The organism is Spirosoma utsteinense, from assembly GCF_014282275.1.
GTDB classification, from domain to species: domain Bacteria; phylum Bacteroidota; class Bacteroidia; order Cytophagales; family Spirosomataceae; genus Spirosoma; species Spirosoma utsteinense.
This window is the reverse complement of the sequence record NZ_VFIA01000011.1, coordinates 1-115,343: the sequence shown is the minus strand read 5'-3', so window position 1 is coordinate 115,343 and position 115,343 is coordinate 1. Positions and strand designations below refer to the sequence as shown.

The 115,343-nt window shown below is 52.0% G+C and carries 85 protein-coding genes, 2 tRNA genes and 2 pseudogenes; 44 read left to right on the top strand and 45 right to left on the bottom strand.

Annotated features, from left to right (window positions below; all coding sequences use genetic code 11):
• Positions 1 to 64 precede the first annotated feature (64 nt).
• Entirely contained in the window at positions 65 to 433 is a 369-nt protein-coding gene (locus tag FH603_RS10925; protein WP_317171226.1) for an endonuclease domain-containing protein, read from the top strand.
• Positions 434 to 522: 89 nt separating this feature from the next.
• Here FH603_RS10925 and FH603_RS10920 read toward each other — a convergent pair whose 3' ends face one another.
• Entirely contained in the window at positions 523 to 1,611 is a 1,089-nt protein-coding gene (locus FH603_RS10920; RefSeq protein ID WP_186737596.1) for a spore photoproduct lyase family protein, read from the bottom strand.
• Positions 1,612 to 2,303: 692 nt separating this feature from the next.
• Between FH603_RS10920 and FH603_RS10915 the strand changes: the two genes are divergently transcribed.
• Positions 2,304 to 2,543, top strand: a complete 240-nt coding sequence (locus FH603_RS10915) for a hypothetical protein (protein WP_186737526.1) — start codon at positions 2,304 to 2,306, stop codon at positions 2,541 to 2,543.
• Complete coding sequence (locus FH603_RS10910; protein ID WP_186737525.1) at positions 2,522 to 2,911, top strand: type II toxin-antitoxin system VapC family toxin; 390 nt, start codon at positions 2,522 to 2,524, stop codon at positions 2,909 to 2,911. The genes FH603_RS10915 and FH603_RS10910 overlap by 22 nt, the downstream gene beginning before the upstream one ends.
• 253 nt (positions 2,912 to 3,164) lie before the next feature.
• Here the strand turns inward: FH603_RS10910 and FH603_RS10905 are convergent, their stop codons facing one another.
• The 4 genes from FH603_RS10905 to FH603_RS10890 all read right to left on the bottom strand — a co-directional run bounded on the left by FH603_RS10905 (position 3,165) and on the right by FH603_RS10890 (position 8,330).
• The gene (locus FH603_RS10905; protein ID WP_186737524.1) at positions 3,165 to 3,959 is read right to left on the bottom strand and encodes a hypothetical protein; all 795 of its coding nucleotides are present in this window, start codon (positions 3,957 to 3,959) and stop codon (positions 3,165 to 3,167) included.
• Between the two features lie 164 nt (positions 3,960 to 4,123).
• Positions 4,124 to 5,197, bottom strand: coding sequence for an aminotransferase class V-fold PLP-dependent enzyme (locus tag FH603_RS10900; RefSeq protein ID WP_186737523.1), 1,074 nt, complete (start codon positions 5,195 to 5,197; stop codon positions 4,124 to 4,126).
• Positions 5,198 to 5,274: 77 nt separating this feature from the next.
• Positions 5,275 to 7,194, bottom strand: a complete 1,920-nt coding sequence (gene serA, locus FH603_RS10895; protein WP_186737522.1) for a phosphoglycerate dehydrogenase — start codon at positions 7,192 to 7,194, stop codon at positions 5,275 to 5,277.
• A 107-nt stretch (positions 7,195 to 7,301) separates the two neighbouring features.
• Positions 7,302 to 8,330 carry a YheT family hydrolase gene (locus FH603_RS10890; RefSeq protein ID WP_186737521.1) on the bottom strand — a complete coding sequence of 343 codons (1,029 nt, stop codon included), beginning with the start codon at positions 8,328 to 8,330 and terminating at the stop codon, positions 7,302 to 7,304.
• A gap of 225 nt (positions 8,331 to 8,555) precedes the next feature.
• Here FH603_RS10890 and FH603_RS10885 point away from each other — a divergent pair, with 225 nt between their 5' ends.
• Complete coding sequence (locus tag FH603_RS10885) at positions 8,556 to 9,446, top strand: sugar phosphate isomerase/epimerase family protein (RefSeq protein WP_186737520.1); 891 nt, start codon at positions 8,556 to 8,558, stop codon at positions 9,444 to 9,446.
• Between the two features lie 521 nt (positions 9,447 to 9,967).
• Here the strand turns inward: FH603_RS10885 and FH603_RS10880 are convergent.
• The 4 genes from FH603_RS10880 to FH603_RS10865 all read right to left on the bottom strand — a co-directional run bounded on the left by FH603_RS10880 (position 9,968) and on the right by FH603_RS10865 (position 14,428).
• On the bottom strand, positions 9,968 to 10,249 hold the full coding sequence (locus FH603_RS10880) for a hypothetical protein (RefSeq protein ID WP_186737519.1): 282 nt from the start codon (positions 10,247 to 10,249) through the stop codon (positions 9,968 to 9,970).
• Positions 10,250 to 10,577: 328 nt separating this feature from the next.
• The gene (locus FH603_RS10875; protein ID WP_186737518.1) at positions 10,578 to 11,510 is read right to left on the bottom strand and encodes a DUF6607 family protein; all 933 of its coding nucleotides are present in this window, start codon (positions 11,508 to 11,510) and stop codon (positions 10,578 to 10,580) included.
• A 92-nt stretch (positions 11,511 to 11,602) separates the two neighbouring features.
• Positions 11,603 to 12,886, bottom strand: a complete 1,284-nt coding sequence (locus FH603_RS10870; RefSeq protein ID WP_186737517.1) for an acetyl-CoA hydrolase/transferase family protein — start codon at positions 12,884 to 12,886, stop codon at positions 11,603 to 11,605.
• A 141-nt stretch (positions 12,887 to 13,027) separates the two neighbouring features.
• Entirely contained in the window at positions 13,028 to 14,428 is a 1,401-nt protein-coding gene (locus FH603_RS10865) for a GH1 family beta-glucosidase (protein WP_208493047.1), read from the bottom strand.
• A gap of 147 nt (positions 14,429 to 14,575) precedes the next feature.
• Between FH603_RS10865 and FH603_RS10860 the strand changes: the two genes are divergently transcribed.
• Positions 14,576 to 15,598: a hypothetical protein gene (locus tag FH603_RS10860; protein ID WP_186737516.1), complete on the top strand. Its 1,023-nt coding sequence runs from the start codon at positions 14,576 to 14,578 to the stop codon at positions 15,596 to 15,598.
• A 73-nt stretch (positions 15,599 to 15,671) separates the two neighbouring features.
• Here the strand turns inward: FH603_RS10860 and FH603_RS10855 are convergent, their stop codons facing one another.
• Positions 15,672 to 16,076, bottom strand: coding sequence for a hypothetical protein (locus tag FH603_RS10855; protein ID WP_186737515.1), 405 nt, complete (start codon positions 16,074 to 16,076; stop codon positions 15,672 to 15,674).
• Positions 16,077 to 16,195: 119 nt separating this feature from the next.
• Positions 16,196 to 17,212, bottom strand: a complete 1,017-nt coding sequence (locus tag FH603_RS10850) for a bile acid:sodium symporter family protein (protein WP_186737514.1) — start codon at positions 17,210 to 17,212, stop codon at positions 16,196 to 16,198.
• A gap of 330 nt (positions 17,213 to 17,542) precedes the next feature.
• On the opposite strand from FH603_RS10850, the gene FH603_RS10845 reads away from it, so the two are divergent.
• Positions 17,543 to 18,064, top strand: coding sequence for a hypothetical protein (locus tag FH603_RS10845; RefSeq protein ID WP_186737513.1), 522 nt, complete (start codon positions 17,543 to 17,545; stop codon positions 18,062 to 18,064).
• Between the two features lie 62 nt (positions 18,065 to 18,126).
• Here the strand turns inward: FH603_RS10845 and FH603_RS10840 are convergent, their stop codons facing one another.
• On the bottom strand, positions 18,127 to 21,504 hold the full coding sequence (locus tag FH603_RS10840; protein WP_186737512.1) for a methylmalonyl-CoA mutase family protein: 3,378 nt from the start codon (positions 21,502 to 21,504) through the stop codon (positions 18,127 to 18,129).
• 195 nt (positions 21,505 to 21,699) lie between these two features.
• On the opposite strand from FH603_RS10840, the gene FH603_RS10835 reads away from it, so the two are divergent.
• Entirely contained in the window at positions 21,700 to 22,572 is an 873-nt protein-coding gene (locus FH603_RS10835) for a TraB/GumN family protein (RefSeq protein ID WP_186737511.1), read from the top strand.
• Between the two features lie 86 nt (positions 22,573 to 22,658).
• Here FH603_RS10835 and FH603_RS10830 read toward each other — a convergent pair whose 3' ends face one another.
• Positions 22,659 to 23,915 (bottom strand): ABC transporter permease, encoded by a 1,257-nt coding sequence (locus FH603_RS10830; RefSeq protein ID WP_186737510.1) that lies wholly within the window; start codon positions 23,913 to 23,915, stop codon positions 22,659 to 22,661.
• A gap of 732 nt (positions 23,916 to 24,647) precedes the next feature.
• Here FH603_RS10830 and FH603_RS10825 point away from each other — a divergent pair.
• The 5 genes from FH603_RS10825 (at position 24,648) to guaA (ending at position 33,565) form a co-directional block, all read left to right on the top strand.
• Entirely contained in the window at positions 24,648 to 27,857 is a 3,210-nt protein-coding gene (locus FH603_RS10825) for a SusC/RagA family TonB-linked outer membrane protein (protein ID WP_186737509.1), read from the top strand.
• Positions 27,858 to 27,875: 18 nt separating this feature from the next.
• Positions 27,876 to 29,759, top strand: a complete 1,884-nt coding sequence (locus tag FH603_RS10820; protein WP_186737508.1) for a RagB/SusD family nutrient uptake outer membrane protein — start codon at positions 27,876 to 27,878, stop codon at positions 29,757 to 29,759.
• A 9-nt stretch (positions 29,760 to 29,768) separates the two neighbouring features.
• The gene (locus FH603_RS10815; RefSeq protein WP_186737507.1) at positions 29,769 to 30,452 is read left to right on the top strand and encodes a DUF3823 domain-containing protein; all 684 of its coding nucleotides are present in this window, start codon (positions 29,769 to 29,771) and stop codon (positions 30,450 to 30,452) included.
• A gap of 142 nt (positions 30,453 to 30,594) precedes the next feature.
• Complete coding sequence (locus FH603_RS10810; protein WP_186737506.1) at positions 30,595 to 31,776, top strand: exo-beta-N-acetylmuramidase NamZ family protein; 1,182 nt, start codon at positions 30,595 to 30,597, stop codon at positions 31,774 to 31,776.
• A gap of 256 nt (positions 31,777 to 32,032) precedes the next feature.
• A complete protein-coding gene (guaA, locus tag FH603_RS10805) occupies positions 32,033 to 33,565 on the top strand; it encodes a glutamine-hydrolyzing GMP synthase (RefSeq protein WP_186737505.1) in 1,533 nt (510 codons plus the stop codon).
• Positions 33,566 to 33,650: 85 nt separating this feature from the next.
• On the opposite strand, the gene FH603_RS10800 is transcribed toward guaA, so the two are convergent.
• The 10 genes from FH603_RS10800 to FH603_RS10755 all read right to left on the bottom strand — a co-directional run bounded on the left by FH603_RS10800 (position 33,651) and on the right by FH603_RS10755 (position 48,334).
• Positions 33,651 to 34,205, bottom strand: coding sequence for a DinB family protein (locus tag FH603_RS10800; protein ID WP_186737504.1), 555 nt, complete (start codon positions 34,203 to 34,205; stop codon positions 33,651 to 33,653).
• Between the two features lie 152 nt (positions 34,206 to 34,357).
• The gene (locus FH603_RS10795; RefSeq protein WP_186737503.1) at positions 34,358 to 35,359 is read right to left on the bottom strand and encodes an alginate O-acetyltransferase AlgX-related protein; all 1,002 of its coding nucleotides are present in this window, start codon (positions 35,357 to 35,359) and stop codon (positions 34,358 to 34,360) included.
• Between the two features lie 74 nt (positions 35,360 to 35,433).
• Positions 35,434 to 38,205 (bottom strand): hypothetical protein, encoded by a 2,772-nt coding sequence (locus FH603_RS10790; RefSeq protein WP_186737502.1) that lies wholly within the window; start codon positions 38,203 to 38,205, stop codon positions 35,434 to 35,436.
• Between the two features lie 232 nt (positions 38,206 to 38,437).
• Positions 38,438 to 39,199 (bottom strand): glycosyltransferase family 2 protein, encoded by a 762-nt coding sequence (locus FH603_RS10785; RefSeq protein ID WP_186737501.1) that lies wholly within the window; start codon positions 39,197 to 39,199, stop codon positions 38,438 to 38,440.
• A 355-nt stretch (positions 39,200 to 39,554) separates the two neighbouring features.
• The gene (locus tag FH603_RS10780; protein WP_186737500.1) at positions 39,555 to 40,718 is read right to left on the bottom strand and encodes an acyltransferase family protein; all 1,164 of its coding nucleotides are present in this window, start codon (positions 40,716 to 40,718) and stop codon (positions 39,555 to 39,557) included.
• 57 nt (positions 40,719 to 40,775) lie between these two features.
• Positions 40,776 to 42,578 (bottom strand): hypothetical protein, encoded by a 1,803-nt coding sequence (locus FH603_RS10775; protein ID WP_186737499.1) that lies wholly within the window; start codon positions 42,576 to 42,578, stop codon positions 40,776 to 40,778.
• A complete protein-coding gene (locus FH603_RS10770; protein WP_186737498.1) occupies positions 42,575 to 43,489 on the bottom strand; it encodes a transketolase family protein in 915 nt (304 codons plus the stop codon). The genes FH603_RS10775 and FH603_RS10770 overlap by 4 nt, the downstream gene beginning before the upstream one ends.
• A 40-nt stretch (positions 43,490 to 43,529) precedes the next feature.
• Positions 43,530 to 45,548, bottom strand: a complete 2,019-nt coding sequence (locus FH603_RS10765; RefSeq protein WP_186737497.1) for an NAD-dependent epimerase/dehydratase family protein — start codon at positions 45,546 to 45,548, stop codon at positions 43,530 to 43,532.
• Between the two features lie 145 nt (positions 45,549 to 45,693).
• The gene (locus FH603_RS10760) at positions 45,694 to 46,512 is read right to left on the bottom strand and encodes a transketolase (RefSeq protein WP_186737496.1); all 819 of its coding nucleotides are present in this window, start codon (positions 46,510 to 46,512) and stop codon (positions 45,694 to 45,696) included.
• 55 nt (positions 46,513 to 46,567) lie between these two features.
• Positions 46,568 to 48,334: a glycosyltransferase family 39 protein gene (locus FH603_RS10755; protein ID WP_186737495.1), complete on the bottom strand. Its 1,767-nt coding sequence runs from the start codon at positions 48,332 to 48,334 to the stop codon at positions 46,568 to 46,570.
• A 768-nt stretch (positions 48,335 to 49,102) separates the two neighbouring features.
• On the opposite strand from FH603_RS10755, the gene FH603_RS10750 reads away from it, so the two are divergent.
• From FH603_RS10750 to FH603_RS10740, 3 genes are all read left to right on the top strand, one after another.
• Complete coding sequence (locus FH603_RS10750; RefSeq protein WP_186737494.1) at positions 49,103 to 51,997, top strand: SGNH/GDSL hydrolase family protein; 2,895 nt, start codon at positions 49,103 to 49,105, stop codon at positions 51,995 to 51,997.
• Between the two features lie 264 nt (positions 51,998 to 52,261).
• Complete coding sequence (locus tag FH603_RS10745) at positions 52,262 to 53,884, top strand: hypothetical protein (protein WP_186737493.1); 1,623 nt, start codon at positions 52,262 to 52,264, stop codon at positions 53,882 to 53,884.
• Positions 53,885 to 54,225: 341 nt separating this feature from the next.
• Positions 54,226 to 55,911 carry a glycosyltransferase family protein gene (locus FH603_RS10740; RefSeq protein WP_186737492.1) on the top strand — a complete coding sequence of 562 codons (1,686 nt, stop codon included), beginning with the start codon at positions 54,226 to 54,228 and terminating at the stop codon, positions 55,909 to 55,911.
• Between the two features lie 81 nt (positions 55,912 to 55,992).
• Here the strand turns inward: FH603_RS10740 and FH603_RS10735 are convergent, their stop codons facing one another.
• The 3 genes from FH603_RS10735 to rpe all read right to left on the bottom strand — a co-directional run bounded on the left by FH603_RS10735 (position 55,993) and on the right by rpe (position 60,296).
• Entirely contained in the window at positions 55,993 to 58,062 is a 2,070-nt protein-coding gene (locus FH603_RS10735; RefSeq protein ID WP_186737491.1) for an OmpA family protein, read from the bottom strand.
• A 98-nt stretch (positions 58,063 to 58,160) separates the two neighbouring features.
• On the bottom strand, positions 58,161 to 59,570 hold the full coding sequence (locus tag FH603_RS10730; protein ID WP_186737490.1) for an alpha-amylase family glycosyl hydrolase: 1,410 nt from the start codon (positions 59,568 to 59,570) through the stop codon (positions 58,161 to 58,163).
• A gap of 57 nt (positions 59,571 to 59,627) precedes the next feature.
• The gene (rpe, locus tag FH603_RS10725) at positions 59,628 to 60,296 is read right to left on the bottom strand and encodes a ribulose-phosphate 3-epimerase (protein ID WP_186737489.1); all 669 of its coding nucleotides are present in this window, start codon (positions 60,294 to 60,296) and stop codon (positions 59,628 to 59,630) included.
• A 315-nt stretch (positions 60,297 to 60,611) separates the two neighbouring features.
• Here rpe and ligA point away from each other — a divergent pair, with 315 nt between their 5' ends.
• From ligA to dapA, 3 genes are read left to right on the top strand one after another with little or no spacing between them, the layout of a single operon-like run.
• Positions 60,612 to 62,654, top strand: coding sequence for an NAD-dependent DNA ligase LigA (ligA, locus tag FH603_RS10720; RefSeq protein ID WP_186737488.1), 2,043 nt, complete (start codon positions 60,612 to 60,614; stop codon positions 62,652 to 62,654).
• 53 nt (positions 62,655 to 62,707) lie between these two features.
• On the top strand, positions 62,708 to 63,256 hold the full coding sequence (locus FH603_RS10715) for a DUF8196 domain-containing protein (protein ID WP_186737487.1): 549 nt from the start codon (positions 62,708 to 62,710) through the stop codon (positions 63,254 to 63,256).
• Positions 63,257 to 63,314: 58 nt separating this feature from the next.
• On the top strand, positions 63,315 to 64,211 hold the full coding sequence (dapA, locus tag FH603_RS10710; protein ID WP_186737486.1) for a 4-hydroxy-tetrahydrodipicolinate synthase: 897 nt from the start codon (positions 63,315 to 63,317) through the stop codon (positions 64,209 to 64,211).
• 73 nt (positions 64,212 to 64,284) lie between these two features.
• Here dapA and FH603_RS10705 read toward each other — a convergent pair whose 3' ends face one another.
• The 3 genes from FH603_RS10705 to FH603_RS10695 all read right to left on the bottom strand — a co-directional run bounded on the left by FH603_RS10705 (position 64,285) and on the right by FH603_RS10695 (position 69,540).
• Complete coding sequence (locus FH603_RS10705) at positions 64,285 to 64,482, bottom strand: hypothetical protein (RefSeq protein ID WP_186737485.1); 198 nt, start codon at positions 64,480 to 64,482, stop codon at positions 64,285 to 64,287.
• Between the two features lie 95 nt (positions 64,483 to 64,577).
• Positions 64,578 to 66,824 carry a carbohydrate binding family 9 domain-containing protein gene (locus tag FH603_RS10700; RefSeq protein ID WP_394366372.1) on the bottom strand — a complete coding sequence of 749 codons (2,247 nt, stop codon included), beginning with the start codon at positions 66,822 to 66,824 and terminating at the stop codon, positions 64,578 to 64,580.
• A 142-nt stretch (positions 66,825 to 66,966) separates the two neighbouring features.
• Complete coding sequence (locus FH603_RS10695; protein ID WP_186737484.1) at positions 66,967 to 69,540, bottom strand: M14 family metallopeptidase; 2,574 nt, start codon at positions 69,538 to 69,540, stop codon at positions 66,967 to 66,969.
• Positions 69,541 to 69,725: 185 nt separating this feature from the next.
• Between FH603_RS10695 and FH603_RS10690 the strand changes: the two genes are divergently transcribed.
• Positions 69,726 to 69,797 (top strand) — tRNA-Glu (locus tag FH603_RS10690).
• A gap of 593 nt (positions 69,798 to 70,390) precedes the next feature.
• Here the strand turns inward: FH603_RS10690 and FH603_RS10685 are convergent.
• Positions 70,391 to 71,998 carry a phosphoenolpyruvate carboxykinase (ATP) gene (locus FH603_RS10685; protein ID WP_186737483.1) on the bottom strand — a complete coding sequence of 536 codons (1,608 nt, stop codon included), beginning with the start codon at positions 71,996 to 71,998 and terminating at the stop codon, positions 70,391 to 70,393.
• A gap of 201 nt (positions 71,999 to 72,199) precedes the next feature.
• Here FH603_RS10685 and FH603_RS10680 point away from each other — a divergent pair, with 201 nt between their 5' ends.
• Positions 72,200 to 73,657, top strand: coding sequence for a helix-turn-helix domain-containing protein (locus FH603_RS10680; protein ID WP_235985372.1), 1,458 nt, complete (start codon positions 72,200 to 72,202; stop codon positions 73,655 to 73,657).
• 94 nt (positions 73,658 to 73,751) lie between these two features.
• Here FH603_RS10680 and FH603_RS10675 read toward each other — a convergent pair whose 3' ends face one another.
• Positions 73,752 to 74,318 carry a 50S ribosomal protein L25/general stress protein Ctc gene (locus FH603_RS10675; RefSeq protein WP_186737481.1) on the bottom strand — a complete coding sequence of 189 codons (567 nt, stop codon included), beginning with the start codon at positions 74,316 to 74,318 and terminating at the stop codon, positions 73,752 to 73,754.
• Positions 74,319 to 74,392: 74 nt separating this feature from the next.
• The gene (locus FH603_RS10670; RefSeq protein WP_186737480.1) at positions 74,393 to 75,334 is read right to left on the bottom strand and encodes a ribose-phosphate pyrophosphokinase; all 942 of its coding nucleotides are present in this window, start codon (positions 75,332 to 75,334) and stop codon (positions 74,393 to 74,395) included.
• Positions 75,335 to 75,669: 335 nt separating this feature from the next.
• Here FH603_RS10670 and ypfJ point away from each other — a divergent pair, with 335 nt between their 5' ends.
• From ypfJ to FH603_RS10650, 4 genes are all read left to right on the top strand, one after another.
• On the top strand, positions 75,670 to 76,521 hold the full coding sequence (ypfJ, locus tag FH603_RS10665) for a KPN_02809 family neutral zinc metallopeptidase (protein WP_186737479.1): 852 nt from the start codon (positions 75,670 to 75,672) through the stop codon (positions 76,519 to 76,521).
• Positions 76,522 to 76,758: 237 nt separating this feature from the next.
• A complete protein-coding gene (locus FH603_RS10660) occupies positions 76,759 to 76,950 on the top strand; it encodes a cold-shock protein (RefSeq protein ID WP_012925283.1) in 192 nt (63 codons plus the stop codon).
• A 112-nt stretch (positions 76,951 to 77,062) separates the two neighbouring features.
• Positions 77,063 to 79,219: a Tex family protein gene (locus FH603_RS10655; RefSeq protein ID WP_186737478.1), complete on the top strand. Its 2,157-nt coding sequence runs from the start codon at positions 77,063 to 77,065 to the stop codon at positions 79,217 to 79,219.
• Positions 79,220 to 79,250: 31 nt separating this feature from the next.
• Positions 79,251 to 79,880 (top strand): C40 family peptidase, encoded by a 630-nt coding sequence (locus tag FH603_RS10650; RefSeq protein WP_235985371.1) that lies wholly within the window; start codon positions 79,251 to 79,253, stop codon positions 79,878 to 79,880.
• A 73-nt stretch (positions 79,881 to 79,953) separates the two neighbouring features.
• Here the strand turns inward: FH603_RS10650 and FH603_RS10645 are convergent, their stop codons facing one another.
• Positions 79,954 to 80,208 (bottom strand): GIY-YIG nuclease family protein, encoded by a 255-nt coding sequence (locus FH603_RS10645; protein ID WP_186737477.1) that lies wholly within the window; start codon positions 80,206 to 80,208, stop codon positions 79,954 to 79,956.
• A gap of 169 nt (positions 80,209 to 80,377) precedes the next feature.
• On the opposite strand from FH603_RS10645, the gene FH603_RS10640 reads away from it, so the two are divergent.
• Positions 80,378 to 80,451 (top strand) — tRNA-Ala (locus tag FH603_RS10640).
• Positions 80,452 to 80,507: 56 nt separating this feature from the next.
• On the opposite strand, the gene FH603_RS10635 is transcribed toward FH603_RS10640, so the two are convergent.
• Complete coding sequence (locus FH603_RS10635) at positions 80,508 to 80,993, bottom strand: DUF3299 domain-containing protein (protein WP_186737476.1); 486 nt, start codon at positions 80,991 to 80,993, stop codon at positions 80,508 to 80,510.
• Between the two features lie 104 nt (positions 80,994 to 81,097).
• On the opposite strand from FH603_RS10635, the gene FH603_RS29085 reads away from it, so the two are divergent.
• From FH603_RS29085 to FH603_RS10610, 5 genes are all read left to right on the top strand, one after another.
• Positions 81,098 to 82,669 (top strand): sensor histidine kinase, encoded by a 1,572-nt coding sequence (locus FH603_RS29085; RefSeq protein ID WP_186737475.1) that lies wholly within the window; start codon positions 81,098 to 81,100, stop codon positions 82,667 to 82,669.
• The gene (locus tag FH603_RS10625; protein ID WP_483409548.1) at positions 82,656 to 83,357 is read left to right on the top strand and encodes a response regulator transcription factor; all 702 of its coding nucleotides are present in this window, start codon (positions 82,656 to 82,658) and stop codon (positions 83,355 to 83,357) included. The genes FH603_RS29085 and FH603_RS10625 overlap by 14 nt, the downstream gene beginning before the upstream one ends.
• A gap of 114 nt (positions 83,358 to 83,471) precedes the next feature.
• Entirely contained in the window at positions 83,472 to 84,107 is a 636-nt protein-coding gene (locus FH603_RS10620; protein ID WP_186737474.1) for a peroxiredoxin, read from the top strand.
• Between the two features lie 101 nt (positions 84,108 to 84,208).
• On the top strand, positions 84,209 to 84,451 hold the full coding sequence (locus FH603_RS10615) for a hypothetical protein (RefSeq protein ID WP_080239678.1): 243 nt from the start codon (positions 84,209 to 84,211) through the stop codon (positions 84,449 to 84,451).
• Between the two features lie 122 nt (positions 84,452 to 84,573).
• A complete protein-coding gene (locus FH603_RS10610) occupies positions 84,574 to 85,347 on the top strand; it encodes a glycoside hydrolase family 25 protein (RefSeq protein WP_186737473.1) in 774 nt (257 codons plus the stop codon).
• A gap of 33 nt (positions 85,348 to 85,380) precedes the next feature.
• Here FH603_RS10610 and FH603_RS10605 read toward each other — a convergent pair whose 3' ends face one another.
• The 4 genes from FH603_RS10605 to FH603_RS10590 form a co-directional block, all read right to left on the bottom strand.
• The gene (locus tag FH603_RS10605; protein WP_186737472.1) at positions 85,381 to 85,665 is read right to left on the bottom strand and encodes a putative quinol monooxygenase; all 285 of its coding nucleotides are present in this window, start codon (positions 85,663 to 85,665) and stop codon (positions 85,381 to 85,383) included.
• Positions 85,666 to 85,699: 34 nt separating this feature from the next.
• Positions 85,700 to 86,446 (bottom strand): shikimate dehydrogenase family protein, encoded by a 747-nt coding sequence (locus FH603_RS10600; RefSeq protein ID WP_186737471.1) that lies wholly within the window; start codon positions 86,444 to 86,446, stop codon positions 85,700 to 85,702.
• Positions 86,447 to 86,485: 39 nt separating this feature from the next.
• Positions 86,486 to 87,133: a DedA family protein gene (locus tag FH603_RS10595; RefSeq protein WP_186737470.1), complete on the bottom strand. Its 648-nt coding sequence runs from the start codon at positions 87,131 to 87,133 to the stop codon at positions 86,486 to 86,488.
• An 83-nt stretch (positions 87,134 to 87,216) separates the two neighbouring features.
• Entirely contained in the window at positions 87,217 to 87,978 is a 762-nt protein-coding gene (locus FH603_RS10590; RefSeq protein WP_186737469.1) for a phosphosulfolactate synthase, read from the bottom strand.
• Positions 87,979 to 88,108: 130 nt separating this feature from the next.
• Here FH603_RS10590 and FH603_RS10585 point away from each other — a divergent pair, with 130 nt between their 5' ends.
• From FH603_RS10585 to FH603_RS10540, 10 genes are all read left to right on the top strand, one after another.
• On the top strand, positions 88,109 to 88,558 hold the full coding sequence (locus tag FH603_RS10585) for a PaaI family thioesterase (RefSeq protein WP_186737468.1): 450 nt from the start codon (positions 88,109 to 88,111) through the stop codon (positions 88,556 to 88,558).
• Positions 88,559 to 88,727: 169 nt separating this feature from the next.
• Positions 88,728 to 89,045 carry a 50S ribosomal protein L21 gene (gene rplU, locus FH603_RS10580; RefSeq protein ID WP_186737467.1) on the top strand — a complete coding sequence of 106 codons (318 nt, stop codon included), beginning with the start codon at positions 88,728 to 88,730 and terminating at the stop codon, positions 89,043 to 89,045.
• An 87-nt stretch (positions 89,046 to 89,132) separates the two neighbouring features.
• Positions 89,133 to 89,447 (top strand): 50S ribosomal protein L27, encoded by a 315-nt coding sequence (rpmA, locus tag FH603_RS10575; RefSeq protein WP_186737466.1) that lies wholly within the window; start codon positions 89,133 to 89,135, stop codon positions 89,445 to 89,447.
• A gap of 207 nt (positions 89,448 to 89,654) precedes the next feature.
• Positions 89,655 to 90,257, top strand: a complete 603-nt coding sequence (locus FH603_RS10570) for a NifU family protein (RefSeq protein WP_186737465.1) — start codon at positions 89,655 to 89,657, stop codon at positions 90,255 to 90,257.
• Positions 90,258 to 90,450: 193 nt separating this feature from the next.
• Positions 90,451 to 91,881: a DUF5723 family protein gene (locus tag FH603_RS10565; RefSeq protein ID WP_186737464.1), complete on the top strand. Its 1,431-nt coding sequence runs from the start codon at positions 90,451 to 90,453 to the stop codon at positions 91,879 to 91,881.
• 85 nt (positions 91,882 to 91,966) lie between these two features.
• Positions 91,967 to 94,075, top strand: a complete 2,109-nt coding sequence (recG, locus tag FH603_RS10560; protein ID WP_186737463.1) for an ATP-dependent DNA helicase RecG — start codon at positions 91,967 to 91,969, stop codon at positions 94,073 to 94,075.
• Between the two features lie 564 nt (positions 94,076 to 94,639).
• Positions 94,640 to 97,858: a SusC/RagA family TonB-linked outer membrane protein gene (locus FH603_RS10555; RefSeq protein ID WP_186737462.1), complete on the top strand. Its 3,219-nt coding sequence runs from the start codon at positions 94,640 to 94,642 to the stop codon at positions 97,856 to 97,858.
• Between the two features lie 13 nt (positions 97,859 to 97,871).
• Positions 97,872 to 99,734, top strand: a complete 1,863-nt coding sequence (locus FH603_RS10550) for a RagB/SusD family nutrient uptake outer membrane protein (RefSeq protein ID WP_186737461.1) — start codon at positions 97,872 to 97,874, stop codon at positions 99,732 to 99,734.
• 566 nt (positions 99,735 to 100,300) lie between these two features.
• Positions 100,301 to 103,480 (top strand): SusC/RagA family TonB-linked outer membrane protein, encoded by a 3,180-nt coding sequence (locus FH603_RS10545; protein WP_235985375.1) that lies wholly within the window; start codon positions 100,301 to 100,303, stop codon positions 103,478 to 103,480.
• 18 nt (positions 103,481 to 103,498) lie between these two features.
• Positions 103,499 to 105,352, top strand: a complete 1,854-nt coding sequence (locus FH603_RS10540; protein ID WP_186737459.1) for a RagB/SusD family nutrient uptake outer membrane protein — start codon at positions 103,499 to 103,501, stop codon at positions 105,350 to 105,352.
• 110 nt (positions 105,353 to 105,462) lie between these two features.
• On the opposite strand, the gene FH603_RS10535 is transcribed toward FH603_RS10540, so the two are convergent.
• Entirely contained in the window at positions 105,463 to 105,669 is a 207-nt protein-coding gene (locus tag FH603_RS10535; RefSeq protein ID WP_186737458.1) for a hypothetical protein, read from the bottom strand.
• Between the two features lie 317 nt (positions 105,670 to 105,986).
• On the opposite strand from FH603_RS10535, the gene FH603_RS10530 reads away from it, so the two are divergent.
• From FH603_RS10530 to FH603_RS10520, 3 genes are all read left to right on the top strand, one after another.
• A complete protein-coding gene (locus tag FH603_RS10530) occupies positions 105,987 to 106,466 on the top strand; it encodes a hypothetical protein (RefSeq protein ID WP_186737457.1) in 480 nt (159 codons plus the stop codon).
• A 541-nt stretch (positions 106,467 to 107,007) separates the two neighbouring features.
• Positions 107,008 to 107,487: a ferritin-like domain-containing protein gene (locus FH603_RS10525; protein ID WP_186737591.1), complete on the top strand. Its 480-nt coding sequence runs from the start codon at positions 107,008 to 107,010 to the stop codon at positions 107,485 to 107,487.
• A 133-nt stretch (positions 107,488 to 107,620) separates the two neighbouring features.
• Positions 107,621 to 107,923: a hypothetical protein gene (locus tag FH603_RS10520; protein WP_208493046.1), complete on the top strand. Its 303-nt coding sequence runs from the start codon at positions 107,621 to 107,623 to the stop codon at positions 107,921 to 107,923.
• A 377-nt stretch (positions 107,924 to 108,300) separates the two neighbouring features.
• Here the strand turns inward: FH603_RS10520 and FH603_RS29230 are convergent.
• The 5 genes and pseudogenes from FH603_RS29230 to FH603_RS10500 form a co-directional block, all read right to left on the bottom strand.
• Positions 108,301 to 108,503: pseudogene (locus FH603_RS29230) on the bottom strand (hypothetical protein); the annotation flags it as partial.
• A gap of 101 nt (positions 108,504 to 108,604) precedes the next feature.
• Positions 108,605 to 109,762: an esterase gene (locus FH603_RS10515; RefSeq protein WP_235985370.1), complete on the bottom strand. Its 1,158-nt coding sequence runs from the start codon at positions 109,760 to 109,762 to the stop codon at positions 108,605 to 108,607.
• A gap of 27 nt (positions 109,763 to 109,789) precedes the next feature.
• A complete protein-coding gene (locus FH603_RS10510) occupies positions 109,790 to 110,779 on the bottom strand; it encodes an amidohydrolase family protein (protein ID WP_186737456.1) in 990 nt (329 codons plus the stop codon).
• A gap of 565 nt (positions 110,780 to 111,344) precedes the next feature.
• Positions 111,345 to 112,286 carry an NAD(P)-dependent alcohol dehydrogenase gene (locus FH603_RS10505; RefSeq protein WP_186737455.1) on the bottom strand — a complete coding sequence of 314 codons (942 nt, stop codon included), beginning with the start codon at positions 112,284 to 112,286 and terminating at the stop codon, positions 111,345 to 111,347.
• A gap of 66 nt (positions 112,287 to 112,352) precedes the next feature.
• Positions 112,353 to 113,377 (bottom strand): annotated as a pseudogene (locus FH603_RS10500) (alkene reductase).
• 319 nt (positions 113,378 to 113,696) lie between these two features.
• Here FH603_RS10500 and FH603_RS10495 point away from each other — a divergent pair.
• Positions 113,697 to 114,194 carry a cupin domain-containing protein gene (locus FH603_RS10495; RefSeq protein WP_186737454.1) on the top strand — a complete coding sequence of 166 codons (498 nt, stop codon included), beginning with the start codon at positions 113,697 to 113,699 and terminating at the stop codon, positions 114,192 to 114,194.
• Between the two features lie 8 nt (positions 114,195 to 114,202).
• Here FH603_RS10495 and FH603_RS10490 read toward each other — a convergent pair whose 3' ends face one another.
• Positions 114,203 to 115,144, bottom strand: coding sequence for a helix-turn-helix transcriptional regulator (locus tag FH603_RS10490; protein WP_235985369.1), 942 nt, complete (start codon positions 115,142 to 115,144; stop codon positions 114,203 to 114,205).
• Between the last annotated feature and the right edge of the window lie 199 nt (positions 115,145 to 115,343).

The following is a 115,343-nucleotide window of genomic DNA, read 5'->3' as shown; positions in this document are numbered from 1 at the left end:
CACCATACTGGGTGGTGAGGGAGGTTAGTGACAAACCCCGCACTACACCGTCTATCAGCGCAAAATGCTGAGCATGAGAGGTAGTTCGGGTAAACAGTCAATCAAAGAACTTAGGCGGGAGCTACGCCAGCGTCAGACTGAAGCGGAAGAAATGCTTTGGTCTACCCTGCGTAATCGACAACTGGCGGGTAAGAAGTTTAGACGGCAGCACAGCTTTGGCAATAAATTTATCGTTGATTTTTACTGTCATGAACACCTGCTTGTCGTTGAACTGGACGGCAGTGTACATGATTTGGTTGAAACCCGCTTAAATGACGCTGAGCGTGAAGCTATCCTTTGCGATTTGGGACTAACCGTAATACGGTTTTCAAACCATTGTGTTTTTAATTCGCTGGAAGAGGTATTGAGCAAAATTAAAGGACACCTGTTGTAAGCATCCCCTCACCGCAAGGCCTGACCGCCCCGGCTCCTCACCCCCGGCCCCTCTCCCATGGGGAGAGGGGCCGGGGGTGAGGAGCCTTTCTACGTCCAGTACAGTACCGGCGCGTTTGGGAATCGCTTCTGCCATTCCTCATAAAAGAATGCTTTCATCTCCTTCATGACAGCAGGCAGATAAACGTACTTTGTGCCACCAAACTTGTTTCGCTTCTCGGCGCGGGTCGTCTCATCCATCTCCAGAGACGTGTTTGGATACCACTGCATCAATACATCTTTAGAACCTGGGGTAAAGCGATGGCTGATGAACTCGACGTTCAGCCAGTCTGGTGTATCGCTGCCGGGAAAATCGAGCGCGGCTGCTATACGATCCAGCAAGTCGCTGTACTGGTCGCGCCAGTCGGGAATGGGCATGAGGGGGGCCAGAACAATACCGACCGGGTAACCGCCCCCGCCAAGTTCGCGCGGCATAGCCAGTTTACGTAGCGCCTGCAACCGGGCTTCGACCGAGGCCGTCCCACCTTCCAGCCGCCGGGCTACCGACTCGGCGTTCAGGCTAAAACGGGCGCGGGTCTGCCCGTTATGAGGAAGATCAAGCAGACTATCGACCTGGCCGTATTTGCTGACAAACCGTAACTGTGCGTTCTCCCGGGTGCCGAAATAGCGGATACACTCAGCCAGGCTGCCCGTCAGGTGCTCAATGCCCAGCACGTCGGTATAACAACTCACCTCGAAGGTGGTTGGACGGGCTACACCGTTCAGACCGGCAGGCTGTCCCTGCCAGGTTTTGTTGGGTGGGTAGGTCCCTTCATAGGTAGCCGTATGTTCGAGCATTTTAGGCAGATTTGCATAGGCGCGCACGACGGGTGGCCCCGACAGGCTACCGGCTAGGTAACAGTAGTGACAGTGGGCGGGGCAACCTTCGGCGAGGTTCATCTGCCAGTCGGCCGATGGGGGAATGGGTTGCAATCGAAACGCGCCCGGAGGAGCGTTCACAACGGCCAGGGTGTTCTTGGCAATGCGGTAGGTCTCGCGCTCATCGGCTCCGCGCAAACCGGTGATGCGGTTATTCTTAGCTACGTCAATGGGCAAGTGCAGCGCCGAAAGGCGCTCGTACATTGCCTGACCAAAAGGCTCTTTCAGGGCGTCGGCCGTGAAGACAACCCGCTTGGGCATCCACAGTTTCGGCGACCGAAGGAGGGGCTCTGTAGTTGTTACGGGCGTAGGTATTGATTGGGTCAGCAGGTTGGATTCAGCGGTCATAACGAGAGTAGAAGGATAAATCAGGGCGCAGCCTAACCAGTTGGATGGCGTCTCCTAAAGAACATAGATTGAGTAAATAAAAATCCATTCATGTAGTTTTGATGTTAAGTTATATAGTTGATAATCAAGAAGTTATTCTGTGTTTTTAAATTAATTTTTTGTTGGAATCGAAGGGCAATCGCAACACCAGACATGAGATTATTAGTCTCATGAAAAAACTGGTTTTCCTGGTTTTCAAAATTTCTGGTGACTTATAGGTTAAAGCACGCGTTCTCGTATTGAGCTGCTCAGAACAATGGCTATTCGGCATTTTCAACGGATCAACTACTAGACAACCGAATTCGGATTGGTGGCAGGAAACTTTCCTGCCATGACAAGGACAAATAGACGCTGTTTGTGATGAAGTAACAATCAGGGATGTACCCTATTTTGTGTAGTGGTTAGCCACTATTTTGCGGAGAAAAGGTGTTCTACCAAAACTCTCGTATACGGTATGCGCTCGGCTTCCCTGGCGGTATGGCCGGATTGGTTTTACCGAGGTGGATTGTTTATTTTTACAAGTAGGTTACCAGGCAGGGGCAAAAACAAGCAAAACAGCTTCAATCATGAACGTACAGTATCTCTCCGATGCCCAGGGCCGGCATACGGCCATCGTCATACCCATTGAGGAGTGGAACAGCATAACGGCAAAGCATGAGGATTTAAAAACGCTGGAAAAACCAATGCAGCCTACTATCCAGCCAAAGCCTTCGGATTTTAGGGGGTCTATTTCTAAAAAAACAGCCGATGAACTCCTCAGATACACTGAACAAGCAAGAACCGAATGGGGAAACACTATATCCTAGATGCAAATGTTGTTATTGACTACGTAGGGGATAAACTTCCGCAGTCAGCAGCTCTAGCTATGGACAACCTCCTCAACGATGAACTCACGACCTCTATCGTTGTTAAGATTGAAGTTTTGGGCTTCGACGGTGATCCTGAAGAGATGCAAAAGCTGAACGATTTTTTGGGGTTGGCAACAACTTTTTATGTAGATGATGCCATTGCCGATAAAACGATCGCTCTACGAAAGACGTACAAAAAGCTAAAACTTGGTGATGCCCTGATTGCAGCAACAGCGCTTGTTCATGGGTTTACCGTCTTAACCCGCAACACTAAAGATTTTCGCTCTATCACTGGCCTGGTTTGCGTAAACCCGCATGAGTTGTAGCTATCCTCTTTAGTTAATGAAGGCTAAAGTTATTGCCAAGGTAATTTCCAGGGCGGGCCGTAGTTGATCTGGGCTTTACGATACGTCCACTGGCTAATATTGACCACGGTTAGGGTCGCATTCGACTCTTACCCGGTTTTTGGCCATAAAAAAACCTTCCGCTTAGTGGTTGACCCCACTACATTGGAAGGTTTTTTCTTTCTAGCCATCCTATCACGCGCTGGAATGACTCATGGTACCTCTTTGGTAGTGCTTACTGGTTACGCCGACTGAAATAATAGTTGACGCCAACGCGGGCGCGGCCGCCCCGGTTGCGACCCGCCAGCGGGTTACTGCGGTCGTAATAGTTCGTTTCCAGACTGCCTTCCAGCCCCAGGTTTTTCAGCAGGTAGAACTGAACGCCAATTTCGAGGTTGATGCTGTTGTAACGCGCTTTCTCGTCGTCGGCAACATTGCTGGCACGCTCCCGACCAAAGTTATAGCCAGCCCCAACGAAGCTGCTGATCCGGGTGCGGAAAGGGTAGTAACGGGCAAATAAGCCGACCTGATTGGAGCGGAAACTGGTACTCAACCGTCGGTCGTAACCCAGTCGCACACCACCCATGAAGCCCGGCTGAAAGAAGTACCCTATGCGTGGGTCGAGGGCCAGATACAGGCCATTGTTGCCGCCTAGTCCAAAGCCGATTGAGCTGCCGACAAAAATACTTCCCTTATCGTACCAGGGTAAGCCATAGCGTTCGTTCCGCGCACGGGTCGGTTCAACGATACTGGTCCGAACTTCTTCTTTAACCTCCTGGGAAGCCTCTTTTACCTGCTGTCCCGTTTCCCGTAGCTCTTCCTTAACTTCAGGTGCGCGTTCTTCGGCCCGGTTCTTTAACTTTTCGGCTCCTTCCTGAACATCTTCCTTAACATCCTGTGCTTTCTCCCGTACTTTTTCTTTCGTTTCTTCCTTGATGAGCGGCCGGTTCTCCCGTGACCGGTCGTTCTGTCCTAATGCCGCCACCGACAGCATGGTCAGTAACGTAGTCGCTGTAAGTAAATTTTTCATAATCGTCGATTTGATAACGTTGTCGAGTATCTATTGCCCTATTAACTACAAACCCAAAATAAGGTTTGTCGCTGGGATCGTCATTTCCAGAGATAGTACAAAAAATAAAGCACTCCCTTAATAAATAAGGGAGTGCAGACCCGGAAAAAGACTAGAAAAGAATACTATTTTTTCAATTGGTTAATTAGGTTCTGGACCTGTTCTATTGAGACGGCGGGGAAATTGGCGATCCGCATTTGAGTGTCTTTGAACGAACCATACCCACTGCCGAGAATGAGACCAGCCTGCTTTGTGGCTGCTAACACTTCGGCCGGGTTTTTAGTCGTTGCCACGATAACGGTCTGTGAACGGTGGCGCTCTTCCGTTACAAACGGCTGAAACTCCTTTGAGTCGTCCAGGAATTTATACAGCATCTTCGCCTTCTCCTCGGTCTGTTTCCGAATGGTGTCGATGCCAATCCGGTTGAAATCTTCCGCGATCTTACCCAGCAGATAAATAAACAGTACGTTGGGGGTGGCGGGCGTTTCAAACGTCTGATAATGCTTCCAGAGTACGGGCAGGGTATGGTGCGCACCGGTCGTTATAGACTCGTACTTCTGAATGCGTTCCGCTTTGGCCAGACAGGTCTGGTTGGCTATCCAGACGCCTAAGCCAGCGGGCATGCCAAACGCTTTCTGTACCGAAAAAAACGCGGAGTCGATCAGGTTGAAATCGAGATTCGGGTACGGTGCCGAGGATACCATATCGACAACAAACAGTTTCTTGGGGTACTTACGCTTCAGCTTGTGCATGTCGGCTGGCCGCATCTGTACGCCCGACGAGGTCTCGTTGTGGGTCAGGCAAACCAGTTCGGCGTATTCCGGCACGTCAATATCGCTGTAGTCGAATCCCTCACCGAACGGCTTCTCAAGTACGTGAGCGTATTTGTGCAGACTATGGGCGTAGTCATAGAACTTCCGGGAGAACGAACCGTTGACCAAATGAAAGCTCTCGTGCTCAACGCAGTTGAACAATACCCGTTCCCATACTTCCGATGCCGAGCCGGTGAAAAAGATACCATGGGTAGCCGGGATGTTGAGCAGGATGCGCAGCTGCTCATCGGTAAACTTGTAGATATCCCGAAACTGCTTGCTCCGGTGCGAAATTGACCCGATCTGCTCGTCCATTGCTGTTTGCAGGTGGTGAGCAAATGTGGGGTATAACTCGGCCGGGCCGGGGGTAAAGTAGGTGTTTTTCATAGAGGGTGAACGCATGAAAGAGAGAAAGCGTGAAAGGCTGATGCGAACACCCTTTCACGCTTCCAGTCGCTCATTAATTAATACAGTAGTCTGAATTTAATGGTATTGTCGATGACGCGTAGTTCGCTCACAACGGCATCCGCATACTCCTTGGCAATGTCGGTGATCACATAGCCAATCTGTTCGTTGGTTTTCAGATATTGCCCCTGAATGTTGATCTCATAACTGGCGAAGATGTTGTTCATCCTGGCCAGAATGCCCGGCACATTGGTGTGAATGTGCAGCAGGCGATGCGAATCTTTCAGGAGCGGTAACTGGAGTTCCGGAAAGTTGACGCTGCCGTAGGTGCTGCCATTGTTGATGTATTCGAGGAGTTTGCCCGGTACAAACTGACCAATGTTTGCCTGCGCTTCTTCGGTGCTGCCGCCAATATGGGGGGTCAGGATCACGTTCGGCAGGTTGCGCAGCGTGCTGATGAACTCTTCACTGTTCGTTTTGGGCTCCTGCGGAAACACGTCGATACCGGCACCAATGACCTTACCCCGCTCGATGGCGTCCACCAGCGCCGGAATATCGACGATGTGGCCACGGGAGAGGTTCAGGAAAATGACGCCGTTTTTCATCAGACCAAACTCACGGTAACTGATAAGGTTCTTGTTCTCTTTACGCCCATCGGTATGCAGACTGATGATGTCGGCAATAGCCAGTAGCTCGTCCAGCGATTTACACTTGCGGGCATTGCCCAGGGCAAGTTTGTCGACCGCGTCATAGAAGTAAACCTCCATGCCCAGCGCTTCGGCCACCACAGAGAGCTGCGTACCGATATTGCCATAACCCACCAGCCCTAGCTTTTTGCCCCGTACCTCATAGCTGTTCTTTGCCGACTTGTCCCACTCGCCCCTGTGCATCGAATTGCTCTTTGGGACAATACCCCGGATCAGCATGATGATTTCGCCGATAGCCAGTTCAACGACCGAGCGTGTGTTGCTGTAGGGGGCGTTGAAAACGGCAATGCCGCGTTCGGTGCAGGTGCTCAGATCGATCTGGTTCGTGCCGATGCAGAAGGCGCCAATGGTCATCAACTTGTTGGCGTTTTCGAGTACCCGGCGGGTTACCATCGTCTTGGACCGAATGCCCAGGATCGATACGTCGCGGATGGCTTCGATCAATTCATCTTCGTCCAGCGCACCCTTATGAATTTCGACGTTGAACCCTTCCTGTTCGAATAGCTGGACCGCAATCGGGTGTACGTTTTCGAGGAGCAGGACTTTGATGCGGCTTTTGGGGTATGACTGGCTCCGGCTCAATTTATTATCGAAGAGAAACTCATCGAGCGAAGGGGTAATATGGTCAGCTTTCTCCATCACCTTGATTCGGGCCACGTTCTCGGTGAACGCATAGAACTTGTTGGCCAGACCCGCTTCCCGAATTTCATAGTCCGTATAGCCATCACCGATCACATATACGTCGCCGTCGAGGTTGAGGTTTCGCATCAGCTTGACCTTGCCCCCGTCGGAGGCCAGCGGGTTTTCGAGGTCGCAGCCGACGATGTTACCCGTTTCGTCGTAGGTGAAGGTATTGGCAAAAACGTGACTCTCTTTCACACCCAGCGAGGTTACGATGGGAACGATAAACTCCTGGAACCCGCTCGACACCACATAGATATGGTCGGCGTTTTCCGTGATAAAAGCCTGGTTGCGCTGGAAAGAATCCGATATTTTGCCCATCAGCGTTTCGATGAGGGCGGGCAGATGGTCGCGGTGGGCGTTGAGCAGTTTCAGCCGCAGCGCCAGTGAATCGGCCAGACCAATTTCGCCCGACATGCCCCGGTCGGTGATGGCTTTGATTTGATCCAGTACGTCATTGCGGTCTGGACGACCGATGAGCGAGATCTCCCCCAGCACATCCAAAGCTTCTACTTTGGTAAATGTGCTGTCGAAGTCAATGATGTAAAAGGTCTGCTCGGCCGGGCCGAGGGTTGGTGATTGGGTGATCATATAGAGAAATACAAATAGAGTCGGTGTCTGTTATGGGACATGTTAACGCTAGTTTGTGATGAAGAAGTGACGATCGTACCTGTTTTTAAACTCATTGATACGAAGAGCTACGTGCTTAGAAAGGTTACTGCCCGTTCTTCCGACCAGTAGGGTTCTCCATTGATGCCCGAAGCCTTCGAGGCAAAACCGCAGTGGCCACCCTGCTCGGGAAACTCCATCCAGACATTGGGTAGTTCCCTAGCCAATGAGACGGGGAAGCATTCGGGTGACAGAAATGGGTCGTTCCGGGCATTGACGATGAGCGTTGGGATGGTAATACTGGGTAAGAACTGTAGCGAACTGCTGCGTGTATAATAATCCGTTACGTCGGCAAAGCCGTTCATGGGTGCAGTAAATAACGTGTCGAACTCCCGAACGCTACGCGCTTTGCTGACGGCTTCCGTGGCGAATGTTCCTGGCATTGCTGCGGCTTTTTGAAGCACTTTGCGCTTGAGCGTCCGGTTGAACCGGTAGTTGTACACCAGGCTGTCCCACTGCTCCAGCCGCTGGGTGGCACCAATCAGATCGAGTGGTACCGAGAAGGTAACCGCTTTCTTTATGGCCGGATCAAGGCCTTTTCCGCTGGTCAGGGAACCCTGTTCGCCGAGGTATTTCAAGGTTACGCTGCCGCCTGCGCTAAACCCCACGAGGTAAATGGTTTCATAAGCTGCCGAAACCGCGTGTTGAACGACATGATGCAGATCGCCCGTGTCGCCAATGTGGTAAAACCGCTGCTGCCGGTTCAACTCGCCACTACAGGAACGGTAGTGCCAGGCCAGACAATCGAATCCGCTTTGGCTGAGGTGGCGAACCATACCGGCCAGATACGTGCTCGTCGAACTGCCTTCCAGACCGTGTGAAAGAATGACCAGAGGACTCTTTATGGCGCCATCAGGCGGGGTAGCCGACGAAAGTGGGGGGCGGTTGCTGGTAGAGTAAACCCAGTCCAGGTCCAGAAAGTCATCGTCGGGAGTGTCGATTCGTTCGCGGACGTAGTTCACCGTGACCTTGCGAAACAGCGAAGGAATGATGGTTTGCAAGTGGCCATTCCACAAACGGGTGGGTGGCTTATAAGTCGACGGGGCAATCAGCGGCATGAGGGGGCGCAGTCGATTGAAGCCGCAAAGGTACGGGAAAAGGGCACAGGCTGACCGTATTAGTTTCAGAATTAGCTGGTACAGGACACACGTTCCGAGTTCGTTTCAATAAATTATTCGTACGGTCCTACCAGAAATCTGAACAGAAGATTTTCAGGCTGCTTATCTTTAAGCCCGCAACTGCGACGCTCAATTGCTCATCGCTCATTTTTTTGCCTTATGTCAATGAATCGGAATACCACCATGAATCGCCAGCAGTTTCTTAAACTTGGCGCATTAGCCACGTCGGCTGCTTTGCTGCCTGCCTTCGAAGGGATGGCTGCCACACCTAAAAAAGTTGGCCTGCAACTGTATACGCTCCGCGAAGCGATGGCGAAAGATCCTGATGGAACGCTTAAGAGCGTAGCTAAGATCGGGTATAAAGAAGTCGAATCGTTCGGCTATTCGGATGGGAAGTTTTTCGGTAAAACGCCCAAAGAGTATGCCACCTTACTGAAGGATTTAGGCCTGACGGCCCCTAGTGGTCACTACACGACCGGCAATGTTGTCGTCACCGGCAAAGGAACGTTAAAAAACGACTGGGAGCGCACAGTAGCCGATGCCGCTGAAATTGGACAGAAATACATGGTCTGCGCGTATCTCTTCCCCCCCGAACGGACCAAGATAGACGACTACAAGCAGTTTGCCGAACTGTTTAATAAATCGGCAGAGGTTTGCCAGAAAGCCGGTATCCAGTTTGCGTACCACAACCACGATTTTGAATTTCAGCCACTGGGCGGGCAGTTGCCCTACGATCTGCTGCTGAATGAAACGGATGAAAAACTTGTCAAGATGGAACTTGACCTATATTGGGCCACCCTGGCGGGTCAGGACCCAGTTGCTTTATTCAAAAAGAGCCCCGGCCGCTTCCCCCTCTGGCACATAAAAGATATTGCTAAAACGCCGGAACGTGAATTTGCCGAAGTCGGTACCGGCTCGGTCGATTTCCAGCGTATTTTCCACGCCGGTAAAACCGCCGGTATGACCCACTACTTCGTGGAGCAGGATGTTTGCAAACGGCCTCCGCTGGAGTCCATCGCCATCAGCTACAAAAACGTGCAGAAACTGAAAGTCTAAAGCAGGTGTCTGCCTGGGATGGACCTATTCCCGCATAAACATGAGTCATCCCGGATTTTAAAAGTCGCTATCTTTTAGAAAACAAGGGTATTAGGCATGCTGTCAGCTCCCTTGACCTACCGGGTATACACTTCTTTTTTTCCTACAGATAAGCCCTGTAGGGGCGACATGTCAATAGAAAAGAAAGAAGGGGTAGGCCCGTAAAGCGCCGTAGGGGCGACCTAACTGAACTGGATTAGGTCGCACCTACGGCGCTTTAGAGAGGATAGGAGCGCTACTAACTAGTGACAGGTCGCCCTTACGGGGCTAGCTGACCAAGGCTGGAGATCTACCCAGACAATACGTCCCCTGATCCAATGCCACGCCCCCCAGATGTGCCGGAACCAGGCTGCTTTTTGGGTAAGGTTTTCCCGAAGTGTACCGATTCGTTAAAATAGGGGATGACTAAGGTTTTATGCTTTTTTCCTGAGATGGCGGTAGGGAATCACGACGACAACACGTCAGGATATTATCGGGAAACGTCACTCTGTTTTAGCATAATAGCGTTTCCCGTTGCCTGATATCCGGCGGTCTGCGTATCCTAACGCAACAGTAAGCAAGGCCACGCAAATTACGAAAACACCGATGTAACGAAGGCCTCGTTGGCGCAGAAAGAATACCTGTAAAAGTAACGCCAGTACCAGAAAGCCAGTGACAATGACCGCAAGGAACGGGTTCAGTCCCTGTCTGGCATAGTGGCTGACCACCGCCAGAAGAAGGCTCCACCCAAGGGCCTGAATACCTAAACGCCGGTAAATACTCATGATATCTAGTCGTTTATTTGTCTTGTCCCGGTAAGCTCAGCAACGTAATGACTATGAGTCTGTTAGGGTTACTGGCAGGACGTGGTCGGTTGTAGCCTGGACGGCCACGTCCGGGTAGCTTAGTGTTATTTCATTCCCGTTGCGGGTGTATCACTTATAACTTCGTCACTAACGTCCGGGTAAGCGTATTCCCATTTCACGCCCGGACGTAGCCGTCCAGGCTACAACCGACCGCCTGGTTGAGTGAAACATAGGCCAACGTGAAATCATAAACAAGTTCTATGGGTGAAAACAGAGTAGCCCGCTGGCCACTTCTTAGCAACCGGGCTTATTTCAAATACTTCAGGATTGTTCGTTTGATCGTATCCCGATCAGCTGCCGGTGATCCGGGTGTGGCAACGGCCAGCTGTTCCAGTTCATCCAGCTCATGGCTCAGGACCATCCCTTTTACCTGCTGCCGAAGGGCAACGTCCTGCCGACCAGCCAGTACCTCGGCCCAGGCCGCCCGAACATCGGCCCAGTAGGCCTTGTGTTTGGCCCACCACGCTTTAGCGGCTCCACACGGGGCTTCGCTGGTGCGCGTATAGGCGTTCAGTCCCTTTTCGGTCACCAGCAGTTGATCGCCCGATTCTGACCGGATGATCTTGTCGTTGCTCTGTTCATGAACATATCCCGTGGCGGTGATCTCATGGTGGTTTGTCCGACGCATGACGTTGTAATCCTGGCGTTTGGTGTATTCTCGGCGCGGCAGGGGGGCGTCGGCTGTGCTTTCCCAGTAATGCCGTCCGTTGGTATGGTTCCAGGTCGCCGATCCTTCGTAGCGGGGACTGTCATCGACCTCGAATACCTTTTGGGCCCATTGGCCTTTGACCTGTTGGGCAGGACGCGTTACCCGTTTCCAGGTCGCATTCTGACGGAATGTAAGCAGGTCCCGGCTCTCGAACGACCAGTCTTCCCGCCAGTGTTTGATAACCACGCTGTCGCCCGCTACCAGCAGGTGCTGAATCACGATTGTAGTCGGTTGATTCGCCGGTCCTTGCTGTTCGGCTACAAATACCCACTCGGTGCCGCGTGCGGTATAAGGATCTTTAAAGGTATACTGCTTGTCGGGCGCAGACTTCTCGGCATACGTAAAAACCACGTTATGACAGCCACACTGGCCTTTGATCGCCGTTATGTCTTCCGGGCGTGGTGCCTCCTGAGCAAAGGCCAGTGCGCTGGAAAGAATAGCCAGGAAAATAGATAAGCTTATGTGTTTCATACGACTTTGCTAAAACAAGGAGTGCCTGCATACGATAGTCTGTCATACCGTTCTATCGACGCTATACCTGTACGGGATCAGGGGCGTTACGCTCATACGCTGCCGAATCGCGCAAATGCCTGCCGGTCCAACTCCTCCCTATGGTCAGGATGAGCGATGTTGATCAGCGCACGGGCCCGCTGACGCAGGTTCTGGCCATACAAATCAGCAATGCCGTACTCGGTTACGATGTAATGGACGTGGGCACGGGTGGTCGTTACGCCCGCTCCTTCTTTCAGGAACGGAACGATTTTGCTGAGTCCTTTGCTGGTCACCGAGGGCAGCGCAATGATGGGTTTGCCCCCCTCCGATAGCGAGGCCCCCCGCACAAAATCCATTTGTCCGCCAACACCCGAATACTGATAGGTACCAATGGTATCGGCGCAGACCTGACCGGTGATGTCGATCTCGATGGCCGAATTGATAGCGGTTACTTTCGGGTTCCGCCGGATAACCGATGTATCGTTGGTGTAGCTGGCCTGCTTCATGGCTACACCGGGATTGTCGTCGATGAAATCATAGACCCGCTGGCTCCCCATCACAAATGCCGACACGATCCGGTAGGGTAGCACGGTTTTGTGCTCGCCCGTGATAACGCCCCGTTCGACCAGATCGATGACCCCATCCGAAAACATTTCCGTGTGGATGCCCAACCCCTTATGGTGAATCAGTTCGGCCAGTGTCGCGTTCGGAATGCCGCCAATACCCAGCTGAAGAGTAGCGCCATCGTCTACCAGACTGGCTACATACTGACCAATCTTACGGTCTTCGGCGCTGATCTCTCCCGGCAGTACTTCATACATCGGCTCATCGACTTCTACGGCCGCGTGGAGCATACTGGCCGGAATCAGACCGTCGCCATGGGTACGGGGAACCCGGGGGTTTACCTGCGCAATCACATACTTTGCCGACCGGATAGCCGCCATCGATACATCGACGGAAGGACCAAGTGAACAGTATCCATGGGCATCCGGGGGCGATACCTGAATCAGGGCCACATCGATAGGCAGCACGTTTCGCTGGAACAACAGCGGCACCTCGCTCAGGAAAACCGGTACATAATCACCAATACCCTGGTTAAGCTGTTTGCGCATGTTGGCCCCGATAAAAAACGAGTTGGGCCGGAACGAGTCCTGGTATTTTTTGTCCAGATAGGGGAGTGGCCCTTCGGTATGGATATGACACACCTCCACGTTTTTCAATTCGGTGGCCCGCGCCACCATAGCGTTGATCAACACATGGGGGGTCTGGGCAACGCTGTGAATGAATACACGATTGCCCGACTGAATGGCTGTAACAGCCTGTTCAGGTGTGGTAAGCGGAAGGATAGCTGACATAGTAATCTAAGTAATGACGAATGCATTCAAGGTATTTCTTACCGTTGAGTGCGTTGGTTAATAGAAAAGACAACCCGGTGAAGGGTCGTGTGGTTTCAAATTTAGTGAGCTACGGGTTCGAAGTCATCGTCCCTGTGCGGGCTAGTGGGTCAGCAACTGCTGAAACCAGCGCCCCGACGTTTTCACGATCCGCTGCTGCGTTCTGAAATCGACGTAAACAAGGCCGAAGCGAGGCCGGTAGCCTTCTGCCCATTCAAAATTATCGAGGAAAGTCCAGGCAAAATACCCTGCTACCGGTAAGCCATCCTGTCTGGCACGCAGCACGTTGAGCAGGTATTGCTGGTGATAGTCGATGCGGGCCGGGTCGTGGACTGCGCCCTGCTGAACGGCGTCGTAAAAAGCGGCTCCGCTTTCGGTGATAACAATTTTTTTAATGCCCTCATAGCGGCTAAACTGCTCTATGATCCGGTACATGCTGTCGGGGTATACCTCCCAGCCCATTTCGGTAATGGCCGGAACACCGCGTTGCAGGGGGGAAACGTCCTTAGCCCATAAATAGGGCATGAAGTACGTGTGCTCAACGACCGCCCGGAAATAGTGCTGCAGGCCGATGAAGTCGAAATCGAATGCCAGCCGTTCCATATCGCCGGGTCTGGCTACTTTTTTGGCGATAGCTTCCAGAAAGGGCAGGGTGTCGCTGGGATAGCCCAAACCAAGCGCCGGTTCGATAAACAGCCGGTTTAAAAGGGCATCGACGCGGGCGGCAGCACCCAGGTCGCGGGACGACGGAGAGAACGGATCGACCGGCGAGCAGGAGAAGGCTGTGCCAACCTGTGCATCAGGCACGTTCTGCCGGACAATCCGGCCACCCTCGGCCTGGGCCAGCGCCGTATGGTGAATAACGGGCAGCAAACTTCGGAAACTACGCCGGCCGGGGGCGTGCATGCCCGTGAAATAGCCCAGCACCGACGAGGCCAGTGGCTCGTTCAGAATAATCCAGTGCTTGACTTTATGGCCAAAGGCCTGGGTGCAGATGGACACGAACTCCCCGAACCAGTCGACGATCTGGCGGTTTGGCCAACCACCTTTGTTTTCCAGGGCCTGCGGCAAGTCCCAGTGATAGAGGGTAACCCAGGGGGTAATGCCCAGCGCCAGGCAATGGTCGATAAGCCGGTCGTAAAAGGCCAGACCAGCCTCGTTGATGCGGCCTCCCTGGCGGGGCCCGGTGCCGTCGGGCAGAATACGCGGCCAGGAAAGCGAAAACCGGAACGCATCGAATCCCATCTCCTTGTGAAGCAGTAAGTCCGATTCGTAGCGGTCGTAGAATTCGCAGGCAACATCGGCCACTTCGCCGGTCTTTATTTTTCCTTTCTGTTTACTGAACGTGTCCCAGATGGATGGCCCGCGCCCGTCGCGGTCAACGGCCCCTTCGATCTGATAGGCCGCGGTGGCCGTTCCCCAGATAAAATCGGAACCGAACTGCTGTCGGGTAAAAAGTGGGTTGACAGGTTGGGAGGCAGGAAGGATAGCTGATTTCGACAAGATGCAGACTGGAACGTTACGTACAGTAACAATTTACGCGCCCGATCAGGTTTGCCCGTAACAAAACCTTAATATTGACCGAAAGACGGGTTGGTAACCCGCGCCGACTATACCCTGACGGTAGCTTTCCGGTAACCCCCGCCTGTTATGCCCTTCATTTCCCGAAAAAAACTGGTTTACACCATCAGCGGCCCCCTGCGGGCTTACCTGCAACAGTACAATCGTGAATATACGTTACCGATTCAATACGCCGACCTGCTGCGTTACGACAACTCCGCTTCACTGTTCGACAAACGCGACCGGGATACGCTCTGGGAAACGGTTTATTATCCGGCCAGCGAAACCGACGATATCCTGCTGGCTTTGAAAACTATCTACGCTATTCTGAAAGCGGATGGTGATATGTCGGTAACGGGACACCTGACCATCGACCGGGTGGACTTGTGCAGTTACGGCAATACCATGCCGTTTCGGGTGCGGGTCAGGAATCTGGTCAACGATAACTTCGACTATTTCTATATCAAAAAGGCTGATGCGTCGCGGATATATGGGCTGGAACTGGAGCACATCCTGTCGCCTAACCGCATCAGTTACCTGACCAGCGGCCAAACGCTCATTGAAGAACACATTGCCGGTATTCCGGGCGATATGTTCTTCAACCAGCAGATGCACGATGCCGAGATGAATCCGGTTCGGCTTTGCAAAGAATTTGTCAAGTTCAACGAACGCTGTTTTGCGCGGCTTCTGGGCGATATGCACTCCAGCAATTTCGTGGTCGACATCACGCCCGATTTTGACGAGGTCTATTACCGCATCCGGGCCATCGACTTCGATCAGCAATCCTACGAGGGTCGAAAGTCGGTGTATATGCCGCAGTATTATAAGCAGAACCAACCGATTATCGACCTGGGTACAACCTGCCTTACCCCGGAAAGCGTGCGCCAGTACCAAATTGAAGAGCGGTCGCTGATGGCCGGCCGATTGCGGGTTGAACAGACCCGGATCGGGGATCTGATGGTGGCCATGCGACCGGATGTCATTGCGCCCGAAGGCAACGTTGAACAGCTATGCGGGGCACTCAACCGGCATTACCACACCAGCAGCTACAATGACTGTCGCACGATGGGTGACGTCGTATGGCGTAGTCTCGAACTGGTACAGATACACTAATGCCCGCCCAGGCGAACGAATCGACCTGAGCGGGCACGTGCATTTCATACAGGCACGGTGGTAGTATAGTGGATTAACCTCTGCGGCCAAACGGAGCAGGCCGGTTGTTGTAGGGGCGATTGTTCTGCTGGGCCGCAAACAGACGATCCCGTTGCACCGAAGTCAGTACGGCCAGTACATCTTGACGCTTGCGAAGCATAAGCTGGCGGTAGCCATCCTGGGTCATCCGGGGATTCGAAAGCATCTGGTCGTAGTTATTCTCGATTTTACGAAGCTGTTTTTCCTGACGGCGCGATAAGCCAACGATGGCGTCGATGCGGTCGATTTTATACTCGTCCTGGGCTTGATCGTTATTGTAGCGGGGGCCTTGCGCCTGTACTGGACGGTTGCCGTAAGGTCTCGAATAAACGCCCTGAGCCATGGTTACACCAGTTGCAAGAGCAAAGAAAGTAAGGGCGGCTGCGATTGTCTTTTTCATGATCAGTGGTTGTTTTTTTGTGTTACCTGATGGTTAGAGGTAAAGCCACTGGCTGCGTTTAACGGGGTAACAGGCCCACCTTGCCGAATGCCGGTTTTCGGGTGCCGAACCGGAAAGAATCACTCCTGAATGACTTCATTTTTTTCTGACGAGCGATGCGCCAGGCGCTGGGCTATGATACTGGCCACAATAAGCTGAAGAGCGTGGTAGATCATGATGGGTAACAGGACGACCCCCGCAATGTTGCCCGGAAACAGGACGTTGGCCATCACACTACCCTGGACCAGCGATTTTTTGGAGCCGCAGAACAAGGCCGTAATGCGGTCCTTCGGCTCGAAATGTAAAAGTCGGCTGAGCAAATGAATGATTCCGAACATGAAAAAGAACAACGCCAGCATCAGGGCGGCCAGCAGGGCCAGGTCAGCCGCTGAGTAGTTGGCAAACAAGTTGAGCGAAAACGATTCGCAGAAAGACGTATAGACAATGAGCAGAATCGTAAACTGGTCGAAATAGCGGAGGTAGGACTTGTAACGATCAGCGAACCAGCCCAGCCAGCGATTCAGCAGAAGTCCGGCCAGTACGGGTAGTATGACCTGGATGGTCAGCTTTCCAATGACGCTGCCCAGGTCGTATTGCCCGTTTGTCGACGAGAGCAGGAAACTCATCCAGAGGGGGGTGATGAACACCCCGATCAGGCTGGAAATACTGGCGTTGAATATAGCCGCCGGCAGGTTGCCCCCCGCAATCGAAACCATCACGACCGAAGATGAAACGGTAGAGGGCAGGGCGGCTACATAAAATATGCCCAGCCATAGTAACGTTGTATCGGGGGTAAGCCACAGCGAACGACACGCCAGTACAACTGCCGGGAAAAGGACAAACGTGGTCAGATGAATAACCAGATGGAGCCGGTAGTTACGCAGACCTGCTTTCAACTGGTCGAAATTGAGCCGAAGTCCATAGAAAAAGAAGATGAACGAAACCCCGTAGCTGGCCAGGGCCGATAAAGAAAGCGGACCCTCCTGAATGCCGGGACCTGGCCATAGCCTTGCCAGACCAATCATAGCCAGCAAAGCAAGTATAAACCAATCGAGCCCGACACGGGCTAATAGTGTGCTTAATGAACGGTTTTCCATACCTACCCCTAACTACCTGAGAGCGGGTTTCGTTTGCCCAGATAACCGGCTGCCCGACTAATGTTGATGGACGCCGTGGGTACCGGGATTTGATTGGTTAGCTTTTGGAGGTTATGGGCGGCTGGTTTGATAAAGTCCGGTCTAATTTCCCTTCTCATGGCTCGATATCCTGAAAAAAACAGTTCATTTGCTGGCCTGTTCGCCAAACACTGTGAGGAGTCGGCCAGCCGGGCGCATTTTTTTAACCATGCCGTGCTGGCAGGAGTTATAAACCTTGTATGATCGAGGGCCGTGGCACACAGTGAGCCGCTGGTACTAAAGGACGTTGTTATGATATTTTCTTTAACGATTCTCGACAAAGAAGCTCAGCATCGGGAGTTTATGCTCATGCTGGATAGTCTGGAGGTTGGCTGTGACTTTGTTAGCTCGCTTGTCAGTCAGGGAGAAACGCTGCTTGAGGTCAATCTTATTGAAAAGAATAAATTGACCCCGTTACCGCTGGAGCTATTCGACGGGTTCCCTTTCATCGCGCCCATACAGCAGCTGGAGCAGGAGTGGGTAGGGCTGTTGAGTCAACCGACCAGTCCTGTACCGGACGTCGATCAGGAGATGATAAACCTGACTCACCAGCGCATGCGCCTGTGTGAAAGCAGTATGTCGAACCAGCAGTCAATGATTTCCTATTTCGAATCATTGCTACATCGGGTTGAAGGAGGAATCTTTCACGAACCAACCCGGTCCGTTATGATAAACCATTACCAGCGTCAAATCGATACCTATACAAGGCAGTCCATGAAGGCGCAGACGCGTCAACAGCAGATACTGAAACGACTGAACGAGTTAGCCGCCTGATGAATAGCGCAGGTGGCGGCAGATTTTATCGTTCATCACCACCTGCGCTATCTGACCGGCGACTACATATTTCGGCGGTATTGTCCACCTACTGCATAGAGCGCGTTCGATAACTGGCCCAGCGAACATACCTTGGCCGCTTCCATCAGGCTTTCGAAGATATTTTCGCCCAGCAGGGCACTGGTCTGGAGGTTTTTCAGGGCTACTTCAGCCGCGTCTTGGTTTCGTACCTGAAACGCCCGGCAGTTGTCGACCTGAGACCGTTTTTCTTCCTCTGTCGAACGGATGACCTCAGTGGGCGTAATCGTCGGTGAGCCGTTCGGGTCCAGAAACGTATTGACGCCAACGATGGGTAAGTCACCGTTGTGCTTGAGCGTCTCATAATACATCGACTCCTCCTGAATCTTGCTCCGCTGGTACATGCGTTCCATGGCTCCCAGTACACCCCCCCGCTCATTGATAGCCAGAAATTCCTGATATACGGCCTCTTCAACCAGATCGGTCAATTCCTCCACCACGAACGAGCCCTGTAATGGATTCTCGTTCTTTGTGAGGCCAAATTCCCGGTTTATAACGAGCTGAATCGCCATGGCACGGCGCACCGACTCTTCTGTTGGCGTCGTGATAGCTTCATCATACGCATTGGTATGCAGCGAGTTACAGTTGTCGTAGACGGCCAGCAGCGCCTGTAACGTTGTTCGAATGTCGTTAAACGCGATCTCCTGTGCGTGCAGACTACGGCCCGAGGTTTGAATATGGTATTTGAGCTTCTGACTCCGGTCGTTGGCGCGGTACTTATGTTTCATCGCTTTTGCCCAGATACGACGCGCCACACGTCCCAGCACCGTATACTCGGGGTCCATACCGTTCGAAAAGAAGAACGACAGGTTTGGTGCGAACTCGTCGACCTGCATCCCCCGGCTGAGGTAGTACTCTACGAATGTGAAGCCATTGGAGAGGGTAAAGGCCAGCTGGGAGATGGGGTTAGCCCCCGCTTCGGCGATGTGGTAGCCCGAAATAGAGACGGAGTAAAAGTTCTGAACCCGATTGTCAGTGAAATATTGCTGAATATCGCCCATCATCTTCAGGGCGAATTCGGTCGAGAAAATGCAGGTGTTCTGAGCCTGATCTTCCTTCAGAATATCTGCCTGTACGGTCCCGCGCACCTTGCGGAGCGTGTCGGCTTTGATTTGTTCATAGACCCCGTTGGGTAACACCCTGTCGCCCGTGGTGCCCAGCAGTCTCAGTCCAAGCCCATCGTTACCGTCGGGGAGGGGGCCGTTATAAGCGGTTTCCTGCCCAACTTCATGCGTAAGCTCCGGGGCTGAGGGGTCGGTGCGGGTATTCAGGTACTTCTCACACTGCTGATCGATGGCTGCGTTCAGGAAAAAAGCCAGCAGCATGGGCGCGGGGCCATTGATGGTCATCGATACCGACGTTGCCGGATCACACAGGTCGAAGCCGGAATAAAGCTTCTTCGCATCGTCGAGGGTAGCAATGCTAACGCCTGAGTTGCCCACTTTGCCAAAGATATCGGGGCGCAGGGCCGGGTCTTCGCCGTACAGCGTGACCGAGTCGAAAGCCGTCGAAAGCCGTTTCGCCGGCTGGCCTTTCGATACATAATGGAACCGGCGGTTGGTGCGCTCCGGCCCGCCTTCGCCCGCAAACATGCGCGTTGGGTCCTCGCCATCGCGTTTGAGCGGGAATACCCCAGCCGCATACGGAAACTCACCCGGCACGTTCTCGGTTAGCAGCCACCGCAGAATGTCGCCCCAGTCGTGGTAGCGGGGCAGGCTGACTTTAGGAATTTTCAGGTGAGACAGCGTTTCGGTATACAGCGGTTGACGGATAACCCGGTCGCGGACTTTAAACTCGTAGAACTCGGCTGTGTAACGTTCCTGCATAGCGGGCCACTGCTGTAACAGGGCGCGACAGTCCGGGTGGAGCCGACTTTCGAGTTCCGTGTAGAGTTGGTGGAGTTGGTCGTGCTTATGGCTTTCCCCCCCGGTCTCTCCCGTAACGGCGGGCTGCTCCCGGGACGACGAAGAAAGTAGTTTCAGCACGCCATCGAGTTGATACAACTGCCGCGCCAGCGTTGTCTGATCGGTTACGAACTGATCATACCGTCGGCTTTCTTCCACGATCTCGGCCAGATAGCGAACCCGGTCGGCGGGGATAATGGCCGATTTGCCCGTGGAAGCTGTCTGACCTTCATCCGCTACCCGCCAGCTGCTGCCGCCCACAGAGGCCATCAGTCTGGCAAACAGAGTATTCATGCCCGGGTCGTTGAACTGAGAGGCAATTGTTCCCAGGATAGGTAAGTCCTCATCCGCTACATCCCACAGGTTGTGATTGCGCCGGTACTGTTTCCTGACGTCGCGGAGGGCATCGAGCGAGCCGCGTTTGTCGAATTTATTAATGGCTATGACATCGGCGAAGTCGAGCATATCAATCTTCTCAAGCTGCGTTGCCGCCCCGTATTCGGCCGTCATCACATAAAGCGTCTTGTCCGAATGTTCGGTAATCTCCGTATCCGACTGCCCGATACCGGACGTTTCTACGATGATCAGGTCGAAGCGGGCGGCTTTACATACGTCGATGGCATCCTGAACGTGGCGGCTCAGTGCCAGATTCGACTGGCGGGTTGCCAGCGACCGCATGTAAACCCGGGGATTATGAATGGCGTTCATGCGAATTCGATCGCCAAGCAGTGCGCCACCCGTTTTTCGTTTCGATGGATCGACGGAAATAATCGCCAGTGTTTTATCCGGATAGGTCCGCAGAAACCGAAGCACCAGTTCATCGACAAGCGAGGATTTGCCGGCACCCCCGGTACCGGTGATGCCAAGAACCGGTGACGACTGACTTACCGATTGTAACGCCTGCTTCAGACGACGGTATTGATCGGGATCATTTTCGGCGGTAGTGATGAAGCGGGGAATAGTTTCCAGATCAACTGAGCTAGTCGTTATGGATGGCAGCTCGAAGTCGCACTGTTGCAGCAGATCGTCGATCATCCCTTGCAGGCCCATCGCCCGGCCATCGTCGGGGCTGTAGATACGGGCAATACCGTAGCGGTGAAGCTCCTCGATCTCGGTGGGTAAAATGGTGCCGCCCCCGCCCCCGAATAGTTTAATGTGGCCCGCTCCCCGTTCGTTGAGCAGGTCATACATGTACTTGAAAAACTCCAGATGCCCGCCCTGGTAACTGGTAATGGCAATACCCTGAACATCTTCCTGAATGGCGCAGTCTACAATTTCAGCTACCGACCGGTTATGGCCCAGGTGAATGACTTCGGCACCCGACGACTGCATGAGCCGACGCATGAGGTTGATGGCCGCGTCATGCCCATCGAAGAGTGACGCCGATGTTACGATCCTGATTTTGTGGCTCCATTTCGAGCCGGTGGCAGATTCCGGTTTGGCGGGTTGAGCAACCATAGGGGATTGGCTAATCGTTTGTTGATGTAATATCATTAAAACAAGATCAAAGTTACACATCAATAGGCAATGCCGTTTCTTTTCCTGCCGATTCACCGTTTGTCCGTAAAGAATAGCATTCGTACCGAAGGGTTGTAGATGAAAGGAAGCTGGTTGTATTTTTAGGTTAACCAAACGTCTACACGAATGATACACATGAAAAAACTTCTTGTTGCTGGCTTGCTACTGTCGGGGGCGGTGGTCGGTACGGCTGGTGCACAAACCAAAGACAACGCCTTGCTTTATGAACTGACCGGCCCCGGCATTACTACACCGTCGTACCTCTATGGCACGTTTCACCTCGTTTGCCCAACCGACCTTGCCATTACCGATGTCATGAAAAAAGCCGTTAACGACAGTCAGCAGCTGTATCTGGAACTCGACATGGATGATCCTGCCATGATGGGAAGTATGATGAAAGCGATGACAATGACGGGTGGTAAAACCATAAAGGATTACCTTAAGCCAGACGATTACACGCTCTTGGATACGTACCTGAAGCAGAAAATGAACATGAGCCTGACGCAGGTAGGCACCATGAAACCTATTGCCCTGACGTCGCTGATGTACATGACCGTGCTTCCCTGCCAGCCCGCGTCCTACGATATGACGTTTGCCCAGATGGTTGCCAAAGACAAAAAAGAGGTTCTTGGACTGGAAAGCCTCGATGCCCAGCTGGCCGCGCTGGACAACATTCCGATGGAAGAGCAGCTAAAAGGGCTGGTAGACATGGCCAAAAAGCCGGAGGAGGCCAAACAGGAATTTAACGCGCTGCTGGCGGCCTACAAAGCCCATGATATCGCCCGAATGATGACGATGATGAAGAGCAGCCAGTTTAGCGGGGGCGACTTCGCGCAGTATGAGGATGCACTCCTGGGTAAACGCAACGCCAACTGGATTCCCGTCATCGAGAAAGCTGCCAAAGAGAAAGCCACCTTTTTCGCATTCGGAGCCGGCCACCTGGGGAACGACAAAGGCGTCGTGAACCTCCTGCGGGAAAAGGGGTATACCGTGAAAGCAGTGGAGTGAGGCAGTTGGTCAGTCGATGAGTTGGTCAGTTGGTGAGTGAACTGACTAACTCACCGACTCATCGACTAACTAACTGATCGACTGTGTCACTTTTTAAACGCCAGCGCTTTTACGGGCTGGATACGGTTGATGATGAGCGTTGGTAACCAGAGTACCAACGCGATCAGTGCAATGGTAGCCCCGTTCAGGGCCAGGATCGTTGGCCAGTCCCACGAGATGGGAACATAGGTCATGAAGTAATTTTTCGGGTCGAGTGGAATCAGGCGAAACTGCCATTGAAGCCAGCAAAGGGTCAGTCCCACAACGTTTCCGATCAACAGGCCCCACCCGACCATGTTCAGGCCAACATACAGGAACATGCGCCGGATGAGCGTATCGGGACCCCCAATTGCTTTCAGGAGGCCAATCATAGGGGTGCGTTCCATCATCAGTACCAGTAATACCGATACCATGTTGAAGGAAGCTACAAACGTGATCAGGGCCAGAAGGATCACCATGTTGCGGTCCAGCAATACCATCCAGTCGAATAGCGGCCGGTACTGGTCCGTGACGCGGGTCAGCCGCAGGTCGGGCGACATCAGGTCGAACACACTGGCCACCGCCGGTTCCAGCTGGTCGAAGTCCCTGACGAAAATTTCGTAACTCCCCACCGAGTCCGGTCCCCAGTTGTTGAGCCGTTGAATCAGCCGGATATCGCCCAGCGCGATGGTCTTGTCCACCTCTTCGAGCCCCGTATCGTATATGCCCACCACCGTCATTTTACGAACGCGGGGTGCGCTCCCGGGCGACTGCCCTCCCAGGAAGTACATCGGCAGGCCATCGCCCACCTTTACCTTTAACTGATTGGCCATGTACTGGCTGATGAGCAGCTCCGTAGAGCCCCGGCTCGGTTGCCCGTTGCTGGAGTCGGTCGCCACAGCCGGAACCGTACCGGCTGTAATGGATTCGCGCAGTAACTCCCAGTCATAGTCACGTCCAACCCCTTTGAGCACGATGCCCATCAGTTCCTCTTTAGTTTTGAGGATACCCGCCTTCAGCGCTACAGCCTGCATGTGGCGGAAACCCGGAATACGCTCCCGTTCCTGATAGAGCTTCGTGTTCAGCGAAATAGCCGACTCGGCATACGAGTAGTTGTTGGTGAATTTGCTTACCTGAATATGAGCACCGAACAGAAAGATCTTTTGCTGGATGGTGTTTTTATACCCGAATAGTACACCGAACGCCACAATCAGAATGGCAAGACCCAGCGCGATGCTGGCCACACCCACCCGCGTAACGGTAGCCGAGAAACTGCCTTCGGGTGCGTGACGTACCTTGCGGGCGAGGAAAATAGGGATGTTCAAAGCTGTGTGCAGTTATCAGTAAACAACGTCAGCCAGCAACGCCTGCCTATAGGCGTCAACCCTGCGGGCCGGTCAGGGCTTGCTGACGTGTGTTTCGTTCCGGTGCGTAAAAGTAAGCGTTTTGTTGACGCAGTCCATCGGGCTCCGGGCAGTAGATTTCTGTATGCCTGGAGCCACCAGGCCGTAATGCAGCAACAGGATGAGGTCTTCTGAGACGCAAAATAGCTTCGTTCGTATACGGAAGAGCCTGAAAAAACCTTCCAGATCATAACCCGAAGACAAGACTAAAACCGGTGGTGTCCGGTATGGGATTGACTCATATTATAAGCTGGTCTAGTGAACTTTAGCGTAAAATACGGGTCGCCCGATGTTTAAATATAGTCAGATTAGGCGCTAAATGAATGATGATTCTTGTAAAAATGATTCTTTTGGGTACTTTTTAGCTGATATTAACTCAATTTTGATATTAATTAGTTTTTAATAATACTGTATTATACATTTGATTTATAGGATAAATTCGGTTTTGATTTTTTAGTGATAGAAGGCGCTACAACACCGATCTTGTAACCGATAATCTTTTCTTGCCTATGTAAATAAACAGTAATTAAAAAAGGTCAACGATGGTACCAGCATCGTTGACCCGACTCTTTTCCCGATCTGCTAAAGCACCTCCCAGGGGGGTGTCAGGAATGCTTTTGCCCTTTTTCTATCAAGACAAAAACGTTTAAAGGTATGAAAAAAATAGTACCATTTGCGGAGACACAGCTGCTTGTTCGCCGTGCGTTCGCCCCAATAGCTCTGAGTCTCCTCCTGGGGCCCGTCCTGGCGAAACCCGCCAGCTTCCCATCGTTTCCTCCGGCAACCGGTTCGTCACTGGCTAGTCGTGTCGCTGCCGACCTGACTATATCGGGAACGGTGACCGACGAGAAAGGGGAGTCGTTGCCCGGTGTCAACGTCGTGATCAAAGGGTCGACCAAAGGATCGACAACCGACGCACAAGGCCTCTTCACAATCACCGTGCCTGACCCGGCGACGGTGCTTGTGTTTTCTTTTGTTGGCTATCGCACGCAGGAGCTGGCCGTTGGCAGCGCAACCCGCCTGACGATCAAACTGGTGGCTGACGACCAGTCGCTCGACGAGGTTGTGGTGGTTGGCTACGGTACGCAGTCGAGGGGAACGGTAACCGGTGCTGTCGCTGCCGTCAAGGCCGAGGATATTATCCGGACGCCTGCCGTGGCAACTTCCAGTGCGCTCGTTGGTCGGGTACCGGGTATCACCGCCCGCCAGACCGATGCCCGGCCCGGTGGTGGTACCAACATCCAGATTCGTAACATGGGTACGCCCCTCTATGTCATCGACGGGATCGTGGCCGACGCTGGTCAGTTCAATAACCTCGGGATCAACGACATTGAAAATATCTCCATTCTGAAGGATGGGTCGGCGGCTATTTATGGGTTGCGGGCCGCCAATGGAGTAGTCCTGGTGACTACTAAACGTGGTAAGGCCGGACAGAAACCCGTTATCAGTTTGTCGGGCTATTATGGATTGCAGAATTTTACCCGCTACCCCCGCCCGGCCAATGCCTATCAGCATGTGCGGGGTTTGGCCGAGTCTGACCAGAACCGGGGTATTCCAACAACCATTACGGCGGACGATCTGGAAAAGTGGCGCGTTGGCACCGAGAAAGGGTACCAGAGCTACGACTATTACAAAATGGTCATGCGACCCAACGTGCCCCAGTCTTACCTGAACGGCAGCGTATCGGGTGGGTCAGAAAGTGTAACGTACTACGTATCGGCCAGCCACCTGTCGCAGGACGCGCTCATCGAAGACTTTAAATTTCAGCGGAGCAACTTTCAGGCGAACGTAGAAGCCGGGTTAAGCAAGAAACTCAGGATTGGTGCCCAGATTAGTGGCCGCATCGAAGATCGCTTTCAAACGGGTGTGCCGGGGCTGGACGACTATTTCAATCCGTTCCTGAGTATTTTCTCAATGTGGCCAACCGAACGGCCCTATGCCAACGATAACCCGAAGTATATAAACCAAACACACAACGTAAACGTCAACCCGGCGACTTATAAAAAGGAGATTACGGGGACGATCAGCGAGATCTACCGGGCCGCTAAAGCCAACTTTACGGCGCAGTATGATTTTGACTTCGGGTTAAGTGTCAAGGGTACGTACTCGTATAATTTTACCAACTTCGATTTTGATGGGTTCGAGTATACCTACGATGCTTATAACTACGATGCCGCCACCGATACCTATAACGTAGTGCAGGGTGGCGGAAATCAGAACCCCTGGCGCGAACGGCGGAAGCGTAATATTGTCGACCGCTTCGGGCAGCTTCAGGCTACCTACAACAAGCAATTTGGTGAGCATGGTTTGTCGGCGGTTGCGGCCTATGAACGATACGATACCGACAACAAATACCTGGTTGTACATACCGTACCGCCCAATAATTACATTCCCCTGATGTCGTTTGCCAATCAGGATCTGCTGATCGATGAGTGGAACGTAACGGCGCGGGCGGGTTATATTGGCCGGGTCAATTACAATTACAAACAGCGGTATCTGTTAGAGGTGCTGGGCCGATATGATGGCTCGTTCCTGTTTGCGCCGGGTCGCCGGTATGGTTTTTTTCCCGGGGCCTCCGTGGGCTGGCGCATGAGTGAAGAGCCCTTCTTTAAACAAGGCCTTGGCAACGTCATCAGCGAACTGAAACTGCGTGCCAGTTACGGGCGAACTGGTAGTGATCTGATCAACGACAACTTTATCGTTGCGCCCTATAGCTACCTGTCCGGTTACGACTTCCTGCAGGGCAGTGCCATCTTCAACGGGAACTACACGATTGGTGTCCGGCCACGTGGCCTGCCTATAACGACCTTGTCATGGGTAAGTAACGTCTCCACCAATGTAGGCCTGGATTTCGGGCTTTTTAATGGCAATCTATCCGGTCAGTTCGATGTGTTTGAACGGAAGCGGACGGGCCTGCCAGCCTCCCAGTATGACGTGCTACTGCCCAGCGAAGTGGGCTATACGCTGCCCAATGCCAACCTGAACTCTGATGCGATACGTGGTATCGAGGGCGCGCTGAGCTACAGCAGCAAGGTAGGTGGACTCACGTACACCGTTGGTGCCAACGCCACGCTGGCGCGGCTACGCAGCCTGAGCATTTACAAACCCCGATTTGGTAATTCATTCGACGAATACCGAAACTCGGCGGTCGACCGCTGGTCCAACATAAACTGGGGTTACCAGGTTGCCGGACGGTTCCAGTCGCAGCAGGAGATCGACAACTATGCCGTAGACAACGACGGGCAAGGCAACCGCACCCAGCTCCCCGGCGATTTGATTTACCGGGATGTCAACGGCGATGGGATCATCACCAGCCTGGACGAACGTCCGATCGGATACGCCGAGGGGGCAACGCCTTACGTCAACTACGCTTTCAATGGCACACTGGGATACCGGGGTTTCTCGCTCAGGGTCGATGTGGTTGGAGCGGGCCTGCAAACGTTTCGGCGGGAGGTAGAACAGAAGATTCCGTATCAGAACAACGGAACGTCGCCAGATTACATCCTGGAAGATCGCTGGCACCGGGCCGATCCCTTCAACGCCGATAGTCCGTGGGTACCCGGCACGTATCCGGTCATCCGGAAGGATAACCCCAGCCACGTCAATTATAACCGCCGGAGCGATTTCTGGGTAACGAACGTCCGGTACCTGCGCCTGCGCAATCTGGAAATCGGCTATAACCTGCCCAAACCCTTCCTGAGCAAATTCGGAGCGTCAGCCATGCGCGTCTATGTAAACGGGACGAATCTGATCTCCTTCGATAACCTGAAATCCATTCAGGTCGACCCCGAGGTGTCGTCCAACGGTGCCCTGGTTTATCCGCCCCAGCGCCTGTATAACGCCGGGTTTGCCCTCTCTTTCTAACAAAAAACGACTATAGCAATGAATCGTTTTCATAAAATTCTGACAATCGGTTTACTGACGACAACCTTCACGGCCTGCCAGAAGGACTTTCTGGAGCGTCAGCCGCCTAACATCATCCTGGAAAGTCAGGTTTGGAATGACACTAGACTGATCACCAGCCTGCTGGCCAATTACTATGACCGGCTCCCCGCCCATACGCAGCCCGATGTTGGGGCAGATGTCAATGCAACGCCACAGCGGTTTACCGGCTGGACCGATTATGCGGCTTATGACGAAGCCATGTGGTCAGGCAATAATGATGGTCCAAACAACATAATCTCGTACGGAAATGACCGGTGGCGGCTATGGGATTACGGCCTGATTCGGGACATAAACCTGGCTCTTGAAAACATCGAAACGAAAAGTACTGCGCTGTCGGTGGCCCAGAAAACGCAGTTTGCTGCTGAGTTTCGGTTTCTGAGGGCATACATGTATTTCGAACTGGTAAAACGGATGGGGGGCGTGCCGATCATCACCCAACAACTGATCTATGATTTCGGGGGTGATCCATCGTCGCTCCAGTTTCCTCGCAATAAAGAGTCAGAGGTGTACGATTTCATTGCCAGCGAACTCGATGCGGTCAAAAATGACCTGGGTAATACGGGGAGTACGACACGTGCCAACCGGTTTGCCGCAATGGCGTTGAAAAGCCGGGCCATGCTGTATGCCGGTTCTATTGCGAAGTACAACAACCGGATGGGAGCCCCCATTCAAACCGCTGGTGGTGAGGTTGGTATTCCGGCGGCTCGGGCGCAGGACTACTATACCAAAGCGCTCGATGCTGCCAAGGAGGTTATTGCAGGTCCGTATGCACTCTACCGGGCCAACCCGAACCTGGGCGAGAACTTCTTCGAGGCTATCACCAAGAAGCAGAGTAACTCGGAAGTGATTCTGGCGAAGGATTTTCTGACGTCGAAAGATAAGCGGCACGGCTTCACCTACGATAACATCGCCCGGAACATCCGGGAAGACAACCTGTCGTCGTCTAATATAACCCCGACCCTGAATCTGGTAGAAGCCTACGAATACCTGGATGGCAGTTCGGGTGCTATAAAAACGCGCAATACGGCCAATACCGACTATATCTATTACGATAACCTTAGTGGTCCCTTTGCTAACAAGGATGCCCGGTTGTATGGTACGGTCATTTATCCCGGTACCAGCTTTAAAGGTCAGGAAGTACAGATTCAGGCGGGGGTAGCTGTCTGGAATGCCACCTCCAATAACTACCAGATCGTTGAGGGAAACACCTTGGGCGCGCTGTATACCGATGGCAAACTCCTGACGGGTAGCTCCGGCCCGCAACGGTCGCAAACGGAAGTATCGAACTCCGGTTTTTACCTGCGCAAGTATATCGACCCTACGCCCCTGTCGAGCACACGCGGTATCCGGAGCGATATGTGGTGGGTGCGGTTTCGGCTGGGTGAAGTGTTGCTCAATGCGTCCGAAGCGGCTTTCGAACTGGGTATGGCCGCCGAGGCCCTGACCTACGTGAACCGGGTACGGGAGCGGGCTGGCTTTCCGGCCGGCAGCCTGACGACGCTGACGCTGGCGCGGCTGCAAAACGAACGCCGGGTTGAGCTGGCTTTTGAAGACCATCGGGTCTGGGACCTGAAACGCTGGCGCATTGCGCATGAGGTATGGAATGGTAGTGCGAGCAGCCCGGATGCGGTGATGTATGCGCTGTATCCCTATCGTGTTATCCGCCCGGGCGATGCCCGTGACGGTAAATACATTTTCATGAAAATGGTCGCCCCGCGTTTCCGTGCTCCGCGGTTGTTTCAACTGGCTAATTACTACTCGTTCATCGACCAGGCGGTAATCAATAATAATCCGAAGATCGTTCGCAACCCTTTTCAGTAAGTATCAACCATGAAAGCAATTATCCTGAGTCTGCTGGTAGGCGCTGCCCTGTTGACAGGCTGTCAAAAAGATAACTTCGACCCCCCGAGTTCAACCCTGACGGGCCGCGTCGTCTATGATAATCAGCCCGTGGGGCTTCGTTCCAATGGTGTTCAGTTGGAACTTTGGCAACGGGGCTACCAGCTGTTTACCAAAATTCCGGTTCAGGTAGCGCAGGACGGTAGTTTCTCGGCCACCCTCTTTGACGGCGACTACAAACTGGTTCGGCTCCGGGGCAATGGACCCTGGGTCGACAATACAGATACGATTGAGGTGCCGGTACGCGGAACGGCGACCATAGAGGTACCGGTGCAGCCGTATTATATCATCCGGAACGAGGTGATTCAAAAAAACGGCACCAACTTAACGGCTACCTGCTCGGTAAGCCAGGCCGCGGGCGGTACCAATGCCAGGGCAATCGAAGCGGTCACGTTGTTCGTAGGCACCACACAATTTGTAGACGTTAACAACAATGCCGGGGCCTTTAGCCGTACCGGTACGGCGCTGGCTGATCTGAGTAAACCGCTGTCGTTGTCTATGGCATTACCCGCGCCTGTTGTGGCTAAAGGGTACGGATATGCGCGCATTGGTGTTAAAACAGTGGGTGTAGCCGAGCTGCTCTATACGCCCGTTCAAAAGGTTACGGTGCCCTAGCTTTTTCGGTAGTTTCCTACAAGGGTCAGGGTTCTGGGTGCCTCTTCAGCGCATCCGGAACCCTGACCCTTGTAGGAAACTACCGTTTTTATTGGTGGTCAAAAAGTAAGAGTTTTGCAGAACGCTCACTTTAGAAATCACTATGACTTCGTTAGGTAAATTACTTTTTCTTGGCTTGAGCCTGCTGGCTACGGCCTGTCTGGCTCAGAACAACACGACCCCGCCCGGATCGCAACTGCTGGTAGGGGCGGCCCAAACGAATCTGTATCTTCCCGCTCTTAAAGGGAAACGGGTGGGCATGGTCGTCAATCACACGTCGCGCATTGGGCAGACACACCTCGTCGATAGTCTCATTGCCCGTGGCATAACCATAAAAACCATCTTCGCTCCCGAACACGGATTTCGGGGTGAGGCTACCGATGGGGAAAAGATCAGCAACAGCCGCGACCCGCGTACGGGTGTAATGATTACGTCGCTGTATGGTAAGAACCAGAAGCCGTCGCCCGCTCAGATGGACTCGCTGGACGTTATTATTTTCGATATTCAGGACGTAGGAACCCGGTTCTACACCTACATCAGCACCATGCATTACGTCATGGAAGCCTGTGCCGAGAGCCAGAAACCATTGATCGTGCTCGACCGGCCCAATCCCAACGGACATTATATCGATGGTCCGGTACTCGACCCCAAATTCAAATCCTTTGTTGGTTTGCACCCCATCCCGGTCGTTCACGGCCTTACCGTTGGTGAACTGGCCCGGATGATCAACGGCGAAGGCTGGCTCGGACCCGGCAGAACCTGCCCTCTCACCGTGATACCGGTCAAGAACTATACCCACCAGACCCCTTACGTCCTCCCCGTTCGTCCGTCGCCCAATCTGCCCAATCAGCAGGCGGTTCTGCTGTATCCTTCACTCTGCTTTTTTGAGGGTACCGTGGTGAGCGTTGGTCGGGGCACCGACAAACAATTTCAGGTGATCGGTTCACCGTATACCAAGTATGGACCGTACACCTTTACGCCGGTAGACAAGCCTGGTGCAATGAATCCGCCCCTGGAAGGTAAGCTCTGCTATGGGCTGGATATGTCGACGGTGGCTATTTCGAAAAATAGCCTGATGCTGGACTACTTCTTCGATTTTTTCAATCGCGCTTCCGACAAGTCGAAATTTTTTCTGGCCGGGGGCGGTATCGACCGGCTGGCCGGAACGGACCAGCTCCGACTACAGATGGTGGCAGGCGTTCCGGCTGAGACCATCCGCAAAAGCTGGCAACCCGCCATCAGCGCCTACAAACAAACCCGCCAGAAGTACCTGCTGTATCGGTGAGAAGGAGGAAAGGGAGGAAGGAGGAAGAGAGGGAGGAAGGAGGAGAGGGAGGAAGGAGGAGAGGGAGGAAGGAGAAAAGGAGCTGGCGCACGCGTTCCCTCTCTTCCCCTTCCTCCCTCTCCTCCTTCCTCCTTCCTCCCTCTTCCCCTTCCTCCCTTTCCTCCTTTCCTCCTTCCTCCCTTTCCTCCCTCCATAACCAACATTCTCTTTTGTACTTTCCCCCGGTGGCCCTAACTTTGCATTTTAGAGACCTATCATGGCCACCGAGCAAATTCTGATTCTTGATTTTGGTTCGCAGTATACCCAACTCATCGCCCGCCGGGTGCGCGAACTGAACGTTTACTGCGAAATCCATCCCTACAATAAAATTCCTGACATCAGCCCCGACGTAAAAGGAGTCATCCTGTCGGGCAGTCCATCGTCCGTTCGGGACGCCGATTCTCCGGATGTTCACCTGGCTGCTTTTCGCCATAAAATGCCTCTTCTGGGCGTTTGCTATGGAGCCCAGCTGCTGGCCCATAACAGCGGGGGTGAGGTGCAGGCGTCAGCTATTCGGGAGTACGGGCGGGCCAAACTGGGTACCGTCAACGCTGAGAGTTTGCTGATGCGCAACCTGGATCAGCACTCGCAGGTCTGGATGTCACATGCCGATACGATCACGAATGTTCCCGAAAACTTCCGGATCATTGCCTCGACCGACACCGTTAAGGTAGCCGCCTTCGAGGTGGTGGGTGAGCCAACCTACGGCATTCAGTTTCACCCCGAAGTGACCCATTCGCTACAGGGTAAAATGCTGCTTCATAATTTCGTTGTCGACATCTGCGGTTGTTCCCAGAACTGGACCGCCGAATCGTTTGCCGACACGTCAATTGCCCAGCTGAAAGAAAAACTGGGCGACGATAAAGTCGTTCTGGGCCTGTCGGGGGGTGTCGACTCGTCGGTAGCGGCTACGCTTATTCACCGGGCCATTGGCAAGAACCTGTACTGTATTTTTGTCGACAACGGGTTGCTGCGGAAGGACGAGTTCGAGGGCGTGCTGGAGTCGTACAAAACGCTTGGCCTGAATGTCAAAGGTGTCGATGCCAAAGAACAATTCTACACCGCCCTCCTGGGCCTGACGGATCCCGAAGCGAAACGCAAAGCCATTGGTAAAACGTTTATCGAGGTATTCGACCACGAAGCGCACCTGATCGAAGGCGTATCCTGGCTTGGGCAGGGTACGATCTACCCTGATGTCATTGAATCGGTTTCGGTAAAAGGTCCTTCCGCAACGATCAAATCGCACCATAACGTGGGTGGATTGCCCGACTTCATGAAGTTGAAAGTCGTTGAGCCACTTAATACGCTGTTCAAAGACGAAGTACGGGCGGTAGGCCGGACGCTTGGTTTGCCCGAAGCTATTCTGGGCAGGCATCCGTTCCCCGGTCCGGGCCTGGCCATTCGTATTCTGGGTGATATCACACCCGAAAAAGTCGATATCCTGCAACAGGTGGACGCCTTGTTCATCGATGGATTGAAACGGGAGGGGCTCTACGATAAAGTATGGCAGGCGGGAGCTATGCTGCTCCCGGTGCAGTCGGTAGGTGTCATGGGCGACGAACGTACCTACGAACGGGTTGTGGCGCTTCGGGCGGTTACCAGCGTCGATGGGATGACGGCCGACTGGGCCCATCTGCCCTACGAATTTCTGGCCGACATATCCAACGAAATTATCAACCGGGTCAAAGGCGTTAACCGCGTCGTGTATGACATCTCGTCCAAACCACCGGCTACGATCGAGTGGGAGTAAACAATTTCTGAAACAGCAAAGCCGGGTTCATCGCCCGGCTTTGCTGTTTCAAGAATAACGTACATCGGTACCAATCGGCGCTCGATTAAAACAATTTCTCATTCGGCGGTTTTACGCCCTTCATCCGAATGTAGATCGTTGTTTGACCGCGATGGTGCGTCTGGTGTTCAAATTCTTTCGCAAAAGCCATTTCGCGGCTCATGTCCTTCCCGAACAGTTTGATCTGTTCGGCCATCTGTGCATCCGTTGTGGCCTTCAGGGCGTCGATGGTGAAGTCGTAGCTTTCCAGCACTACTTTCGACAAAGCCGCTTTTGTCTTGAACTCGTCCAGCTTTTCCAGATTTTTGCCCTGGTAGGGATTAGGCTTTCCGCTGGCGGCCGACGCAAAATTGAAATTTCCGTTAGCCAGGTGCAGCATCTGTTCCGCAAAACTGCGGATCTCGGGTGTTGGCTTGTAGTTCGTGCCCTCTTCGGGCATGACGTCGAGGTACTCTTTGGTAAACTCCTTAGCGCGTTGCCACTCGGTGATCATCTGGGCCGTAGTGACTGTCGATCGGTCGCCGGCTGCCTGACTGGCCAGCAGGCTGATAAGCATAAGGAAACCGGTGAACAGCAAACGGCCGGGTGTCTTTGTCTTCATAATCGGAAGGTTTAAGATTTATCCGCTAAAGTAGAAAAAACGAAGCCTATTCTACTGATGATGAGCCTACTTTATTACCCGGTCACCCGAGAGAGTAACCAGGTAGGAGCGGGATCAGAAGGTCTGTTCGTCAGCATTTGGTCCGTAGCTGCCTACAACCCTGCCGTCTTTCGGACCTGGTCGAGCCAGATAGCCCGACCCGTGCAGTTCCAGTGGGTATCGCTGAGCAGGTAGGGAGAGGGCCGGGTCTGCTGAAATTTACTGAATACGTCGATGGTCTTTACCCGTAGTGCCGGCGATCGTTGAACCCGCTCAACCAGCCGGTTATAATCAGTTCGACCGGTTTCCAGAATGCTGGCTTTGTTGGGAATGATGGACAGGTAGACGTCATCGAAACCCCGCCGTTTATATTGGTCGGCAACGACGTTGATACTGTCGACGAGTGTGTTTACGTCGCGGTCGGTCAGGGGGGCAAACGAAGAGTTCAGCTTCTTGGCCGTATCCGTGTCAGATCGCAGGAACAGGTGCTGTCCGTTCTTAGACACGCTCACGCCCGTACTGACCCGGTCGAACCAATCGAATGTCAACCGGGCTTTCAGCTCTTTGAACCAGAACGCCCAATCCTGGCTGAACAGGGTCGATTCAAGCCGTTCTTCTACGTCCGACAGGTGAAACTCGCTGCTAAGTCGTTTGCGCAGGGATAGCCGTTGGGCCGGTGTTTTCAGGGTGTCGGCATCGACGGTCAACTCGGTGACGGGTATGGAAAAATGTTCCCGAACATGGCGCTCTACCGATTCCAGTATCAATATATTTCGTTTGGTCGAATCCAGCTGTGCCCGCTGCCGGTGGTCCCAGGCCACACGCTGGTAGTGGCTGACCGGAAAATCGCCCTGCCCCAGACGTTGCTCTTCAGAAAAACTGTCGCCAATGATATAGAGGTGGGTTGAGGCCGTATCACTGGCCAGGGACGAAGACCCACACTGGGGCGCAGGCTCCTTGAACTGGGGGAGGGCCGACAGCCGGTACAGATCGCCAAACCGGTAGTCGTCGACGATGACGCCTGCTTTATACAGCCAGCGCGACACCGTAGTCGATAGCCCGCCAGCCCAAAGCACCAGTGTCAATGAAAGAACGGCATAACGAAGAAAACGCATATACTAGTCAGTTGATACATAAGCCCGTTGGTGAGTCGATCTGAACGAGGTGCTTGTCGACAACGCCTGTAGGCTTACCGTAATCGGATACTAAATAACTGCACAGCCCGCTGCGCCCCGCTCAGAATATATAACTCGTTGGTTCGCTCATCGAACTGAAGCGCCACTGGGAAATCACTGGGAATGGGATGGTCACCAACGATGCGGCCGTTGAGGTCGTACAACGTAGTAAAACCACCCGATTTAACGCTGATCAGCTCGACCCCCGCGCCCAGCCGATGGTAACGAACATTGTTACGGCCTGATTGCAGCGCCCGCACTTCGAACTGTCGCTGGCCCTGCTGATCGAGAATGGCTACTTCGGTGTCGGTTGTAAGCAGGAGCAGCCAGTTGGTTTGCTCCTCGTCGGGGAAGAGCCGGAACGAACCACTCCGCACCGGCCTAAACAACTGCGTCCGTTTGGCAATCAGCCCGTTGTTGTTCAGGGTCACTAATTGCCCTTCTTCCGTGATTGTCTGGATACCTGGCCGACCGGGTGGGAGCAGGGCCGGTCCTGCCATTTTTGTGTCGGGTTCGTCTTCCGTACGTCGTTCGATCCGGGCGGGATAATGAGGATGTTGCCGCCCATTTTCGTACCAGTAATTGACCGTGCCATCGGGCTGAACGGCCAGTATATCCATACCGGAAGGCGTTGGAATAACCTGGAACGGGAGTAACAGCGGCCCTTTTCGGGGGGCTGCCATCAGCCGGACAAACGTGCGGCTCTGCCGGTCCAGCGCATAAATGTGGCCGTCCTGGTGAGCGGCCAGCGCTACCAGATTACGGCGCTGCATTCCACGCGGCCGAATAAGAAAGGTAGGGTCGAGCCCTTTGGGTAACCGAATCGCCTGAAGACTTACGGTCTTGCTGTTTCGCTTCGCCCGACCAGGTCGCACCTGACCGGGTCTTTCCTGACCGGGTCTCACTTGAGCAGGGTCCGCTATGTACAGCGTGCGATCGGTCATGAACAGGTATTGCAGGCGACCATTATCCAGAAAGTCGACAGGCAGCGCATTACTCCGGATGGGCCCATCGGTAGTATCCTGCACGATTTTGTCGCCTTCGGGCGTCACCAGCACAAACTGGCCGGCATCGTTCTGTGCGTAAAACTGGGCCGAGCCATTACTTAAACTACCCGTTACGACCGGGGCTGCAATGAGCGGGGCGTTGAATTCGGTCTTTTTCAGCAACAACACCTTGTTGCGTACCGCCTGACTGGCCCGGCGTGTGGTACGGCCCAATATGATGGTCGACAGGATGCGTTCGTTACCGTAGCTGGCTTGATAGGCCATGTTTTCCAGATTCGACAGGGCCGGGCTCCCATCGGTGGGGTCCTGGTGATCGAGCAGGTTCTGCCAGGCCATTGGCCAGGTAGCTGAGAGGGTAGTTGGCGTCCGGTTCAGGCGCGCAAAGGCCGTGAAGTTAGCCGGGCGAAGCGTGTTGTTGAGCAGATCGGTTTGGCGTTCGTCGGTCGACCAGACAGCCCCGCGCTGCACCTGCTGGAGGTAATCCTGGAGTGTCTCCTCGTTGTTGGCAATTACCAGGGCCGAGTTGTGCTGGGTGATCCAGCTTTGCGGAAATCCGGAGAACAAACTGCTAAAGAGCGATGCCGGCAGTTCGGATACATTTAACTGAAGGATCTTGTGGCCTAAAAAAGTCTTGGGCGTTCCGGCTGTTCGGGCTCCCGCACGGTAGGCGATCTGCTGATAAGCGTTTGTCAGTTGCTTGGGGTCGCGGGCGGTCAGCACCAGGACCTGCCTTGGCGTGTTCGATGGAGAGTCCATGCGGCACAGCAAAATGTCGTTATCCAGTGTGCTGTAGAACGCGCCGGTAGCTGGCTCGATCTGGCTGAACCGGTCGCGCAGGAAATCGCTGGATGCCGATCCCAGCAGGCCACTCATCGACCGGCCAAAACGGCTGGCGTCACTGATAGCGATATGGTAAAGCGTCGCCGTCGTTTGAGGAATCAGCTCGGCATGTGTAATGCGCCGGGGCGTCTGGTCGGCAAACAGGGCAGCCACATCACGTCGGTTGCCAATTTTACCGGCCGCATAACCGATCAGGTGTGACCGCGAGGAGGAAGGGCGGAACCGGAGTGTAAGCTCTTCCGGCAAGAACAACCGAATCAGTGACGCCGAGTTAACGAAGAGTGATTGCAGTATTTTAGGTCGGACGGATAAGCCTGCCAGATGGTCGGCATCGACTTGCGAGCCCGGATCAGGCTGCGCCAGTTTCAGGGGCTGGTGCATCCGCTTCGCAACATTTTCGATCAGAATGCCCGATACGCTGCCTACCAGCACGTTTTCTGTCAGAATAAACGAGCCAACCGGTTCATTACCCCGGGAAACCAGATCGAGAATTTTTTCGCCCGCAAACGTATGGTTCAACACCCGGTATTCGCGCGGGTCAGGATTGGTTAACCGATTCAGGAACGACTGGTCGCCGGGATCGATCGGAATATAAAAGATGAGATCGAGGGTATTCTTCGAGAGCGCATGGAGCGAGTAACGAACGTTCTTGCCGGTTATGAATTTTAGTACGGTAGCAGTGTCGGCGGTAGCATACAGGAAACGGTCGAGCCGCTGGCGGGCTTCATTGAAAATAGGTATCTGGCGTAATGAAATCTCCTTCCGCAGGGTTTGGGCCGACACGGTATCCTGTAAACGGTTGCTGGCCAGGACCAGCAGGGCTCCCGGCGGTACCAGCGACCCCACGGTACGACCCGATGGACGCCAGTGCCGATAGCCCAGCCAGCCACCTATTAACAGCAGTAGTACGCCAATACCAATCCAGACACGTTTATTCATTGATAATAACAGACGTTGTAAGTTAGTCAGCCGTAAACAGTCTTGCGTTGGTACATCTTTTTAAGCGACAAGTGGCTGACCGCGCTGGCGGATCGGTGAAAGCGGTACTTGCTCCGTTCTGCCAGCGAGGTTAGCCACTTGTTAATTTACAATGACTTAGGGGTTTGAGGGGCGGCAGGCGATGGTACCTATTGTACAGCTGACACCCCGGCACCTACATGCATACGTTTGTTCAAACCGCTACCGGCTCTGGTTTTTTCAGGGCTTTTACTTTGCTGCCAAGTTCCATTCTGAACTGGGCCAGCTCGCCAAAGCTCTGAATGCACACCTTCAGGAGTTTCCATTTCAGAATCGAGACAGTTCCCGTCAGGCGTTCTTTGTGCGTAATGGGGATGTCGAAGGTGTTATAGCCCGCTTTCTTAGCCATGACGGCCAGGAAGATATTTGGAGCAAAAGGAGTGGGTGTTGGCAACTGGGCCAGCAGTTTCCGAAGAAAGGTACCCCGAATCAGCCGGAAGGGAATGTTACTATCCATGATATACGTACCATAGATGAGAGCAATACTCAGCCGTAGAATACGCGTGATTACCAGCCGGGCAAACGCATCGTAGCGCTCTTCCCGGTAGCCCAGAATAAACGGTGACTCGTTGCGCTTAGCCCAGAGTTTACCAAAATCGTCGGTGATAAACTGATCATCACTATCGGTCTGGAACACATAGTCCGAGTTGAGTTCAACCGATTTCCGGTAGCCATTGACAACCGCGTTGCCATGACCCCCGTTGGGCTGGTGGACAACCACCAGTTTAGGGTAGCGATCTTTGATCTGGTCCAGTATAGCACCCGTCTTATCGCGGGAACCATCATTGACAACAATCAGGCAGGTGTTTTCGGTTGGAAACTGACGGGTCAGCAAATCGGTCCACTGCTTGACAACAACTTCAATAACTTCTTCTTCGTTGTAAGCCGGCATTACGATTGACAGCAGGAGGCTCATGCAGTGTACTTTAGGGGGTTGCTGATAAGTCGGGTTAGTCGCCGATTCTCAATGAAAAGTCTGACTGTATAACGGGTCGGACGTGGGTTATTATACCTATAAACTCCGCAAATATAAGGAATTGTTTGCGGGCCATTGCTTAGTATGAATAGGACATTATTTAGTGGGAAAGGACTTGATGCCTCCTCGGCAACGCCCGTATTCCGTAGGCTCATGGATAAACAGGCAAACCTGCGGAGCCTGAACGGCGTCCACAAGCTCGCTTAGGAGGTGATCAGCAGGAAGTTTATAAGCAGGCCTCCGGTATTCTGTAAGTGACAAAAAGAAGAATGAAAATTGACCCGGGTATGGGTTGTCAATAGGAGAAACGGTCTTTCAGGTTGTTGACAGGACGCTCGATGAGGTACCAGGATATAGTCGCCAGCGTGATGGTGATGGCCAGAAAAAACGAAAACTGAAAGAAATAGGAGCTGTTCAGAAATGGTAGCACATCGGTGATCCGTCGCCAGGCCCGTAGGGTGAAGTGGGTAGGCTGGGTGTGATAAACGTTGAAGACGAAATTGTGATACAGGTACAGCCCGTAGCTGATGCGGCCCATATACTGACTAACCGGGTGCTCTAGAATCCACTTCATGGGGCCGCCAAACCCGAGCACGGCCCGGCCAATGAGGAAGAAACCAATGAACGAGGCAACCAGCCGTTCCCACACATCCGACATGATGTTATGATGGCCGGGCAAGCCGGTAGCATCGGGGATGGCAGGCAGGATTTTGGTGTAAATGACGACAACGGCCAGTAGGGCACAGCTAACCCAGATCCAGATCGAATGCCGGAATACCTGCTCGAAACGACCACGCTGGTAGAGCCACCAGAACGCCATAATAGCCCCCAGTCCAAATGAATCCAGGCAGGCAGGCATGGTTACGTAGCCAATAAACCAGGGAAGACGAGCCCGGTAAAGAACGTACCGCATGGCTACTGCTCCCACGATCATGAGGATTGCCGTGGCGGGTACCCACCGGCGTGGTACCAAAAACAGCAGCAGGGGAAAGAAGAGGTAGACCTGTTCCTCTACCGCCAAAGACCACAAGTGATCTACTGTGCCCATCCAGGTGGTGAAATAGGCCATGTACAGGTTCGTGGCATAAAGCGCCAGCCAGCCAAACGTCCGTCGTACGGGGGGCTCGTTAACGGCGTAAAGCACAAACAGGGTCAGGTAGTAGACCGGGAAGATGCGGAGCGTTCGACGGATGTAGAACGTCTTCATGTACTTGCCCAGCCCCCCATTGGGTTCGTTACTGAGTTTATCTTTACTCGCCAGCAGAATCCGCGTGATGAGGAAACCGCTAAGAACGAAGAAAATAGTAACGCCCAGCGCCCCCAGCGGTAACTCGACCCGTCCCGACATCCAGTGATCGAACAGCACCATAGCTACGGCCAGGAACCGGATCCCGTCTAACTGCCGGAGGTGGTTCAGGGCTGGTCGGGCGGTGGTCGTTGTCGTCGGTGTGGTTAGCATAGGTATAAAGTTGGTTGATAAAGCCGGGTTCTCCAGGCTACTAATAAGGAAAACAGATTACCAGTTCTTTTTCAACGTGGCGGCTGCCTGCCCCGCCGAGGTAACTGACTGGCCGGTTGGATGAAGGCTCAGTTGTCCACCCGGCGTAACGGTCAGGATAAAGAGCTGGTAGGTGCCCGCATCGAGCCGAATGTCGTTCCGCGCTGCCGTAAAGCCGGTTTTGAACGGGCTAAACGGCCAGAACCGGGCTTTCAAGCCGGCCTGCTGATGCTGCCGGGCGGGGATGAGGTAGGCGCGTTGATCCGACCGGGCCACGACAAATGATCGGCTGTCGCGCAGGTCCTGAACCGGCAGGGTTTTATTCTCGATCGTGAACTCGTCGCCCGTTTGGGTAACGGTAACCGGTTGCAGGGGTGGCTGAGCTGTTTGGTACAACACCGCCGGATTCGTATCGTAGAACGCCGGGGACAGACGGGTGTATTTCTTGCTGACATCGTCCAGTCGGCTAACTGGCTGGTCGGTGCCATGCGTCCAGTTAAACTGACTGGTCAACATATAGTGTCGCCACCAGATTGTATCATCCAGAAAGGCGTTGTAGGATAGCCAGGCAAATAACAGGCTTGCCACCGAACTGGTCATGCCCAGCCAGTACCCGGCCCGCCGGGGTAAATTCACAACGGCATACACGTATAGCAGCGCCAGCAACGAGAGCGAATACACCTTGTAACGGCTGGTGATGATCAGGTCGAGACCGAAACTCGTTCGCGTCCAGGCGACAATTGCCGCCGTGGCGAGGATAAATGCCGTACATCCCCAGAAAAAAAGGGTCGTCGGCGGCAAGCTCCCCGACGTATCGATAGCGTTTGGTTTACCAATGGCCAGTAACCTGTTGCCAAGGGTAGTCCAGTGTGTGCGGAGGCTCCAGCCTACGCTGCCCAGGGTGGCCAGAATCATCAGCATACCGAGCCGGGTACTGGTAGACAGGGGTGAGGTGGACGAGAAGGCTTCGGCGGCTGATCCGGTGAAGGCTACCCAGCCCTTCAGTATGTCGGTGAAGCTGCCACGATCGGGTGGGTTACTCGCTGACGGCTCGAAACCAGTAAAATAAAGCACAATAACGACAGCCGCAACCGCGACCCAGGTTGCCAGCACGACGAACGGGCGGGGTGATGAAACGGCCACAGCCTGACGATCCCGAACAGGCGTACGCAAAAGCACCAGCAATAGACCAATAGGCCATATCAATAAGCCGTTGCCGCTGGTCAGTGTCGCCAGTATCGCCGTGGCTATTGCCAGGCTCCAGCGGTTGGTGAAGGAAAGCAGGTAGATGGTCAGCACGGCCCAGAGCACCACCGAGAAGTTTTGCAGGGCGGCCATACCCCAAAACATGTTTTCCCAGTGTGACAGGTTAAACAGGAGCAGCGACACGGGCAGGGCATAGATGAGCGGTTTCCCCGTTCGTACCAATACGAAACTAAACAGGGCCAGCAATCCAACGAGACTCAGGTTGCCCAGCACCATCAGATGAAGATAGCTTAGCTTGCCGAAAAGCCAGTAGTCGAGGGTAGCTACGATGCGGTCGAAGACGATACGATGCTCATTATGCTGCCGGAACAGTTGATAGATTTTTCCGGATACCGTCGTTTCCTGATCAACGTAATACAGGTAAGCCCGTAGGGCGTGGTCATCCCACTTTGGTACGTTCACGGCATAGTACTGCCAGGTAAGCGCAAAGGCCAGCACTGGCAGGAATACGGCTACCCAAGCCCACAGCGGTTGTGCTGATGCTGTATTCGATCCGGGCAGGCGGTTGCCGGGCCGGGTCGACGGGGGCTGAGTGAGCAGTTTAGGCGGGATCATCCGGCGATAAGCAGGCTGCTTAAATGGTGAGCGATGTTGGCCGGGTCGAGCCCCGATAACTGCTGGTGGTACTGCTGATCGCCGTACAGACCGTTCGGATAGCCCTGCGCCGACAGGCTCGTGAAGTGGCTCGGTACGGCTCCCTTCGTCAGTAACTGCACCGAAAGCTGCTGGGCCAGTCCGCCAATCGAGACGTGCTCTTCCACCACCAGCAACGGCTTGCCCGCCCAGCGATGAGCCAGCTCATTAGGCACATCGAGGGGAAGATTCGTAGCCGTGTACACGTCGAACTGGCCTGTCAATAGCTCATCCTGCAAAGCGGTCAGCACATGGCCCGCTACCGGACCCAGTGCTACCACCGTCCCGATCGAGTCATGACTGTGGACGATGTGTTTGAAGGTGCCGATTCGTTCGGCATCGTCGGGTGTTTTGCCTCCGGCTCCCAGCCGCAGGTAAGCCGGACGCGCTTCGGCCACGATCTGGTCGAGCATAGGGGACACCTCGTCGGCGAAAGCCGGGATGTAGGTGTTCACGTTTTGGAGGCTGCTCAAACAAGCCAGGTCTTCGATGGCGTGGTGGGTGCTACCCATGATACCGTAGCCGTAGCCACCGCCATTGCCTACCAGAAAGACCGGCATTTTATGCAGACAAACATCGTTGCGAAACTGCTCCAGGCAGCGGTAAACGGCAAAGGGAGCAATGCTGTAACAAAAGACCTTATAGCCCCGGTAGGCCATACCAGCGGCTACCCCGACCATGTTCTGCTCGGCCACGCCAGCGTTGATAAACCGGGGTCCCAGCACATCCACCACGCTTTCGAGGGCATTGTACCCTAAGTCACCAGTGATGAAAACGATCTTGTCGTCTTCCTGCGCGATCCGCTCGATGGCGGCAGCAAATTCTTTTCGCATAACGTAGGGCGGACCGAAATCCACGTACTGTCAAAATCAGTTATTTACTCTTGCGTTGTTCGACCAGGGTACCAATCTCAGCGGCTGTTTTGTACACCCGATCGCCCTTGCGAACCATTGTCCGGATGAATTTCGGCCGTTTTTTGGTCTCTTCAAAGATCTTGCTGATGTATTCACCCAGGAAGGAAATACCCAGCAGGTTTATACCGCCAAAGAACATCACCAGTACAATAACGGTGGATATTCCATAGGGCGTGTTCGGGTCGAAGTTAAAGAGTCGGGAAATAATTTGCCAGACGACACCCAGCATCGACAGGCCCGTCAGCACAAAGCCCGCGTAGGTCATCAGTTCCAGCGGAGCGAAACTGAAGGAGAAGATCGCCTTCTTGGCCCAGCCAATGTTCTTGGTCCAGTTATTGGTCGACACCCCGAACATGCGCTCAGGCCGCACGTAGTCGACCCCCGTTTGTTTGAATCCCACCCAGGCCCGCAAACCCCGCAGGAACTGCTCGGTTTCGGGCAGGCTCACCAGCTCACGCACCACCTTGCGGTCGATGATCGAGAAGTCGCCCGCATCGACCGGGATATCGATATAAGCGGTTCGTTTGAATAGCCGGTAGAACTGTTTGTAAAAGAAGTGGACATGGGGAGCCATTTCACGTTGCACCCGAACGCCGTATACCACGTCGTAGCCCTGCTGCCATTTCTCAACGAACTGAGGAATCACTTCGGGGGGGTCCTGCAAGTCTCCGTCCATCAGTACCACCGCATCGCCGGTCGCTATCTCCATGCCGCTCAGAAAAGCCGACTGCGAGCCGAAGTTGCGCGAGTGCTTGATGGCAATCACGTTGGGGTCCCTGGCACAAATAGCATCCAGCACCTCGTCGGTGTTGTCGGGCGAATTATCGTTGACGAAGATAATCTCGTAGCGCACCTTGATCTGGTTGAACATCGTCACCAGCCGCTCATACATGAAGGGTATGGCCTGGGCATCTTTGTAACAGGCAATGATAGGCGTGATGACCGGGTTCAGCGTGGGTGTCTGGAAGGCGGGAATCACCCGTTCCTCATAGTGATGACTTCGCTGCCAGTCGGCCGTTTGGCGCAACCCCTCGCTGAGGGACGTTGTCGCCGTCCAGCCCAGATCTGTCGCAGCTGCGGCTGGATCGCCGTACCAGTCCGAGAGGTCCCAGGCGCGGTTACCCATGCTGCCCCAGACGGGCTCCTGGCTTAGGCCAAAGGTTTGCCGGGCTACCTCCACCAGCTCCCGCATAGTGGTTTTCTGGCCGGTGGCAATGTTGTAGGAGCGCCCCCGGATAGTAGGGTTCACCCGCAGGGCCGCCTGCACAAAAGCACCCACGCAGTCGTCGACGTAGACGAAGTCACGGCTGATATCGGGCGAGACCAGGGGTGGTAATGACCCTTTTCGGTTTTCTTCTACGAGACGGGGTATAAGCCGGTCGGGTTCTTCCCAGCCCCCGTAAATAGAATAAAGCCGGAGGTTAAGGGTATTTAGCTGATGGACCCGGGCGTAGTATTCAAGGGTGTAGGCGGCCGATACTTTCGAGACAGCGTAATGACTATTGGGTTCGACGGGGTCGGTTTCCTTCGGTGCCGTACAGTTGAAGCCGTACTCCGAACTGCTGCCGGCATGGATGTAGACCATGTCGGAGGTACAGTTTTCCAGGATGTTGACTGTGCCCAGGACATTGGTCTCGTAGGTGAGCCCCACGTTTTTCTGCTTACTGTAGGCACCGTAGGCCGCCAGGTTGAAAACGGTTTTGGGCTGAATGCGCTCAAAAACATCTTTTACCGACGTTGTCGAAAGGATATCGCAGTGAACGATGTTCTCGGCGGGGGCGTCGAGGAGTTTCAGGCGCCAGGCTTTGGTAGCGTCGTGGGTAAGGGCGTAAACATCGGCCGATCCATGGCGTTCTCTGACGCGAAAGAGTTGCTCGAAGAGATTGGCGCCTATGAAGCCGCTGGCGCCGAAGACGACGATGGGGCCCTTAAGCTGGGCAATAGAAGATGATAGCAAAATGGGTGCAGGCTGATTCATTCAGGCCGCAATATTAAAGGAAATGGCTGGAAATCCGGCGACGGCCAACGGGTTTAGTAGGCAACGGCGCGGAGAATAGACTGGGATTGCTGTTTTAGTTGCGGTCAGGCGGTCGGATAATTGATCGGTGAAAACGGTAAATACCTCAGGCAGGCAGGCTTACCGGAAACAGGGCTGACACATCCGCACAAGCCTGTTCATACTGAGCCGGTGTCATGGGCAGGTAGTGCCATTCCAGCCGGTTTTCCATATACGAAACCCCTTTACCTTTGACCGTATGGGCAATTACCAGCTTGGGTTTGCCCGTGCCGCTGGCCTGGAAATTGTCGAGCCCGGCCAGTACAGCTTCCACATCATGACCATCCACTTCAATCGTCTCAAAACCCATAGTTTCCCAGATACGCACATCGGCCGTATCGCCAAACACATCAGCCGTACGGCCAAAGCCCTGTAGGCCATTTTTGTCGATGAGCACGGCCAGGTTATCCAGTTTATGCTGTAAGGCGAAGTGGGCAGCCTCCCAGGTCGTACCTTCGTTGGTTTCGCCGTCCGACATAAGTACGTAGACCCGCGAGTCGTCGCCCAACAGTTTACCCGCGTGCGCAATGCCTACCCCAATGGGCAGGCCATGGCCCAGCGAACCGGTTGCAAAGGGGATGCCTTTGTGCTGGTTAGGTGCCGGGTGGGCGGGTAGGGTGGTACCATTCTTATAATAGGTAGCCAGCTCGTCATCCGAGATATCCCCCAGGTAATTGAGACAGGCATAAAGAGCCGCAGCCGCATGTCCTTTCGAAAGCAGAAATGTATCCTGGGGGCGTTTGCGCAGGATCAGGGTAGCGATCATGAGGTCGATGCAACTGAGCGAACAGCCAATGTGGCCAGCATGGGCCTGGTTGTAGAGGCCCAGCAGACGAAGCCTAAGTTGTCCGCGAAGTGATTGTATATCAATAGGTTTTGTTGTCATTTGTCTGTTGATCAGTGTTGAGTACGTCCGTTTGACGATGCTCGTTCGGGTTGAGCTAGTACCGGTACTTGGTTCCCTGGAAGTCAAAAATAGTGATTTTCTCGCCTGTTTTTCCCTTGATGAGAATGATCCGGTCGCGTTCGGCCGGATTGATGCGCTGGATGTACCGGGCCTCTTTGGGTAAATACAGGTTGGCGATCTGGGCGTCGAACACCGATGCCGGGAAGGTATTCGTCTCGACCTCTTCCACGTAAATTTCCCGCTGCCGGTTGGGGTACACGATCGTATCGCCGGGAGTATACTGATCGATCAGGGCCTTTGCCGACGACAAGTAGGGGTTGGGTATCCGGGCCCGGTCGAAGTAAGTGTACTTGGGTTCGATGTCGTCGTAGATCTTACCCAATAGCTGCACGATGAAGGCCGACTGGACGAGCAGCACAAGGACCAGCGGCATACTAAACCACCAGCGCAGCGTCGTTAGCTGCCGAAGTCCCATCGCAATAAGAATGCATACATACGGAAACGAAAAGCCGGAATAGCGCTGGGTGATGCCGAACGTATGACCGGACCGCCATGACATAAACAACAGGAAGAGCGTGGGTATAAAAGCCAGCAGGAGCAAGCCGACGACCAGGGGTTTCGTCTGGCTGTCGGTACGATCCCGGATGTACCGGGCTATTAAATAGAAGAACGGTAAAGCCGCTGAAAGGACCAGAAAGCGGAACGGGACGACCGTATAAATGGGCAGACCAACCAGTAGCAATACAGGAACGGCACCATATACCCAGACCGGCGGTTTGGCCACCGACCAATACCGATGCATGACCAAAGCAGAAGCCCCGCCCAGTGCCAGGGCCAGGGCCGAATTGCGTAACCCGATCAGCGCTGAACCTAAGCCATTGGTGATAATGAACAGATCGGTAAAAATGGGAGCGGCCCGTTTGGCAATATTCGGTAGCGTAGCGGGCAGAACGGTACCGAACTCGGACCCGAGCGGATTGGTGAGGGCAATGTTACGGTAAAATTCGGCCTGCGCGTTGAGGGTGAAAAACGTGTATTTCCCTCCGCCGTACAAAAACCAAAGTGATAGTAAACCCAATCCACTTGCGCCCGCCAATCCCAGCGCTACCCAGGAGCGAAGGTTCCGCAGGTAAAGAAGCGCATATAGCCCGTGGCATAAGAATACCGTTACGGTCAGGTAGTGGGACAGGACCGATGTAATGAAGACCAGCCCGTAGGCCAGGTACAAACCAATGGGTGATCGACGGTCGGGGGCTTTTTCGAGGATGAGCAGAAATAGGTGAGTGGCCAGCAACGTCAGGAAAAACGTCATCGAATAGTTGCGGGCCATGTGGCTGTACGATACAAAAAAAGGCTCTACGGCGGCTACTGTCGCACTGACCAGTGCCAGGGTATCGGACCTGAAATGCCGCCTGACGAATAAGAACAGCATGAGAACCGTTAGCGTGCTGAACAGCACCGATGGCATCCGTAGCGACCAGTCGCCAAGTCCAAACACGTTTAGCCAGCCATGCAGCAGTACATAGTAAGCCGGACTGTTACCGATGTCGCCCCGGATAATGGCCTCTATATAATCGGTAGTTGTTTTTGGCCGCCAGTAGTCGGCCGGTGTAAAGGTTGGTTTGCCGAAGACATCTTTTTGATTATACCCTTCAACACAGACACCCTGGCTGACCAGCAGCGTGGCTTTTTCATCAAAAAAAACGCCGTATGTACCGGCCCGGTATAAGCGCAGGCCAAACGCCAATAGTACTATAGCCCCTAGTAAAAGAAGCGTGATGCGGGGTGATCTGGTGGACATAGGGGCAAAATTACGTTCAAATCCCGGTTCTTGCTGAACGGAGTCCCTAAATTCTACCCGATGGCCTGGTCAATGTCGGGTTGTTACCAATCGTATCCGTTCGGTCAGTGATTTCCGGCTGTCAGAAGCGTAATAAGTGAGCCTGGCCGGTTCGTCGGCTGGCTCATTACGGTATTTATCTACTTGTCCTGTAGTCAAGATATGTTTAAATCTCATTAATTACCATCTATTTTTTTGCGACAATCTGGTATTTCCTACTAGTCCTGAACTGGTCAAACTAGTTTACAGTCAGCTACATTAACTCGTGTTCATAGGGTAATTAGCTTGACTCAGGATATTCAGGTATAGATTTTCCTATTTAGTGAGCTTGTCAAACCCATTTTTATTGTACTATTTTTCCGATCCGTATAAGACGGAATCTACTTATTTGAAAATGCTTTGCTTCTTTAATTAAAAGGACTTGTATGTAAGGTATAATGCCAAATAAGTTTACTAAAAAGCCTATTTGGCTAATAATAGATATACAAAATTTTTGGTACAGTTTTTGTAACCAACCCTATTGCCTGGACTTATATAATTTACTTACTTTTCCTGTGCTCTATGACCAACGTCTTTAGTGCCCCGTTAAGATTGATGATGCTGTTAGGATTATGCCTACCAGTACATAACGGTAATTCGGTTTTCGCTGGCTCTGGCCACGCGCCAGTTCCGGAAGCAGTTTCCAACCGATCAACTGCTGCACCAGCACCAACGCTTTATAACACGGGTATGCCCCAGGCTAGTGCTCTGGAGAACTATCAAGCCAGCCTGTGGGCGGATGGCAGTCGGCTTGTCAAGGCAAGCCCCGATCCCATTCGATTTCTGATTCAGTCCGACAAACGCCAGGTCGTACTGAACGAGGAGGTAAACCTGACCATAACGGCTCAACTGCTGAACATCACACCCAATCAGCTATTCTACGTACCAGGCTCCAATGCCTATACCCTGAAGATGATACTGCCGCCGGGTTTTGAACAAACAGGGGGGGACTTCACCGATTATGTAGTCGGTAACCTTTCCTATGCGACTCAGCCCGTGTTGACCTATCACATCAAAGGCTATTTCAGGTCGGTGACCGCCGGTACGAGTTTCCGGCTTCTGCGTAGCCATGGGCAGGCCAATGACCAAAGCCTATTTGCCGAGAAGTCGGCCGTGACGCTCGAAACGTTGGCACCCGGAAAGACACTCTCTCAACAACAGAAAGCGACTGCTGCCTCGTCCAATCCCACCGATCTAACACTGTATGTCGTCACCAGCGCTACCGATATGGGCGCTGCCCGGGCTGCAGCTGCTGCCTATCAGGGTTTTCTGGATTATGCCGCCTGTGATGCTGTTTCTGGCTGGATCGTCAATACCAGCGATCTGAGTAAATCGCAGGAAGTTGATATTTACATCAACGGTGTAAAAGCAGCTACGGTCATGGCCGATCAGCACCGGCGCGACGTGGCCGCTGCATTTGGTGCGAATGACTTCAATGAGTATGGCTATGTCTGGGTTATTCCGGATTATTACAAATCAAATACGGTGCTGTCTATATCAGTAAGACCGGCCGATTCGTCCACTGATCTCTCGATGAGCCCACAACGTACGGATGTATGCCCCGGAACAGGGAAGCCACCAGTCACCACGCCACCGGCTACCACGACAACAGTGCCCCCCTCAACATCAACGACAGCGCCATCGACACCGCCCACGACTACGCCACCGGCACCCGTGACGGTCACCCCGCCCGTAACCACCACTACAGGTGGCGCGCTGACAATGCTGGCCCCGACGTATAACTGTACCAGTGGAGCGATCACCTTTAACACCAGCGGGGGCGATGGGACCACCATTCGCTACCGGGCAACGGGGATTACGGGCTGGACCACCGACCCTAACCAGTACCTGGATCAGGGCTCGCGGGTCAACGCCGATACCCCTCCCTTCACGATCTATGTCGAGCAGTCGGGCAAGACCATCACCTACACCTGGTCGCGCCAGGCTACCTGCGACGGCACAGCGCCTGCACCCACACCGCCCACGACTACGCCACCGGCACCCGTGACGGTCACCCCACCCGTAACCACCACCACAAGTGGCGCACTGACGATGCTGGCCCCGACGTATAACTGTACCAGTGGAGCGATCACCTTTAACACCAGCGGGGGCGATGGGACCACCATTCGCTACCGGGCAACGGGGATTACGGGCTGGACCACCGACCCTAACCAGTACCTGGATCAGGGCTCGCGGGTCAACGCCGATACCCCTCCCTTCACGATCTATGTCGAGCAGTCGGGCAAGACCATCACCTACACCTGGTCGCGCCAGGCCACCTGCGACGGCACACCGCCTGTACCGACACCGCCCACGACCACCCCACCGGCACCGGTGACGGTTACCCCGCCAGCAACGGGTAACGGCTGCGCTGCCAGCATCAGTACAATCAGTTATCTGTGGGATGGGGGTAACAACTCGATCAGTATTCAGATAAACGCGTCGGCTGGTACGCCACAGATCAGGCTGAGCGGCCCTACTACGGTAGATTGGACCAACACCAATAAAATTCAGAACGACATCCGGTTCTGGGCACTTTCCAACATGAATACCGGTACGTATACTCTTTCGGTTCGTCAATCGGGCGATCAGGGGAACGGGTGCTCGTTCAGTTTCAGCGTACCCAGCACGGGCAAACAACTGTACCCTGTAACCGACGAAGGAAGCGGCCCGGTCTCTGGCTGTACGCCACCGCCTGCACCTACTGTAAGTGCTGAAGGAGAAACGCAGGTCTGTAACAACTCAACGGTTACCTTAACCGCAGCCGGTTGTACCGGTACGGTGCTCTGGTCGGGTGGGCAAAGTGGTTCCAGCATTAGTGTCAATGCGGCTGGTACGTATACGGCTACCTGTACGGTCAATGGCTGTGTCAGTGCGCCATCCAGTCAACTAACGGTTACGGCCTGCCCCGTCAGCAGCGGTAAAAAATACGAGCGGGTACTCTATGTGGGTAACTCGATCACGTTACACGGTGGCAGCCCGTTTTTTATCGTCAACGATAAAAACCCGAAGCGGGGCATGGCAGCTACATCGCCTGATAAGGACTATGTTCACCTGATGTCGGCTAAACACCAGTCCCTCAACCCATCGGTCGAGAACCGAACACTGGCCAGCTGGAACATGGGTGGTCAACTGGATGAAGCAACTGGCCCCTATTGGGAGGGGCAGAGTACCAAAAATGGTATCGATCTGAGCCGGTTCGATCCGGTTGCTGCCTGGAAACCCGACATTATTTATATCCGTCTGGGCGAAAACGTAACGGACTGGGAAATCAACAACCCGGCACAGTATCAGAATCGGTTGAAGGACCTGATCGATAAACTGATTTCACAGTCGCCGGGTGCTAAAGTCGTGCTGTCGACGGCGGTATGGGACAAACCTAATTACGATGCGGCTATCCGGGCTATCGGAGCCGAGCGCAATTACCCCATTGCCGACTTCTCCAACATGTGGCCCAACCGCCTGATCAACGGGTATTACGCCCTTAATCCAAGCATTTATGGTGATGCCGGAACGGATAATCACCCCGACGATGACGGTATGGCCCACATGGCCGATGGGTTGTGGAACGCAACGCCGAAGTAAAAGAACCAGTACTAGTAGGATTTAAACCCAGTCAGACACACGTGCCTGACTGGGTTTTTTATTTGGTATGCAAGTTAGACTGTCATTCCACAAAACCAGGTATTGCTGTCACCGCTACCCTCACGGGCTTTTCTGCTCCACCGTTACAGCAGCTATGGAACCCGAGGATAGGGTCGCGATCGACGGCGTATAAAAATTTTGTTGTTTTGTATCGATCTGAACCTACAATGGTTAAATGAGGTCTTGTATAAAAACGATCCTTTTATGAAAAACGTCCTGGGTATACTTAGTCGGATCGGTGCGGTCTTATTCATCCTGGTGGCCTTCGTTGTTGGTTGTGGTGTAAAAGAAGAACTTGTTATTACGCCATTACCCATTCTGCCCTATGTTCCGGGACCGTTTACGTTTGACGTACCGGCATCGCAGTCCCAATGGCTGAGTAATAACCCAACCGTCATAAACGGCCGGGTCGTTGGCCGCACATCAGTTCAGGAGTCGGGTACGCTACGGCTGGAAGTACGCCGGGATTACGGTGCTTCTATCCAGATTTATGATAAAGTAACGAATCAGCCGCTCATCAATTTCAAGGATCTTGGCCGTGAGTCGGGTATGAGTTCTTATGCGGGTCCGCGCAGCTTTGCCGATGATTCACCCCGTTGGAAAGGAATCGGCTATAACCCGCTCCAGGCCGGTGACGATGGCGGGAATCCATCACCCATTCTGTTTCATGGTTACATCAACGGCTGGATTTATACTAAAGCGCAGTGCCTGTCATGGCCCCATCAGAACGCGCGCCAGCTACCGTTGATTTATGAGCAATGGGTACGGGTAGACAGCAATAAAGTCCACGTCAATGTCCGGCTGACCCATCGGCGTCCTGACAAAACATTCTATGGCCCCGAAGCGCAGGAGTGGCCCATGATGATGATCAATGGAGCCCGAAATGTTCACTTTTATAATGGGTCATCGCCTTACACGAATGATCTGGCTACGGTAACCGATGGCATAGAAGCCCGGAATAGCGATGGGACCATTGTGCCCCATCAGGGAACGTCGTTTTGCCTGACCGAGCCCTGGCAGGGGGTAGAGATCGGTACCAACCAGGGGCAACCCCGCCTGATTGGGCTGTATACCGCAGGCTATTTTCGGGCCAACTATAACATGGATGCCATTCAAGCCCGCGACAATTCAGAAGCAGGCAACACCATCACCTATACGGCCAACCAGCCCATGGTGCATCTGGATAGCGACCATACCTGGCACCGATCCTATACCTATGTGCTTGGATCAGAGCAGGAAATACGGCAGTATGTATATGCGCAGGAGCGCCAGACCACCCCTGATTTTGTGTTCAATAAAGCTAATGGCCGCAATGGCTGGACTATTATGGACGGTGGTTATGATCAGAAAGAACCATTTTCAACAGATAACTGGCAGGTAACGGTAACCGGAAAGGCTGATAACGGCCCCGTCACTGGCTACCATACCAAGCTTATTTCTCCATTTAGTAGCTGGAACGCCCGCGAATTCAGGACACTTTATATCCGCATGGCTTATACCGGTTCGACAGGAGTGGGCAGGGAGGCCCCGTTACGGCTGGCCTGGTTGTTGAACGGGCAGGCAGACGGGGTTTACGATAGCCAGTTCCCCCGGCAGAATGCCATTCGCTTTCCGCGAGGTACACGCAATTCAATTGAGCAGTCTATTGGATTTATGGCTATCAACGACGGTCAGTTCCACACCTATAAAATCAACGTAGCCGATAATCCGAAGTGGACGGGGATAATACAGCAGATTGAAATTGCCCATGCTTTGTCGCCCGCCTATGTCGCTCCCGGCGAAGTGATAACGCTTCAATACGTAGGGACCCAGGACCCGGGACAGTAACCCACCTACAGCCTCTTCGGCGCATAATTACTATACGCTGGTTCTGTGGCCTGGCGGGTTGTATGACACTGTGCATATAGCGCTGTGTTGTCGAGTATGTACATTAACCTGTATTATCAACTACCACCCGCCTTATTGCAGGTATACAGTTACATATATAGGAAGGTTTCTATATCGCATAAATAGTTACATACTTAATCATTATTAACCTTATATTGTGGCAATCATCTAGCCATAATATGATTCAAAAGGAATTATTTATAAATTCAAGTGGTCTAAAATTAAATTTTCATTCTTTATCATACTGTTTCCTACTTATTCCAATTTTCATTCATTTATGGATGGTGTACAGCTATACCATCAATATGCCGTATCTGGACGATTACACATTTATCGTCGACTGCATCAATCTAAAAATAGCTCACCTGACGCCGGGGCAATTGCTGACCACTGTTTTTTACCCACACGGCGAGCACATTATCGTTTTTGCCCGACTGGTCGCTATGCTCGACTATCTGCTGGAAGGGGAATTGAATTTTCGTACCCTGTTCTTTATTGGTAATGCTACCCTGCTGGGCACGATCTGGGTACTATACCGGTTAGCCCGCCAGGGTGGATTGTCTGTTCTACAGACATTGCCCATTTTCTGGTTGCTGTTACAGCCACAGTTTTACGAGAATACCCTCACCTGGGCTATATGTGCTCTTCAGCATGTGCCTGCTCTTTTCTTTGCTTTCTCTGCTTTTTACCTGCTTTCCCAATCGTCGTCGCGGTCGTTCTGGGGGAGTTTACCACTTGCCTTTCTGGCCACGTTTTCCAATGGAAATGGTCTGGCAGTACTGGGCGTTGGCCTTATGGTCGTCACCGTTTGCCGGTCTCGGCAATACACCCTGATATGGCTTTTATTTGCTGCTGTTTCAGGCGGGATATTTTACTATTTCTCCCAATTTTCGGCAGCGGCTCCCGTGTCAGGTAACCTGAGTCATCCTTTTCGGGTGCTGGGTGGATTTTTTCTGATGAGTGGTTCCATGGGTCTGCTGTTCACGCGTTCATTGACTGCACTAAGTTTGATCGGAATTGGGCTTACCATGGTTTTTGTTCTGGTTTCGGGTACAGCGTTGATTCGTCGGATTGCACCCGCGTATTGGCTGCGTTACGCACCGGATTGGTTAAGAAACCGAATAGGCAGCTGGTCGGTACCAACGGGTCAACCTGTTTCCATTAGCCTGATTGCGGGTTATCTGTACCTGGTCATTACACTGGCTGGTATCTCCTTTGCCAGAGGGCAGGGCTGGCATTATGGGTTGATCTTACCCCGTTTTATCTGGTTCGCTACCGTTTCTCTGGTGGTCGGTTATCTCATGGTAATGCTTTGGGTGAAGCCTGACTACCGGAAAACGATAGGGTGGTCTGTAGTCTGTTTCAGTATTGCGTTCAACACCTTTGCGTACTGGTCGTCGTTTGCTGAAGTAAAGACCATCAACCAATCTTTGTTGAGTGATTTTCATAACTGGCGGGAAAACAGGCTGCTCATTACGATGCCTGCCAACAAACGGGGGAATGATTCCTTCTATGCTACCCTGATGGAAGCTGCCATTCGGGAAGGCGTGTACAAGATGCCGCCAGCCCCCCTCGATCTAACGAATCGTCGGCAAACGTCGCAGGCGGCTTTAAAGGCATTGGTTACGAAAGACAGTAGCTTTTCGCTGGACGAGCGACGGTACCGCTATTTGACGATTGATCCCACAGCGTTAGCTCCCCTGTCACAACAACCCTTTAATCAGACAGCAGCTTATTTGCTTCTGCGTTCAGCCAGGCATACATTCCTTTGGCCCATCAATCAAAGCAGGACAAAGCTATCGCTGTTTTTAGTAACGGGCCACCCCTTACAGGCTGGTCCGCTCGCTACTATCATGACCGATATGTTACCCGCGGCCAGCTATCAGCTCGGCGTCTGCTACGCCCAAAAGGGTCAATGGATAACAAAGTATAGTGCAGAAACAATGCAGGTATCAGCTAGTAACTGATACACATTCAGGTAGTTGTAGTGATGAATGGAAGGGCCTTTCTGGTAGGCAGAGACGCTCAGCGCCCCACCGGCAGCCTTCTTACAGGTGCAGGATGGTAAACTCTACCCGGCGGTTGAGCTTACGGCGTTCGTCGGTTTCGTTGCTGGCGATGGGTTTACTGGGTCCCCAGGCTTTGGTCTGGATGCGGGTTTCGGCAATTCCTTTGTCTATCAAATAGGACTTCACTACCCGAACCCGGTCTTCGGAGAGCTTCATGTTCGGCTCCCAGTCCCCCTGGTTATCCGTGTGGCCCTCCACCAGAATCGCCATCTCTGGGTAGGATGTCAGCATATCGAACACGCGGTTCAACTCAGTGCTGGCTCCCGGCTGAAGCGCAAACTGCCCCTGCTCGAACAAAACTTCACGCATGGTGAATTTCTGCCCCGGTTCAATCTTTACCAGATACAGGTTCCGACGAATATCGCGAAACCGCTTGTCTTTACTCAGATCAAGGGTCTCGGTAGTGGGGAAGTACCCTTCTTTAGTTGCGGTTAGATTATACGTTTTCTGGGTTGGCAGAATCAGTTTGTACTCACCTGTCTCGGGGTTAAAATCCGCTTTGGTGACGTCCTTGTTTTCGTTGAACAGGTTCGTTACGATCTGCGAGGCAATAGGTTTTTTGCTCTTGGCATCCAGCACTTGCCCGGATATGATCGCTACGGGATCTGGTTTAATGGCTGGATACAATTTGAGCCTGAAGATATCGTCTTCGCCCATCGAACCCGCCCGTGAACTCAGGTACGCAAAGTCGCCCGAGGCTGGAATGGTGAAATAGCCATCCCATTCGGCCGTGTTAATGGCAGGGCCCAGATTTTCAGGTTCGCTCCAGTTGCCCCAGGACTCATCGAGTCGGCGCGCTACAAAAATGTCACCATTGCCATAGCCCGAATGACCCGCCGAGGTAAAATAAAGCGTTCGTCCGTCGGCGGCCAGAAAAGGAGAACTTTCCGATTCGGCGGTATTCACCACAGCCCCCAGCGATACCGGTTCAGCCCAGGTGTGATCGGGTCGTTCGAGCGATACATACAGGTCGCGGTCGCCCCGGGTGTCTTTCCGTTGTACGGCCAGGATAATAGCCCGCCCATCGGGCGAGACGCAGAACTCCAGCTGATTTTTCTCGTGGAGGTTATAGTTGTTAACGATCTTACATTCGGCTGGCTGCGACCAGCCGGCTTTTGTCCGAATGGATTTTGATATCCCGAACGATAGCCCGCCGTCGGGCTTGTAAATGTTGATCAGGTAGGCCGTGCGGCCATCAGGGGCCATACCACTAATGGCATTATCGCCGGACGTATTGATGGGCGGCCCAATATTGACGGCTTCGCTCCAGCCGGGCGGGTTGCCGTTGGCCCCCGATTCAAGTGTTGAGTACCAGACATCCTGCCGGTCTGCCCCACCAATATTGGCTTTGTTGAAATTACGGGTAAAGTACAGGGTTTTGCCATCAGGGGAGATCACCGGCGCTACCTCCTGACCTGCTGAATTGACGGTTTTGCCGAGGTTTTCTTTCTGAATGTCTTTGGGCGTAGCCGCCGATACATTAATGCCGACCTCTATGGGTTTGGTATCTTCCGAGATACCGATTGCGTCGATCTGGTTGATACCCCGTATCCCGGCTCCGTTTATAACGACGCGAACCTGATGACAAACGAATGACGAATCGGGCAGCAAAATGGTCAGCAGTGGGTTGGTGCGTGCTTGTGGTTCGCTTACCTGGTAGACGGTGTGCTCTCCACCTTTTTCGTCGATGATGGACACCCGGACAACGGCACCAGGATTGACGTTTTCGGCGACTATTATCTGACGTGCCCGCATTGGCTGGACGAAGCCAACCTGAATCCACTCGTTCGTGGTCCCATCAGGCGATGCGGGAGCCCAGGCGCAGGCACTCTGGCCCATTTCCGGAACTTTGCTGGGCCGTCCCAGTGCCTGCAATGCTTTGTACTGGTCGCCGGTCGATTCTGCTTTTTTCTCCGATGAGACGCCCACCACACGGCCGGCCCACTGCACCGTGCGGGGCGGTCGTCCATCGCGGTCGGTACGCTGGGCGAAGCCCGTCAACGCGAGGCCAAGGAAACAAAAGCAGAGCAGAAGACGCTGCGTAGGCATGTTACAGGACGAATAACGAATAGCGAAAACAAGTACAACGAATGAAAAGGGCTTCTCTGTTTTCATTGATTATGTCTCGCTATTCCTGGTATTAAAGCTTAGTTCGTCAGCACCCGGTACTCCCAGGGTTTGAGTGCAATCGTGACGTTAGGTTTCAGATTCATCGGTTGCCGGCTAAACACTTCGGTATACATACCTTCGTAACCATCGCCACCCAGTTGAGCGGTTTGGGGTTCAGCACTTAAATTTAGCAGGACAACAACGCGGTCGGTGTCGCGCTGCCGATGAAAGGCATACACTTTGTCGTCGCGGTCGGTAGGGATTTTGACGACTTTACCCCCCGCCGGTCCATTCCATAACGCCCGATTACGGTGTTTAAGCGTAAGCAGTGTCTCAAAAAAATGAGCCTTCGGGTAAGTTCCCCAGTTAATGGTATCTTTCTCGAAAAAGGCCAGCCGTTTATTGAGGTTCGACTCCATTCCGTTATAAACCAGCGGCATGCCCTCCAGCGTACTACTCAGGACAATAAAGGTGTTGGCCGCAGGGCCGAAGGACTGGTCGAGGGTGCCATTCCACGTGTTTTCGTCATGGTTCTGGGTGAACAGCATCTGGTAATACCACTTCGGAAAACGAGCCTGATTCGCTTCACGAAGCGAATCAATTTTATCAGCTGTCCGGTCTCCTTTAGCAACCGCTTTCATCATACTGTGCATGGCCCATCCGTAGTTCATGTTGAAGCAGCTTTTGAACTGGTCGGGTTCATCCTCCCACTCCGACAGCATAAAGACTGTTTTGATCTTATCCAGTTGTGGCCGCAGTTCAGCCCAGAAGTCGTTCGGTACAAAACCGGCAACATCACAGCGGTACCCATCGATGTCGCACTCTTTTATCCAGTACTGCATAGCCTCGATCATGCCTTTCCGCATATCCGGATTGTTATAGTCGAGGTCGACAACATCGTCCCAGTCGGTAGGCTTATTCGTTTTCGGATCGATAGGAGCTATCATTTTGCCATTCACCCGCGTGTACCATTCAGGGTGTTGTTTTACCCAAACGTGATCCCAGCCCGTATGATTGGGTATCCAGTCCAGAATGACCCGCAGGCCCAGGGCATGTGCCCGTTTGACGAGTGCTTTGAAATCGGCCAAAGTACCATAAGCCGGATTGACTGCTTTGAAGTCGGCCACCGCATAGGGACTACCCAGCGAGCCTTTCTTGTTTTTCTGACTTATTGGGTAGATAGGCATAAACCATACTATATCGACACCCATTTCTTTGAGCCGGGGCAATTGGGCCTCAACTGCATTGAAATTACCTTCGACCGAAAACTGACGCGTATTGACTTCGTAGATCGTTGCGTTCTTTGCCCATTCCGGAGCTGGAGGAGCTGTCGACGCGCTTGTGTCGGACGTTGAAGCAGAGGTCTTTGCGTTATCGTTTTGGGTATTCCGGCAGGCCACCGTCAGTAACAAGGCACTGAAAACAACGGCCAGGTGAGATTTATTCATATAAGTAATTTCGCTTAGTCAACGTAAGGCGGTAGTACAGGGTATCTACCGGATCAATCAGGCCACCATTGGTTGATGACGGTTTTTGAGTTGCCGGATCGCATCCTGTGGATCATCGGCACCAAAGACCGATGTGCCAGCTACAACATAATCGGCACCGGCATCGAGCAGGGTAGGGGTATTGGCCAATCCCATACCACCATCTACGCCGATCAGTGCTGAACTGCCTGCACCGCGTAGGAGCTGACGAAGCTTGCTTACTTTAGGGATAGACAAGGGCAATAATTGCTGGCCTCCGAAGCCAGGGTTTATAGTCATGATCAGGACTTGATCGAACGCATCGACCAGATCTGCCAGCACATTTACGGGCGTTTGCATGTTAAGGGCAACGCCAGCCTGGCACCCGGCTTCCCGGATCTGGGTCAGCACCCGGTGCAGGTGTGTGCAGGCTTCATAATGAACGGTGATATGGGTGGCCCCTTTGCGGGCAAACTCATCGACATACCGTTCAGGCTGGACGATCATCAGATGGACGTCGAGTGGTTTTTGAGCGTGCCGCCGGATTGCTTCGACTACAGGAAAGCCGAACGAAATATTAGGAACGAAGACGCCATCCATTACATCGACGTGAAACCAGTCGGCCTCACTGCCGTTTATCATCTCAATATCACGCTGAAGATTAGCAAAGTCGGCAGCAAGAATTGATGGAGCGATAATGGGTGTCATAGAAAATAAATAGTGGATAAGCCGTAACGCATAGCAACCTGTTGTCAGAAATTTCTCCGTATCCGAACCTTCTATCAGGGGTTGTCAAGAAAAGGCTGTTCGGAGTTTGCCGTCGCGGTCCCGGTTTTTTTAGCTTGTAAAAGTACCTTTTTTTGGTTGAATGAAGAAACAAAACCAATATTGTCGGTTTAGAACGTATCGGGATATCAGTCACTGGGCAGACCGGTTCCGGCAGGAAATAATATCTACTGTCCGGCTTTGGTTTGAGCCTTCCCTGACAGACCGTTTATGACTTATTGATTTACGCTTTTACAAATGACACCCCAGCAACATATTATCGAACTGACCGACCGTTTGAATCGGTACAACTACCAGTATTATCAGAACAGTATTTCCGAAGTAGACGACTATACATTCGATCAGCTGCTTCAGGAGTTAACCAAACTGGAAAAGCAATACCCTGAGTATGTTCGCCCCGACTCGCCAACGGCCCGTGTTGGGGGTACTGTCAGTAAAGAGTTTGCCAGCGTCTACCACCGGTTTCCTATGCTGTCGCTGGGTAACACGTACTCGGAAGAAGACCTTATTGAGTTTGACAACCGCGTTCGGAAAGGGCTGCGGGATGAACCCTTCGAGTACATCTGCGAACTAAAGTTCGATGGGGTGGCGCTCAGCATGACCTACGAAAACGGACTGCTTGTGCAGGGTGCAACAAGGGGCGACGGCGTACGGGGCGATGACATCACCAACAACATCCGTACGATCCGGACAATCCCGTTACGGGTACATGATACCAGCGTGCCGCCGTTGTTCGAAGTCAGGGGCGAGGGTTTCCTGCCACTGGCTGAGTTTGAGCGTATCAATAAAGAGCGGGACGATATTGGCGAACCCCTGCTGGCCAATCCCCGTAATGCTGCGTCGGGCACGTTCAAACAACAGAATTCGGCCGCCGTGGCGCAACGACGACTGGACTGCTACCTGTACTCATTCCTGTCGGAAGAAACGATCTTTCAGACCCATGAAGACAGCCTCATAGCCATGAAAAACTGGGGCTTCAATGTGTCGCCCACCTGGCGGAAATGTGCCGACATTCGGGAGGTGATGCTATACATCAACGAGTGGGATACCAAACGTTTCGATCTGCCGCTCGGTACCGATGGGATCGTGGTTAAAGTAAACCGCTACGATCAGCAGCGTGAACTGGGTTTTACGGCGAAAAGTCCACGCTGGGCTATTGCCTTTAAGTACAAGGCGCAGGCTGCCAGTACCACCCTTAACGGCATCCAGTATCAGGTAGGCCGCACGGGGGCCGTTACGCCTGTAGCCATGCTGACGCCCGTGTTGCTGGCTGGTACGGTCGTAAAGCGGGCGTCGCTGCACAATGCCAATGAAATTGAGCGGTTGGGGGTGATGATGCACGACACGGTATTTGTAGAGAAAGGGGGCGAAATTATTCCTAAAATAACCGGTGTCGATCTGACAAAACGGACGGACGCATCACAGCCGATTCGATACCCAACAGAATGTCCCGCCTGCGGAACGCCCCTTGTTCGACGGGAGAAAGAAGCCCATTTCTATTGTCCCAACGAGAAAGGGTGTCCGCCCCAGCGCCAGGCCCGGTTCGAACACTTTATCCAGCGCCGGGCTATGAACATTGAAAGTTTGGGCGAGGGGAAAATCGAATTACTGATCGATCGCAGACTTGTACTAACGCCCGCCGATCTGTACGACCTGACCGCCGATCAGCTGTTGGGGATCGAAAAAATATTCATGGACGAGGCCGGTAAAAAACGCATTGTCAGTTTTCGCGAAAAAACGGTCGAGAACATTTTAACGGCCATCGAGCGGTCTAAAGCGCAACCTTTTTCCAACGTATTGTTTGCACTGGGTATCCGATATGTGGGCAACACCACCGCCGAGCGGGTTACCGATTATTTTGGATCGATGGATGCGCTGATGCATGCTCCGTTTGAAACGCTTGCCAACGTGCCCGACGTAGGACCACGAATTGCTCAAAGCCTGGCCGACTGGTTCGCCGATGCCGACAACCGTGTTTATATAGAGCGCCTGCAGGCAGCCGGACTGCAACTGGTGACTGACCGGAAGGAGGTAGTTCGGGAGGGGGATGCGCTGACTGATAAGACATTTCTTTACACCGGTACATTCGTCAATTTCAGCCGTGAGGAGCTTGAAGCTAAAATTGCCGCCCATGGTGGTCGATTACTGAGCGGGATATCTAAAAAGCTCAACTACCTCATCATTGGGGAAAATGCAGGCCCCTCGAAGATTGCCAAAGCAGAGAAATTGAATGTGCCGATGATTGGTGAAGATGAGTTTGTGGCTATGATGGGCGAATGAACAGGCCTGATCCTAAATCTGTTAGCTTTGCAACGACTTAAACCCACCGACCAATGGAAACAAATAACAGTTTTGACGAAATCCGGGCGATTCTCAAAGAGATCACCGAGAAACAGCGAGAGAACGACAAAGAGATAAGCCGGGTTGCCAAGCTTGTAGGTGAGATCGGCAATAAGTTCGGGTCGTTTACGGAGGGGATGGCGTTTCCCTCGATGGATAAAGTGCTGCGTAAGCAGTTCGGTATGAAAACGGTTACTACCAATTACACTACTGAAGCTGGTTCAGACACGCTGGAAATCGACGTACTGGGTTTAGCGAACGGGGATATAAACACAGCAGTGATCGTAGATGTTAAAAGCCACCTTAAACGGCGCGACATCGAGCAAACGGTAAAAACAATAGAACGATTCAGACGTCTGCACCCGGAGCATGCCAATAAAAAGCTGTATGGCGTTATCGCCTGTGTCAGTGGTTCGAAAGAGCAGCGGGAGCAGGCGCAGAAGGAGGGCCTGTTTGTAGCGTCTATCCATGACGAAGTTTTCGAACTTAAAACGCCTGCCTACTTTATACCAAGAGACTTCTCACAGCCTGTAACGGCTTAGGTAGGCTTTCCCGCCTAAATTCCCGTAACTTTGCCAGGCTACCCCGTTATTAACCAATATGAACACCAATTTTCACGGCGTAGGCGTTGCTATTGTAACGCCCTTTAATGCCGATCTCTCAATTGATTTCGATGGCTTTGGCCGCATCATCCGGCACGTTTCCGATGGGGGCGTCCGCTACTTTGTCCTGCAAGGCACCACCGGCGAGTCGCCAACCGTGACCAAGGCCGAGAAAGCGCAGCTACTACAATACCTGAAGGAAAATAACCCCAACAAGCTGCCCATCATTTATGGTGTTGGCGGAAACGTTACCGCCGATGTGGTGACGGGAATGAAGGATATCGCCTTCGAAGGTGTAGACGCCATTCTGTCGGTTTGCCCCTATTACAACAAGCCAGGCAAACGGGGCGTTATCGAGCACTTTACCCGGGTTGCCGATGCTAGCCCGGTACCGGTTATTCTTTATAATATTCCGTTTCGGACGGGCATCAATATGAGTGCCGAAACCATTGTTGAACTGGCGCAGCATCCCAATATCATTGGGGTAAAAGAAGCATCTTGTGTAATCGAACAGTGCATGGAGATTGCCCGCGATAAGCCCGATGATTTTCTGCTCATCTCCGGCGACGATGTGCAGGGCGTTCCCATTGTCAGCATCGGCGGTGTTGGCGTGATGTCGGTTATCGCCAATGCATTTCCGGCTAAGTTCTGTGCTATGATCAATGCTGCCCTACAGGGCGACTTTGCAACAGCCCAGCGTGAACTTGGTCACTTCCTGCGTATAGATTCCCTACTTTACGAAGAGGGTAATCCGGTGGGGGTTAAAAATATTCTGGAGATAATGGGTCTCATATCGGCCGAGGTTCGGTTACCGCTCATGAAAGCATCTGACGACCTGAGCGAACGCCAGCGCGCAGTGCTACAGCGTGACCGGTTACTGGAACTGGTTGCTTGACCATATTGGAACCATCCACAAACAAAAAAGCGACACGTTCAGGACGTGTCGCTTTTTTGTTTGTGCGTAAACGCTATACGTTTCGGTTGCCACCGCCACCAAACAATTTTGACACCAGCCAGATAATTACGGCCACGACTACAACTACACCGATGATCCCCGTATAAGCACCCGCCTTGAAGATACCGCCAATGGCATCGCAGCTGGTCATGAACAGGGTTAAAAACAGAGCCACAAAGGCAACAGGTAAAGAACGGAGCAGCAGTTTCATAACGTTGATTGGTTTTTTGCAGTGAATAACCGGCCGATTTTCGGCGATTGCACAATTAACGCGCTCTGTCTCACTTTGTTCTAACTATTCTGCACTCAAATATTCCACCAGTACGTCCATTTCAATACTAAAGCCCTATTTCTAACCGTAAACAGTCCGGGAACATCCATGCCGATCTGAGGGCTGGACCCGGGCAGGTAGTTATCGGTATAGACCAGGAAGAAGTCCGAAGCTGGTTTGTAACGCCACTGAATCCTGGCATTCAGATTCATGTTTTTCTGCTGTTCGTTATACTGAACAAACGTTGTCAGGTAAAGTGTGTTGGTCATCGTGACGTCAAAACGTGGTCCAACCAGCCAGAACGTTGTATGTCCCCAGGGGAGTGGTAGCCGGATATCATTATAGCTTGCACTCGCAGCCAGACTCACAAAAGGCTGGAATCGGTAGCCCAGATCAGCGGTCAGGTTCAGGCGGGTTCCATCGGCATAGTAGCCACCATACCGGGAGGTGAAGCCATAGGTAAACAAACTCTGGGGCTTCGATATAAAAGCCGTGCCCCAGGCAGTCCAGTTATGCTTGGTGCCCGCTGCCAGTGTCTCCCGACCCGTGTTGGTGGGGTCGAAAGGTTGTAACAGCCGTACATAGTCGGTGGCGACCCAGCCCGTAAACGTACTCCGGCTCTTGAACGTGATCAGATAACTCAGGTAGGTTTCATTATCGCTCTGCCGGCCGGCCGGGTCGAAAAAATAGGTAGACTGTAGCAGGGGGCCGTGGCTCTGGATACCGCTGGCACCAGTTGGCAGAAAGGTGTAACTGATGTTACCCATGGCTCGCCTATAGCCCCGTCGGGGAACATACCCTGCTTCGGCGGAGTAATTGGTACCAACCGACTCCAACTGCCCGCCTATGAGCCATTGACGGCTGTTGAACTGTAAGTTGGCTGCATACACAGCCTCATCGCTCTTTGGTTGTTCGCCCGGCTGGCCAGTCGATGTAAATGATTTCAGGTAAAGTGCTTTGCCCGTCCATAAGTTGTTGGCAGAAGCCAGATTATATTCGAAGCCCAGGTTTCGGTTGTACTGCGAGTAAACAGGGGTACTCGTTGCTGGCGGGTTGGTCGTAGGCACATCGTACCCCAGCGACTGCTTATTGACAAAGAGGACACCGATGTTGGAGCGGGCAAAGACACGCCGTTGCAGAGCTACTACCGCGAAATTCTGGGCGGGGAGTCCGGTTGCACCTACACTACCCGTTTGCATATCCATCAGGCCCATTCGCCAGTCTTTGTTGAGCTTACCGCTTAAGCGGGCTCCAAACCGAATAGGTACCCCACCCAGCCCAATTCGGCGGCTGAAAAACGGTCGGATGCTGGCATAACCGAAGTTGGTGAACTGGTCTCCGTTCTCGAGAAAGAACTGACGGCGCTCCGGAAAAAACAGCTCAAACCGATCGAGATTTGTTACCTGCTGGTCAACATCGACCTGCGAGAAGTCAGGGTTTACGGTCAGGTCCAGGTTCAGCGATGAGGTGATGGCAATTTTGGCATCTAAACCCGCATCAAACCGGTTCTTGTTCGGAACTCCATGCTCATAATCACGCGATAATCCCGTCAGCGCATACGGAATCAGAGAAATATTAGGGCCGGGCTGGGGTGGTGCTTCGTCCCAGACAAGAACCCCGGTATAAGCAAGGGAAGCTGTCGGAAACTGACGGGGAATGGGCGTCCAGGACGACTTCTCGGTAGTTTTCAAATCCTGTCGGCTGAAGTTGATTCCCCAGTGGGTGATTCCCCGTTTGTAGCGGATGGTTTTGAATGGAATGGCCATCTCGATTACGTACCGGTCGGGGTAGTTACGAACGGCCGACGTCCACTTATTATCCCAACTCAAGTTTGCTTTGCCGCCTTCGTATAACAGACCGTCCCATTGAGCACCTACCGCATTCATGCCGAACGTAAATCCGTTGGTCTGATCGTCGAAGGTGTCCATGAACAGGATAAAATTATCATTACGGCCAAAATTCCAGTCGCGCCGGAGTGATTCGACAATGTAGGGGCCGGGTACGTCGCCGTGGTAACAAACGGCGCTCAGGTACACGTTCTTGTCATCGTATGTCATTCGAACATCGGTGCGTACATTGGCCCGGCTGGTGTCCATAGGAAGCACCATCCAAAAGTTATTGGCTACTTCGGCTGCTTGCCAGGCTGTTTCCTCAACTGCGCCATCGATGACAACAGGCGACGTTGCCCGGTTGATATGAATCTGGTAGGATTCATTCTTTTTTTGCGCCAGTGACGGAGCCGTTAGCAACAATGCGCTGAGTAGAAATAGTAAAGATTTCACCAGGTAAAAATAATTAATAATCAATACGTTTAGAAGACGTAAAGATGCACTGTTTACCTTGATGTATGAAACGAATAAAGCCGAAACGAAGCGATCGTTTCGGCTTTATTCGTTTTAACAGGTGAGGAGGGTGCGTGTTGGCTCAATGCCCCACCATAAACACCGCATTGCCGAACAACAGCTTTCCGTTGTACCAGAAGCCCCGGAATAACGGATCATCGGCTAAATAAACGACAGTGCCCCGCCCTACGTTCTGAACGCCCATGAGCAGCGTGTTCTTTAGTTTTTCTTTGGCATTCTTACCCGAGAAGCCAGCCACATAATTGTCTGTCTTGAGATAGCCCACATTCCAGCCTTCTTTGAGGAAATCGAAATTATAGGCGTTCTGTACCAGCGAGTAGTAACCATTCGTCAGGCCAAATCCGAGGGGGTGGCTCGTGTCGATATTTACGCGGTAGATACTGCCCGGAGTCTCGTCTGAAATAGCCGTTCGTTCGCGGTCGACATACAGTTTCAGGGAGTCAGCCGGATTTCCCTTTTTCCCCTTGTTCAAATCATTTTTTTCTTCTTTTTCCTTTAGGTCAAAGCCATCTCTCCCCGCCAGAAAGGCTGCCCCCCGTTCCATCGCGATCAGCTTGCCCCCCGCCTGCACCCAGGACCTGATAGAAACCAGATTCTTATCGGTCAGGAAGCGACCATAATTGTAGTTGGTAGGCAATATTAATATGTCCAGTTTGTTCCAGTCGACGTTTCCCAGCGTATTCCCGTCAATGAGCGAGACGGGGTAGTTCAACTCCTGATCGAAGTAATGCCAGACCTCTCCCACAGCCGGGGGAAGCGCACCTTCGCCCACTACCACGCCTACACGGGGCGCTTTCAGAGCCATGACGAAGTCGGAGCCGAAGTCGGAGCCCTTGGTTACGAAACCCGTTTGTACGGGCGTGAGTAGCATGTCGGCCTCGGCAGCGGCCGCTGTAACGAGTTTATCGAAGCGATCTCCCAACTGGTCGTTACCCGCCCTGGTGATCAGCAGCGTTCCCGAGGTGTAGGTTTTACCGTCCAGTTCAAATGGTTTCTCAGCCACCCGCACCTTTATTTTCTGCTTGAGCAGACTGGCCAGCAGCTTGACCGACGGCATCGACTGCCACAAGGCTACGTAAGCGTAAGGTCGGGCCGTAGCTGGGGCTATTGCCGATGGCGCAGCCGTTGCGCTGGAAACGGGTGATAGCCGGTTAGTCAGGCCGTACGTTTGCAAACCAAACGCGTAGGGAAGTGACCAGGCCGTAATGTCGTATGTAGCCGAGTCTTCAAGCGCCGAATTTGGCTCGAATAAAATTTTCAGCAGGGTCGATTTAGGCTGGTAAGCGCTGATGACCATATCTTCAGCCGTTACGGATACGTTTTTCTCGGTTCGCTGATTGGTGTAATTAAAGCCGGACAGCGTTTGCGCCTTACCAGCGTAGCCGTAACTGATCTTGTTCCGATCCAGTAGCTGCTGTAGAGCTTTCATCCGTCCCGCGTCGCCACTAGCCTTAATCACATAGCTTTTATACGTGCCAATAGGAGTTGAGCGGGCTTTATCGAAAAATGTTCCGAAGGCATTCACAACTTCAGCTGGCCGATCGGCTACCGATTCAAGGGTGGCGATACTGGCAGCCACGTGGTGATCGATGCGTTGGCGGAGGGTGAGTGTGTCTCCATCGGCTTTCTCAATGGCAAGGCCAGCGCGTCCGCTGCCGCCCTGCTCATAGGTCATTCCAATTGCCCCGTTGTAGGTCGGGTAAGTATCGCCGTAGCTGGGGTAAAACAGGTCGAAACGTTCGCGGGTGTAATATAGCCAGCCGTTTTTATCGAAGTAACGGCTACAGTACTGCCCGATGGTTTGCTGAAACTGGCGCTGGAATGGCGTGATGTCTTCGTGATAAGGCTTAGCAGAAGGCGCGAAATAATACGGGCTTTCTACACTCATCTCGTGAAAATCGCCGTGCAGGTGAGGCATCCACTGCTGGTATAATGCCATGCGTTGTTGTGTAATCTCCTGAGTTTGCCAGGCCCAGTCGCGGTTTGGATCGAACAGGTAGTGTGTATAGCGCCCGCCCGGCCAGGGCTCATTGTGCTCACGCGCTGAAGGTGTTGGATCGCCCACGCGGCCCATCATCTGGTTATACCAGTTCACATAGCGGTCATGCCCATCCGGATTCAGGCCGGGATCAAGGATAACGACCGATGTGTTGAGTATCTTCTGCGAAACGGCATCCGTAGCACTCACCAACCGGTACAGTACATCCATGAAGGCCTCGGAGCTGACGGCCTCGTTGCCGTGGACATTGTAGCTGAGCCAGGCAATGGGGGGGGGAGTCGTCGTTGACTGAGGGGATGGTGCCGGACTTCCTGCCAGCATTCCGATGCGACGGAGGTTACTGGTACGGATTTCTTCCAGTCTGCTCATGTTTGCATCCGAGGCTATTGCCACAGCCATGAGCTGGCGACCTTCGTGGGTGGTACCATAGGGGAGGAGTTTGACGCGGTTCGGCATCTGCCGGGCTATCTGTTCGGCATAAGCCAGTACACGATGGTGGGGGGAAAATCGATCTCCCACATTATAGCCAAGAAACTGAGCTGGAGATGGTACGGTGGTTGATGAAGGAGTGGTTGTTTGGGCCTGGGTCGAAATCGATGCAATGACCAGGCCCACCAGCAACAGAGTGTGCTTCATGGAAAAAGTAAAAATATTTTTGATAGCTAACGACCTCAAAAATAGGAGTAAAAGGCACAGGAACCGGGTTTTAAGAAAAATTTTAACGGTAGTTGTTGCATTATTAAATCATCGCCTTACCTTTGCACCACGATTCGCCAACAGAGTAGCACAACAGCTTATCTGCTGGGTCTTTTAACAAAGACGGCCGATTCGTCTAGCGGTTAGGACATCGCCCTTTCACGGCGGTAACACGGGTTCGATTCCCGTATCGGTCACTAACAAGAATGCAAAAAAGCTCACCCGGAGAGGTGAGCTTTTTGCGTTTACGCTTGCCCGGACATGCCTCCGGCCCTGCGTTTCTGCACGCGTAATTCTGTAACTCTACTAGCATCATATGTTAAATATATGATGCTAGGGGCATGTAATATCTCGCTGATTATCCTGTGTTTAGCCCGTACAATCAAAAATACACACGAATAGTAGGCTACGTGCAGGTTAAGAAATAAACGATTAGTTAATTTTGAGGTAAACCTATAGACTGAATAGTCTTATAGAAACTCGACTATGTTATGGAAATCGATCGTCAGCAATACGACAAGTTACCGTTTGCCATCCGAACTGGCGCACTTATTCTTTGGGGTACTCAATTAGTATCTTATTCCCGATCGGGCTTTTTTCGTCAGTTATACAGTTTCAATGGTTTTTTGTCGAGATGTGTTTCGATGAGCAACAGGAACGCCTTGCCTGCATCTGTACCTTTTCAGATACGCGACAATTAGAACCCTATATCAGTAGCATTAATTGGCAGGATATGATGGCTTGAAAAAATTCAGACAGGTTCATTTACCATTCGTCCTGAAACTTTCTATTAAAGCTCGGTGAGCTTTTGTGCAAAGGCGCTGGCGAGACGACGGGCTGATAATTGGTACATACCTTTGTACTCCCAGGTGTTGATTGGGTTAAGCAGTTCAGTAGGTACGCCGGGGCATTGGGTGGGTATGGCGAGACCAAATTCTGTATGCTGATCGAACGGTATGCTGTCTAGCGCTCCTGTGAGCGCTGCGTCGATCATTGCTCGTGTGTGCGCTAATGACATTCGCTTTCCAATACCAATGCTACCTCCTTTCCAGCCCGTATTGATAAGCCATACCTGAGAGCCACATCGTTCGATGCGTTGTTTAAACATGGCTGCGTACGTGCGTGCGGGCAGGGGCATGAAAACCGCTCCGAAACAAGGCGAGAAGGTAGCCATTGGACTAGTGACGCCCTGTTCGGTACCCGTTATTTTGGCCGTATAGCCGAGCAGAAAGTAATCCAAAGCTTGTTGGGGCGTTAATCGGGATATTGGTGGCAACACCCCAAATGCATCGGCGGATAAGAAGAAAATATGTTTTGGCGCGCTCCCTACCGATGGTGTTACGGCGTTTACTATATGATTCAGTGGGTAGGCGCAACGGGTGTTTGCTGTTAATGAACTGTCTGAAAAGTCTACTGTCGTGCTATTTGGCAGGAAGGGCGTGTTTTCCAGAATGGCCCCTGATTTGATAGCGCTGAAAATCTGAGGTTCCTGCTCCCGATTCAGATTAAGGACCTGGGCGTAACAACCGCCTTCGAAATTAAACAGGGACTGGTCAACCTGGCCCAGGCCAACTTGATCTGTCCTGACCTGGTTTTCACTTATCCAGCCATGCTCATCATCGCCAATAAGCGGCCGGGTAGGATCGGCTGAAAGGGTCGTTTTGCCCGTTCCTGACAGACCCAGGAATAGGGCAGTGTCTCCCTGACTTCCTTTGTTGGCCGCACAGTGCAGTGGCAATATATTGTGTTTGAGCGGGAGCCAGACGTTAAGGGCCGAAAAGACCGACTTTTTTATAGCACCCGCATAGCCTGTTCCACCTATTAAAATAACCCCTTTCGATAAGTTCAGAATCGTGAAGTTCGAATGGCGGGTTCCGTCAAGGGCGGGATCAGCTGAGAAAGATGGGTCGACAAGTAACGTCAACTCTACCGGACCATCGGTTGCTTCGCCCGGTTCCGGTCGCAAGAACATGATATAACTGAACAGGTTATGCCAGGCCAGTGTGGTTATGATTCGTAGCCGTAGTCCGTACTGGTTGAGAGCACCCGCTCGTGCATAGCGTACATACACGGTACGACCAGCCAGGTTAGCTACCATCCGCTTATGTAACGTATCAAACTGGATGGGATCGAAAGGCTGATTGTCATCACCCCAGGCGACGGTCTGGTCCGTTACTTCGTCTCGAACGATAAACCGGTCCTTGGGCGTACGGCCCGAAAATTTTCCTGTATTACACACTAAAGCACCCGTATCGGCTAAACGGCCTTCGCCATTTTTAATGGCCTCGTCAACAAGTTCCTCGGGCGACAGATCATATACATAATGAGCTCCCTGATCATGTCTAGCTAGTATATCAGTTGAGCCGGAAGAGGGCTCGATAGGCGTTGTAGCGTTCATGGTTTAGTGCTTGTTGATGTGTAGAATACGCAGCATCAGCGTGTTAAGGCAAATGTAAATAGCGATTACTTATAGATCAAGCGATTATTCGCTAATTGTTCAAAGATTGCTGTTACCAGCACTAATATGTATTTTTGATTTTCTTAAATTGGATATATGGACTTTGGGTCAGATAAAATTAGGTTGCTTTTCGGATTGAAGTTGCGGCAGCTTCGACTCGACAAGTCTATTACCCAATACGAACTGGCCGATCGTGCCGGTCTGTCACAGTCCTATATCAACGAGATTGAGAAGGGTAAGAAATACCCGAAAACGGAAAAAATCGTAGCGCTCGCACGGGCAATGGACACGTCTTATGACGCGCTGGTATCTTTGCAGCTCAACAAGAAAATGGAGCCTATTTATCGGCTGTTGCAGTCTGATCTGCTGGCTGAGCTGCCGTTGAGTATGTTCGGCATTGAACCCAGCGATTTGCTTGAGTTACTATCTGAAGCACCGGTTAAACTAAGTGCCTTCATTAGCACCGTAGTTGAGATTGCCCGGAATTATAACCTGAGTGTCGAGCAGTTCTATTTTGCCGTAATGCGAACGTATCAGGAATTGCACGATAATTATTTCGACGATATCGAACTTGCCGCCGATCAGTTTTTACACGAGAGTGGGTTACCAGATGACCGGGCGGTTAGCGAATCGCTCCTGATTAACTACCTGACTCAACAGTATGGCTATCAAATCATTCTATTTAATGAGCAAACCTACCCGGCGCTTATTCGGCTACGGTCGGTGTTTATACCACATGAGAAAAGGCTTCTGCTCAATCAGAATCTAACGCCCGACCAGCGGGTTTTTACGCTCGGACGCGAACTGGCGTTTCAGTATATGAACCTCAAAGATAGACCACTTACCTCGACCTGGGTCGAGGTGAACTCCTTCGATCAGGTGCTTAATAACTTTCGGGCATCATATTTTGCCGGAGCTGCGCTCATTCGGCGGGGTGCCTTGCGGCAGCGGCTCGATACGTTTCTGAGCCGAACCACCTGGGCCGAAGCGGCAACGGATCTGCTGTCTATGCTCGATGAGTTCCAGGCAACGCCCGAAACGCTCCTGCTACGTATGAGCAATCTGCTTCCCCATGATTTCGGCATCGAAGACGTGGTTTTTCTGCGCTTCGAGCACGAGTATGAGAGCCCTGTTTTCCATCTGACCCGTGAAATTCACCTGTCGCAGCTACACAATCCACATGGTACCACCGATGAGCACTACTGCCGACGCTGGGCTTCTCTGACAAGCCTGTTCGAACTGGATATAATGCTTCGGCAAAACAGGTATCAGGAACCGCTCCTGCGGGCGCAGCTGTCGGATTATATCGACTCGAAAAACACGTATTTTATTTTCACCTTTGCCCGCCCTCTAACACCTATCCGCCATCTGACGCATAGTGTTTCGCTGGGCGTGTTGCTCAACGATGCGTCACGTTCGCGCATTCGATTTCTGAACGATCCTGCGGTGTTGCGCCGGGAGGTAAACGAATCCTGTGAACGATGCCGTGCTATCGACTGCCGGGAGCGTGTAGCTCCGCCCAGCCATCTGGAGCGGCAACAGCGGGTTACAGCCATTAAACAAACACTTAGCGAGCTGGGAGTAACCCAGGCGTTATAGCAACGCTCTCTGAAACACAAAAATCCCCCGACCTGAGGCCGGGGGATTTTTGTATCTACTAGCTAAAAGCAATGCGGCACTAAAACCGCATCATTTATTTGCCAACCGTACCGCGCAGCGAACGTGGGATTTCGATGCTGGCTACCGGGTTCGTAGCTTCTTCAAGCATTTCGATACCTGATACCGGAATCTGACCCACCCGAACCGACTTACCTAAATCAAGGTTCGAGACGTCTACATCGATAAAATCGGGGATGTTTTCGATAAGACCTTTCACGCGCAGTTTACGAACACGCGTTATTAGTTTACCCCCTTTCTGAACACCAGGTGCAACACCGATCGTGCGAACTGGAACAGAAATTTTAATGGATTTGCCATCAGCAACCAGTAAGAAGTCGGCGTGCAGCAGCGCGTCGCTTACCGGGTGGAACTGAGCTTCCTGAAGAATAGCCCGGTATTCAGCACCCTCGATGTTTAGGGCTACTTCATAAATGTTGGGCGAATACAGCAATTCCCGGAACAGAATAGCGGGAGCATAGAAATGCACCTGCTCCTGGCCACCATACAATACACACGGAACATTGCCCTCGGCCCGAATCGCTTGTGATTCCGTGCGGCCGAGATTCGCTCGTTGATACCCTACAATCTCGATTTTTTTCATTTTACAAAGTGCCGAACGTCCACATTCGGTCAAAAAGGATGAATTTATCCGGACGTGGACGTCCGGCACTCAAATTAATGTCGTATAAACAAAGAACTAATAGATTCGTGATCCCGAATACGGCCAATAGCTTTAGCGAATAACTCAGCCACCGACAATACCTTGATTTTATCACTCTGGTGTTGAACAGGCAGTGTATCGGCAACGACCAACTCGTCAAGTACCGAATTAGCTATATTATCGTAAGCCTTACCCGACATGACGGGGTGCGTGCAAATAGCCCGTACTGACAACGCTCCTTTGTCCAGGATGATCTGTGCTGCTTTTGCCATTGTCCCGCCGGTGTCGATGAGGTCATCGAACAGTACGACATTGGCACCTTCCACGTCGCCGATGACCTGCATCGACGCAATTTCATTGGCTCGCTTGCGGTGTTTATCACAAAGGACAATATCCGCGTTGAAGTGCTTGGCAAAGTTCCGTGCACGGTTTGCGCCACCTACGTCGGGCGAAGCGATTACAAGATTCTCCAGATTCAGGTTTTTAATATACGGCACAAAAACCGATGAACCTTCCAGATGGTCGACGGGAAAATCGAAAAAGCCCTGAATCTGACCCGCATGCAGATCGATCGTCATTAACCGATCGGCTCCCGATGCAGCCAGCATGTTCGCCACCAGTTTGGCAGCAATGGATACGCGGGGTTTATCTTTTCGGTCCTGGCGCGCATAACCGAAGTACGGAATAACGACCGTGACATAGTGGGCCGAAGCCCGACGGGCGGCATCGACCATCAGCAATAATTCCAGCAGGTTGTCGCCCGGAGGAGGTGTCGACTGAATCAAAAACACGTCGCATCCCCGAACCGATTCCTCGAAGCTTGGCGACATCTCACCATCGCTGAACCGGCGGCAGGTATAGCCGCCAAGTTCTTTACCGTAGTGATGCGCAATTTTTTCGGCTAAGTACGTGGATTGACTCCCTGAAAAAATCTTAACCGGATTGAACGAAGCCATTAGTGCAGGACAAATTTCCCGCAAAGATAGGCAAAAAACGGGCAGCTTACCTCTGTCTGGTTACAGATTCTTTGCTACACTTCCGCAAAATGACCACGACCAGGTAGCGCTACCAGCAGGTATAGCTCTCCGATCAGATCGATAAGCAGAAATCTAAGTGAAAAAAAGTAGCCCGTACTAAGGTGTGTTGTTTCATAAATCGGTAGCGTTGCGAACTAACGTCCAGACCCCTATAGATCGTTTTTCGATGTATATACGAAGCCATAACGAGTTCCAAAAGACAATTCGCTTATTTTGGTGTTGTAACTACATTATTAAACTAAAATAAGAAACCGATGCGCTGGTTAGGACAACGGGAGAGTAGTAACGTCGAAGATCGACGGGGTAGCGGAGGAGGAGGTGGACTCCTCGTAGGCGGTGGTATTGGCTCCGTCGTTATTGCGGTCATTGTGATGCTGCTTGGCGGAGACCCCTCGGAGATCCTAAATCAAAGCAACTCCAACTCGTCGGCGGTTCAGGCTCCGGCCGACCAGCAGGCCGAGGATGAAGCGGCCAAGTTTACGAGCGTTATCCTGGCTAGTACCGAAGGTGTCTGGACACAGATTTTTTCCAGTCAGAATGGTCAATACCGGAAACCGACGCTGGTTTTATTTCGGGGGGCTACCCAATCAGGCTGCGGCACTGCTTCTGAATCCTCAGGCCCTTTCTATTGCCCCGGTGATCAGAAATTGTACATCGATTTGTCTTTCTATGACCAATTGAGCCAACGATTTGGTGCTCCGGGCGATGCTGCCATGGCTTATGTGATTGCTCACGAAGTTGGCCACCATGTACAAAAGCAACTGGGTGTGATGGATAAGGTCGATGAGCTCCGCAGTCGGTTAAGTGAACGGGAATACAATAAAATCTCCGTTCGGCTTGAGCTACAGGCCGATTTTTTTGCCGGTGTCTGGGCAAACCATGCCAAAAATCTTGAATTCGATCAATCCGATCTGGAAGAAGCGCTTACAGCCGCCAACGCTATCGGTGATGACCGCCTTCAGCAGGCAACGCAGGGGCGAGTCGTTCCTGACGCATTTACGCATGGTACATCGGCTCAACGCATGTACTGGTTCAAGAAAGGATTTCAAACGGGTGATATCAATCAGGGTGATACCTTCAATAGTCGTGAGGACTCAAACCTGTAGTTACTATTAGTAGCCTAAATTTAAGAAAGCCTGATAACGGACGTTATCAGGCTTTCTTAAATTTAGGCTACTAACTGTTGGATACTGACAGGGTGCTGGAAAGGAATAAATTTCCCTGTGGCCAGCTTATCAGCGACCGACCGTTTACTCAGTAACAGAGAATCAGTAAAATTTTTTTAGAGTACGTTTGGAAATAACATTTATTGCGCCGTTATTTGTTTCAAATTTTAACAAGCAATGCAAACAGGAACAGTTAAATTCTTTAATGAAACCAAAGGATTTGGTTTTATTAAGCCCGATGACGGTGGTGAAGACATCTTCGTACACGCTTCCGGTCTCATCGATCAAATTCGCGAAAACGACAAGGTTAAGTTCAATGTCGAACGCGGTAAGAAAGGCTTAAACGCCGTAAACGTCGAAATGGCTTAATCGTAAGATATACCAAGACAACCGTTGTAAAAAACATGCCAACTGGCATGTTTTTTTTTGCTCTATCGGGTTCATAAGGTCATTTTTGCGGGCATATTACTTCAGTAACCGCATGACCCAACCCATACCGGTCACCAATGACCAACTCGCGCATCGGATTGCTACCCAACTGGGTATTCCGCTACGTTCCGTAGCCGCAACAATAGAATTACTGCTGGGCGGGGCTACCGTTCCCTTTATTGCCCGTTACCGTAAAGAGGCCACCGCGCAGCCTGGTGGTGTACCGCTCGACGAAGTACAGATTGCGCAGATTAAAGAGACGTACCAAAAGTTACTGGATCTTGACAAACGCCGTGATGTCGTTCTTAAAGCAATCGATGAACAGGGCAAACTGACGCTAGACCTGCGCCGGAAAATAGAAGCAGCTGATTCGCTCACCGACCTCGAAGACCTTTACCTGCCCTATAAGCAAAAACGAAAAACCCGCGCTTCGATCGCTATTGAGCGAGGGCTGGAGCCGTTGGCAACCCTGCTCTTCATACAGCGCGAAACCAACATCGATCAAGTCGCCCGGCGCTATATTACCGATGCTGTACCAACCATAGCCGATGCCCTGCAGGGAGCACGCGATATTCTGGCCGAACGCATTAGTGAAGATCCTGATGCGCGTCTGCGTATTCGCAACTTGTTCGAGCGCGAGGCTGTCATTCGCTCGGTCGTAAAAAAAGGAAAGGAAACGGAAGGTCAAAAATTTAAAGATTACTACGACTTTGCCGAGCCGCTCCGACGCGTACCGTCACACCGGTTACTGGCTTTACGTCGCGGTCAGGCTGAAGGGTTTCTTACGGTTGGTTTAGGGCCTGACGAAGGCGCGGCCATCGAACGGCTCGAACGACAATTTATTCGTACGAACGAACCCGGTCTTCGCCAACAGTTGGAGTTAGCTATTCGTGATGGCTACAAACGTCTGTTGAAACCCGCCATTGAGACGGAATTCGAAAATCGATCCAAAGAAAAAGCCGATGCGGCTGCTATTCAGATTTTTGCCGACAACCTGCGTCAACTCTTGCTCAGTGCGCCCCTGGGGCAGCAACGGGTACTAGCCATTGACCCTGGTTACCGAACCGGCTGCAAAACCGTCTGCCTGGATGCACAGGGTAATCTGCTGGTCGATACGGTACTTTATCTGTTCCAGTCCGAAAATCAGCGATTACAGGCTGAACAAACTGTTCGTAAACTCATCGATCAACATAAAATCGATGCTATTGCTATTGGCAATGGCACAGCCGGTCGCGAAACCGAAGAGTTCGTACAGCGGCTGGACCTGGGAAAGCCAGTCTTCATGGTCAGCGAGCAGGGAGCGTCCATCTATTCGGCTTCAGACGTGGCCCGTGAAGAGTTTCCCGATCGCGACGTAACAGTACGTGGCGCTGTCAGCATCGGTCGGCGGCTCATGGACCCGCTGGCCGAACTGGTAAAAATCGATCCTAAATCCATCGGTGTAGGTCAATACCAGCATGATGTCGACCAGACAGATCTGAGGACCAGCCTGGATTCTGTCGTAGAAAGTTGTGTGAATCAGGTAGGCGTTTCGGTAAACACAGCCAGTGCCTATCTGTTGCGCTACGTATCGGGACTGGGACCGCAGCTGGCCGGTAATATAATAAGTTACCGGGCGCAGAATGGCGCATTCACCTCACGCGAACAACTCAAAAAAGTGCCGCGTCTAGGGCCGAAAGCGTTTGAGCAATGTGCTGGTTTTCTCCGTATCGAAGGGGCTAAAAACCCACTCGACAACAGTGCTGTTCACCCGGAACGCTACGCGGTCGTGGAACGAATGGCAACCGATGCAGGGAGTACCGTTAGCGATCTTATCAAAAAGGCTGAACTAAGAAAACAGATCGTCCCTGAACGCTACGTAGAAAATGGGCTTGGCCTGCCAACGTTGCGTGATATTATAGCTGAACTGGAAAAGCCCGGTCGTGATCCCCGCGGCCCATTGTCGACATTCGAGTATGATGCGCGCATTCGGTCGATCGACGACTTACACGAGGGTATGATTCTGGATGGTATCGTAACGAACATCACGGCGTTTGGCGCTTTTGTCGACATTGGTGTCAAGCAGGATGGGCTGGTTCACGTTTCGCAAATGGCCAGTCAGTATGTCACAGATCCGAAAACGGTCGTAAAAGTCTACCAGAAAATAAGAGTTAAGGTAATAGAGGTAGATACCGCCCGGAAACGAATTGCGTTATCTATGAAAATTTAATAGGTTGCACGTATTCACCAAACTTGCCTGTATGCAACAACCCTGGTCCCGGGCTACTCTTTGGGTCATTTCATTGCCCGCTTGCCTGCTCTTTTTAGCCACCTCCTGTTCGACATTAAAATCGTCGGGTCCATCACACTCGGTAAGCCGTCGTTCAGTGGCCGCTAAACCGGTTGCTCACCGATCGTCAACGGGCAAAAAGCCTGTGCGGCCACCAGCCGTTCCGGCCAAGTCGGCCGGTAAAATGGTCGACTCTCGTACCTACGAGGCTCGCTATGTACCGGAAGTAGTCAAGGTAGCCCGAACGTATACCGGCACACCTTACCAAACGGGGGGTAATACGTTTCAGGGGATTGATTGCTCCGGTCTGGTTTGTGCTGTTTTCAGTACGGTAGGTTTAAAAATGCCCCGTATATCCTGGCAGCAGTCAGAGGTGGGGCACGAGGTAGAAGTGGAAGAAATCCTGCCTGGCGACCTCATCTTTTTTGTGCCCGATAAAGGACAGGCGGGCTATGTGTCGCACACAGGAATTGTCACCGAAGTCAACGGGTCAAATAATATTCGCTTCATTCATGCGTCGTCTTCAAGGGGAGTTCGGGAGGACAATTTGTATGCCGATTACTTCAAGGGCCGATTTGTGAAAGCGTTACGTCCTTTCTGATAGTTAACCGATCTTCTTATAATCAGGAAAGGCCGCTCCCGGGAGCGGCCTTTCCTGATTATAAGAAGATCGGTTAACTAGCGGTTTGCGCTTCACTGATTAATTCTTCCAGGTAAGCCCGGTCTTTATTACGAAGCCTCATTTCCAGGCTGAGTGCTTCATTACGGGTGTCAAACGGTTTGGTAAACTTTACCTCCCACGGTTTACCATCGGCCGTAGCAGGATTGGTTTTGGCATTATGCTGCCAGAGACTGATAGACAGGTTCTTCGACTGGCCAATAAAATACCGGTCGGCAGATGGGCTGTAAATGATATAAACGGTATGCATATGATGTCTTGACTAGTATCAAAACTACATATTTGTTGATAAATAACAAATCCAATTCGAGTGAGTGACCCAAATGGACAATGGACCAGGAAATTTTAGCAGTTGATTTGGGTTGTACAGATTTTTCCCTCATATTTGCACCCACAATACGCCTTTGCCGGTGTTTGACGGGGGATTAGCTCAGCTGGCTAGAGCGCTTCCATGGCATGGAAGAGGTCATCGGTTCGACTCCGATATTCTCCACACAAAAAAACCACTCCTAAAGAGTGGTTTTTTTTGTGCCAGGTAAAAAACACACATTACTGTTCAATCATCTCGGCATCTGCCAGAATATAGTTCATTTCGTAGATATTATCGGCGTTGAGCTTGAGTGTTCCACGAAATGTCCGGCGTTCGTCGGTCTTGAATTTCTTGCCCGACTTCTTGAATTTGAGTGACACGACCGATTCCGGTCCGGCACCACCGCAGAAGAAACAGGCACTAAATGGGAAGGCCGACAATACGTAAAGGTTGGATTCCAGATCGACCGGCAGCACATACCCCGTTATGTCCACCGTTTTACCACTAAGCTTTTGAACGCCGGGTCCAAACGTAGGATACAGCATATAAACCGATTCTTCGGCATACCACTTCTTTTTGAACGTAACGTCGCGCAGGGTTTCCCACGATAATTTTACCGGCTCGGCAGCGATCGACCCGGTTGGGCGGACGGGAGGAGTCCTCGGACTAATCCACGCAGGAGCGATTAAACAAGTCAGGAGTAAAACAATCAGCAAACGAGTCATGGCGTTGGTCCGTAGACGTTGGGTATTTAAGACAGGTTGAATAACAGGTAAAACTACAAAAAAGATTACTTTTACTAACTCATTTTGTTCCGACCACGCAAATCGTGTCAGACGTACTCAACGACAACAAGAAAGACGGCGCGGCAATTCCCGTTCGGTTTACCCGGCTATACATGACGTTGCTGGTTATCCTGACTGTACTGCTGACTATAGGGCAGGGGGTAACACAATGGCGGTTGAGGAAGGTTCAGGACGAACTATGGATTATCCGGTATGCTGCCATACAGCGTCACCAGAGTCAGCAGATTGTAAAGCAGGCCCTGCAACTGAGCGATATAAACGAACAGAGCACATTTGCCGCTACCGTTGCCGAACTTCGACAGGTATTCCCGGCTTTTGAGCGCTACCACCTGCAAGGGCGTGAAGGGCGGGTGTATGAGAAGAATGTGCTGATCCCAAACTCGAATACCGTTCAGCGTTTGTACGACGATATACGACCCGAGTTTGAAGCTTACCAGCAAAGCGCCCGCCGGCTGATGCTGCTCCGTAAACCTCAGGATATAACTCGGCCGGATGTGCAGTCGAGCCTGAAATTGTTACTGGCGAATGAGAAACCTTTCCTGGAGAAAATAGACCGAATCGTTCGGGAGTATACGACCCAATTACGGGCTAAACTTGAACTGTTACAGGCTATCGAATTTTACCTGTATGTGTTCACGATGCTGGTGTTGATCGGCATAGGGCTATTGATTTTCAGACCCGCTACCCGCCGACTTCGCGAAACGTTTGCGCAACTGATTGAGGCCGAAAGCCGTACAACAGCGGCCAACCGTAAATTACTAAGCGCCAACAAGTCGCTCAAAGAAACGCGCCAGCAACTGTTCGATGCTACTAAAGAGCGTTACCAGCAACAGATCGATGAGCAAAAAATGCAGACATCGTACCTCATTGCCGGGCAGGAAGAGGAACGAAAGCGGCTATCCCGTGAGTTGCACGACGGATTGGGACAGATGTTGACAGCCATAAAGCTGCAAATAGAAGGACTCGAAGTAGGGCTGGCCCGTATGGCACCTACGGGCCAGGACAGCAATGTGACATACCCGAAAAACCTGCAGATTTTGAAGCGTTTAGTGACGCAGACGATTCAGGAAACCCGAACAATTTCTAACAACTTAATGCCAAGTGTGTTAAGTGATTTCGGAGTTGTCCCGGCCATTAAGATGCTTGCCGAGAACGACCGTAGCGAAACTGTTGATGTAACATTCGAAACCAATTTGACAACCGATAGCCCGCGACTGGACAAAAATATCGAGATTATGTTGTACCGTGTGACGCAGGAAGCCGTCAGCAACGCGGTCCGGCACGCTAACCCCTCGCATATCCATATTGAACTGATCGATCGGGACAACTCATTGCAGCTACTGATTTCCGACAATGGCCGGGGGTTCCAGATGCCTCGTCGACAACCGATCAATGGGCAGGCTAAAAGTACCGAAGAGGTTTCGGCTGGCAGGGTGCCCGCCAGTCGGCCCCCCTCACAAGGCCTGCACAACATGCAGGAACGGGCAAAATTGCTCAATGGTAAATTTAAAATTCACTCAACGCTGGGGAAAGGCACCCGAATTCAGGTAAGCATTCCTCATCACATGCATCCCGCTCATCATGACAGCAACTAAATTAATGCTGGTGGACGATCATTCTATCGTTCGCGACGGTATCCGGCTTTTACTGGAACAAGCCGAAGGATTAGAAATCATCGACGAAGCCAACGACGGCGAAGAAGCCCTTGACAAACTTAAAAGCCACCACAGCGAGCGCGTTGAGGGGGCTGCCAATGGCAAATCGAATACCTTGCCCGATATGGTTCTGATGGACATCTCCTTGCCGGGTATGTCTGGTATTCAGACCACACAGGTCATTAGCAGGCTTTATAAAGGAGTTCGGGTATTAATGCTCTCGATGCATAACAACGAGGATTACATTCTGCGGTCGGTAGAGGCAGGCGCTTATGGATACATACTGAAAGACTCATCGTCGGACGAGATGATCAAAGCCATTCGGACCATTGCGGGCGGGGAGAAGTATTATAGTTCGCCCGTAGCGTCGATCATTCTGAGCGGCTATATGCAGCAGCTTAAGAAAGGGGATAAACATAGCCGGGCCGAACGCCAGTCGAAGCTCTCCAACAAAGAAAAGGAAATACTTCAATTCCTGGTCGATGGTATGAGCAGCCGGGAAATTGCCGAAAAACTACAACTCAGCGTTCGTACGGTCGATAACCACCGGGCCAATATGATGCGTCGGTTGCAGGTACGGAATGCCGCTGAACTGGTGCGCATGGCCGTTGAGGATAAGCTGATTTGAAACTTTCCTGACACCTTAGTACGTTTCCCAACAAGACCGGTCCTCGTGCCGGTTTTTCCATTTTCTACTTACTAGATTAAGTAGATAGATTTAATTCACTAAACTTAACTTATCATGTCATTGCGTTTAGGAGATATTGCTCCCGATTTTGAAGCCGACACCACTCAGGGCCACCTCCACTTCCACGAATGGCTTGGCGATTCCTGGGGTATGTTATTTTCGCACCCTGCCGATTTTACGCCTGTTTGCACCACCGAACTTGGCCGGACAGCATTGTTGAAAGATGAGTTTGGCAAGCGTAACGTTAAGGTCATTGCCGTTTCGGTCGACGATCTGGAGTCACACAATCGGTGGACTCCTGATATTAAAGAGGTTACCGGCAGTGAAGTCAATTTTCCGATTATTGCCGATGCAGACCGGACCGTTGCTACACTTTACGATATGATTCACCCGAATGCCAGCGAAAAAACGACGGTACGTTCGGTATTCGTAATTGGTCCCGATAAGAAAATCAAGTTAACCCTGACGTATCCTGCCTCGACGGGTCGTAACTTCAACGAGTTGATTCGGGTGATCGACTCGCTACAGTTGACAGCTGATTACCAGGTAGCTACTCCCGCTGACTGGCAAATGGGCGATGACGTTATCGTTACACCCGCTGTGACTAATGATCAACTGGAGGCCAAGTTTCCAAAAGGGGTTACGTTTGTGAAGCCTTACCTCCGGACTACGCCACAGCCGAACAAGTAAGGGCCCGCTAACAGCGCCAATGTGTCCGTTGGATTCGCAGCCAGCTAAACAATCTTTCTTTCGCCGGGTTATGCCTTTTCAAACCAAACAAGATTAACGTTATGGCAAAGAAAAATTTCAACCCACAACATGACGAAGGACCAGTGGCCGAAGCCATTGAACAACAAACTGCCAAGTTGCCATCCGATCTATTCCTGTGGGGTGGTCTGGGTGCGCTAGCAACAGCTGCTGTCGCTTTCTCAACGGGAAAAAGACACGAAGCGCTGTTGATTGGCCAATGGGCTGCTCCAATCCTGATCCTGGGACTTTATAATAAAGTTGTCAAATTAGAGGGTAGCAATTAGTACAACCTACCCGGACAGAAGCCCGGACGACTCAATGAAGCTCAGTCAGCTATTCCATTGAGTTGTCCGGGCTTCTTTTGGTTTAAAGCTGTATTTTTGGGCTTTGGAAGCAACTCATCTGCATGAAAGTCCGTGTACTGATCACTATTATAATTAAACGATACGGTCTGTGGATTGCAGCATTTCTGGTCGTAGCTGTCTTGATTTTTGTAAGCCGTTCAGCGCGGAAAACTGATTTGGACTGGCGCTTTGTAAATGCGTTCGGCATCAAATTGCCCATGCGTTATGGTATCCACGGCATTGACGTATCGCGGCATAATGCCCGTATCGATTGGAAGAAAGTGCGGCAGATGGAATCCGAAGGGGTGCGGTTACAATTTGTATTTGTCAAGGCTACAGAGGGGGCCACGCTGACTGATAAATACTTTGTAAAAAACTGGCGTGAGGCTAAAAAGTCGGCTCTTCGCCGGGGTGCTTACCACTTCTATCACCCAACCCGGGACCCGGTTAAACAGGCCACCAATTTCATCCGGAATGTAACCTTGAGCAAAGGCGATTTTGCGCCGGTTGTGGATTTTGAAGTTACCAACGGCCAATCCCACGATACCATTATTGACGGGCTACGGCTCTGGCTCGAAACCGTCGAAGAACATTACGGCGTTCGCCCGATCATCTATACAAACGGGAATCTCTACCGGCGTTATATCAACGGCAACCTGGACGACTATCCACTGTGGATCGCTGATTATTCGACCGAACACCTCCGCAATTATAATCCTGATAAACTCTATCTCTGGCAACACAGCCAGACCGGCTGGGTGCAGGGGATACGGGGCCGGGTCGATTTCAACGTGTTTGTTATGGACGAAAACACGATGGGCGAGATATGCCTATGATGCGTACGGGGTGGACTTGGCGCGTTCGACGCGTTACAGATTCACCTTGGTCAGTTCAACCGGTTTGGCCAGCCAGTCCTTGGCTTTAGCGCCGAAAGCAGCCATATGCGGCATTTGGTTATGAGCCTGAAGACCAGCTTCGTCTTCCCAACGCTCGTGCATGATAAAACGCTCGGGTTGCTCTGTACTTTCATACAGTTCATACAACTGGCAGGCGGCTTCGGTGCGTACCTGAGCAACCAGTTCAAGGAGGCCTGCTTTAAGATCGGCTTCAGCACCGGGTCGTGCGGTAATGGCGGCAAAAACAAGGAGAGACATAGGCATTGAGGTTAGAAGAATTTCATGTAAATAACTACGGGTTTTGCCAGATGTCCCAGGCTTTTTCAGCCTGTAGCTCCAGCATGCGCAGGCCATTATGAGTGGCCGCTCCACGCTCGGCCCCCCGCTTCATGAACAGTGTTTCGGCAGGATTGTATACCAGGTCATACAGAAGATGCCTGTCTGTGAGTTGGTCGTAGGGGAGAGACGGCGCTTCGTTCGTGTGGGGATAGGTACCAACCGGCGAGCAGTTGACAAGTAGCCGAAACTCCGGTAGCAGGTGGGGCAATTCGTCGTATGTGACGGTTGCTGCCGATTTTGTACGCGATACTGATCGGTAGGGGACCTGTAGGTCTGACAGGGCTGCAACAACCGCTTTGGAGGCCCCACCCGTACCTAGTACAAGCGCTTGTAAACCCGCCGTTGTCTGGCCGAGTGACCGCAGCCAGTTCTGAAGCGATTGCCGGAATCCGTAGTAGTCGGAGTTAAAGCCAACCCGAGATCCATCTTCATTGAGCTTGATTACGTTCACCGCTCCTACTTTTTCAGCCGATGAATCGAGACGGTCGAGGAAGGGTAGTACGGCCTGCTTATGTGGAATCGTAACGTTCAAACCGCGCAAACCGGGTGTTTCCATCAGCGTGGTAAGAGCCGTTATATCCGGCAGTTCGAACAGATCGTACTGACTATCTGCAATGCCCTCCCGAACAAATTTTTCGGTGAAATACCGTTGCGAGAACGAATGCGTCAGTGGGAAACCAATCAGACCGTAGCGGGTCATACGTATAAAAAAAGATGGTCAACTACCTGAAAAAAGCACCTAAGCCCGGGCGAACCGCTTTCTCAGAACCTGTACAATCACCGGCATGATCGATAGGCCTACAATGCCAAAGACAACCAGTTCAAAGTTCTTCTGAACTGCCGGGATGTTACCGGCAAAATAGCCAAGCAGGGTGATGCTTACTACCCACAGAACAGCGCCTGCAATACAGTTACGAATGTATACACCGTAATTCATACTGCCCGCACCGGCAACGAAAGGAGCAATGGTCCGGACAATGGGAATGAACCGTGCCATAATCACCGTCTTGCCGCCGTGTTTCGCATAAAACTTTTCGGTTTCGGTAATGTATTCGCGCTTGAAAAACAGAATTCGATCGTACATCTTAATTCGACCTCCCAGTGTCTTACCAACGAAATAGTTCACATTGTCACCCATTAGCGCAGCAACGATCAGCAGCGGAATGATAACCCAGACGCTTAGCTCATTGGTATCGCGGGCGGCCAGGGCTCCGGCCGCAAACAGCAGCGAATCGCCGGGAAGCAAGGGCATAACGATCAACCCTGTCTCGGTGAACACAATCAGGAAAAGAATTGCATACAGCAGGATGCCATACTGGTTAGCCCACGAATCGAGATAGGTATCGAGGTGAAGCAGAAAATCGAACAGTGACTTTATAATATCCATGAACGTGGTTTTTCAATCGTTGGAATGTATGCTGTAGAAAACGGTGGGCTGGTATGCCAGGCCCACCGTTTTCGAACAAGGTATTATTTGTCAAGGAAATGAGTAAACGTATCGCCCCGAAGACCTAACCGGATGGTCTCCAGCGGAATTACCTCGCTGGGCGCAATATTGCCAACGTTGACATTTGCACCCAGGAGCTTTACAAACCAGACCTGCTGCTCTTTCTGGGGTGCTTCCCAGAGAATTTTTTCGGAAGGGATCTGCGTGAGGATCTCTTCAACGAGGCCCTGGCGGACTTCGCCACTAGCCCGAAACAGACCAACGGTTCCGCCTTCGCGGGCTTCGCCGATCACTTTCCAGGCCCCGGCTTCCAACTCAGATTTCATGAGTTGAATCCATTTATAAGGGGGTATGATTTTAGATTCATCTTTTGACCCAACTTCCGAGAGTACCGTCACCTGCGTTGCTAACTGCCGGATATACTCACATTTATCATCCTGCAGCATGTCAATCGAGCCATCGGATACTTCCGCATAGCTCAGGTTAAACTCGTCGAGCAGTCGTCGGTAATCGTCAAACTGATTTCGCACCACGAAAGCTTCAAAGAGCGTTCCGCCAAAGTAAACCGGAATGCCGGCATCCTGGTAGATGGCGATCTTTGCTTTCAGGTTTGGCGTGACATACGAGGTTGCCCATCCTAGTTTAATAATGTCGGCATGTTGGGCAGAGGTGGAGAGAAAGTCTTCCACTTCGCGCAGACTTAGCCCTTTGTCCATTACCATCGTTAATCCACTCTGGCGGGGCTTATCAGTGCGCTCAGGAATTTGCGTAAGCGTATAATTCATTCGTAATAACAGCGTAGACGCGTTTAAAATCGCCCAAAAGTAGCATAACTCACGACAACCTCCCAAGAAAGTCCACAAATAATAGCGTCAGATAGGCGTTCTGCTTAGTTTAATGCTATTTTTGCCGGATATGGACAATACCGATAATCCCCGTCTTGCCTTTTTTCGCTCACTAATTGGTCAGGATATGAGCGCCAGTATTTCGCCACTCGGCCGCTGGCTCAATGGTACCCTGCGGGCTGCCGACTATGGCCGACTGGTTACTGAATACGTCGTTCGGGACGAATTAACCAATCCTGCCGGGGTTTTGCATGGGGGGGCAGCCAGTGCCATACTGGATGACCTGATCGGCGCAATGATATTTACGCTAGGCCGGGAGTTCGCCTTTACCTCCGTAAATCTGAACGTTGATTTTCTGCATGCGGCTCGTTTAGGCGACACTATTACGGCGACTGCTGAAGTAATGCGGGCTGGTAAAAATATCATCCATTGCGAGGGGCGAATTGTAGCAGCCGATGGTAAAATCATCGCTAAATGCGCCACAAACCTGATTCAGACGTCGGTGAAATTACCCGCGTAGAGACGCAACCGGTTGCGTCTGATGTCTGTCCAACGTAGGTCTGGCCTTGTAATAAGGCCTGGTATCAATCAAATTCCTGTAAACCATCCGGATATGAGACGCAAAGGGTTGCGTCTCTACGTAAAATAATTTATCTTTGCACCCTAATTTCCAATTTCATACTAGAATCATGTACGCAATCGTAGAGATCGCAGGGCAGCAATTCAAGATCCAGAAAGGTCGTTCCATCTATACCCACCGGTTAGAGGGCGATGTGGACGCTGCACTTGCCTCCGACAAGGTGAAAATCCTCCTTGTTGACAACGAAGGAAGCATCAGCATTGGTGCTCCAACCGTAGCCGGAGCAACGGTAACGGCTAAAATCATCGAACACCTTAAAGGTGAGAAGGTTATTATCTTCAAGAAGAAACGCCGGAAAGGATACAAAAAGAAGAATGGCCATCGTCAATATTTGACGAAGGTTATGATCGAAGACATCACATTATAAGTCATACAGTTGGTCAGTTGGTAGGTTAGTCAGTGAGTGAGTACTGACCGCCTGATTACCTGGCAAACTCGCTAATTCCTTAAGAAAATGGCACACAAGAAAGGTGTAGGTAGTTCAAAAAACGGCCGCGATTCGCACAGCAAACGCTTGGGTGTGAAGCTGTTCGGTGGCCAAGCGGCAATTGCCGGCAATATCATCATCCGTCAGCGCGGTACGAAACACCATCCCGGCAAAAATGTTGGTTTGGGTAAAGATTTCACCCTGTTCGCTCTGGTCGACGGTACCGTGAAATTCCGTCCGGGTCGCGACAGCCGCTCGTATGTCGATATCATTCCGGCAGGTCCATCTGCTATTGCTTCTCCAGCTGTTCCGGCAACCGCCGTTGCTGCCCCGGTAGAATAAGCAATGCAGCAACCAGCTGTTTGTACGTATTAGTTACGAGAACCCGCCAGACAATTGTCCGGCGGGTTTTTTTATGGACCAAACTAAAAAAACGATGAAGCTGTTAAACGGTTAATCAGCGAAAAACGGATAGATCGTTAATTTTATTCCGTTATGTAAGAGAATGATCGCAGGCTGTACAGTACAAACTGCCCAAACTAATTTTATATGAATCCGACATTAAGCCGCCCTGTGTCTCTTTTTACAGAAGGGAGTCCCAATCCAAACTCGATGAAGTTTGTTGTCAATTTTGAGCTTGTTCCCGCAGGTCTATCATTCGACTACGCAACACCAGGCGATGCACTCATTGATGGCAAAGCCTCACCGCTCGTTGTCGCGTTGTTTGGTTTTGAGTTTGTACGCCGGGTATTTATCTCGGCTAACTTCGTCACTATCACTAAGGATGACGAGACCGACTGGGATGAGGTCATGTTCGAACTGAAGCTGTATCTGAAAGAATACTTCGGGGCGCAAAAGCCTGTATTTGCTCAGCGCACCATGGACGCCAACACAACGAAGGTGGACATGGATTCGGAGACAGTACAGAAAATCAAGGCGGTGCTGGATCAATACATAAAACCTGCCGTTGAGTCTGACGGGGGGGCCATCAGCTTTTACTCATTCGATGAGCCGAGCGGTACCGTGAAGGTATTGCTACAAGGGTCATGTAGCGGCTGTCCTTCGTCGACCCTGACCCTCAAAGCCGGTATCGAAAATCTGTTGACGCGTCTGGTACCCGAAGTGAAGCTGGTGGAAGCAGAAGGCGTGTAGTACGCAATCGTATTTATGAACGGGCCTGTAGTAAACCGTGAAATAGCCTCTGGTTGGCTGGTTTCACGGTTTACTACAGGCCCGTTTTTCATTTGTTCGCTTCCATTTGCTCAAAAATTCGACCTATTTCTCAACAGCCTCCAACAAATGGAGTTTACTTTGTACTACTATTTTGCATTCAACCTGCCATTACATGAAGTATTCACTGTTGCTGGGGGCGTTAGTTTTAACGGCTTCAGCCAGTCTTGCCCAGAATATGCTGGGCGTGTCGACGAGTCGTTACGGCGGCACTAACCGACTATACATTAACCCTGCTTTTGCTGCCAGTTCGCCCCAAGACGTTTACCTGAACGGGTTTATGGGTAATGCACATGTCAACAATAACTACGTACGCTATCAGGCCCCGTTTTCCCTATTACGTCTGATAAGCGGTTCGGTACAGGATCGCTTTAAACGACCTGATGGTACCATCGCGTTCGATGCCAGCTACACGAAGGAAATGCTGGATGGTAAACCTAAAAATGGAACACTCTGGGGCGAAGTACGAGGTCCATCCATGCTGATCCGGACAAGCCCGCGCAGCGCGTTGGCAGTGACAACACGATTTCGCGCTGTTGGGCAGGTTATCGGTGCATCGGAGTCCGTGCTGTCGGCGGTACGGTCGGGTTTGGGGGAGGGTGCTCCCCTGGGGATTCCCAGCGTCGACAATCAGCTTAGCGCCAACACCAGTACGTATGCTGAACTGGGGTTAACCTATGCTGGTACGCTACTGGAAGGAGACGGTCGCAAACTGATGATGGGAGCCACCGCAAAGGTATTGCTTGGGTATAATGCCCAGCACCTCATCAATCGGGGATTGGACTACCGGATTATTACCGATCCCACAAATCCTAACAGTGCTATCTTAGAGGTAACTCGCCTAAATGCCGATCTTGGGTACACTACCTTCCTGCAAAATCGAGCTATCAGCCTTCGAACGCTGGTCAGTCCATCTTCGCCCGGCCGGGGCGTCGGGCTGGACCTGGGGTTTAGCTATGTCAGTAAGTATGACAGTGAAAGTCCTGCATTGCAGTTGGGGCTTGCCCTGACCGATCTGGGCGGATTGACGTACCGGGGTGAACAGTATGCCTACTCCGATATTGGGGAAACCCCGGTGCAGTTTACCAGCCAGGATTTCAATAATCTTGGTGGTAGCGTCGATATTGCCCGGCTCATTCAGAATAAACTAACCACTGGCCGCAGACCTGACCGGAACAGCTTTCGGTCGGGTTTGCCCACCTCGCTGAACCTGACTGTTGATTATGAGCTGCCGGACGGGTTTGGCCTGAATGTAACCTACCTACAGGATGTACGCTCGGTAGAGGCTACGGCTATTCATCAACCCACTTTGCTAGCCGTAACGCCCCGCTACGAGACACGTTGGGTAAGTATGGCCGTGCCCCTTGCTTACCTGAACCGGGGTGTAACGGCAGGTTTATCCGTACGGGTTGGTCCAGCCTGGATTGGTAGCGATAACGTGCTGGGTCTACTGGGTAACAGCACCAATGGAATCCGGCCGCGTGGGCTGGACGTATACGGCGGTGTCGCCTTTGGCATTGGCCGGTCGCAGGCAGATAATGAGTAATATCCTTATTTTGGCAGAAATGCGTAAATTTGGTCAAATCCCGCCCATAACAGGCTTTTTGTAAACCGGGGTTGCAGGGTCTGCTATGACCGAACGAACGACCTTTTTCGATACACCGCTTAGCTACCTCAAAGGATTAGGCCCCCAGCGGACCGAACTGCTCAACAAGGAGTTGAATCTGTTCACCTATGGTGATCTGATCCAGTACTACCCGTTTCGTTACGACGATCGGACGCGTTATCATACCATCAGCGAACTGATGGATTCGATGCCATCGGCGCAGATACGGGGGCGGCTCCGCGACTGGTGTCTGGAAGGGGAAGGACCTAAGAAACGCCTGGTTGCCAACTTCACCGACGGGACCGGCTCCATGAGCCTGGTGTGGTTTCAGGGGGTTACGTTTATTGAGAAAATCCTCCGGCGCGACGGTGAATATGTTGCCTACGGAAAACCCCAGTCATTTAATGGACAGTTCAGTATTGTCCATCCCGAACTGGAGAACATGGCTACGGTATCTGAAAATGAACCGGGTTTCTTCCCGGTCTATAACCTCACTGAAAAGCTGCGCAAACGTCACCTCGACAGCAAGGCCATTGGCAAAGCCATGCGCGGATTGCTGGAGCAGTCGTGGCCCCATATCCGCGAAACCCTGCCCGACTCGCTCGTGCAGCAGTACCGGCTGGTGGGTAAGCGCGAAGCCATGTGGAACATCCACCTGCCGCAAAATCAGGGATGGCTCAAGCAGGCGCAGCGACGGCTAAAATTCGAAGAGCTGTTTTATAACCAGCTTCGGCTGATCAAGAACAAGCTCATTCAAAAGGAAGAGTTTCCGGGGCAGGTCTTCCGGGACACTACCCTGATGAAAACCTTTTATAACGATTGCCTGCCGTTTGAATTGACAGGTGCCCAGCAGAAGGTGTTGCGGGAAATTTACCAGGATTTTCTGACGGGTAAGCAAATGAACCGGCTATTGCAGGGCGATGTGGGTAGCGGAAAAACCATCGTGGCCTTCATTGCCTGCCTGATGGCTATTGGCAACGGCGCGCAGGCCTGCCTGATGGCCCCCACCGAAATCCTGGCCGACCAGCACTACAATGGTTTGAAACCCTTTGCCGATGCGCTCGGTCTGAACCTGGGTATTCTCACCGGGTCGACCAACAAAAAGCGCCGGGTGGTACTGCACGGTGAACTACAGTCGGGGCAGATGCATATCCTGGTTGGTACACACGCCCTGCTCGAAGACGTGGTACAGTACAAGAACCTGGGCTTGTGCATCATCGATGAGCAGCACCGCTTTGGCGTTGCCCAGCGGGCCAAGTTATGGCGTAAGAATGAGGTAGTACCGCCCCACATTCTGGTGATGACAGCTACACCCATTCCCCGAACGCTGGCCATGACGTTATACGGTAACCTGGATGTGTCGATCATCGACGAACTGCCGAAAGGACGCAAGCCCATTAAAACCGTACACAAATACGACAAGCACCGCTCCGAAGTGTTTGGCTTTATGCGTCAGCAAATTGAACTCGGGCGGCAGGTATACGTGGTCTATCCCCTGATTGAGGAGTCGGAGAAGCTGGATTATAAAGACCTGATGGATGGCTTCGAAGGGATGCAGCGCGCTTTCCCACGACCGAAATACGAGATCGGTATGTTGCACGGGAAAATGCTGCCCTACGAGAAAGACGACGAGATGAAGCGGTTCCTGAAAAATGAAACCCACATACTGGTTGCTACAACCGTTATTGAAGTCGGCGTAAACGTGCCTAATGCCAGCGTGATGGTCATCGAGAGTGCCGAGCGGTTTGGCCTATCGCAGTTGCACCAGCTACGGGGGCGCGTGGGCCGGGGTGCCGATCAGTCGTACTGCGTGATGATGACGGGCTACAAACTCAGCACCGACACCCGTACCCGACTCGAAACGATGGTGCGTACCAATAACGGTTTCGAGATTGCCGATGTGGATCTGCAACTGCGTGGTCCCGGCGACCTAACCGGTACACAGCAAAGTGGTGTACTGGACCTGATGATTGCCGATCTTGCCAAGGATGGCGCTATACTGGCTGCTGCCCGCGAGTCGGCGCAGGCTATCTTACTGGAAGACCCTGAATTGCTGCTACCCCAGCACGCGCCGATCCGGAATCACGTCGATAGCTTAAAGCAAACGGAGAACAACTGGGGGCGGATCAGTTAGTTAAAGGCCTCACCGGTCGGGCAGCAATCGATACTTCCACTTATCTTATTTATAGTAGCTAAGGGTGTCGGCCGATGCCCTTCCTAATCCTTTGCTGAATTGATCACTTTGTGGTTTTTGTCGAAACCGAAAAGGCTATTTCTTCCAGTCTTCTAACTGACAAAATCGTCAATTGTGTTATAATGACAATATTATACGCCTAAAATGAAAATAAAATTTTTTAAGTATTATTACTAGTTAATGGTTGGATGTAGAGCTAAGTAATAGACTAGAATTAATGCAATTAATAAATATACTAAACGGTCAGTGCACTGATCTAATAGCCACAGCAACTGATTGGGAGTAAGTATTTTTTAACGTATCTCCGAATGGTATTGACGGAAACACTATCAAAATAGAGCGTATTTGTTCAATTTCAACGTGGTTCTATTGCTTAAGGGTTTATACTCATGCTTGCTTTCTTTGGTTAAAGAAAAGTTAAAAAACTATCCCTTTTAGAAAAGTAGATCGACTCCGTATAGCGGCTTTATCTTAGTGTTAATATAAATAATCTAAGATATACGTATGCGAACAATGTTTACCAGGGAGGTCTTGAGCCAGATAGGGCAGAAGACTTTGGCACTCGGCTGGCTCCGTACAAGCCGCGTTTGTGCGTCATGGCTTGTCTTGCTGTTTTGCACGGTGAGCGCTTATGCCCAGTCGAAAATTACGGGTCGTGTTATCGATGATCAGCAGCAGGGACTGCCTGGTGTGAGTGTCGTCGTGAAAGGAACTACTACTGGATCGGTTACCGATGTGTCGGGGAATTACTCCCTGACAGCACCCGACCCAAATGGATCACTGGTTTTTTCCTATATTGGTTTCACCACGCAGGAGGTGCCCATAAAAAACCAGTCTACCGTTAACATTACGATGGCTACCGACATGAAATCACTCAATGAAGTGGTTGTTGTGGGATATGGTACCCAGCGCAAAGAGACAATAACCGGTTCGGTGGTGGCGGTGAAAGGAGCGGATCTGGTGAAGTCGCCCACGACGAACCTATCCAACTCCCTCGCGGGTCGGCTACCGGGGGTTACGGCCGTTAACCGCAGTGGTGAGCCAGGAGCCGATGGATCGACTATTCGTATCCGGGGTACCAATACGCTGGGAAACAACAGTGCCCTGGTGGTTGTAGACGGTATCCCTGACCGGGCGGGTGGTCTGGACCGGATAAACCCGGCCGACATTGAAACGATTTCGGTACTGAAAGATGCCTCGGCGGCCATTTACGGATCGCGGGCGGCCAACGGGGTTATCCTGATCACGACCAAACGGGGTAAAACGGGCAAACCTCAGTTATCCTACACCTTCAACCAGGGCTTTGCGCAACCAACGGTTACGCCGAAACTGGCTAACGCAGCTCAGTACGCTACCATGCTCAACGACCTGAGCGTATATGAACTTCCGGTTGGTGAGTGGGGAGCGGCAACCAAAGCCTACCAAACAACAGGTTCCTATACCGGACCAACCGGTACTGTACGGGCTGCTCCCTACACGCCCGACGATATCGCCAAGTACAACGATGGGTCAGACCCCTGGGGTCACCCCAACACCGACTGGTACGCGTCGACGCTGAAAACCTGGTCGCCCCAGTCACGCCATAATCTGCAATTGACGGGTGGTAGCGAAGATTTCAAGTACCTGGCGTCGCTGGGCTACCAGAACCAGGATGCGTTCTACAAAAACTCGGCCACAGGCTACCAGCAGTACGATATGCGTATTAACCTCGACGCGAATATCAGCAAGAATCTACACCTTACCATGGGTGTGCTGGGCCGCGAAGAATATCGTTTTTATCCAACGCGGGGCGCTGGGGCTATTTTCCGGATGCAGATGCGGGGCAAGCCCAACCAACCGGCGTTCTGGCCCGATGGCCGGCCTGGTCCGGACATCGAAAATGGGGAGAATCCAGTTGTCATTACTACCAACGCTACGGGTTACGACCGCGACAAGCGGGATTACATCCAGACCAATGGTCAGTTGGATTTCAAAGTGCCGGGTGTCGATGGGCTGAAGTTCTCGGCGACGGCGGCTATCGATAAACTGAACCAGAACAACAAGCGCTGGGAGACACCCTGGACGCTGTACGAGCGGGGAACGGGCGTTGATGCCAATGGTATTCCAAACCTGATTGCCAGCGTACGCGGACCGGCCGAACCTCGCCTGACCCTCGGTAACAATACCCAGTTAAATATCCTGCTGGGTGGTATTGCCACCTACGAACGCAAGATTGGCAATCATGGATTTACGTTCCTGGCCGGGATCAACCGCGAAACAATTACGGGTGACAACTTCAACGCTTTCCGCCGGTACTTCATCTCACCATCCATCGACCAGCTTTTTGCCGGTGGTGACCTGAGCAAAGACAACGGAGGTGGTGCATTCAACCGCGCTCGTTTGAACTACTTCGGCCGGATCGCTTACAACTACAAGGATAAGTACCTCCTCGAATTCCTGGGCCGCTACGACGGGTCGGACATTTTTCCGAAAGAAACCCGTTACGGTTTCTTCCCCGGCGTTATGGGCGGCTGGGTGATATCGGAAGAGAACTTCTGGAAAAACTCGGTACCGGCGGTTAACTACTTCAAACTGCGTGCTTCATGGGGCCAGTTGGGTAATGACCAGATCTATTTCCCCGGTACAACAACGCTAGCTACCTACCAGTACCTGGCGACCTACGGCTTCAACACCTACATTATCAATGATGCGCAACAGAAGTCTCTGCTGGAAAGCCGGATTCCGAATACGGGTATCACCTGGGAGGTGGCTAACAATGCCGATATTGGCTTGGAAGGTCAACTGTTCAACGGCAAGATCAGCTTCGAGTTTGACTATTTCAATAACCTGCGGACCTCGATCCTCTACCCACGGAATGCGTCGGTACCCCGCACAACTGGTCTGATTCTGCCACCCGAAAACATTGGCCGGGTTCGGAACAGTGGTTTCGATGGACAGATTGGCTACAACGGACAGTCGGGAGCGCTGCGCTACAGCGTGAGTGTGAACGGTGGCTACGCGCAGAACAAGATCCTGTTCTGGGACGAAGCACCGGGTGCACCCGAGTGGCAGCGGTCGACGGGTCGCCCCGTCAACTCGTACATCGCTTACCAGTATGACGGTGTGTTCAAAGACCAGGCCGATATCGATGGCAACACGATCGACTATTCTGCTATCGTAAAAACGATTCGCCCCGGCGACATGAAGTACAAGGATTATAACGGCGATGGCAAGATCACGCCCGATGATCAGGTACGGAACAACCGCACGAACCTGCCCCTGTTTCAGGGTGGTATAAACATGACGGCGTCGTACAAGAACTTCGACCTGACGATTCTCTTCCAGGGATCGGCCGGGGCGCAGCAGTACATCAGTCTCGGTGAGTCGGGTAACATTGGTAACTACCTGGCCGAGATCTACACCGATCGCTGGACGGTCGATAACCCAAGCAGCGTTCATCCCCGTATTGCTAACCGGAGCGACCAGTATTTTTCGGGTGGCAACACCTACTGGCTGCGGTCGGCGGACTACCTCCGGCTGAAAAACTTCGAAGTGGGCTATACCATTCCCGAAACCTTCGGCAAAAAGATTGGTATCAGCAGCCTGCGTGTCTATGTTAACGGTCTGAACCTCGTTAACGTTTTCAACAAGCTTGGTTCGTTCGACCCCGAAGCCGACAACGCTACGGGTCAGTATTACCCACAGTCGCGCATCATAAACACTGGTTTATCGCTTCGCTTCTAATTACTTATTCAACATGATACGGAAATTTAAAACCATAAGTTTAGCCCTGCTGATGGCGTCTGTTGCCGTCACGGGTTGTAACGACGAATTTGTGAACACCCTGCCCCTGGACCAGGTCGCCGGTTCGTCTGTCTGGTCGGATGCGGCTTTGGCCGAAGCCTTCGTAACTGGTATCTATGCCGGTTTAGGTCAGGGTGGCTTCAACGAGCAGCAACTTTCTTCGTTGACCGACGAGACCATCTTTACGCACCCCGGCCGCAACATCACGACCATAACCGAGGCCCGTTCAAACCCCGCCGATGCAGGCTGGATCAACGAGACGATCGACTGGAACCAGATGTACCTCCGCATTCGGGCTGCTAACCTGGCCCTATCTAACCTGGAGAAGCCTGGCTTCACGAACACGAACAAGATTGTGGAGCGGTTGACCGGCGAGATCAAATTCTTGCGGGCGTATTATTATCATCAACTGGTTCGCTACTATGGCGGGGTACCGCTCATTGATAAGCCATACAACCTGGGCGAGGCAGATTACACAACGCCCCGCAACACGATGGAAGAGTGCATCAACTTCATCGTGAAGGATTGTGATGAAGCCGCTACGCTGCTCAAAGGTCTGTCGATGGCGAAAGGCCGCGCTACCGAAGCGTCGGCGCTGGCGCTGAAATCGCGTATACTGATCTATGCGGCTAGTGATCTCTACGATGTCGCTTCGGCCAAGCAAAAGTCGTCTGCGCATGCTGCCTTCGCTAAACCTGAACTGCTGGGTTATACCTCGGGTAGCCGGGCCGAACGCTGGCAGAAAGCAAAAGATGCGGCCAAAGCCGTTCTCGATCTGACTGCCTATGGGTCGCAACTCAACCTGACGGCACCTGCTACCCGTACGGCTGGCACCGAGAACTACTCGAACATTGCACTGGCACGGAACGGGGGCGAGAAAGATCTGATCTTCACACGATCGTTCATCAATAGCAAGCAGGAGGCCGGTGGCCAGATTGGTCTGTTCAACGGTCCCAACGGCTACCACAACTGGGCGGGTAATACCCCCGTTTCTCTGCTGGTGGATGATTATGAGATGATGGACGGTTCCAAATTTAGCTGGAGCGATCCGGCTAAAGCGGCAATGCCATATGCCAACCGGGACCCTCGCCTGTATAGCTCGATCCTGTATGATGGCGCTCCCTGGAAACCGCGTACGGCTGACGTAGCTGGCAAAGATCCTGTAAGCCAGATACAGACGGGCCAGTATGAGGTAGTGAATGCGTCAGGTACCAAAGTGCCGGTAGCAGGTCTGGATACCCGGAAGAGTACCGTCGAAGACTGGAACGGTAGCTACACGGGTTACTACATGCGCAAGTTTACGGACCCAAACCCGGCTATTGTCGATCAGAACACGTACCAGGAAGTTCCATGGCCGTTCTTCCGGTATACGGAAGCTGTTTTCAACTACGCTGAGGCTTGTATCGAACTGGGTCAGGATGCCGAAGCGCGTACGTGGCTCAACAAGATCCGGTTCCGGGCGGGTATGCCCGCACTGACCGAAACCGGCGCAGCCCTGCGGGAGCGGTACCGCAACGAACGGCGGGTTGAAATGGTGTTTGAGGAGCAGCGCTACCACGACGCGCGTCGCTGGATGATTGCCCCGGCAACGCTGGGCCGGAAAGCCAACACCATCAGCATTACGGGTACGCTGAAGCCGGGTAAGACGGTATCGCTTTACAAATACGATCCAACCAGCTACAATTATAGCTACAAGGTAGTCGACATCGATCCGGGTAAGGAAAACCGGGCCTGGTTAGATAAAATGTACTTTCTGCCTATTGCCCGGGATGAGATAAACCGGAATAGTAAACTAGTTCAAAACCCAGGATATTGATCAACCGGACTCTATTCATGTGGTTGATTGATTTGGTATAGTAAGTTGCTAGTCGATCGCTTATAGCGATGCCAGGCGGTAAGTAAAACGCAAGAAGCCCCCTTAGTCAACGTCAGACTAAGGGGGCTTCCTGCGTTTTAACTGGCTTATATTTATTGAGTAAAAGGTGCAGCTAGTCTTTGCCCGATTGCATACATAAAAGGGCGTTGTGAACAAGGTTTATAACTTATGAAATCGGGTTGCCTGTCTTTAATTATGACTATTTGCTGCATTATTTAGTTACATAAAACTAATATATTAACAAAAATACATGATTTATATTTAATAAACGGTTAAAATAAGCTTAGGTAGAGTTAATGCACAATTAGTATAAAAAAAATTAATAATAAGTAGATATACTAGAGTAGATATCCTGTTTGCAATGATTTTGTTCTATAATTTGTACCAATTAATCAATTCACAGTATGAGAACAAAGTCTACTAACAAAGCTTCAGGCCAGACCAGGCAGGGGGTTTCGGCACCTGGCTGGCTCCATGTCAGCCGCCTGGTTGCGTTGGGACTAACCATGGTACTATTTTGTGCCGTAAGTGCCTATGCCCAAACGAAAATTACAGGCCGGGTAATCGATGGGCAGGGAGCGGTACTGCCGGGGGTGAGTATCGTTATCAAAGGAACGACGCAGGGTACGGTTACAACGGCCGAAGGCGATTATTCGCTCAACGTGCCACGGGGTAACGAGACGCTGGTGTTTTCCTACATTGGTTACCTGGCGCAGGAAATTCAGGTTGGCGGTCGAAACAGCATCAATATTACGCTGGCTTCAGACGATAAGATGCTAAGCGAAGTGATCGTTGTTGGTTACGGCGAACAGAAGAAAGAAACGGTAACGGGTTCGGTCGCAACCGTAAAGGGCACGGAGCTGATTAAATCGCCGGCTGTCAACTTGTCCAATTCCATCGCTGGCCGGATGCCGGGTGTTATTGCCACCAACTCCAGTGGACAACCTGGAAGTGATGGATCGGCCATTCGTATTCGCGGATCGAACACCCTGGGAAATAACGACGCGCTGATCGTCATTGACGGGGTGCCAGCCCGGGCCGGGGGTATCGACCGGCTGAACCCGGCCGACATCGAGAGCATCTCGGTCCTGAAAGACGCATCGGCAGCTATTTACGGATCGCGGGCGGCCAACGGCGTTATTCTGGTAACGACCAAGCGGGGTAAGACGGGCAAGCCCGAGCTGTCCTACAGCTTCAACCAGGGGTTTGCGCAGCCAACGGTTATTCCCCAAATGTCGTCGGCCGCTGAGTACGCTGAGCTTAACAACGAGATCAACCTCTATAACCTGCCTTCGCAGTATTGGAAGGATGCCTCGGCGGCTTTCCGCACAACAGGTTCCTACACCCGGCCTGACAACGGGGCCATTGCGAAAGCGGCTTTTACGCCGGACGATATTAAGAAGTTCCAGGATGGGTCAGACCCCTGGGGGCATCCCAACACCGACTGGTTTGGCGAAGCCCTGAAAAACTGGTCGCCCCAGTCGCGTCACACCCTGCAACTGGTAGGTGGCTCAGAAAACGTGAAATACCTGGCGTCGGTGAACTACCAGAATCAGGATGGTTACTACAAAAATTCGGCAACGGGCTACAAGCAGTATGATTTCCGCCTGAACCTGGATGCTAAAGTAAATAAGTACATCAACACGGTTGTTGGCGTGGTTGGCCGTCAGGAAAATCGCTTTAACCCAACGGTAAGTCCAGGATCAATCTTCCGGATGCTGATGCGGGGCTATCCCAACAAACCCGCTTTCTGGCCCAATGGTCAGCCGGCTCCCGATATCGAGAACGGACAGCAGCCGGTGCTTGTAACGACCGATGCTACGGGTTACGATAAGGATACGCGCTACTACATGCAGACTAACGCCAGTGTTACGGTTACGAACCCCTGGGTTGCCGGTCTGAAGTTCACGGGTAGCGTTGCGCTGGACAAGTACATCCAGCAGGGCAAAACCTGGCAGACGCCCTGGTTTGTTTACAGCTGGGATTACACGTCCTACGATGCTAACAAGGAGCCAATTCTACAGCGTGTTCAGAAAGGACCTGCGCAGGCTACATTGAATCAGTACACCAATGACCAGTTCAACTCGCTGCTATCGGGTATCCTTTCCTACGACCGTGTGTTGGGGGCTAACCATGCCATTACCCTGCTGGGCGGCATAACCAAAGAGCAGTCTAACTCCGGCGGCTTCTCGGGCTTCCGCAGGTACTTTGCCTCCACCGCCATCGATCAGTTGTTTGCCGGTGGCAGTGCCGAAAAAAACGCCAATACCACAGAGGCCTGGCAGCGGGCCCGGATGAGCTACTTCGGTCGGGCGGGTTATAACTTCAAAGAGAAATACCTGGCTGAATTCCTGTGGCGCTACGATGGCTCATACATGTTCCCGGCGTCGAGCCGGTGGGGTTTCTTCCCCGGTGTATCGGCGGGCTGGCGTATATCGGAAGAAAATTTCTTCAAGAAGAGCCTGCCAGCCATCAGCTCCCTGAAACTGCGGGCATCGTGGGGTCAGCTGGGTAACGACCAGGTGTATTTCAACAATACCCTGCGCGAGTATGACTACCTGCCTACCTATGCCTACGGCGACGTTGTCAACGCCAACTGGGGGTATGTGACCAACGGTCAGGTGGCGCAGACGCTGTACGAGAATGGTGTGCCAAACACAACCTTAACCTGGGAGGTGGCTAACAACTCGAACATCGGTCTGGAAGGATCGATACTGAACGGGAAAATCTTCTTCGAGTTCGATGTCTTCCAGAACAAGCGGTCGAACATCCTGTGGCGTAAGAGCGCATCCATTCCGCAAACGACCGGTATGACGCTGCCCGCTACTAACATTGGCAAGGTGACCAACAAAGGCTTTGAGTTCAACGTGGGTTATAATGGTCAGGTGGGCCAACTCAAATACAACGTTAGTGTGAACGGTGGCTATGCCAGAAACGAAATTACGTTCTGGGATGAAACACCGGGTGCGCCCGAGTGGCAGCGTTCGACGGGTAAGCCGATCCCAAGCAATGTCAATGACCCTAATCAGCAGAATGGTAGCCTGATGTATCAGTACGATGGCATTTTTGCTACCCAGGCCGATATCACCGAGAACAAGATCGATTATAGCGGTGTGGGCGCCAGCTTACTACGCCCCGGCGACATGAAGCTCAAGGATATCAACGGCGATGGCAAGATCAACGGCGACGACCGCGTTCGGGCCGACCGCAACAACCAGCCTCGTTTTCAGGGTGGTTTCAACGCTGGCCTGCGCTACCGGAACTTCGACTTCAGCCTGCTGCTTCAGGCCTCGACGGGTGGGCAGATCTTCCTGCAAACCGAATCAGGTACGATCGGCAACTTCCTTCGGTACAACTACGAAAACCGCTGGACGGTCGATAACCCAAGTACGGTCAATCCACGTATTGTTGACCGCAGCAATCAGTACTTCTCCAACGGAACCAGCTACTGGCTGAAGAAGACCGACTATATCCGCTTGAAGAACATTGAGTTAGGCTACACGCTGCCCAATACCATTGCGGGAAAAGTTGGCCTCAACAACCTGCGGATTTATGTAAATGGTCTGAACCTGGCTACCTATGCGCCCGCTATGAAAGGCTTGTTCGATCCCGAATCGACCAGTGGCAGCGCACAGTACTATCCCCAGGCGCGGATTATCAACACGGGTGTAACAGTTAGTTTCTAAACGATCAATCAGCACAGTATGAAACATATAATAAAGTGCCTGTCGTTGGGTCTGCTACTGGGCGTAACGATGGCAGCCTGCAATAGTGAATTCCTGGATACAAAGCCCCTCGACAAAGTTCCGGGTGATGCGGTCTGGTCTGACCAGGCCTTATCGGAAGCGTTTGTAACCGGCGTTTATAATGGTCTTCGGGATGGTATTCTGAGCCAGATGAACTTCGACTGCCAGACCGATAACGCCCTGTATAGCTTCGGCAAGCAGGACGTGAACGAAGCCAACGTGAGCCCGTCCAACATCGGAACCATCCCGGTCATGACCGAGTGGAGCGCCATGTATGCCCGGATCCGGGCCGCCAACATTGCACTGGCAAACCTGGCGAAGCCCAAATTCGATAATACCAGTGGTATTGCCGAACGGATGAAAGGCGAAATGTATTTCCTGCGGGGGTATTTTTATAATCAGTTGCTGCGTTACCATGGTGGAATTCCAATGATCAAATCCCCCTATACGCTCGATAATCCTGATTTCACCGTTCCCCGGAATTCCTATGAACAGTGTGTAACAGCAATTGTAAGTGACCTGGATTCGGCGGCTATTTTGCTGAAAGGTAAAACGATGGCCAACGGACGCGCAACGGAAGGGGCTGCGCTGGCCCTCAAAGCCCGCGTACTCCTCTATGCGGCCAGCGATCTGCACGACATACCAACCGCCAAAGTAAAGTCGAGCGTTATTGCCAGCTTCGACAAGCCCGAACTGCTAGGCTATGTCAGTGGCGACCGGACCGCCCGCTGGCAGAAAGCGAAAGATGCTGCCAAAGCAGTTATGGATATGAATCAGTACGGCTATAAGCTGAATCTAACGGCACCTGCTACGGCCGCCGAAGGGCAGCAGAACTACATCAATATGTACCTGTCGCGCAGTGGGGGTGAAGCGGATGGAATTTTCCTGAAGCATTATGTCCGGGCTTCGTTCGACGACTGGGGATCGTGGTATCCGCGTAATAACATGCCAAATGGCTACCACGGCTGGACATCGAGCCAGCCCACACAGAACTTGGTCGATGATTACGAAATGATGGACGGTACCAAGTTCGACTGGAAAAACCCGACTCATGCCGCAGCTCCCTACGAAAACCGGGACCCACGTTTTTATGCATCTATTCTGTATGATGGTGCTCAGTGGAAACCCCGTACGCCAGACGGAGCTGGTATCGATCCCGCCGGGCAGATCCAGTTAGGTGAATATGAAGTGGGTAGCGCCGGTAGTCCGTCTAAATATTCGGGGCTGGACACCCGCAACAGCTCTATCGAAAACTGGAATGGAAGCTGGACGGGCTACGCGGTTCGTAAGTTCATGGACCCGGATCCAGGTCTGGTCGATCAGAACATCCGTCAGGAGGTACCATCGATTCAGATTCGCTTTACCGAAGTCGTGATGAACTACGCTGAAGCCTGCATGGCCCTGGGTCAGGAAGCCGAAGCGAAAAACTGGCTCAACAAAGTTCGCTTCCGGGTAGGTATGCCCGCCCTCACCGAAACGGGAGCTGCGCTTGTTGCCCGCTACCAGAACGAACGGAATATCGAAATGCTGTTTGAAGAGCAACGCTTTTACGATGTACGCCGGTGGATGATTGCACCAACGGAGTTAGGCAAGCAGGCCCAGATTATTGTTATAACGGGTAAACTGAAGCCGGGGAAAACGGTCACGACCTACAAATACAGCAAGGAAAACTATACCTACAGCTATAGTGTACAGGATCTGGGTACGGGTAAGGAGAACCGGAGATGGGCCGACAAAACCTACTTCCTTCCTATCAGCCGGGACGAGATAAACCGGAATAGTAAGCTGGTGCAGAATCCGGGTTATAATTAACAATGACTTAAGCTGTTTATTTACGAAGAAAGCCAGTTCCTTAACGGGGGCTGGCTTTTTTCGTAAATAAACAGCTTAAGTCGGGCTGTGTCTGCCATTGGCGGGTTGGGCTATACGGGCGTCCCCGGTTCAGTACCACTATGCAGTTTTGTTAGCTTCGTGGCATCATAATCTGTTTCGCTGGGATTGTCTTCACTGGTGCTTACGCAGGTAACCGTACGGCCACCGTCTTTAACCGTTTTGACCATCATGGGCGAACTGCCATCTAATAAAGCGACCTGATCGCCGGGCTGGAACTGAATAGGTACATCGGCCATTGCTGAAAGGGTTTACGGGGTCTATGATAAAACTGGTTCTGCTGCTTTCGCTCTTCGTATGACTGCTCTAACTAAAATCGACAGAACCTTGTTTGCTGGTCTCCAACCGGGGTACGCCTTGTCCGGGCTGGAACGAGCTTTCGTTTTCTCCACTTAGTTACTTCTTTAAGGATTTATTGCCATCATTGTATAATGGATACGCTTCGTTGCTGGCGCACGGTTCTCCGCTCATGTATCCATAGATCGTATACCGGGTAGTCGTCTGGCTGAAGGCTTACCGGTTATTCAACCCAACAGGTTTCGACCGCAATTTGTATATGGCTGATTCGGCCCAACACATCGACAAAATATATGCGTTTCTGGAGGAAATAGGGATCCCGGTCGTTGAGACTACCCTGACAGTTCCTACTTTTTTGCCGGGTATCCTGATCGATGCCGGAAGGTTGACGGTGGACCTCGCTCAACTAAGTTATGCAGGTGATATCCTGCACGAGGCCGGTCACATTGCCGTTACTCTGCCCGCCGAACGTGAGCAGCTCCATGATAACATTATGGCCGATCGGCCCGATAAAGCCGGTGATGAAATGGCCGTTCTGTTATGGTCGTATGCGGCCGGTCAGCATCTGGGCTTGCCATCGGAGGTTATTTTCCATGCGGGTGGTTACAAAGGGCAACACCAGTGGCTGATCGACATATTTACCAGCCAAACCTACATTGGCCTGCCTTTGCTGGTCTGGATGGGCATGACGCAGGCCGACACGTTTCCAGCTATGACCGCCTGGCTGCGGCCCGCTTAACTCTGGTCCTTCGTTGACCGAAATTAGCCAGTGTACGCACACCTGAGTGAACGCCTGCTACGAATTGTACCGTCTCGGTCGGTAACGACGAGGTGTCAAATGCGGAGGTCTAACTGAACGATAGCAGAGTAGGAGAGAGGTATCGTTGCTGAAGTCAACTTGTATCCTCAGGCATACGGCTACTGAGGCCGTCGGCAAATCGGTAGGCTTACTAACGGATCTTGGCATTGAAGAAATGACGGAGAACTGCCAGTATAGGGGGGGTATGTCTCGCGACTAATTCTTCCTGGCTGCAAATGTTATGTGTAAGCTCTTGGCTGCAATGCGGTTAAACGTATAGTATATGACGGTATAGGCTATGGGCGATAAACTGCAAGCAAACCAACAGGGTACTCGTATGGTCCATTCCGCTTTAAAACGGTATGACCATTTCCTCACTTATCGTATCGGCATCTAAACGGCTCCCTTCATGGAAGGTTATTCCACCAGCCTATCTTGTATGGATAGGTATAGCTTACTTTGACAATACGTTATGGAAACAATGGACGAACTGATGGAACACACGATCCAGGATCTGTACTCCGCTGAGAAACAAGCACTGGAAGCCATGCCCCAACTAGCCCAGCGGGTTCAAAATGAGCAGCTTCGGCAAGCTTTTCAACTCCATCAACAAGAGACCCAGGAGCAGGTAACCCGCCTGGAGCAGATTGCGGAGCAGCTGGGCATTGAGCCCGATGGCGAAACGTGCATGGCCATGCAGGGGTTGGTTGAAGAGGTCCAGGATTTATTGGATCAACTGGAAGATGGACCTGTCGCCGATGCAGCCATTATTGGTGCCGCTCAGAAGATGGAGCATTATGAGATTGCTTCTTATGGCACGGCCCGGACCCTGGCCCAGCAAGCGGGCCAAACCCAGATCGCGGATCTGTTGGAGACAACCTTGAACGAGGAGAAAGCCACTGATGAGAAGCTGACGGATATTGCGACTAGTTCGGTGAATAAAAAGGCAGCCCAGTCCTAAGTTAGAGGCAGTTAAGCAGGTGTAACAAAACAGTAGCTTGTGTGTTACACCTGCTAACTTAAGCAGGCTAAGCTCAATTGACCTTAGCGCTGAATCGGCCCAGAAGCGTTTCCTTTGGGTAACAACTTTGTCTATGATAGCTTATTCGTTCGATTCGATGCTGACTGCCTGTCCCTTGCTTGGTATTGACAGGCAGGATAAATCAATACTTGAAGTAGAGATGTTGTTTTGGAAAGCCATGTATGCGCATCTAGCCACGCATATTGAGCGGATGCAGGGGGCCTATGAACGGGTCTTGCTGGATGAGTGTAATACATTGGACGAGTACAGGCAATATGAAGCAGATGTGGCTTTGCTAACCGATCATTTTTTAAGCCGGCGCCCTTTTGATCTGCTTGAGTATTTACGCCGGTGCCAACAGAGCCCTTCCTGCTAGGTGGACGTGCAACAGTATACTGGAGATTTTCTCAGGCTGCCATTGGGGAGGTGTAAAAATATGATTCTTGTTGAGCGGTAGTCTGATAATTCAGGCTTGAATGTTTTGAAAAAGCTCTCCACCACAGCATTATCCCCTCGGAGCGCCGAAGCGACAGTTGCCTTTACGGCTGCTCCGGCAACCCGATCATGCTCTGTACAACTGGCAATCCTTTTAAATGCTCCCGAAATTCAGTGCAAGCGTACTGGACGCCACGATCTGACCGGGTCGGCGGAGCGAGGAAAGAAAATTTGTCCCTCTATTCATCTGTTGTTGACGACCATAGGTCACGCAGCTATGCTCGTGTCAATGGCTTTTAGGTTAGTGCTCAAGGCTCAGCCGATCACCTTTCGATCTGCCAGATCCAGCACGGTTGTCAGGTATAGCCAGCCTTCGCAGATGGGAATGTAGCGGGGTGGCCCGTGTCGTAATATCGGACACCCATCGCTTCAGCGCTCCGATGCTGGCCTGGCTTAATAGCAGTAAACTCTCTGTTTAACAGATTTCTAGCTACTGGGTAATCATGAGATGAGTCGGTCGTTTACCCGAATCAGACAGCGGTCGGTTCATCTGACTTGAACCGACCGCTGTCTGATTATTATTTCAGGCGTATGGTCAATATCTATCATGAAGGACTCCTGGTTACCTGAATAACAGGGGCGTGTATTCATTGAGGTATTGCCGCCAGTTGATCCAGGTATGGCCCCCGGTGCTTTCTTTGTACTGATACTTGATCTGGTGTTTGTCGAGTAAAGCCAGCGTTTTTTTGTTGGACTCCATTACAAAATCGTCCTTACCAATTCCAATCCAGAACAGTTTTTTACCCTTGTTAAAAGCAGGGTCGTTCAATGCTTTTGCGTACTTGCTATCGGCCTCATCGGCGGCAGCACCGAAGAAACCCGAACTAAATACGCCGACGTAGTTGAACAATTCAGGGTGAGTCAACGTGACGTCCAGTGTTTGAAAGCCACCCATCGACAGACCGGCAATAGCCCGATTTTGGGGAGTGGTTAAACTACGGTAATTTTTCTCGACAGTAGGCATGATCTCCTTCAATAGCTCAGCGGAAAACAAGTCCCGCACCCGATTCATTGTTTGCGCATCGGGCATACCGGTTTGAGCAGGCAAGGGCATGCTCCCATTGGGCATAACGACAATCATCGGTTTGGCCTTGCCAGCCGCAATCAGATTATCGAGGATGAAGCCTGACCGACCGATGGTGTTCCAACCCGAATCATCATCTCCTCCCCCGTGCAACAAATAAAAAACCGGGTACTTGTCCGTTCCTTTTTCGTAACCCGGTGGGGTATACACGTGCATCCGGCGCAACATACCCAATGTGTTCGATGGGTACCAGACTTCCCGCACCTCGCCATGCGGCACCGACCGATTATCCTCAAAGCCCGTTTCAGGACCCGGCACCGCCATCATGTTTTCCAAACTGCTGATGCCCTGTTTGACTATTGGGTTTTTGGGGTCCATGGTCCGCACGCCATCTACGGTCAACGTGTAGGCGTAATAATCGGGCCGCAACGGACCAATTAGTACCGACCAGACACCCTGTTCATTTTTGGTCAGGCTAAGGGGCTTGTTGCCCGACAAAAAGTCACCCCCTACGGTTACTTCATCCGCTTTAGGGGCATAAATCTGGATCATCACCCGCTTATCGGTGAGTACCCTGGGCGATTGTAAGGTATCGTTTGGCGTTGGCGTCCGGGTTGGCAACTGGGCTAAAGCCCCTACCGAAATCAGCGTAGCCCATAGCAGCATAACGTGTTGGGCCTGAGTTGAGGGTTTCATTCGTTCCGTCTTTATTTAGGGTGAAGGTTACTTGAATTTGCTGGCATCTAACCGAAAAAAGCGAACAGCATTATTGAATAATATGTCGCGTTTTTGCTCAAACGAAAGGTAATCCGCATTCTCAATGACGCTGAGTGACGTTTCGAACAACTTAGGCCAGATCATAAAATCAGTGCCGTACATGATTCGTTTGCCAAATCCAGCCTGCACCAACCGTTTTAGGTAGGCATGAATTTCGGCCTGAGGATAACTCCAGATGAACCCGGCCAGATCGACATACACGTAGGCATTGGCACCCATCAGCGCAATCATCTCATCGGCCATGGGGTAGCCCGCGTGCATCACCCATATCTTCAATTTGGGATGCCGGGCCAATACGTCCTCCAATAGAAAGGGTCGACCCAGCGAGGCCCGGTACTTCGCCTGGGTGAGATTGGCCATACCGTTTCCGCCTGTTCCCATGTGAATGCCGACGGGAACAGCTAGCTTTTCAGCTACCGCAAAATAGCCATCCAGCGACGGATCGCTCGGGGAGAGACCCTGATACTGGGGGGCCACCTCGCCCATTACCTTGTAGAAGCCGGACGAAAGCGAGTCTTCAAAAGCAGCTACACTCATCTGGTCGGGTGAACTAATACCAATACTGGCAATGACCCGATCGGGTGCCGCCTTTTTCCAATTGTGTAAAATGAGGGGGTCTCCGGAAGCGATAATGGTCATATTCAGCCGGTTCATCGTCTCCAACAAGGCCGCTTGCATTTCCTTGTCGGATTTGGCTGGTTGTAAGGGAGCCACGCAATCTGATTGTAGGAAAGCCATGAAAGGCGTTGGTTTGGTCGGATCGCTGCCGGGCATATCCTTCAAAAACCAGGGACACATTTCACTGGCACTGGGACTAACCCGCATGGCATGTACGTGTACGTCAATAATGGGAAGGGGTCGGCGGGGCGGAGTGGTTTGAGCGGTAGCCGCACCCGTCAGCAGGCAACCGAGCAAGAAATGGGCAAGAAGTTTCATGAGCACAAGAGTTGGTCGACGCAGCGTGCGATTCAATTAAGTGACCAGCGCATTAGTTCAGGCATAAACGGATTGACCCTTAACAATACGGGTGTACAAAATGCCGCCAGGCTACCTGTGAACTGGACGTGTCAATCAAGAATCGATCATACAGGAGTAGAGGGTCAAATAATCCTTTGTGTCAAAAGTACGTAAAGGATTAAATACGTCCTATTAATTGAAAGAATTTATCAATTAACTGGATTGCTACAACCAAACCTTCACATCTTGCCGGGTTAGGATGTAACCACTGGCAGACCAAACATTATCATTTTTACCGAAGGTGTTGTTTTCGGTTCTTGTATGAGTGATTTGTCAGTATATGAATCCGACGTTTAACTGAACGCTTTTTTGGGTAAGCGAAAGGTATCGTTCGACTAAATCAGTTTTAATAACTGTCAAACACATTCCGTAACATACGTTTGTTTCGTCTATCCCAGACACTCTGCCGACATGACAGTTACATACCGATTAACCTGGTTCCAATCCTTTGCACTTAGCAGAATTTCAGCTGCCAGGTCTGACGTCAATCCAGAACAATTACTGACTTTCCAATAAGTTTACCCCGACGAGCTTCCCCGTAGGCGTCCCTAACGTTAGTGAGGGGATACGTCTTGTCCAAGACGATTTGCAGGTCAGCTTCGGCTAGTTTCGTTAACGTGTTAAGCCCTTGAGCGGTCGGTTTCACGATCAGAATTTTATGTTTTTGTCCAGAAAAGAGATTATTGATGAAGGAGGAAATGAGCGCCAAAGGAGAAGGTAGCGTACTGACAAAGACCGCTTTTGGCTTCATCAGGCTCTTTGCTTTGGTAAATGACAGCTTAGTGGATAGATCAATAATCACATCGAACTTCTGAGTCAGAAGCTGAATGGGTTGCTTTGTATAGTCGACAACCATATCCGCGCCCCATTTTTTTGCCTCTGCAATGCCTTTCGTACTGACAACCGCTGTCACCCTGGCACCGCGTTTTTTCGCAATCTGCACCGCAAACACACCAATCCCACCGGTAGCCCCGTTGATCAACACGTCCTGGTTAGCGCCGACGGCGGCTAGTTGATCAATGATCTGGAGGGCTGATAGTCCGGTTACGGGTAGGGCCGCTGCCTGCTCGAACGAGATTTTGACCGGTTTTGGGGCAATATCAGTCACTTTAACCGAAATGTAGTCGGCCAGGGCACCACCTTTAAATACGTCCAGTAAGCCAATGACCGCATCACCAGCGGTAAAGCGGGTAACGGCGCTGCCAGTTTGTTCAACAATACCCGAGAAATCGATGCCCACCGACTTAGGGAATTTAGACCCTGACATCAATTTCATTTCTCCACCATACACCTTCCAATCCAGAGGATTAATGGAAACCGCTTTTACCCGAATTAGGAGTTGATCCTTCTCAATAGTTGGCACCGCTTGCTCAATTATATTCAGCACGCTTTCGTCGCCAAACTGGTTATACATTACTTTTCTCATGATGGTTGAAATGTTAAGTTGAACAAAAAGCCCAGCCATAGAAAAAGCACCAGGCCTGGTGACGGGCTATACGAGTTGTGTTGAGTCTTCTAATACAGGATAATCGGTGTACCCTTGCGTACCAGGAGTATATAAGGTTAGATAATCCACCTCATTGAGCGGGGCGTCTTTTTCGATCCTGCTCATGAAATCCGGGTTAGACAGGAAGCTTCTGCCAAAGGCCACCAGATCGGCCGATCCGTCCTGTAATTTCGCTTCGGCGGTTTCCGCAATTAGCCCGTTACAGTAAATAAGTGTATTGGAAAAGGCGCTGCGGATCGCCTGATGCGTTTTCTGTGGTATCGAAGGATTGTCGGAAACGTGAATGTACCCAATGCCCAGACGGTTCAATTCGCCACTCAGGTAGGCATACGTCTGGTGTACGGCGGCCTCGTCGTACGGTGGCATATCGCTTAGCGTAGCGTACGGCGATATGCGCAAACCAACCTTTTCGGGGCCGATCGCACCGGCTATCTTCTCGGCAATCTCCAGGATTAAGCGGCTCCGATTCTGGATGCTTCCGCCATAATTATCCGTACGGGTATTGACATGGGGATTTAACGATTGCTCCAACAGGTACCCATTGGCACCGTGGAGTTCCACCCCATCAAAACCAGCTCTGATAGCGTTCTGGGCGGCTTTTACAAAGTAATTGACTACAGTAGCTATGCCTTGCGCATCCAGGGCTACCGGCCTGGAATATTCCTGCATACCTGCGGTGTCGGTAAAGATTTCCCCTGCCGCTTTACTGCCAGAGAGACCTACCGGTTGATAGCCTTCCGGTAGATTAGCCGTATGGGCGATCCGTCCGGTATGCATCAACTGGACGAATATCTTGGAACCGCCCTCATGTACCCCCTTCGTAACGGCTTTCCAACCTTCGACCTGGGCTTCGGAAAAAATGCCCGGAATGCGTGGATAACCCAGCCCTTCAGGACTGGGGGAGGTCCCTTCGGTCACGATCAAGCCAGCACAGAACGTTGCTTGTAATAGGTAGCCATCCCTTCATTAGGTAGATTGTTCTGCGCACGGCTGCGCGTCATCGGGGCCATTACAACGTGGTTTTTCAACTGAAGGGAGCCTTTAGTAAAAGGCATCATTAATTTTTTCATTGCCGTGTGTTTTACGTTTGATACGGCAAAGGTGGGCCTTATAACGAACTGTAAATAGCGCAAAAAGCCAGAAAAACAGTCGTATCCGACAGGGTAGGATAATCTGGGCCAGTACTAATCAGGTGTTCTTATCATACTCGTATATATAGCTTTGGGCTGTATGATCCGGTTTGTCTGATAAGACTGATTTATGGTCTCATCGGGATATTTTCTACTAGCTATGCGCCCGAGCTTTGTGGGGTATTTAAATCAAATCATCATGGAAAATCACAAAAAACCGATCACTGTAGCGCCTGAAGGGGGAAAAAGCGTTTCTGTTGGTGGCAGCACCTACCGAATCCTGGTAAGCGGAAAAGATACAGCAGGCGCTTTCGCCACGATTGACATGCTAATACCTCCCGGTGGTGGACCGGGACCACACGCCCATGCGGCTTTCGAGGAATCGTTTTATGTGATCGAAGGCGAAATAGAGGTCAAATCCGAATTTGGCCAATATGTAGCGGCCAAAGGATCATTTATAACCATTCCGAAAGGGGGCGTGGTACACAGCTTCAAGAATAAAACCTCGCAAACAGCCCATTTGCTTTGCACCGTGGTGCCTGCCGGTCTGGAAATGTTGTTCGAGGAGATCGGCCAACCCGTTGCAACCGGCCAGTTCCTGCCTCCGCCAGTGCTGGATGCAGATACCATAAGAAAACTACAGGATACCGCCGAAAAGCACGGTCAGCAAGTCTTTCCACCTAATTATCTGGGCTAAACAGTGCCTTACGAATACGAGTATCGCTTCGGGTTCAGGCCATAATGCTTTTCAAATAGTCTACTGAAGTGGCTCAGATTGGAAAAGCCCAGCTCATACCCCACCTCGCCAACGGAATGCTTGCCCTGTTTCAGGAGAAAGGCGGCTTCTTCCATTCGGGCTTGCTGGTAAAAATTGTAAATCGTAGTGCCAAACGTTTGCTTGAAAAGCTGTTTCAGTTTGGTTTCGCTCATAGCAGCAACCTGGGCTAGCTCACGAATTACCGGCGGTACGCTCAGGTCGCTGATGATCTCATTTCGTATATACAGGAGTCGTTCCGCATCCGCACTGTTTATCGTTTGATGGGCAGCATTTTCGCGTAAAGCCAATTTATGAAAAACCAGATAGAGCAGTTCCTGCACCTTGATTTGCATGTAGAAGTGGCTCAAGGGATCATTCATGTCCAAGGCCCCCATGTTTTTAAGCAGGAGTTTGGCCTCCGCTTCCATCCGTTCGAAGAAAAGAAAGGAATTGCCGTTTCCGATAATGGTCTGGAGTACTGAATTGGGCTCACTGACGGCTAATAATTCGCCTAACCGGGGTGGCTTTATGGCGACAACCACATAATGAATCTGTTGATGGGCAGGAAATCGAATGGTCGAACTAAGGTCGTTGGAAGTAACCTGGATAGCCGACTCATCGCGCTGAGAAAAAAGTATTTGGTGATCCTCATTGTAAGCGATTGCGAGGGCCTGTTCATTGCTGTAAAAAAAGGCGGTGATCAGGTCATTTCCCTGGCCGGATGTATTGCGTTTGATGATAAGATCTTCCTTAAGCAAGTACCGGTGTATGGTAATCTTAAAGTCCGGCCCGAAACTTAGCTTGCGAATGTAGCCCTGCCCCAGATAATCCGGTATGACCAGCAGGTCGTTATGAACCGTTGCCCCTATGTGACGGGCAAAATAAGTCATAAAGTCAAAATCGGATGTAGCGGTAAAGCCGAATATCATGAGGACAGGCCCGTATGTGGCAAACGTTCAGCAATAGTACAAACTCGTAATTATTGATGCGTGAGTAGAGTCGTAATAATTGTAACTTGTAATTACTATGGCAAGCTACAAGCAAATCGAATATGAAATCCTGCGTCGTCGATGTGTTGCCTTACAGCAA

Bases quoted from the DNA above. Each gene is read 5' to 3' on its own strand.
- rpmA (WP_186737466.1), top strand. From the start codon at position 89,133: ATGGCACACAAGAAAGGTGTAGGTAGTTCAAAAAACGGCCGCGATTCG.
- ligA (WP_186737488.1), top strand. From the start codon at position 60,612: ATGACACCCCAGCAACATATTATCGAACTGACCGACCGTTTGAATCGG.
- FH603_RS10490 (WP_235985369.1), bottom strand. From the start codon at position 115,144: ATGACTTATTTTGCCCGTCACATAGGGGCAACGGTTCATAACGACCTG.
- FH603_RS10840 (WP_186737512.1), bottom strand. From the start codon at position 21,504: ATGGTTGCTCAACCCGCCAAACCGGAATCTGCCACCGGCTCGAAATGG.
- FH603_RS10510 (WP_186737456.1), bottom strand. From the start codon at position 110,779: ATGAAACTTCTTGCCCATTTCTTGCTCGGTTGCCTGCTGACGGGTGCG.
- FH603_RS10790 (WP_186737502.1), bottom strand. From the start codon at position 38,205: ATGAATAAACGTGTCTGGATTGGTATTGGCGTACTACTGCTGTTAATA.
- FH603_RS10730 (WP_186737490.1), bottom strand. From the start codon at position 59,570: ATGAATAAATCTCACCTGGCCGTTGTTTTCAGTGCCTTGTTACTGACG.
- dapA (WP_186737486.1), top strand. From the start codon at position 63,315: ATGAACACCAATTTTCACGGCGTAGGCGTTGCTATTGTAACGCCCTTT.
- FH603_RS10760 (WP_186737496.1), bottom strand. From the start codon at position 46,512: ATGACAACAAAACCTATTGATATACAATCACTTCGCGGACAACTTAGG.
- FH603_RS10675 (WP_186737481.1), bottom strand. From the start codon at position 74,318: ATGAAAAAAATCGAGATTGTAGGGTATCAACGAGCGAATCTCGGCCGC.
- FH603_RS10685 (WP_186737483.1), bottom strand. From the start codon at position 71,998: ATGAACGCTACAACGCCTATCGAGCCCTCTTCCGGCTCAACTGATATA.
- FH603_RS10590 (WP_186737469.1), bottom strand. From the start codon at position 87,978: ATGAATTATACGCTTACGCAAATTCCTGAGCGCACTGATAAGCCCCGC.
- FH603_RS10505 (WP_186737455.1), bottom strand. From the start codon at position 112,286: ATGAGAAAAGTAATGTATAACCAGTTTGGCGACGAAAGCGTGCTGAAT.
- FH603_RS10910 (WP_186737525.1), top strand. From the start codon at position 2,522: ATGGGGAAACACTATATCCTAGATGCAAATGTTGTTATTGACTACGTA.
- FH603_RS10785 (WP_186737501.1), bottom strand. From the start codon at position 39,199: ATGAGCCTCCTGCTGTCAATCGTAATGCCGGCTTACAACGAAGAAGAA.
- FH603_RS10855 (WP_186737515.1), bottom strand. From the start codon at position 16,076: ATGAAAAAGACAATCGCAGCCGCCCTTACTTTCTTTGCTCTTGCAACT.
- FH603_RS10545 (WP_235985375.1), top strand. From the start codon at position 100,301: ATGGTACTATTTTGTGCCGTAAGTGCCTATGCCCAAACGAAAATTACA.
- FH603_RS10705 (WP_186737485.1), bottom strand. From the start codon at position 64,482: ATGAAACTGCTGCTCCGTTCTTTACCTGTTGCCTTTGTGGCTCTGTTT.
- FH603_RS10810 (WP_186737506.1), top strand. From the start codon at position 30,595: ATGACTTCGTTAGGTAAATTACTTTTTCTTGGCTTGAGCCTGCTGGCT.
- FH603_RS10540 (WP_186737459.1), top strand. From the start codon at position 103,499: ATGAAACATATAATAAAGTGCCTGTCGTTGGGTCTGCTACTGGGCGTA.
- FH603_RS10535 (WP_186737458.1), bottom strand. From the start codon at position 105,669: ATGGCCGATGTACCTATTCAGTTCCAGCCCGGCGATCAGGTCGCTTTA.
- FH603_RS10880 (WP_186737519.1), bottom strand. From the start codon at position 10,249: ATGAGTATTTACCGGCGTTTAGGTATTCAGGCCCTTGGGTGGAGCCTT.
- FH603_RS10875 (WP_186737518.1), bottom strand. From the start codon at position 11,510: ATGAAACACATAAGCTTATCTATTTTCCTGGCTATTCTTTCCAGCGCA.
- FH603_RS10550 (WP_186737461.1), top strand. From the start codon at position 97,872: ATGATACGGAAATTTAAAACCATAAGTTTAGCCCTGCTGATGGCGTCT.
- FH603_RS10620 (WP_186737474.1), top strand. From the start codon at position 83,472: ATGTCATTGCGTTTAGGAGATATTGCTCCCGATTTTGAAGCCGACACC.
- FH603_RS10735 (WP_186737491.1), bottom strand. From the start codon at position 58,062: ATGCCTACGCAGCGTCTTCTGCTCTGCTTTTGTTTCCTTGGCCTCGCG.
- FH603_RS10525 (WP_186737591.1), top strand. From the start codon at position 107,008: ATGGACGAACTGATGGAACACACGATCCAGGATCTGTACTCCGCTGAG.
- FH603_RS10765 (WP_186737497.1), bottom strand. From the start codon at position 45,548: ATGAATCAGCCTGCACCCATTTTGCTATCATCTTCTATTGCCCAGCTT.
- guaA (WP_186737505.1), top strand. From the start codon at position 32,033: ATGGCCACCGAGCAAATTCTGATTCTTGATTTTGGTTCGCAGTATACC.
- FH603_RS10920 (WP_186737596.1), bottom strand. From the start codon at position 1,611: ATGCCCAAGCGGGTTGTCTTCACGGCCGACGCCCTGAAAGAGCCTTTT.
- FH603_RS10625 (WP_483409548.1), top strand. From the start codon at position 82,656: ATGACAGCAACTAAATTAATGCTGGTGGACGATCATTCTATCGTTCGC.
- FH603_RS10650 (WP_235985371.1), top strand. From the start codon at position 79,251: ATGCAACAACCCTGGTCCCGGGCTACTCTTTGGGTCATTTCATTGCCC.
- FH603_RS10870 (WP_186737517.1), bottom strand. From the start codon at position 12,886: ATGTCAGCTATCCTTCCGCTTACCACACCTGAACAGGCTGTTACAGCC.
- FH603_RS10660 (WP_012925283.1), top strand. From the start codon at position 76,759: ATGCAAACAGGAACAGTTAAATTCTTTAATGAAACCAAAGGATTTGGT.
- FH603_RS10715 (WP_186737487.1), top strand. From the start codon at position 62,708: ATGGAAACAAATAACAGTTTTGACGAAATCCGGGCGATTCTCAAAGAG.
- FH603_RS10610 (WP_186737473.1), top strand. From the start codon at position 84,574: ATGAAAGTCCGTGTACTGATCACTATTATAATTAAACGATACGGTCTG.
- rpe (WP_186737489.1), bottom strand. From the start codon at position 60,296: ATGACACCCATTATCGCTCCATCAATTCTTGCTGCCGACTTTGCTAAT.
- ypfJ (WP_186737479.1), top strand. From the start codon at position 75,670: ATGCGCTGGTTAGGACAACGGGAGAGTAGTAACGTCGAAGATCGACGG.
- FH603_RS10860 (WP_186737516.1), top strand. From the start codon at position 14,576: ATGCCCTTCATTTCCCGAAAAAAACTGGTTTACACCATCAGCGGCCCC.
- FH603_RS10605 (WP_186737472.1), bottom strand. From the start codon at position 85,665: ATGTCTCTCCTTGTTTTTGCCGCCATTACCGCACGACCCGGTGCTGAA.
- FH603_RS10835 (WP_186737511.1), top strand. From the start codon at position 21,700: ATGAAAAAACTTCTTGTTGCTGGCTTGCTACTGTCGGGGGCGGTGGTC.
- FH603_RS10530 (WP_186737457.1), top strand. From the start codon at position 105,987: ATGGCTGATTCGGCCCAACACATCGACAAAATATATGCGTTTCTGGAG.
- FH603_RS10780 (WP_186737500.1), bottom strand. From the start codon at position 40,718: ATGCTAACCACACCGACGACAACGACCACCGCCCGACCAGCCCTGAAC.
- FH603_RS10850 (WP_186737514.1), bottom strand. From the start codon at position 17,212: ATGGAAAACCGTTCATTAAGCACACTATTAGCCCGTGTCGGGCTCGAT.
- serA (WP_186737522.1), bottom strand. From the start codon at position 7,194: ATGATCACCCAATCACCAACCCTCGGCCCGGCCGAGCAGACCTTTTAC.
- FH603_RS10770 (WP_186737498.1), bottom strand. From the start codon at position 43,489: ATGCGAAAAGAATTTGCTGCCGCCATCGAGCGGATCGCGCAGGAAGAC.
- rplU (WP_186737467.1), top strand. From the start codon at position 88,728: ATGTACGCAATCGTAGAGATCGCAGGGCAGCAATTCAAGATCCAGAAA.
- FH603_RS10820 (WP_186737508.1), top strand. From the start codon at position 27,876: ATGAATCGTTTTCATAAAATTCTGACAATCGGTTTACTGACGACAACC.
- FH603_RS10755 (WP_186737495.1), bottom strand. From the start codon at position 48,334: ATGTCCACCAGATCACCCCGCATCACGCTTCTTTTACTAGGGGCTATA.
- FH603_RS10595 (WP_186737470.1), bottom strand. From the start codon at position 87,133: ATGGATATTATAAAGTCACTGTTCGATTTTCTGCTTCACCTCGATACC.
- FH603_RS10655 (WP_186737478.1), top strand. From the start codon at position 77,063: ATGACCCAACCCATACCGGTCACCAATGACCAACTCGCGCATCGGATT.
- FH603_RS10825 (WP_186737509.1), top strand. From the start codon at position 24,648: ATGAAAAAAATAGTACCATTTGCGGAGACACAGCTGCTTGTTCGCCGT.
- FH603_RS10815 (WP_186737507.1), top strand. From the start codon at position 29,769: ATGAAAGCAATTATCCTGAGTCTGCTGGTAGGCGCTGCCCTGTTGACA.
- FH603_RS10600 (WP_186737471.1), bottom strand. From the start codon at position 86,446: ATGACCCGCTACGGTCTGATTGGTTTCCCACTGACGCATTCGTTCTCG.
- FH603_RS10695 (WP_186737484.1), bottom strand. From the start codon at position 69,540: ATGAAGCACACTCTGTTGCTGGTGGGCCTGGTCATTGCATCGATTTCG.
- FH603_RS10845 (WP_186737513.1), top strand. From the start codon at position 17,543: ATGATATTTTCTTTAACGATTCTCGACAAAGAAGCTCAGCATCGGGAG.
- FH603_RS10515 (WP_235985370.1), bottom strand. From the start codon at position 109,762: ATGAAACCCTCAACTCAGGCCCAACACGTTATGCTGCTATGGGCTACG.
- FH603_RS10775 (WP_186737499.1), bottom strand. From the start codon at position 42,578: ATGATCCCGCCTAAACTGCTCACTCAGCCCCCGTCGACCCGGCCCGGC.
- FH603_RS10900 (WP_186737523.1), bottom strand. From the start codon at position 5,197: ATGAAAAACACCTACTTTACCCCCGGCCCGGCCGAGTTATACCCCACA.
- FH603_RS10570 (WP_186737465.1), top strand. From the start codon at position 89,655: ATGAATCCGACATTAAGCCGCCCTGTGTCTCTTTTTACAGAAGGGAGT.
- FH603_RS10915 (WP_186737526.1), top strand. From the start codon at position 2,304: ATGAACGTACAGTATCTCTCCGATGCCCAGGGCCGGCATACGGCCATC.
- FH603_RS10740 (WP_186737492.1), top strand. From the start codon at position 54,226: ATGGTGTACAGCTATACCATCAATATGCCGTATCTGGACGATTACACA.
- FH603_RS10645 (WP_186737477.1), bottom strand. From the start codon at position 80,208: ATGCATACCGTTTATATCATTTACAGCCCATCTGCCGACCGGTATTTT.
- FH603_RS10495 (WP_186737454.1), top strand. From the start codon at position 113,697: ATGGAAAATCACAAAAAACCGATCACTGTAGCGCCTGAAGGGGGAAAA.
- FH603_RS10520 (WP_208493046.1), top strand. From the start codon at position 107,621: ATGATAGCTTATTCGTTCGATTCGATGCTGACTGCCTGTCCCTTGCTT.
- FH603_RS10745 (WP_186737493.1), top strand. From the start codon at position 52,262: ATGAAAAACGTCCTGGGTATACTTAGTCGGATCGGTGCGGTCTTATTC.
- FH603_RS10670 (WP_186737480.1), bottom strand. From the start codon at position 75,334: ATGGCTTCGTTCAATCCGGTTAAGATTTTTTCAGGGAGTCAATCCACG.
- FH603_RS10585 (WP_186737468.1), top strand. From the start codon at position 88,109: ATGGACAATACCGATAATCCCCGTCTTGCCTTTTTTCGCTCACTAATT.
- FH603_RS10885 (WP_186737520.1), top strand. From the start codon at position 8,556: ATGAATCGGAATACCACCATGAATCGCCAGCAGTTTCTTAAACTTGGC.
- FH603_RS10750 (WP_186737494.1), top strand. From the start codon at position 49,103: ATGCCCCAGGCTAGTGCTCTGGAGAACTATCAAGCCAGCCTGTGGGCG.
- FH603_RS10925 (WP_317171226.1), top strand. From the start codon at position 65: ATGCTGAGCATGAGAGGTAGTTCGGGTAAACAGTCAATCAAAGAACTT.
- FH603_RS10635 (WP_186737476.1), bottom strand. From the start codon at position 80,993: ATGACTCGTTTGCTGATTGTTTTACTCCTGACTTGTTTAATCGCTCCT.
- recG (WP_186737463.1), top strand. From the start codon at position 91,967: ATGACCGAACGAACGACCTTTTTCGATACACCGCTTAGCTACCTCAAA.
- FH603_RS10555 (WP_186737462.1), top strand. From the start codon at position 94,640: ATGCGAACAATGTTTACCAGGGAGGTCTTGAGCCAGATAGGGCAGAAG.
- FH603_RS10615 (WP_080239678.1), top strand. From the start codon at position 84,209: ATGGCAAAGAAAAATTTCAACCCACAACATGACGAAGGACCAGTGGCC.
- FH603_RS10890 (WP_186737521.1), bottom strand. From the start codon at position 8,330: ATGCCGCTGATTGCCCCGTCGACTTATAAGCCACCCACCCGTTTGTGG.
- FH603_RS10905 (WP_186737524.1), bottom strand. From the start codon at position 3,959: ATGAAAAATTTACTTACAGCGACTACGTTACTGACCATGCTGTCGGTG.
- FH603_RS10795 (WP_186737503.1), bottom strand. From the start codon at position 35,359: ATGCGTTTTCTTCGTTATGCCGTTCTTTCATTGACACTGGTGCTTTGG.
- FH603_RS10800 (WP_186737504.1), bottom strand. From the start codon at position 34,205: ATGAAGACAAAGACACCCGGCCGTTTGCTGTTCACCGGTTTCCTTATG.
- FH603_RS10565 (WP_186737464.1), top strand. From the start codon at position 90,451: ATGAAGTATTCACTGTTGCTGGGGGCGTTAGTTTTAACGGCTTCAGCC.